This window comes from Pseudomonas taeanensis MS-3 (assembly GCF_000498575.2).
Taxonomy (GTDB): Bacteria; Pseudomonadota; Gammaproteobacteria; order Pseudomonadales; family Pseudomonadaceae; genus Aquipseudomonas; species Aquipseudomonas taeanensis.
Genome location: NZ_AWSQ01000001.1, coordinates 459,903 through 574,754 on the forward strand (window position 1 = coordinate 459,903; position 114,852 = coordinate 574,754).

Consider the following 114,852-nt stretch of genomic DNA (forward strand, 5'->3'; position numbering starts at 1 on the left):
ATTGCTCACAAAGCAGGGCACGATTTGCTTCCCCTATGCCAGCGAAGGCATACAGGATATCTATGGGCTGGCCCGAGGCGAGGTCCGCGAACATACTGAGGCAGTGCTGGCCGCCATCCACGAGGACGACCGCGACAGTGTCAGCCAGGCCATCCTGCGCTCGGCCAGGGAACTGAGCCAGTGGCATCAGGAATATCGCGTGCGCCATCCACGCAAAGGGCTGATCTGGGTCGAGGGTATAGCCACTCCGCAACGCCAGGTCGATGACACCGTTATCTGGCATGGGGTGATCACCGACATCAGCGAGCGCAAGCACGAGCAGGCGGAGCTGGAACAGCAGCAGGAGATGAATCGCCGACTGCTCGAAGCCCTCGCCGAGGGAGTGGTCACCTGCGACGCTCAGGGCCAGCTGACCCTGTTCAACCACACCGCCCAGCAATGGCATGGCACCGACATCAGTCAGCTCGCGCCCGAGCAGTGGGGCGACTATTACGACCTGTTCGAAGCCGATGGCCTGACACCGCTGGCCACTGCACGCATTCCGCTGCTGCGAGCACTGCAGGGCGAGCGGGTGCGCGAGGCGGAAATCAGCATAGTCGCCAAGGGCCAGGCGCCACGCTTCGTCGCTACCAATGCCGTTCCATTATTTACCCCCGGCGGTCGCCAACTCGGCGCCGTGGCAGTCATGCATGACATCACCGAACGCAAGCGTATCGAACGCATCCAGCGAGAGTTCGTCTCCACCGTCAGCCATGAACTGCGCACCCCGCTGACCTCGATTGCCGGTTCGCTGGGTCTGATCAATGGCGGTGCCCTGGGTGAGGTGCCCGCCAGCATGCAACACATGCTCGACATTGCGCACCACAACAGCCTGCGCCTGAGCCATCTGATCAACGACCTGCTGGACATGGACAAACTGGTCGCCGGCAAGATGACCTTCGACCTGCACAGTCATGAACTGGCCAGCCTGCTCAACGACAGCCAGACCAGCAACCAGGCCTACGCCGACCAGCATGGCGTGCAACTGATACTGGAGGAGTGCCCGCCGGTCCACTTGCGCGTCGATGCCATGCGCCTGCAGCAGGTCCTGGCCAACTTCCTCTCCAATGCCATCAAGTTCTCCCCAGCGGGTGCCCAGGTGCGCCTGCACAGCACGCTGCACGGCAACCGGCTGCGGATCAGCGTCAGTGACCTGGGGCCGGGTATTCCACTCTCGTTTCACGCCGGAATATTCCAGAAGTTCTCCCAGGCCGACGCCAGCGACAGCCGGCAAAAGGGCGGTACCGGCCTCGGCCTGGCCATCAGCAAGGAGCTGATCGAGCGCATGAGCGGGCAGATTGGTTTCGATTCGGTAGAAGGCCAGGGTGCGACCTTCTGGTGCGAGCTGCCGGTAGTGGAAAGCTCAGCCGTCACCACACTTCCCGAGGACAGTAGCAGCCCCTGGCTGCTGGTAGTCGAAGACGAGCCGGATATTGCCCATCTGCTGCGCCTGCTGCTGCAGCGTGCCGGGTATCGGGTGATGCTCGCCGCCAGCCTCGATGAAGCGCGCGTGCTGCTGGCCAAGCAGCATTTCGATGCGCTGACCCTGGACCTGCGCCTGCCGGATGGCAGCGGTCTGCAGCTGATCCGCGAGCTGCGCGACGACCCGGCAACCCTTACCTTGCCGGTGCTGGTGATCTCCGCTGCCAGCGATGCGGGACGCCTCAGTCTGAATGGCGGTTTTCAAGCCGTCGACTGGCTGGATAAACCGATTGACCAACAGCGCCTGTTGGCCAGCCTTGCTCAGGCGCTGCATGGCTTTCCAACGAAAACGCGGGTGTTGCATATTGAAGACGATGCCGACCTGCGTCAGGTCATTGCCGAACAAGGTCGCGCGCTTGCCGACTTTGTCTCCGCCAGCAGCCTCGCCCAGGCCCGCCAGCAGCTAGCCCAAGGCAACTTTGATCTGGTGTTGCTCGACCTCAGTCTGCCCGACGGCAATGGCCTGGAACTGCTCGACGAACTGCACCAGCACCACCCTGGCCTGCCTGTAGTGGTACTGTCCGCCCATGAACTGCCCAGTGAACAGATCGGCCAAGTCGAGGCCGCGCTGGCCAAATCACGCATTGATGCGCAACACTTTCTGCAACTGCTCGGACGCTTGTTGCCCGCCAAGGAGAATCGGCATGCATGAACTGACTCGAATCCTACATGTGGAAGATGACCCGTCGATCCAGGCAGTGGCCAAGGTCGCCCTGGAAGCGGTGGGCGGCTTCAAAGTCCTCAGTTGCTCCTCTGGACAGGATGCCCTCGACCAGGTCCAGGGCTTCGCCCCGGATTTCATCCTGCTGGATGTAATGATGCCCGGCATGGATGGTCCGCAGACGCTGAAGAAGATTTCCGCACTGATCGACATCGGGCAGATCCCGGTGGCCTTCATGACCGCCAAGGTGCAGCCTGCCGAGATCGAGCACTACCGCAGCCTGGGGGCACGCGACGTGATCATCAAACCTTTCGACCCCATGCAGCTGGCCGAACAGGTTCGGCGAATCTGGAGCCAAGCCCGTGGTTGAACCCAGCAACGACCTGCAACGTCATTTGCAACTACTCAGTGCACAGTTTGCTGAACGCCTGGCTCAGGAGTTGCCCGAACTGGCCGGCAAGGCGCAACTGTTGCGCGACGCCAACGATCAGGAAAGTCAGCGCCAGCATCTGCTCAGCCTGCGCGATCAGCTGCACAAACTGGCCGGCGCCGCCGGCACCTTCGGTTTCGTCAGCCTCGGCCAGCGCACCCAAGCGTTAGAGCAGCAGGCCATTCGCTGGCTGGACGCCCTGCAGCAAGAACAGCAGGGCCTGCACGACTTTATCGCGGACTTGCAACAGCTCAGCCAACAGCAATTCCAGATCGAGCTGGCACAGGAGAGTACGCCTGCCACGCCGAAAACCGCCAAGTCGAGCTCGGCGACCCACTGCATCTACATCCTCGAAGACGAGCCGACTATCGGCGAGAACATGCGCCTGACCCTGAGCAACTTCGGTTATCAGGCCGAGCACTTCACCCGTATCGCCGATCTCGACGCCGCGCTGCAACGACAGCTACCGGATGCCCTGGTGATCGACGTCAACCTGCCCGGCGAGGCGCAAACCGGCCTGAACTACGCAGCCGCCCTGCAGCAGCGCCTGGACGAACCCTTGCCGCTGCTGGTAATCACTACCCAGGACGACTTCACCACCCAGCTCGAAGCCGTGCGCGCTGGTGCCATGGGTTTCTTCAGCAAGCCGGTGGATATTCCCCAGCTGGAAAACCGCCTGGAGCGCTGCTTCGCCCAGCAATATGGCGAACCTTACCGGGTGCTGATCGTCGACGATGACCGCGAGCTGGCCAGCCGCTACAGCCTGGTACTGCGCAGCGCCAACATGCTGGTGGAAGCGCTCAACGACCCGGCCGACATCTTCAGCCACATGCGCACGTTCAACCCCGAGGTGGTCCTGCTCGACGTCAACATGCCGGGCTGCACCGGCCCCGAACTGGCGCAGATCATCCGCCTTAACGACGACTGGCTACGGGTACCGATCATCTACCTGTCGGCGGAAACCGATATCAGCCGGCAGATGAGTGCACTGCTCAAGGCCGGAGACGACTTCGTCACCAAACCGATTTCCGACAACGCCCTGGTCGCCGCGGTATTCGCCCGTGCCCAGCGCGCCCGCCTGCTGAGCAATGCGCTGTCGCGCGACAGCCTGACCGGGCTGCTCAAACACGCCGATATCAAGGAGCAGGTGGCCATCGAGCTGGAGCGGGCGCTGCGCGGCGGCAGCCAAGCCAGCGTGGTGATGCTGGATATCGATCACTTCAAGAAGGTCAATGACAGTTACGGCCACCCCGCCGGCGACAACGTTATCCGTGCCCTGGCCAACCTGCTGCGCCAGCGCTTGCGCCGAGTCGACAGCCTGGGCCGCTATGGCGGTGAGGAATTCCTCGCGGTGCTGCCCGAGTGCCCGCCCGAGCAAGCCCAGCGGATAATCGATGAGATCCGCCAACGCTTCGCCGATCTGCGTTTTATCGTCGAAGGCACGGAGTTCGCGGTCACCCTCAGCGCCGGTATTTCCTGCACCGATGCCGACATCAGCGCCAGCGAACTGCTGGAACGCGCGGACCGGGCGCTGTATGCCGCGAAAGAGTCGGGGCGCGACCGGGTCTGCCAGGCCGATTAAAGCGTAGGCCTCAGCGCGCTCAGCCCGGCAGCGGCCACCACTCGCAACCGGGCGCGCCGCTGGCAGGCGTGCGCGCCTGACGAGCCTCAGCGCCGCAGTTCAGAGCAGAAACAGGTGAGCCAGCAGCCCCACCCCGGCGCAGGCGCCGATCACCTCGATCACCCCGCGTTTGAAGTGCAGCAGCGCCACGGCCGCGCCCAGGGCGATCAGTGCCGATGGCCAGTCGAAGCGCCCCGCGAAGCCTTCCGGCCAGAGCACGTGATAACCGAAGAACAGCGCCAGGTTGAGAATCACCCCAACCACTGCGGCAGTGATGCCGGTCAGCGGCGCGGTAAATTTCAGCTCGTTGTGGGTCGACTCCACCAGTGGCCCGCCAGCCAGGATGAACAGGAACGACGGCAGGAAGGTGAACCAGGTGACCAGAGTCGCCGCCAGCGCGCCGGCAATAAACACCTGCTCCGGGCCGAACAGCTGCTGCACATAAGCGCCGACGAAGGCGACGAACGCCACCACCATGATCAGCGGCCCCGGGGTGGTTTCACCCAGAGCCAGACCATCAATCATCTGCGTCGGGGTCAGCCAGGCGTAATGACCGATGGCCCCCTGGTAGACGTAGGGCAACACCGCATAGGCGCCGCCGAAGGTCAGCAGCGCGGCCTTGGTGAAGAACCAGGCCATCTGCGTCAGAGTGCCCTCCCAGCCGTACAGCCCGATCAACAGCCCCATCGGCAGCAGCCACAGCAGCGCGCCGACCAGCCCCAACAGCAGCAGACGTGAAGCGCGAAAGCGGGCATGGGCGGGCGTCGGCGTATGGTCGTCGATCAGCGCCGGACCGAAGGACTTATCCGTCACCGCATGCCCACCTCCGACGCTGAACGCCTCCGGCAGCAGACGCCCGCCCAGGTAACCGAGCGCTCCGGCGGCCAGGACGATCAACGGGAAGGGTAGATTGAGGGCGAAGATCGCCACAAAGGCGGCGCCTGCGATGCCCCACAGCCAATTGTTCTTCAGCGCCCGCGAGCCAATGCGATGGGCCGCCTGGACCACGATGGCAGTCACTGCCGGCTTGATCCCATAGAAGATCCCCGCCACCAGCGGTACGTCGCCAAAGGCGATATACACCCAGGACAGGCCGATCAGCAGGAACAGCGAGGGCAACACGAACAGCACCCCGGCCATCACCCCGCCCCAGCTGCGGTGCATAAGCCAACCGATGTAGGTGGCCAACTGCTGCGCTTCCGGTCCCGGCAGCAACATGCAGTAATTCAACGCGTGCAAGAAGCGCCGCTCTGACAGCCAGCGGCGCTTCTCCACCAGTTCCTGATGCATGATGGCGATCTGTCCGGCCGGGCCGCCGAAACTGATCAGCCCGAGCTTCAACCAGAACAGGAAGGCCTCGAACAGGCTCACGGCTTTTGGGGCATCATGCTCGGCGTGCGGCGCAGGCATCGAAAACGCATCCACTCAATGTTGGTCCGGCGCACTATAACCTGCGCCGATGAACTACTTGTGGCGCAATACATGCGACGCCTGAACGACGCAGCGAGTCGCCCGGCTATTTCGCCCCTTGGGCGACTTCGGTATAAGTCTCGGGTATCAGAGCCCTAGGTTCAGCCCACGAGCCCCGCCATGAAATTGCAGCAGCACGAACTGGACAGCATCGCCGCCCTGACCCTGCAGCACTACAACCAACGTGCCGAGGACTTTCGCGAGGGCACCCGCGATCACGATGTCAGCCAGAACATCGCCGCCCTGCTGCGGCATATCCAGGGTCAGCCGCCTTACCGGATTCTCGATTTCGGCTGCGGCCCCGGCCGTGACCTGAAGACCTTCCGCGCCCTGGGCCACACCGCCATCGGCCTGGACGGCTGCCCGCGCTTCGTCGAAATGGCCCGTGCCGACAGCGGCTGCGAAGTCTGGCTGCAGAACTTCCTCGAACTCGAGCTGCCGGCCGCACACTTCGATGGTATTTTCGCCAATGCCGTGCTGTTCCATGTGCCTAGCCAGGAGCTACCACAAGTGCTGCGTCAGCTGCATGCCAGCCTCAAGCCCGGCGGCGTGCTGTTCAGCTCCAACCCGCGCGGGGAGAATCAGGAGGGCTGGCACGGCGAACGCTACGGCGCCTACCACGACCTCGCCAGCTGGCACGCGCAGCTCAGCGCCACGGGCTTCGTCGAACTGGAACACTACTACCGACCAGCCGGACTGCCGCGCGAGCAGCAGCCCTGGCTGGCCAGCGTCTGGCGCAAGATCTAGTGGCCTGCGCGGCTAGTTCAATTAGTCAATTTCGGCATTTGCGGCCCCGATACTGCGTTGCCGCTCAAGCCGCGCCTGGCCAGCCTTCGCGCCGAGCAGATTTCCGGCGAAATCACTCTTTCGGCTAATTTCACTCAGGTGCCGACGCAGTAGGCTATGCACGGCGTTTACCAGCGCCAACGGTTATCCGTACTGCTCACAAAAACAATAAGGAGCGCCCCGGAATGTTCTGTAAGCCATTGTTCCGTAATATCTTTATCTGCACGCTCGGACTGCTCGCCGGCCTCTCACCCCTGGCCTTCGCCGAAGCGGCAAGCCCGCAGGAGCAGGTTCAGGTCTTCGCCAGCCGCGCCACCAGCAGCCTCATGCTGTTACGCGGCGAAGGCCTGCAAAAGAGCCACAAGGAGCGCCTGGAAAGCGACCTTCAGCTGCTGGCAGCCGCGATCCAGAGCCTGCCGCAGACCAGCGATGGACTGCGCAGCAGCCACCTCGAACTGGTTACACAACTGCGTCGTGGTGTTTCCTTTGGCCCCAATGAGGAAGATGTGCCCTGGGGTTACCCGCAAGAATTGAGCAAGGCGTTGCGTGAATTTCTCCACGCCGCGCGCCAACTGCCGCACGAGGCCGGCAGCGAGCTGCCTGCCAAGGTCGAATACCTCGCGGTGCAATACCTCAGCCGCTCTTATATCGGCACGTTCGAAATCGCCCGTGAACAACCGGACACCTACCTCGGCCAGGACGAACGTCTGCTGGTGCCCTCGATCGATCAGGAGCTGGCGGCGCTGGACGGCAAAAGCGACCCGGCCATCGGCAAGATGAAAATACGCTGGGAATACCTCAAGGCTGCAATCAGCGACATGAACAGCAAGAGCAACACCCTGGCCAGCGTCTCCGGCAGGCCCTTCGCGCCTATCACCGTAGATCGCCACAGCCGCGCCATGAGCAAACAGTGGATGGCGATGCACTAGGGTCTGTTGCCGTTTCATTCGCGGCCGCGCCGTAGCCTGTTTTTGCGCGAGGCAAGGCACGAGGAGCGACGCAGTGCGGGGTTAAGCGGCGTTCAGAAATCTATCGCCTATACCTCCGTGGCCTGCGCCGCTCACCCGACCTATGAGGTTGCGCGTCGCACGCATCAAATCAGTTAGGCCGGCGCTCGTGGGCACTTGCATGCTTGGCGCGGATGCAGGTCGGTCCCACACGCCGCACCACTTCATCCTCCACCTCCCGGCGCAGGCCGAGGAGGAACGCCGCTTCCGCCACGACGAACAGCGGGCCGATCAGCAAACCCATGACATCGTCGACGAACGCCGGTTTGCGCCCCTCGTAGTAATGACCGATGAACTGGATCAACCAACCGATCACGAACAACGCCAACCCGCTGCCCAGCCAGACCAGGGTCGCTTGCCCGGCCAATACCTGAGCGCCCCACAGGCAAAGCCCGAGCAACGCCGCCATCAACAGGCCGAAGCGTAGATCCAGGCGCAGGTAGAATACGCCCACGGCCAAGGCACTCAGGGTCGCCGGCGAGAGCCACAGGCCCAGCACCTCGACGGCGGGACGTGAGAGCAACACCGCCACCGCCAGCACAATCAGCGGCACGCCGAAAAAGTGGCTGAGGATATTGCGCCGGTCGCGGTGATAGGCCGCGTACTGGGCCAGATGATCGATCAGGGTTTTCATCGGAGTTGCTCTCGTGCATGACAGGTCCGACGATAGTGGCCCCGACTCGCTACGGCGCTCTGTCAGCTAGCCGACAAACCCTGGAGAAGCGCATGCACGATCCCCACAGCTACCGCGCCCGCTTGCTCGAAGGCCACTGGTTCAGTGCCCTGCCCGCCCGTTTGCAGGAGGTCCTGCTGGAGATCGCCCAGGTGCAGCAGTTGTCCCCAGGACAGCGACTGTTCCGCCGCGGCGATCAACCCAGCGGCCTGTACGCCGTGGTGGCGGGCGCCATGCGCATTGGCGCGGTCAACCAAAGCGGCAAGGAGGCGCTGCTGACCCTGGTCGAGCCGCCCTACTGGTTTGGCGAGATATCCCTGTTCGATGGCCTGCCACGCACGCACGACGCCTTTGCCGCAGAAGCCTGCACCCTGCTGTGGGTGCCCCAGGCTCGCCTGCTCGCTCTGCTCGACCAGCAGCCGCAGTACTGGCGTGACTTCGCCCTGCTGATGAGCCAGAAACTGCGCCTGACCTTTATCGCCCTGGAAGAGATCAGCCTGCTGCCGGCCGCGCCACGCCTGGCCCGGCGCCTGTTGCTGATGGCCGACAACTACGGCGAAGCCAGCGGCCCGCGCCCAGTCATTCACCTGGCGCAGGAACAGCTGGCCTTGATGCTGGCGCTCTCCCGGCAGACCACCAACCAGATCCTCAAGGAGCTGGAAGCCCAAGGCATCCTCCACCTGAGCTACGGCGAAATCGAAATCCTCGACCTCCAGCGCCTGCGCCAGGCCGCGCAATGAACCTCAATTGCAGGCTGGCGTAGAGCGCAGCGAAACCCAGCAGCGCCCCCGTCTCAGCGCAGTTTTTCCAGCAACTGGTAGTACCACATGCCCACCGCCAGCATCGGGTTGCCGAGCACATCGCCCAGCGGCACCTTGATGTGCGAGCAGGCGGCGAAGGTGTCGAACTTCTCCAGACTGCCGGTCAGAGCGTTGGCCATCACCTCGCCCATGATGTGACTGGTGGCGATGCCATGACCGGAGTAGCCCTGGCAGTACCAGACGTTGTCCGACAACTTGCCGAGCTGGGGGATGCGGTTGACCACGATGCCCATGGCGCAGCTCCACTGAAAATCGATCGGCACGCCCTTGAGCGCCGGAAAGGTGCGCTCGATGGCCGGACGCAACTCGGCGGCGATGTCCCGCGAGTCGCGCCCCGAGTAGTTGCAGCCGCCGCCGAACAACAGACGGCCGTCGGCGGTCAGGCGGTAATAGTCGAGGACGAAGCGGCAGTCGTAAACGGCCAGGTCGTGCGGGTTGATCTGCTTGGCCAGCTCGCCCAGCGGCGCGGTGGTGACGATGCCACCCATGGCCGGGAAGATCATGCCCTTGAGCTTCTGCGGCTCCAGCTTGTGATAGACATCGCCGGCCAGCAGCACCTGCTTGGCGTCGATCCGGCCCTGGGCGGTGATCACCGCGGGGTTGGCGCCGTGGACGATCTGCAGCACCTCGGAATGCTCGAAGATCAGCGCACCGAGGCTCTCGGCCGCCTTGGCCTCGCCGATGCACAGGTTCAGCGGGTGCAGGTGCAGGTTACGGTTGTTCTTGATCGCGCCGCAGTAGAGCTCGCTGTCCAGATGCGCGCGCACGCCGTCGGCGTCGAGCAGGCTGACCTCGTCTGCCATGCCACGGCGCACGGCCTCCTCGTAGTCGGCCTGCAGACCCGGCATATGACTGGGCTTGTAGGCGGCGTGCAGATGGCCGTGCTTGAGGTCGCAGTGGATCGCGTACTTGGCCACGCGCTGCTGGATGATCTGCTGGCCACGCCAGCGCAGCTGCCAGATGAAGTCGTCGACCTCGGCGCCGAGTCGGTTGCGCATCTGCTTGCGCATGGCGCCGTCGCCCGAGAGGCTGCCGGTGACCTGGCCGCCGTTACGCCCGGTGGCGCCCCAACCGATCTTGTGGCTCTCGACTATGGCCACCTTGAGACCACGCTCGGCCAGTTCCACGGCGCTGGCCACGCCGGTGAAGCCACCACCGATGATCACCACATCAACACTGACCTGGCCCTGCAGGGTCGGGTAGTCGGTTTCCTGGTTGAGGCTGGCGCTGTAATAGGACGGGCAGCGCTCGGCTGCGGGGATAACGGCATTGAGAGCGGCGGTCATGGAGAAGTCCTCGATTTATGCACCCCGGCCTGGACCGCGGCGCTTGATCTATGTGTTTGCGTCCCGGATTGCATCCGGGCTACTGCACGGCTTGACTGACGTAGCCCGGATGCAATCCGGGGACATCCATCGCATTAGGCTCAGGCTTGGGTCAGGTACCAGCGCCAGTCCTGCTCACCCACCTCGGCCATGAACTGGCGATACTCGGCACGCTTGACCGCCAGATAGACCTTGAGGAATGCCTCGCCCAGAGCCTCGCGCGCCCATTCGGAGCGCTCCAGCGCTTGCAGCGAGGTCAGCCAGTCGGTCGGCAACAGCGTCTTGGCCTGGGCATAACCGTTACCCTCAACCGGCGCGCCGGGGTCGATGTCCTCGCGAATGCCACGGTGGATGCCGGCGAGGATCGCCGCGGCGGCCAGGTAAGGATTGGCGTCGGCGCCGCAGATGCGGTGTTCGATGTGCCGGCTGGCCGCCGGACCACCGGGTACGCGCAGGCTGACGGTGCGGTTGTCGATGCCCCAGGTGGGTGCCAGCGGCGCGTAGCTGTTGGCCTGAAAGCGCCGGTAGGAGTTGGCGTTGGGGCAGAACAGTAGCAACGAGTCGAGCAGGCTGGCGAGCATGCCGCCTACCGCCTGCTTGAGCAGGGTGCCGGCCGGCCCGCCGAGGTCATCCGGCTCGCCTGCGAACAGGTTGCGACCCTCGGCATCGGCCAGGCTGACGTGCATGTGCATGCCCGTGCCGGCCAGGTGGTCGTAGGGCTTGGCCATGAAGCAGGCCTGCATCCCGTGCTTGTGCGCCACACCCTTGACCAGGCGCTTGTAACGCACGGCCTGGTCCATCGCCGCGAGCGCGTCGCCATGCTCCAGGGTGATCTCCACCTGGCCCGGGGCGTATTCGGAAATCGCCGTGCGCGCCGGAATATCCTGCATCTTGCAGGCGGCGTAGAGGTCGGCGAGGAACGGCTCGATCTGCTCCAGCTCGCGCAAGCCGTAGACCTGGGTGCTGCGCGGGCGGCCGCCGTCGGCATCCAGCGCAGGCTGCGGGCGACCCTGGCTATCGCGCTGCTGGTCGAGCAGATAGAACTCCAGCTCACAGGCCATCACCGGGTGATAACCCTCGGCCTTGAGCCCCTCGATCACCCGGCTCAGCAGATGCCGCGGATCGGCGACCGTGGCCGGCATGCCCTCGCTCGGGTGCATGCTGACTTGCAGCGCGGCGGTGGGAATCTGCCGCCAGGGCATGCGCACCAGACTGCCGGCCAGGGGGTAGGCGCGGCAGTCGATGTCGCCGACGTCCCAGACCAGGCCGGAATCTTCGACGTCATCGCCGTTGATGCTCAGGCCGAGGATGGTGCTGGGCAGCGGCCGGCCGCTCTGGTACACGGCCAACAGTTCCTCGCGGTGTAACAGCTTGCCGCGTGGCACACCGTTGGCGTCGAGAATGAACAATTCGAACAGTTCGATATCGGGGTTCTGCGTCAGGAAATCCTGGGCGTGCTGCACGGAGGCGAATGGCATGTGGGCTCTCGTTAGCGCCGGAAGGCGCACTGTCCAGCCGGCGATACGTCTGCCCAAAGGCAGGCACGGCGGCGGGATCACAGGTATCGGAAGGGCTGCGGGCGGGTGCAGCCGAGGCGTTCAGATAGCGACGAGAGCGGCATCCGGCGGGCGCGCATGGCGACAATGCCAGAGCGCCCAGAAGGCCAGGATTGCAGGCAGGAGGGGGTTGGTTCGAGCTGCGCCGAAATGGGTGCGCTCCCGTAACGACGGGAAAAACACAGGCGGGATGGGACAATGCGCGGACGAACTCATGGGCGAAGAGGCTCGCACAGCAGCCCGCACGCTTTAAATCCGATTCTTTACATGTTCAGTTACGAGCAGGCTAAACATTAGCCGGCTGCGCAGCTAGGACGATCTCTCGCCGACTCCGGCTTGTAGCCCAGACGCAGGCCGCCCCAATGACGCCCCTGCACCTGGATCGGCACCGAGAGGTCGTGCATCAGTTCACCGGTGTCACGCGTGTAGGTCTGCAGCAGCAGGGGTTGCTGATGGCTACCACAGCGAATACCGGTGCGGTCGTTGAACAGGCGCTTGCTGCGGCTCTTCGCGGTATCCACTACGCGATCACCGACCGGCGGATGATTGAACGCCTGGTTGTGGGTCGGCACGTAGCCTTCCGGAGTACTGGCGATGGCGAAGACCAGGCCCGGGTGACGCCTCAACAACGGTTCCTGGATGCCCGGCAGGACCTGGTCGGCATAGCGGTCGAAACGGGTCGTGTACTTGGCCGGAAAGCTGTTGGCAATCGCTTGGTACTGACGGTCGAACAGGTCGGAAAGGCTGACGCGTCCGGCCTGGATGTCCGCCTCGAACTGCGCGCTGATCGCCGCCGCGCCCTCGCGGGCGAGGTCGTAGATGCGCTGGTGATAGTCGTCCAGGCCGACGCCGGCGAGTTGCTCGCTGACCGTTTCCGCCTGGCCGACCAGTTGTTCGGCGGCGCCGCCCAGCTGGCGGGTCTGGCCCTCGCTGGCGCGCACGTCACTGCGCAGTTGTTCCACGGCGACCAGCAGGCTGGCCAGACGCTCATGGTTGTTCGCCGTGCCGGCACTGATCTGCGCGACCTGACTCTCCACATCCACGGCCAACTCGGCAATCCCTTGCAGCTGTTCGCCGGTTTGCTCGATCTGTCCGGCGGCTTGATCCAGTTCATTGGCCTGCTGTTGAATATGGCTGACCACTGCCGCACTCTGCTGGCGAATGTCGCTGACCATCTGACCGACTTCCTCGGTAGCGCTGGCGGTACGCGCGGCGAGATTGCGCACCTCGTCGGCGACCACCGCAAAACCGCGGCCCTGCTCGCCGGCACGGGCCGCTTCGATGGCCGCATTGAGCGCCAGCAGATTGGTCTGGCTGGCGATGGACTGAATCACCTGGGTGACCTGTTCGATCTGCTCGGTGCGGCTGCTCAGGCCATCGATCAACTCGCGGCTGGCGGCGGTCTGCGCACTGAGCTGTTGCATCCGGCCGATCGCCAGTTGCAACTCCTGCTGGCCTGTGGCGCTGCTCTGGCGCACGCGTTGCGCGGCTGCCAGGGTCTGCTCGGCGCGCTGCGCGCTGTCCTGCTCGGTGTCGGTGATGGCATCGGCGCCCTCACCGATCTGCTCGATCGCGCTCAACTGCGACTGCAACTTGTCCGCCAGTTGCTGCACCGCATGCGCCACCTGGGCGGCGGACAGGGCGTTATGGCAGGTGTGCTGGGACAGGCTGCGGCTGAGTTCGGAGAAATGCTCGGCGGAGGCGCTAGCTGTCGCGTCATCTTCCGCCCGACGTTGCCATGGCCCCAGCCAGGGCCACAGCGCCAGCAGCAACACGGCCGGCATGGCTACATAGGGCGACAGTTGCAGCTGTTGATACGTCAGCAGCAATGCAGCCAGTGCCAATGCATGCAACAGGCAGGCCTTCGGCTGGCGGATAACGGCAGTACTCATGGCAGTCCTCATTATTCTTATTCGGGCTATGCCGATGACAGAGGCACCGGGTGTGCACAGGCTCTTCGGCTGTCCGGTCAGCTAGCGGGGGCTGGTCGGCGCGGCTCTAGCCGGGCCATCCACTCCGGCGAGGCTGACGTTCGCGCAGGGCCGATTCGAGCACGTCCAACCGCGCTCGACCATCACACTTTGGTCGCACAGCCCTGGGTCAACAGAACCTAGCCGGAAAAGCGGTGCCGCCGAATAAACCCGCGATCCAGATAATCCTTCCAGCGCCCATAGAACTGCCCACCGGCACTCCAACCGCGCCAGCCAAGCAAGGCGCCGCCATCGCCGGTGGCGAGCAGCGCCAGGCTCTGCCGTTGTGGACGGTAGGCGCGCAGCGGCAGGCCACGCAGCACGGCATTGAGGTTGGCCGCCAACACGGGCGCCTGACGCACCGAATACACCCCGCTCTTGCGCGCACCCGGCAAGCTGGCGCAGTCGCCGACGGCAAATAGCTGGGGATGGGACAGGCTCTGCAGGCTCGCGCCGATCTGCACGAAGCCGCCCTGATCGCAGCTCAGGCCGCTCTGCGCCAGCCACGGCAAGGCCTGCGCACCGCTGGCCAGGAGCAGGCGGTGGCCACGCCAGACCGGCACCTCCCCGCTGATCAGGCAATCCTCGTCGACTCGCTCGATCGGGCAATTTTCGCGCACCTGCACCCCGCGCTGCCGCAGATGCCCCAGCGCGCGCAGATGCAGGCCCGCATTGTGCCCGGCGAGCAACGTGCCGGCACAGAACAGCGCCAATTGCGGCACCTGGTCGGCCAGCGCCAGCGCCAGCTCGACCCCGGCCGCACCGCCACCGAGAATCGCCAATGGCTGCGGTTCTGCCTGCCAGGCCTGCCAGCCGGCGAGAAAGTCGGCGAAGGGTTTGACTGCCAACAACTGCATATCCGCACCCTGTTGCGGCGGCTGGGCGACCTGGCCGCCAACGTTCAGCGACAGCCAACTGGCGCCGAGCATACGGCCATCAGCCAGCTCCACCTGCTGTTGCGCCGCCGACAAGCCTTGAGCCTCGGCAACGATCAGTTCGACCTTGGCCGCGCGGCACAGTGGCGCCAACTCGATCCGGCAATCGTCGGCGCTGAAGCGCCCGGCCAACAGACCCGGCAACATGCCCGAGTACCAGGCGTCATGTCCGGCACTGAGCAAGGCAATGCGCCCCGGTGGCCGCTCGACCAAGGCCCAGCGGCGCAATACGCCGAGGTGGGCGTGGCCGGCACCGATCAGGATTAAATCGTAATGGCTCATGCGGGCTTGAGTCCGTCGCGGTACTGGCTCGGCGTCTGGCCGATCCAGCTGGCCAGGTTAGCGGGTTTGGCAATCATCCAGGTTGGCGCGTCCAGTCAACAGGGTGGCAGGTCAATGAACCCTACCGGCAAACCGGGTGCATCGCCAAGTAGAGGATCGGGGAATGACCGCCAGCGATTCGCGCCTATTCACAAGAGGCTGATACAGGGCGCACAACGACTGACTCTCTGGTCCATGCCGTGGACGGCAGGGCTGGCTTGCCAGGCGTGCGCTCAAGGTTGCTTGAGGTGCAAGCGCGGCTCGGCGAAATAACTCTCGACGCGCTCGCCGGTGTTGTCGCTGTCGGCGGCGAACACCACCCCGAGTATCCGTGACGGCGCGCTGCCGAAGGCGGCGATGGCATCGCTACGCAGGTCGCGGGTCTCCGTCAGCCACTGCCCAAGCGGCGCCTCGGGTCCGCGCAGCACCAGCATCTCGGCCTGTTCGGTGTAGGCGCTGCGGGCATGGGTGCCGGGCGCCACGCGATTGTCCCAGACGTAGCTGAGGGTCGCTGCCGGCAAACTGGAGTCGTAGAAGGTACGCGCCAGGCGCAGCTTCTGCCGGGTCAGGAAGTCCAGGCTATCCAGCGGATAGTCCAGCAACACATAGACCCGCGCGGCATAGTCGTCGCCCTCGCGGCTGGCGAAGCGCGCCTGCTCCAGGCGCTGCTCGCTGCGCCATTGCCAGCTCAGCTGCCAGGGTCGATCACCGGGCAGATCAAGCGGATGCAGCAGCCCGCCGGCTGCGGTATCGGCCTCGACCCGCAACACCCTGCGACCGTCCTGCTCGACCAGGCTGCGCTGCGGCGCCTTGAGCTCGGGGATATCCGCCACCCGCCAGGGCGTCGACCACTCGGCAGCCGGCGGCCCGGCGGTCCAGGGCGCCAGCTGGTTGCCTGGCTCAGACGGCCCTGCCAGGGCCAACGGCGCCGACAGCAGCAGGACACAACAGAGTCCGCGCATCAGTTTCTGCGCCATGTATGAAAACGCTCGACCCAGCGCAGCAGACCTTGCGGGGCATGTGCACGCTTCCATTCGCCGGCCGCGTATTTATTGGCCTCGGCCATGGTCGGGTAGCTGTGGATGGTGCCGAGGATCTTGTTCAGGCCGAGCTTGTGCTTCATCGCCAGCACGTATTCGGCGAGCAGCTCGCCGGCATGCTCGCCGACTATGGTCACGCCGAGGATACGATCCTTGCCCGGCTCGGTGAGCACCTTGACGTAACCCTCGGCGGCCTCGTCGGCGATCGCCCGGTCGAGGTCGTCGATGCCGTAGCGGGTCACCTCGTAGGCGACGCCCTGCTGCTGCGCTTCACCTTCCGAGAGGCCGACCCGCGCCACTTCCGGGGCGGTGAAGGTGCAGTAAGGAATCACCCGGTAATCCACCTTGAAGCGCTTGAAGCCGCGGAACAACGCATTGACCGCCGCATACCAGGCCTGGTGCGCCGCCACATGGGTGAACTGGTAGGGCCCGGTGACATCACCCACCGCGTAGATGTTGGGGAAGCGGGTGGCCAGGTACTCGTCGGTTTCCAGGGTGCCGTTGCCGCGCACCGCCAAGTCCAGGGCCTCGGCGCCGTAACCGCTGACATTGGCGGTGCGACCGAGGGCCAGCAGCAGGCAATCGAAGGCGATGGTCACCTCCTCGCCGGTATCTTGCCGCTGGGCGACCACGCGCTGCTCGTCGTTGACTCGCTCGAAGCGCACGGCCTTGTGTTGCAGGCGCACATCGACACCATCGGCCCGCAGGCTGCTGAGCAGCAGCTCGCTGGCATCGGCGTCCTCACGCGGCAGCAGGCGTTCGGCCAGTTCCAGTTGAATCACCTGACTGCCAAGGCGCTGGAAGGCCTGGGCCAGCTCGCAGCCAATTGGCCCGCCGCCCAACACCAGCAGCCAGCGCGGCTGCTCGCGCAGGTCCCAGATGCTGTCCGAGGTGTAGGTCTGCACCTGATCCAGGCCGGGGATGTTCGGCACCAGCGGGCGCGCCCCGGCGGCGATAACCAGACTGCGACTGCTCAGGGTCTGGCCGTTGACTTCGACGGTCCAGGGCGAGGTGATGGTCGCTTCGCCCTGAATCACCTCGACGCCGAGATCGGTATAGCGCTCGACCGAATCGTGCGGTTCGATGTCGCCGATCACCCGCTGAATACGCTGCATCACCGCGGGGAAATCCACCCGCCCGCCGACATCGCGAAAGCCCAGGGCCTCGCCCTGTTTCAGTTCATGGGCCAGTTTGGCCGAACGCAACAGTGCCTTGGACGGCACACAGCCGGTGTTCAGGCAGTCGCCACCCATCTTGTGCTTCTCGATCAGGCTGACCTTGGCCTTTACCGCCGCGGCGATGTAGGCGCTGACCAGACCACCGGCGCCGGCGCCGATCACCAGCAGGTTACGGTCGAAGGACTTCGGCTTGGACCAGCCGGCATACACCCGGCGCGCGTTGAGCAGGTCCAGCAGCTTGCGCGCGACCAGCGGGAACAGTCCGAGCAGCACAAAAGCCCCCAGCAGGCCGGGCGAGAGGATGCCACCGAGCGACTCCAGCTGTCCCAGCTCACGCCCCGCATTCACGAACACCAGGGTGCCCGGCAACATGCCCAGCTGACTGACCCACCAGAAGGTGCGCAGCGGCAGCCTGGTCAGGCCCATGGCCAGGTTGATCAGGAAGAACGGAAATACCGGCACCAGACGCAAGGCGAACAGGTAGAAGGCGCCTTCGCGCTCGACGCCGGCATCGATGCTGGCCAGACGCTTGCCGAAGCTGCCCTGCACCCAGTCGCGCAGCAGGAAGCGGCTGCTGAGCATGGCCAGGCTGGCCCCCAGGGTCGAGGCGAAAGACGCCAACACCAAGCCCTCGAGCAAACCGAACAGCGCGCCCGCCAGCAGGGTCATCAAGGCCGCGCCGGGCAACGACAGGGCGGTGACCGCGACATAGCCGATAAAGAACAGTCCCGCCGCCTGCCAGGGGTTGGCCGCTACCTGGGCATTCAGCACGGCCTGCTGGGCCTTGAGCGCTGCGAGGCTGAGGTACTGACCAAGGTCAAAGATGAAGAAGCTGCCGATCAGCGCGACTATCACCACCAGGACGGCGAGTTTGCGGGGGTTCATGAGTAGCAGACATCCTGTACGGGAGTGGGTTGGCAACGCTGAAATCCGCCCAGCAATGCACTATCAAGCAGATCGGCAGGGCCCTCGAGCAGACGCAAACGATAGGCACGGGCGGCAGGACTGTGCGCCGGCCACTGCCGATCAAACTCGCTGAGAAAGGCCACGTGATCGTAGGCCAACGGCACAGCTTCAATGTACAAGCCAGCGTGCTGCGCACGATACAGCGCCAATGGATGCGGCGTACGGGCAATGCGGCTGACCAGACCATGGCGGGCGCCGGCAAACACCGGCATACCCGCGGCGCCATTGTTGATCAGCACGCCGCCGGGCAGCTGCAGCGCCGCCGGCACGCAGGTGTGACTGGTCGCCAGCACGGCGACCTGTTGCTCAGTCAGCCAGGCATTCAGCTGCGCGCGCCGCCCGGAGTCCTGCAAGGCTTCGCGCGCGCACTGCCAGCCGGCCAGCGAACGCTCGTCGCCGTGACTGATCGCCACCCGTTGTCCCGCGACCTCGACCACCGCGCAGGCGGGACGTTGCGCCAGCTCCCCGGCCAGGCCGGGAATGGCCTGTAGCGTCTCGCTCAGGGTTCGGTGAATGGCGTTGGACCAGTCTACGGTCTGTTCGCTGACCGTCTCGGGGTAGGCACAGCCGCAACCGGCACCGGTGTTTTCTTCGCGCCCCAGTTCGGTCTCGACATTGCCGCGTAACGCCAGGTGCTCTTGCAGCTGCCGCTCGATCAGGCTGAACAGCGCGGGATCGCGGTCGAACCAGTGGGCATCGCCGTTGAACACCGCGCGCGCACCCGGCTCGCCGGCCAGCAGGCCCTCCAACGCAACCAGTGCCTGACGATTGCCGTACAGACCACCGACCACGTACAGGCTGTCGCAATCGAACAGCGCCGGGCCGGCGAAGGCATCCGCCGCCAGGCGGTAATCCAGCGGGCAGTCACGACCGGGGCGAAGGTTCATGCTCAGGCCTCTCCGCGCGCCGGGTAATCGTTGCTGAGGATGTAGTCCACCGCGCCGAGTATCTCGTCGAAATGCGGACGGGCGAAGGGCATGCTGTTGACCGACGACATGTACAGCGTGCCATCTGGACGCAGCAGAAACACGCCGGGCTCGGAGAAGTGCGCCGGCTCTTCGGAGCCGGGCTTGGCCGCCGAGATGAACAGGCCCCAGCGCCGCGCTTCGTCGAGGCTCAGGCCATAGCCGAGGCGGACCTTGTCGATCGCCCAGCTGGCCTGGGTCTTCTCTGCCCGCTCGCGGCTGTCGCAGGACAGGGCGATCACCTCGACGCCCTTCTCGGCGAAGCGCTCGACCTGGCCATTGAGCTCCTGCAGGGATTTGCGGCAGATCGGACAATGCAGGCCGCGGTAGAACACCAGCAAGGTGAAGTTCTTCGGTTTATCTTGATTCAGTGTCCACTGCCCTTCGGGCATCAACGCAACGCTCAGGGCCGGAACAGCTTGGCGAGGAACCAGATGAGTCATGACAGTCTCCTAGCGGGTGCAGTTGAATGAATAAGCCCCGGTAACAAGTAGCCGAGGATGCACAACAGCAAACCATAGAGATTAGTCCCCAACAGCAGGGCGTACTTGCCTTCACCGATCGCCCAGCTGGACGGTATCCAGCCGAAGGTCAGCGCCAGTCCCAATAACAGGCCGATCCAGAAGCTCAGATGAAAGCCCAGCCGGGTCGGCCGCACCAGGCCATGCAGGATGAACACCGGGGCCAAACCGATGACCATGGTGCCGCTGATGGTGGTGGCCTTGAGAATGTCGGTGCCGGCAATCATCGGCAGGTTGCCGAGCAAGGCGAACAGCACCATCACTGCCATGCCGACGCCGATGGCCTTCTGTCCCAGATCACGCCCGGCCAGTGACGGCAGCTCACGCCCCGCCAGTTTGGCCAGGCTGGAAAAAGTCGAGTCGAGGGTCGAACCGGCCGCCGAGACCATCACCACGGTCATCACCATTAACGCCGCCACGCCGAGGGACTTGGCCAGGGCCGCCGGCACGTTGTCCGAGGCCGCCAGACCGGTAAGCTGGGCATGCACGCCGATCAGGCTGAAGGCGAGGATGGCACCGAAGCCGAGCACCCCGGCGATCACGAAGGAGCGGCGCATGGTGCGTTCCTCGCTGATGAAGCCCCGGTCGGTGAGCACCGGGTCATGGAAGCCATAACTGAAGATCTGCAGGCCGGCGACCAGCAACAGGTCGACCCCGGCGTCCAGCGCCCAGTGACTGGTGCTGGCCAGTTCCTGCGCCGAGTGCTGCGGCAGTACCAGACCGAGCACCCAGATCAGGGCGACGATGAAGATCGCCGCTTGCGCCGCGTCGGTGAGAATCGAACTGCGCAGCCCGCCGCGCAGGCTGTAGGCCAGGGTCACGGCGGTGAACAGCAAGGCCGCGCCGATGAACTCGAGGCTACCGGCGTCGCCGTAATAACCGCCGACCACCGCGGTGTTGCTCCACACCTCGTTGAACAGGCGGATCAGGATCGCCGCGGAAAATGCCAGTGCCGCGCCACGTCCATAGTGACTGCTGAGAAAGCTGACCAGGCTGGTGGCGGCATAACGGCGGCGCAGGCGGTAGATGACGAAGCCGGCCAGGGGGATCGACAGCCAGTAGGTGGCGTAGGCCAGGCCGCCGACCAGGCCATAGCTGGCCCCCAGATTGGCGGCGTTGGTCACCGACTTGGCAAAGATCCAGCTGATGAAGATGCTCGAGGTGAGCAACCAGGGCGCCGCGCTGCGGCCCTGGCTGTCTTCGCCATTGAAGAAGCCGCCAACGGTCACAGCACGCGGCGACAACAGCACCATAAGCACGCCATACAGCAGTAGAAAACCCCAGAAAAGCAGCCCGATAACGCTGTTGGGTTGCATAAAACTATCCTTAATCGAAGCGTTGATCAGTAGCGCGGGCGACGGCTCGGCGCACCGGCGCTACCGCGCCGCCCGGCTGCATGGTGGCACCCACTAAAGCCCTGCAGGCCCCTATGAGTTGAGCGCGCCGCCACAGCTGGAGCCTTGCCCGGCAGTGCAGGCGAAGCAGTGGTCGCGAGTGACGATCGGATCGCCCTCCAGCGTGGTGCCGAGGAGGTCGCGAAGATGGGCGCGCTGGCGACCGATCAGTTGCGTCGGCAGCTCCAGCGGCAGGTCGAGCATCTGGTTGAAGTCGCAGTCGTACAGGTAGCCCTGCCAATCGACACTGACCAGGCTGCGGCACATCACCCCGGCGAGGTTTTCCGCACGGTAGCTGTCGCGCAGCAGTTGCATGTAGGCGTTGAACTGACCCTTGCTGACCAGGGTGCTGCCGAAGCGTGCGATTGGCTGGTTGGTGATGGTCAGCAGGTGATTGAAGTGGATACCGAAGTCTTCCGCCAGATGGCTTTTGTAATCGGCTTCGAGCTGCTGCTGGGGCGGCGGCAAACTCGCACCTTGCGGGTTGTACACCAGGTTGAGGATCAAGCCGCTCCCCGCTTGGCCGTAGCCCAGCGCATTGAGACGCTGTAGGCCGAGAATACTGGCGTCGAACACGCCCTCGCCGCGTTGCTTGTCGACGTTATCGCGTGAGTAGCAGGGCAAGGATGCGGTGACTTCCACGCCCTGCTCGGCGAGAAACTCGGCCAGGTCCTCATAACCGGGTTCACTGAGGATGGTCAGGTTGCAGCGGTCGATCACCCGTAGTCCCTCGCGCCGGGCATGCACGACGATCTCGCGAAAGCGCGGGTGCATCTCCGGGGCGCCGCCGGTCAGGTCCAGGGTATGCACCGGATGAGCGTCGATCACCTGATGCAGCAGCGCCAGGCTCTCATCGGTCATCGCCTCGCTACGTGTCGGCCCTGCGTTCACATGGCAATGCAGGCAACGCTGGTTGCAGCGGTAAGTCAGATTGATCTGCAAAGCTTCCAACACACCCCGGCGGATGGCCGGAAAGGCGAGTTGGTCGAGCAGGGGGAGCATGGCGTGCACGGTACTTTCCTTGGCGAATACACACTGTAGAGAACGCCCAGGTGTTTTTGTTACAGCTGGGCCTGATCGACAGCTTGGACAATTGCTTATCGCCATCTTAGGCAGTTAAGGCAGAATCGGCTAACACCTCTACCCCCTGGAGCCTGCCCATGCTACGTCTGAGTCTGTTCTTCGTTGCCGGCTTTCTCGCCGTACCCTTCTTTCACCAACCCGCGTTGGGCCTGCTGCACGCCTATGGTGTGGTGCCTTTCGCGCCCTTCAACCTCAATGCCAGTGCGCCCCTGGGGGTGCCGGCGTGGATTTCCGCATCGTTCTGGGGTGGCGTGTGGGGCGTGCTGATGCTCAGCCTGCTGCGCTGGCAGGCGGACCTGCCACAACCCTGGCTGAAAGGCCTGCTGTTCGGCGGCATCGCCTTGACCGCCGTGGCGCTGCTGGTGGTGTTCCCGCTCAAGGGCATGGGCTTCGACCCGGCGTTGCTGCCAGGGCGCTTTCTGATCGGCTTTCTGGTCAACGCCGCCTGGGGCCTCGGCACCCTGATCTTCGCCCGCACCCTGCTGGGCCGCTGAACCTTCAGCCTGCGCGCTACGCAGACGACGGCAGACGTACCAGCAATTCGGGATCCAGGCCTAACAGCCTGGCACTGCGTGCGTTGCGCAAGGTGATGGGGGTCTGCTCAAGCGGTAAATTGACTATTAGTCCAGCCAGATTGAGCACCAGTGCCTCACGGGAAAACACTCCGGTGCTGAGCTGATAAAAGGTCGCGATCAACTCCCGTAAGCCGAACGGCAGACGCCAGCGAATGCGCAATGCCGAACCGAAGCTGGCAGCCCGTCGGCGCATGGTCTCGTCGATTTCGTCATCGCCGAGCGCGCCGCCGGCGTCCTGCCAGTCCTGCAGACAACGCAGCAAGGCCAGTTCGCCGATGTTGTGCAACAACCCCGCGGTAAAACACAACTCGGCATCCAGGGCCAGCTCACTGGCCAACCAATGAGCCACCTCGGCGCTGCGTTGCGCAGCGCTCCAGGTCAGCGCAGCCAGTTGCGCCAGACGCGGGTCACTGAGCATGGCATTGCGCTGCACCGCCATGCCCAACACCAGATTCAGGGTGCGCGACACACCCAAACGCGTCAGGGCCTGGGTCAGGGTCTGGCAGGGCATGCCCTGATGCAGGGCTGCGCTATTGGCTGCGGCAATCAGTCGTGCAGTGATCTGCGGGTCGCGCGCAAAGGCTCTCTCCAACTCGCGCAAATCGGGCGCATCACTGCTCAGGCACTGACTCACTGCGTCGCGCACCGCCGCCAATAACGGCGCACCCTGCCCCTCCTCGCGCACGGCATCGAGGTAGGCCGGCAAACTGTCGACCAGCAAGGGCGGCGGCGCACTGTACACGCTGCCCTCGGCCGACAACAGGTCGCGCAAGCGCAGACGCAAGCGCTCGGCGTTGAAGGGTTTACCCAGGTACGCGGTCGGCGACAAGGGCCGCACAGCGCGCACGCTGGCGACATCCAGGTGTTTACTGATGAGGATATAGGGCAACGCGGGCGTACGTGGGTGACGGCGCAGTTGGCGCAGCAATTCGACGCCGTCCAGGCCCGGCAACTCACCGTCGGCGATGACCAACTCCGGTAGTCGACGCTTGCATCTGGCTAGCGCCGCGGGCCCGTCGGCGACCCGAATGATCCGCGCATCGCCACGTACATCGAGCACCAGTTGGGTAAGCAAATCGGCGGTCCAAGGATCTGCCTCGGCGATCAATATCTCCGGGGTGGCAAGCCGAGCAGTCATGCATGCCTCTTGAGCGGAGACATGGCAGTAGCGCTATAAGCGAACTGGACAGGTAGCCATGCACTGAGCTCACCCTGCTGCGAAGCCATTCTGACCATTCCATTTACGCCGACTTATTTTGGCCAAGCAGTCTAAACCGGGCCTTTGCCGGCGTCAGCAAGTCTCGCTTCGACTGCGCAAAAATCTGCACAATCCGCTAGCCGGGCGACCGACAAACAGGCAAAAAAAGACCCGCCGAAGCGGGTCCAAGAAACGCCTGGCCTGGTGAGCCTCAGGCGAGTTCGTCGAAGCACTCGGCGATGATCGCCAGGCCCTTGTCCAACAATTCATCTTCGGCGGTGATCGGTACCAGTACGCGCAACACGTTGCCGTAGGTGCCGCAGGACAGCAGGATCAGCCCCTTGTCGCGCGCCTTGGCAACGACCTGGCCGACCAGTGCCGCGTTAGGCTTGTGCAGGTCGCCGCCTTCGAACAGCTCGACCGCGATCATCGCACCCAGGGCACGCACGTCGCCGATGGCCTTGTGTTTGGCCTGAATGGACTTGAGGCCAGTGACCAGACGTTCGCCGACCGCCTTGCAGCGCTCCAGCAGCTGTTCTTCCTCGAACACCTCCATCACCGCCAGGGCCGCGGCGCAGGCAATCGGGCTGCCGGCATAGGTGCCGCCCAGGCCACCCGGGGCGATGGCATCCATGTACTCGGCCTTGCCGCACACCCCGGCCAACGGGAAGCCGCCGGCGATGGATTTGGCGAAGGTGGTCAGGTCGGCGGCGACGCCCATCTGTTCCATGGCGAAGAAGGTGCCGNNCGCGGCGATGTCTTTCGGTTCGGCGTCGTTCTTGAAGATGCGCTCGATGCTGGCCATGGCGTCATCAGTACTGACCCCGTGCAGCGCGCAAGGGTACTGGGCACGGAACACGCCACCGGGCATCAGGCCCATGCCGGCGGAATAGGGCGCGACCTTGCCGGTCAGGCTCAGGGTCATCATGGTGCGGCCNNGGTGTTGAGCACCGCGATGCCGCCGGCGAAGTCGATGAACTCGCGGCCTTCGACGTCGGTGACCGTGGCGTTTTCCGCGCGGTCGGCGAAGATCGGGTGGATCTGGCCCACACCGCGCGCAACGGCGGCGTTGCGGCGTTGCATCAGGGATTCGTTGGTCTTGCTCATGGATAATTCCTCATTCGCCGCTCATCGGTCGGCGCAGTTCAAGGATGAATGCAGCCGGGGAAAGGCGCGGGCAGCATACGATGATCGACTGCCTCGGCCCTGCCGGCCGCTCAGGGGGTTCTCTGTTGCGGTATCAGCGGTGTAACACTGCCACGGGGTGGCCTTTGTCTCAGAACCAGGGCACGTTACGCGCGACGAGCCGAAACGGCAGCGGCTGGACTCGAAAAAACCCAATTGGCTGGTACCAATGAGCAGTTCCGGGCCCAGCCAATGTCATAAGTCCGCGCGCGGTAGCGGTTAAACGCCGAGGCAGAGGTACTTGATCTCCAGGTAATCCTCGATGCCGTACTTGGAGCCTTCACGGCCCAGGCCCGAGGCTTTCATGCCGCCGAACGGCGCCACTTCGGTGGAGATGATCCCGGTGTTGATACCGACGATGCCGTACTCCAGTGCCTCGGCCACGCGGAATACCCGGCCCAGGTCGCGAGCATAGAAGTAGGAAGCCAGACCGAACTCGGTGTCGTTGGACATGGCGATCACTTCGGCCTCGTCCTTGAAGCGGAACAGCGGCGCCAACGGGCCGAAGGTCTCTTCCTTGGCCACCGCAGCGTTATTCGGCACGTCGATCAGGATAGTCGGCTCGAAGAAGCTGCCACCCAGGCTGTGCGGCTTGCCGCCGCTGAGCACCTTGGCGCCCTTGCTCACGGCATCAGCGATGTGCTCTTGCACCTTGGCCACCGCCTTGTCGTCGATCAGCGGGCCGGTGGTGACGCCGTCGTCCAGACCATTGCCGATTTTCAGCTTGGCCACCGCAGTTTTCAGCTTCTCGGCAAAGGCGTCGTACACACCGTCCTGCACGTACAGACGATTGGCACAGACGCATGTCTGCCCGGCGTTGCGGTACTTGGAGGCCAGCGCGCCTTCGACGGCGGCATCCAGGTCGGCATCGTCGAACACGATGAACGGCGCGTTGCCGCCCAGCTCCAGCGACACCTTCTTGATGTCCTTGGCGCACTCGGCCATCAGCTGGCGACCGATCTCGGTCGAGCCGGTGAACGACAGCTTGCGCACGATCGGGTTACTGGTCAGCTCGCCGCCGATGTCGCCGGCGCTGCCGGTGACCACGCTGAGCACACCCTTGGGGATACCGGCACGGTGCGCCAGCTCGACCAGCGCCAGCGCCGAGAATGGTGTCTGCGAGGCCGGCTTGATCACCATGGTGCAGCCGGCGGCCAGAGCCGGACCGGCTTTACGGGTGATCATTGCCGCAGGAAAGTTCCATGGGGTGATCGCCGCGGTCACGCCGATCGGCTGCTTGAGCACCAGCAGGCGCTTGTCCGGCTGGTGGCCCGGGATCACGTCGCCGTAGACGCGCTTGGCTTCTTCGGCGAACCACTCGATAAAGGAAGCGGCATAGGCGATCTCGCCCTTGGACTCGGCCAGCGGCTTGCCCTGCTCCAGGGTCATCAGGCGGCCGAGGTCGTCCTGGTTCTCCATCAGCAGCTCGAACCAGCGGCGTAGCTTGCCCGCACGCTCCTTGGCGGTCAGTGCACGCCAGGCCGGCAGGGCCTTATCCGCGGCCTCGATGGCGCGGCGGGTTTCGGCGGCGCCCATCTTCGGCACGCTGCCGATAATTTCACCGGTGGCCGGGTTGTTGACCTTGAGGGTCTGGCCGCTGTCGGCGTCCAGCCAGGTGCCGTCGATATAGGCTTGCTGACGGAACAGCTGGGTGTCTTTCAATTGCATGGCAGTCTCCTTAATCCCGACACCCAGGCGTCGGACGGTTGTAGTAGGGTTCTTGGGACTGTGCCCTTAGAACGCTGTTGCGGCGAACATACCGCCTCGTGCTCAGGCATTTTGGCGGCACTGCAGAATTCGATTGATCCAAGTCGTACAGAGTTCCGAACGACTTCATTGAGAGCGTTTGAAATCTCAAACGAATCCTAGGGTCGCCAGGGGTAAAGGGCAATAGGATGTTCGAAAAAATTAACGAAATATAGGACCAGCTGCGATCTCCCGATCAATCCAGGGAAAAACCACAGCACTCGTGCAGAATCGCACACAATGCGCCAGCATGGACGCCCGGCGCAGAGGTGCGTATGATTGCGCCGCGCTGCACCAGTAGCTCAGCTGGATAGAGTACTGCCCTCCGAAGGCAGTGGTCGTGGGTTCGAATCCCGCCTGGTGCACCATATAAAACAAGGCCTTAGGTGAAAACCTAGGGCTTTTTTTTGGCTTTGGCTTTGATGCGCCACGCGCCATGGCCGTCAACAGGCTCGACGCTCGCGGCGTCTTGGTGAAGCCAGCCCAGGCCTGGTCTCAGCCACGCTCGGCTTCCCACGAGACGCGCCTCCGTTACCCCGCTAACCGCATCGTTCCCCGCTGTCTGCTCAGCTCTTCCGCTCTTCTGCCCAAGAGGGTTTACGCTGAACAAGGTAAACCTCCGTTGCACATCCAACTCGTGGAGAGCCGCATGGACAGGAAGAGAAAACTCGACACCTATCAACGCTTCAAGCAGCAGCACCCGGATTACTTTGATGCCGTGGAGTCGCTGGGTACGGTGGTGCGGCAGGCCGGCCCGCTGGACGAGCAGACCGTGCAACTGGTACAGCTCGCCGCCGCTGCGGCGATTCGCTCGGAGGGAGCGGTGCACAGCCATGTCAGGCGGGCCCTGGATGCTGGCGCGACCGAGGAGCATATCCATCACTGCCTGATCGCCCTGACCAGCACCATCGGTTTCCCCACCGTGGTGGCCGCGCTGAGCTGGGCGGGCGACGTGCTGGGGCGCGACGATTCGCCGGGCACCGACTAGCTAAGCGAGTAGAAAGCCACGAGGCGGCGTGGTTTATCGCGACGCCTCGCCTTTGCACAGGCTTATCTGCGGGCTGGCCCTCATTATTGGGGCCTTCGAGGGACTCACTTCAGGCCCAGGCGCTTGGCCAGCCGGCTCAGGTTGGCGCGGTCGATGCCCAGTTCGCGCGCGGTGTCGGCCCACTTGTGCTGGTGGCGCGCCAGGACTTCGCCGATCAGCTGTTTCTGGTAAGCATCCAGGGCATCGCGCAGGGGCATGCCGACCACCGCGTCCGGAACGTGCATGGGCGCCTGCTCGGCACTGGCCGGGCTGACGACATTGTCCGGTAGATCCAGGCTCTGGCTGTCGATGCTGAGGATGCGCGGGCGCTCGGCGCAGGCCGACAAGGCCTTGAGCGCCGCGCGGCCGATCAGGTGCTCCAGCTCGCGCACGTTGCCCGGCCAGTCATGTGCCAGCAGCGCCTTCTGTGCGTCGGCGGACAGGCGCAGGCTGCGCAGCCCCAGGCGCGCGCGGTTCTCCTCGAGGAAGTAGCCGGCCAGCAGCAGCACATCGCGGCCGCGTTCGCGCAGCGCCGGCACCCGCAACGGGTAGACGCTCAGGCGATGATAGAGGTCGGCGCGAAACCGCCCCGTCCTCACCTCTTCGGCCAGATCACGATTGCTCGCCGCCAGTACGCGTACATCGACCCGGTGTTCACGGTCCGAGCCGACTCGCTGCAACTGCCCGCTCTGCAAGACGCGCAGCAGTTTGGCCTGCACCGCCAGCGGCAGCTCGCCGACCTCATCGAGAAACAATGTGCCGCCATCGGCCAGTTCGAACTTGCCGCTGCGCTGGTTGATCGCGCCGGAAAACGCCCCGCGCACATGACCGAACAACTCACTCTCGACCAGGGTGTCCGGCAATGCGGCGCAGTTGAGGCTGATCAACGGCCGCGTGGCACGCGGCGAAGCGGCATGCAGGGCCTCGGCCACCAGCTCCTTGCCGACCCCGGTTTCGCCACTGATCAGCACGGTCAACTCGCTGTCACCGACCAGGGCGATCTCCTGCTGCAGGTGCTTGTGGCTGGGGCTCTGGCCGATCAGCTCGCGCGGACGGTGCTGGCCGGCGGCTTGTTTGTAGACCTCGGCCAGCTGATGTTCGTCCTCGACCCGGCGCAGCAGTCGGTTGATCCGCTCGTTGGCCATCACCGTGGCGGCGGCCAGGCTGGCGAAGGCTTCCAGGGTGTCCAGGTCGACGCTGCCGAAACTCGCCGGGTCGAGTGAATCCAGGGTCAACAGGCCCCATAAGGTGTCCTGCAAATACAGTGGGCAGCCCAGGCAATCATGGACTTCCAGGTGGCCGCGATGCCCCTCGACCAGGCCATCGTAGGGGTCGGGCAGGCCGCAGTCGGTGGCGAAGCGGGTCGGCCCGCGACGCTCCAGCAGCGCCTGCAATCGTGGGTGCTCGCTGACCTTGAAACGCCGGCCGAGGGTATCGGCGCTCAGCCCCTCAACCGACAGCGGCACCAGCACCTCACCCTCGAGCCTGAGCAACGCCACCGCATCGCAGGGCAGCAGTTGGCGCAGGGCGAGCAACAGGCGCCGATAGCGCTCGGCTTCGGGCAGCTCCCGGGACAGGTCGGCGACCAGCGGGATCAATGCGGTAAGCAAGGGGCTAGCGGTCATAAAGACTACTCTGTGTCATTTAGACTCTTATTCACTCATTGTCATAAAGACAACAAAACAAATAAGTCATTGAAATTTAATACTAAAAATACTGGCACGCTTTCTGTAAGGAGTTAGGCGTACTTGGATGCACTCAAGTTAACACGTGGCCGGCTCGGCAGCCGAATCGCATCAACGGCTACCACCAGGCACTCTCAGACCCGACTACTCGCGCAGGAACTCAAGCATGCTCTCAGCCCAACACCGCACCCTGATCAAGGCCACTGTACCGCTGCTGGAAACCGGTGGCGAAGCTCTGACCCGGCATTTCTACAGCATCATGTTCGCCGAATATCCAGAGGTGCGTGCCCTGTTCAACCAGGCCCACCAGAGCAGCGGCGCACAGCAGCGCGCACTGGCCAACGCCGTGCTGATGTACGCCCGGCATATCGACAAGCTGGAAGCCCTCGGTCCGCTGGTCGGGCAGATCGTCAACAAGCATGTGTCACTGCAGATCCTCCCCGAGCATTACCCGATCGTCGGCAACTGCCTGCTGCGGGCGATTCGCGAAGTGCTCGGTGCCGAGATCGCCACCGACGAGGTGATCGACGCCTGGGCCGCGGCCTACGGGCAACTGGCCGACATCCTGATCGGCGCGGAAGAGAGCGCTTACGCGGCCAACGCTGAGGCGCCCGGTGGCTGGCGCGGCGCACGCTGGTTCCGCCTGGCCGGCAAGGTCGCGGAAAGCGAGGAGATCGTCTCCCTGCACCTGGAGCCGGAAGACGGCGGTGCACTGCTCGAGTTCCATCCGGGGCAGTACATCGGCCTGCGCCTGCTGCTGGACGGTGAGGAGGAGCGGCGTAACTACTCGCTGTCGGCACTCGGCAATGGTCGCGAGTACCGCATCAGCGTCAAGCGTGAGGCAGGCGGCAAGGTGTCCAATTACCTGCACGATCAACTGCAAGTCGGCGACCGCCTGGAACTGTTCCCGCCGGCCGGCGACTTCGTCCTGCGCCCGTCGAGCAAGCCGCTGGTGCTGATCAGCGCCGGCGTCGGCATCACTCCGGCCTTGAGCATGCTCGAGGCGGCGCGTGACAGCGGCCGGCCGATTCACTTTATCCACTGCGCGCGACATGCCGGGGTGCATGCCTTCCGTGACTGGGTGCAGGCGCAGTCCGCGGCGCATCCGCAGGTGCAGCACTTCTATTGCTACAGCGAACCGCGCGCAGACGACCAGCCACATGCCGTGGGCTTTCTCAGCCAGGAGCAACTGGCCGCATGGCTGCCCGAGGAGCGTGACCTGGACGCCTATTTCCTCGGCCCCAAGCCTTTCATGGCTCAGGTCAAGAAGCACCTGCACGCACTCGGTGTACCGGAACAGCAGAGTTACTACGAGTTCTTCGGCCCGGCCAGCGCGCTGGACAGTTAAACCACAGGGGCTAAGGACCTGTGCGGTTAGTTCACTCAGTCATTTTCGGCGCCTGAAGCCCGCCACTGCATTGACCTACTAACCGTAAAGGCCACTAGAGGCCCAGGAGGCGCTTATGTCAGGTTTCTTCAGCTGCCCAATACGGGCGCTGCGGCTGGCCAATCAGTTGCTGGTCGCCGGTCTGTTGTTGCTTCTGCTCGGCCTGGCCGGCGCCTATGGACTGGACAAGCATCTTGGCTTGCGCCTGCTGGTCGGCGCCCATGCGCTGACCATTCTCGGCCCTAGCCTGTTGAAACTCGGCTATGTGCTGCGCCTGGCGGCGCAGCAACAACTGAGCAGACAAGGAGCACCCTGTTGTGCAATTGCGTGATCGCACTCGCGAATTGACCATTGCGCCGCTCTGGCGCCTGGGCTTTCGCCCGTTCTTCCTGGCCGGCAGCGCCTTCGCCCTGCTGGCCATCGGCCTCTGGATCGCCCACCTGCTCGGCTATCTGCCCGCCTGGCAGCCAGCAGGTGGCAGCCTGGCCTGGCACCGCCACGAGATGCCGTTCGGCTTCGGCGTGGCCATAGTCGCCGGCTTTCTGCTCACCGCGGTACAGAACTGGACCGGTCGCCCCGGCCTGTCCGGTAGGCCACTGGCGGCGCTGTTCGGCCTCTGGTTGCTCGCTCGCCTGGCCTGGCTGACTGAGGTGCCGCTGAGCCTGTTATTGGCCGTGCAACTGCCGTTTCTGCCCCTGCTGGCTGGGATCATCGGACGCCAGCTGCGTGCAGCCGGACAACGGCGCAACTACCCATTGGTGCTGGTTCTACTGCTGATGACTGGCTGCGAGTACTTGCTGTTGTATGGCCTGGCACTGGGCGACGAGACCCTGCAACGCCGCGGCGCGCTGGCCGGCTTGTGGCTGCTCGGCGCACTGGTCAGCGTCATCGGCGGCCGGGTGATTCCCTTCTTCACCCAGCGTGGCGTGGGCCGGATAAGCCCATACGCGCCGCAGCCGCGCCTGGATCTGCTGGTCATGCTGCTGTCGCTGGGCGCCGCCCTGTCGTTCGCCTTGGGCCACAATCTGCAGCCCCAGCCCTGGCTGGCTCCGCTGTTTCTGGCGCTGACGCTGGTGCACGGGTTGCGCCTGCGCCACTGGTACGACGACGGCATCTGGCGGGCACCGTTGCTCTGGTCATTGCACGCGGCCTATGCCTGGCTGCCGCTGGCCACCCTCGGCCTGGCGCTGTGGCACCTGGGCTTACTCGCTCAGGCCAGCCTGGGCCATCACGCCTTGGCTGTCGGCGCGGTCGCAGGAGTGATTCTGGCGATGCTCGCGCGGGTCAGCCTCGGCCATACCGGTCGCCCGCTGCAGGCACCGCGGGCGATGGGCTGGGCGTTTGCCAGCCTGCAACTGGCCGCGCTGTTGCGCGTGCTGCTGGTGCCCTGGGCGCCCGTCAGTGGGTTATGGCTGTCAGGCGCCTGCTGGATGCTGGCGTTCGCCCTGTTCCTGCGCCATTACGCGGCGCTGTTCTGGCGCCCACGGGTGGATGGCCAGCCTGGCTGAGTCGCACGGCTCAGAGCACCCCGGCCTGACGCAGCGCGGCGATCTGCTCGGTGCTCATGCCCAGCCACTGCTGCAACACCTGCTCGGTATGCTCGCCGAGCAATGGTGGCGCATTGCGGTATTGCACCGGGGTCTCGGACAGGCGGATCGGGCTGGCCACCTGCGGCACGCTGCCGCCCAGGGGATGCGGCAGATCGATGCGCAGACCACGCGCCAGCACCTGCGGGTCGGCGAACATCTGCTGCAGGTCGTTGATCGGCCCGCAGGGCACGCCGGCCTTTTCCAGGGCCGTCACCCACTCACTGGTGGTTTTGAACACCGTGGCCTGGCGGATCAGCGGAATCAGCTCGGTGCGGTTAGCGACTCGCGCCTTATTGGTGGAAAAACGCGGGTCGTCGGCCAAAGCCGTAAGGCCGGCGACCTCGCAAAATTTACGGAACTGGCCGTCATTGCCGACCGTGAGGATGAAGTCGCCGTCGGCGGTGGGGAAGTCCTGGTAGGGCACGATATTCGGGTGGGCATTGCCCAGGCGCCGTGGCGGTGTGCCGGTGGTCAGGTAATTCATCGCCTGGTTGGCCAGACAGGCGACCTGCACGTCGAGCAGCGCCATGTCGATGTGTTGGCCCTTGCCGGTCTGCTCGCGGCTGGCCAGGGCGGCGAGCATCGCCGCGGTGGAATACAGTCCGGTGAGGATATCGGTCAGCGCCACGCCGACCTTGACCGGCCCGGCCCCCGCCTCCCCTTCCGGGCGCCCGGTCAGGCTCATCAGCCCGCCGAGACCCTGGATCATGAAGTCGTAACCGGCGCGTTTGGCATAGGGGCCATCCTGACCGAAACCGGTGATCGAGCAGTAGATCAGCCGTGGATTGAGCGCTTTCAGGGAGGCGTAATCGAGGCCATAGGCGGCCAGGCCGCCGACCTTGAAGTTCTCGATGAGGATGTCTGATTTCGCCGCCAGTTCGCGGACGATGCGCTGCCCTTCGGCCTGGGTGAAATCGAGGGTCAGCGACTGTTTGTTGCGGTTGGCGGCCAGGTAATAGGCCGCCTCCGTGGTGTTTTCGCCCTGCTGGTTTTGCAGGAACGGTGGGCCCCAGTGGCGAGTGTCGTCGCCCGTGCCGGGGCGCTCGACCTTGACCACCTCGGCGCCGAGGTCGGCGAGAATCTGCCCGGCCCAGGGTCCGGCCAGCACGCGGGAGAGATCGAGTACGCGGATATGGGACAGGGCGCCGGACATGGGATTCTCACACTAGAGAGTGGGCGTAGGCTGGGTAGAGCGCAGCGAAACCCAGCTGGATTGCCAGGCAGCTGGGTTTCGGCAAAAAACGCCTCTACCCAGCCTACGGCGTGAACCGCTTAGAAAAACGCCTGGATGCCGGTCTGCGCGCGACCGAGGATCAGCGCGTGGACGTCGTGAGTACCCTCATAGGTGTTGACCACTTCCAGGTTGACCAGGTGCCGGGCGACGCCGAACTCGTCGCTGATGCCGTTGCCGCCGAGCATGTCGCGGGCCAGGCGGGCGATGTCCAGGGACTTGCCGCAGCTGTTGCGCTTCATGATCGAGGTGATTTCCACCGCCGCCGTGCCTTCGTCCTTCATCCGTCCGAGGCGCAGGCAACCTTGCAGGGCCAGGGTGATCTCGGTCTGCATATCGGCCAGCTTTTTCTGGATCAGCTGGTTGGCGGCCAGGGGCCGACCGAACTGCTGGCGGTCCAGCACGTACTGGCGCGCGGTGTGCCAGCAGTCTTCGGCGGCGCCCAGGGCGCCCCAGCTGATGCCGTAGCGGGCCGAGTTGAGGCAGGTGAACGGACCCTTGAGGCCGCGCACGTCGGGGAAGGCGTTCTCTTCCGGGCAGAACACGTTGTCCATGACGATTTCGCCGGTGATCGAGGCGCGCAGGCCGACCTTGCCGTGAATCGCAGGGGCGCTCAGGCCTTGCCAGCCCTTCTCCAGGACGAAGCCACGGATCTCGCCGGCATCATCCTTGGCCCAGACCACGAACACATCGGCGATCGGGCTGTTGGTGATCCACATCTTGCTGCCGGACAGACGGTAACCGCCGTCGACCTTCTTCGCCCGGCAGATCATCGAGCCCGGGTCGGAGCCGTGGTTCGGCTCGGTCAGACCGAAGCAGCCGATCAATTCGCCGCTGGCCAGCTTGGGCAGGTATTTCTGTTTGGTCGCCTCGTTGCCGAACTCGAAGATCGGCACCATCACCAGGGACGACTGCACACTCATCATCGAACGGTAGCCTGAGTCGATGCGCTCGACTTCGCGGGCGATCAGCCCGTAGCACACGTAGTTCAGACCGCTGCCGCCGTAGGCTTCGGGAATGGTCGCGCCGAGCAGGCCGGTCTCGCCCATCTCGCGGAAGATCGCCGGGTCGGTCTGTTCGTGGCGGAAGGCTTCCTGCACGCGCGGGGCCAGTTTGTCGGCGGCGAATTGCTGGGCACTGTCGCGCACCATGCGCTCTTCTTCAGTCAGTTGCTGATCGAGCAGCAGTGGGTCGATCCAGTTGAAGCTTGCCTTGGCCATGCCGAGCACCTCGAGTTGGTCGGTGACGCTGCAGGACGAGCTTCGCGCGCCTGCAACAGAGATGGCATTGATCCTAGGCGCCAATGGCGGGGCGAGCAAACGAGTTATTCGCACGTCATTGTGCGCATTACGCACTTCGAGATAGGTTTACCCCTGAATTAATGCCACATCATGTGAAAGGGCCGCACAAATGCGTCGCAAGATCCCCAGCACCGCCGCCCTGGTCGCCTTCGAGTCGGCCGCACGCCACCAGAGCTTCACCAAGGCCGCAGCAGAGCTGGCGCTGACCCAGAGCGCCATCTGTCGCCAAGTCGCCAGCCTGGAAGAGTTTCTCAACGTCGAACTGTTCCGCCGCTCGCGACGCGGGGTGAAACTCACCGAGGCCGGGCTGTCCTATGCACGCCGCGTCGCCAGCCAGCTCGATGCAGTGGAGCGCGACACCCTGGCAATCATGGGCCAGCAAGGCGCGATGAATATCGAACTGGCAGTGGTGCCGACCTTCGGCACCCAGTGGCTGCTGCCTCGTTTGAAGGACTTCCAGCGCCTGCATCCGCAGGTCACGGTAAACCTGACCAACCGCACCCGACCCTTTCTGTTCGCCGATACCGAGTTCGATGCGGCGATCTATTTCGGTGACGGCGACTGGTCCGGCACCGCTGCCTACCCACTGATGCGCGAGAACCCGATGCCGGTGTGCAGCCCTGCACTGCTTGAGGGGCGCAGGCAACTCAGTGCCGAGCAGATCGCCGAACTCCCCCTGCTGCAACAGACCACACGGCCTTATGCCTGGCGTCAGTGGTTCAACTCACTGGGTTTGAATACCCCGCGAGATATGCGTGGACCGCGTTATGAGTTGTTTTCCATGCTCGCCCAGGCGGCTATGCACGAGATGGGCGTGGCCTTGATTCCGCCTTTCCTGATTCAACGGGAGCTGGCCGAGGGCCGCCTGGTGGTGGCACTGGAGCATGCCTGCGCCAACGACAAGTCCTACTACCTGATCATCCCCGAACGTAAGGTCGAGTCTGCCGGCCTGCTAAGCTTTCGCGATTGGTTGGTGCAGCAGGCGCAGTGCTACGCAGCCACCTGCGGGCTGGAGTAGCCGGTGCCGTGCAAAATATCGTTATGTAGTCCGGCAGTTGCTGGGCGACATCGTTTTCACCAATTGCGCCATCAGCGTGGCTACAACCCAGGAATGGCCTAATGCACAGCATTGCTGACCCGGTAGTCAACAACCTCATCCACTACAATCGCTGCATTTGATATACCCTTGCGGCGTTTTATTTACTGCACAGCATAAGCCGTACAGGCCCTGCAAACACTGGTGTCTACCCGCAATCATCGAACACCGATCCGGAACCATGGAGCAGCATTCATGACAAGGATGCCGATATCAGCTAGAAAGGCCGTCAAAGGGCCTGCAAGCCTTGCAAGACTAGCCTTTGGCAAAAAAAACTGAACATGAAGTCAAAGTATGACCTGTAGTTATCTCCAGGTTTTGCTCCAGAACTTCTTGAAGGGCTCGCCCTTCGCCTGCAAAATGCCGCGCCCCGCCTTGGCCGCAGGATCTGCCCTGGCGAGTTTGTGATGATCCCCTCTCGCCAGCGCGCCATCCGCAGTGCGCCGGTTCACTAAAAAGATCACGCAGGAGATTTGAAGTGCACATCGGTGTTCCTCTCGAAACCCATGCCGGCGAGACGCGGGTTGCCGCGACTCCCGAGACCATTAAGAAGCTGATCGGCCAAGGCCATCAGGTGACAGTGCAGAGCGGTGCCGGCGTTAGCGCCAGCATCCCCGACAGCGCCTATGCCGCAGCCGGCGCAACTATCGGCAACGAGGCAGCCGCCTTCGGCGCCGAATTGGTGCTGAAAGTCACCGCGCCAAACGATGGCGAACTGGCGCTGATGCAAACCGGCGCCGTGCTGGTCGGCATGCTCAACCCGTTCAGCAACGAGACCATCGCCCGGATGAGCGCGCGCGGCATTACCGCCTTCGCCCTCGAAGCCGCGCCGCGCACCTCGCGCGCGCAGAGCCTCGATGTGCTGTCGTCGCAGGCCAACATCGCCGGTTACAAGGCCGTGCTGCTGGCCGCGCATCACTATCCGCGCTTCATGCCGATGCTGATGACCGCTGCCGGTACGGTGAAAGCCGCGCGCATCCTGATCCTCGGTGCTGGCGTCGCCGGCCTGCAGGCCATCGCCACGGCCAAGCGCCTGGGTGCGGTGATCGAGGCGTCTGATGTGCGTCCGGCGGTGAAGGAGCAGATCGAGTCGCTCGGCGCCAAGTTCGTCGACGTGCCGTTCGAGACCGATGAAGAGCGCGAGTGCGCCGAAGGCGTCGGCGGCTACGCGCGGCCGATGCCGGCCTCGTGGATGGAGCGTCAGGCCAAGGCGGTGCACGAGCGCGCCAAACAGGCCGACATCGTCATCACCACCGCGCTGATTCCCGGGCGCAAGGCACCGACCCTGCTGCACGCGGCCACGGTTGAAGAAATGAAACCCGGCTCGGTGATCATCGACCTGGCAGCCGCTCAGGGTGGCAACTGCCCGCTGACCGAAGCCGAACAGGTGGTGATCAAGCACGGCGTAACCATCGTCGGCCACAGCAACCTGGCGGCCCTGGTGCCGGCCGATGCCTCGGCCCTGTACGCCCGCAACCTGCTGGACTTCCTCAAGCTGGTAATCGACGGCGACGGCAAGTTCCACCTCAACCTCGAAGACGACATCGTCGCCGCGTGCCTGATGTGCCGCGACGGCCAGGTCGTCCGGACCAACGGCTAAGGAGTAGAGACATGGATCTGATTTCCGACGGCATCTACAACCTGATCATCTTCGCGCTGGCCATCTACGTCGGCTACCACGTGGTATGGAACGTCACCCCGGCCCTGCACACTCCGCTGATGGCAGTGACCAACGCGATTTCCGCGATCGTCATCGTCGGCGCCATGCTGGCCGCAGCCCTGACCGTGACCCCGCTGGGCAAGCTGATGGGTACCCTGGCCGTGGCACTGGCTGCGGTCAACGTCTTCGGTGGCTTCCTGGTCACCCGACGCATGCTGGAAATGTTCAAGAAGAAAGCGCCGAAGGCGCAGGCGGGGAAGCACTGATATGAGCATGAACCTGATCACTGTTCTCTACCTGATCGCTTCGATCTGCTTTATTCAGGCGCTCAAGGGCCTGTCGCACCCGACCAGTTCGCGGCGCGGCAACCTGTTCGGCATGATCGGTATGGGCATTGCCATCATCACCACGGTCAGCCTGATCTACAAGCTCAGCGCACAGGTGGGCACCAGCGCCGGCATCGGCTACGTACTCATCGGCCTGCTGGTCGGCGGCAGCGTCGGCACCGTGATGGCCAAGCGCGTGGAAATGACCAAAATGCCCGAGCTGGTGGCCTTCATGCACAGCATGATCGGTCTGGCCGCGGTGTTTATCGCCATCGCCGCCGTGGTCGAGCCGCAGTCGCTGGGCATCGTCGCGGCGCTGGGTGATGCGATTCCGGCCGGTAACCGCCTGGAGCTGTTCCTCGGTGCGGCCATCGGCGCCATCACCTTCTCCGGCTCGGTGATCGCCTTCGGCAAGTTGTCCGGCAAGTACAAGTTCCGCCTGTTCCAGGGCGCACCGGTACAGTTTGCCGGCCAGCACATGATCAACCTGGCGATCGGCCTGGCCATCCTCGGCCTCGGCCTGGTCTTCACCTTCAGCGGCAGCCTCAGCGCCTTCGCCCTGCTGGTCGCGCTGGCCTTCGTCATCGGCGTGCTGATCATCATCCCGATCGGCGGCGCCGACATGCCGGTGGTTGTGTCGATGCTCAACAGCTACTCGGGCTGGGCAGCAGCCGGTATTGGCTTCTCGCTGAACAACTCGATGCTGATCATCGCCGGCAGCCTGGTCGGCTCCTCGGGTGCGATCCTCTCCTACATCATGTGCAAGGCGATGAACCGCTCGTTCTTCAACGTCATCCTCGGCGGCTTTGGCGGCGCGGTGGATGCCGGCCCGGCAGCGGGCAGCAAGGAGCAGCGTCCGGTGAAGTCCGGCTCGAGCGACGACGCCGCGTTCCTGCTGACCAACGCCGACACCGTGATCATCGTCCCTGGCTATGGTCTGGCAGTGGCCCGCGCTCAGCATGCACTGATGGAACTGGCCGAGAAGCTGACCCATCGTGGGGTGAACGTGAAGTACGCGATCCACCCGGTGGCCGGGCGCATGCCGGGGCACATGAACGTACTGCTGGCCGAGGCCGAGGTGCCTTACGAGCAGGTGTTCGAGATGGACGACATCAACTCCGAGTTCGGCCAGGCCGACGTGGTGCTGGTGCTTGGCGCCAACGACGTGGTCAACCCGGCAGCGAAGAACGATCCGAAGTCGCCGATCGCTGGCATGCCGATCCTCGAGGCTTACAAGGCCAAGACCGTGATCGTCAACAAGCGCTCGATGGCCAGCGGCTACGCCGGCCTGGACAACGAACTGTTCTACCTGGACAAGACCATGATGGTGTTCGGCGACGCCAAGAAAGTCATCGAAGACATGGTCAAAGCGGTCGACTGACCCGCCCGACCCGCTCGACCCGCTCGACTGAAACCCGGCCCTGTGCCGGGTTTTTTTCATGCTCGGTCAAATCTCACCCGAAGTCTGAGGCAGGTACAGTTCAACTCGTCCTAGGGTGAAGGTAGCGGAAATAACTGAACTACAGGTCAACGCTTTTCGGCAATCAATTTAAAACTGTACCTATATAAAACACCTACAAAATCACATACAAGGCAGTTAAAAGCCCTGAATTTTATCTAAAAACACGCCATAGCACTTATGGCCAGTACAGTTATCTAAAAAACAGACAAAACAGTTACAAAGCAACCTATCTAATAGGCCTGCAATTTAGCGCAACTGTGGCTACTGCGCCGGTTGCAAGGAGAGGAACATTAGCAACCAGTAGAACACTCTCTAGACCCGCCACAAGCGGAAGGATGTCATCATGGAACGCACCCTCAGTTCCGGTCTGCACTTCGAACAATTCACCGCCAACTCCACCAGCCCACTGCCGCTGCGCATGGCCGCTACCCTTCTGTTGTGGCAGCGCCGCATCGTCAGCCGCCGCCAACTGGCGCGCCTGGATGCCCGCCTGCTGGCCGATGCAGGGATCAGCGAGAGCCAACGCCACGCCGAACTGGGCAAGCCGTTCTGGCGCTAAGCGCCGCGGCGCGAGCCGCTCGCAACGCTGCACACAAAACCCGTCCACGCTCTGCGTTGGCGGGTTTTGTCGTTATGCGCAGACGGATGTCGGCAGCGACCGGCACAGATGGCGCCGCAGCAAACAGAACAGTTAGCTAATAGACTCAACTGAACCAGTACAATTTCACTTCGCTGTGACTGCCAACCAAGCTCTCGCCGCGCGACCATGGCTTCCCATACCCAACTCCCGCGGCACGCGGGAAGGTCGATTGCCATGGAAAGCATCCTTCGCAGCACTCTTCGGACAGTATCCCCTCCAGCAACCCATTGGCGTGCCCGCCTTGCACGCTGGCTGCTTAACGCCCGTACCCGCCGCCAGCTGGCCGCGCTGGACGAGCGCCAGTTAGCCGATGCCGGCATCAGTCGGAGCGAACGCTTAGCCGAGCAGGAGAAACCCTTCTGGCGTTGAGCCAGCATGGCTTGCCCATACCTACTGAGCTAGGCTTAGCCTGACTTGGCGCGGCCGACCGTCGCGCCTTCAGGCCTCAGGTGGGAGTTTCAGGATGAATCCGTTACGCACGCTCGGTTTTCTCAGCCTATTCGCGCTGTCCTCTGCCGCTTCAGCCTCCAGCTTCGTAGCCACTACCGATGCCGTGGCCGGGGCACTGGTAGGCACTTCAGATGCCACATCCGATGCCACCTCTTCGCTACGCGACGACAAAATCGTACTCGCCGCGCGCGCCGATGCGGCCAGCTTCATCGCCAGCCAAGGCAACATCCGCGGCGTACAGCTGGAGGCGGCCTTGCGCCATATTCGCCAGCAGGCACCTGAACTGGCCGGCAACGATCTGCAACTGGCGCAGGCGATACTCAGTCTGTAAGGCCCGGGTTGCATCCAGGAACCGAGACCAGCCATTCTCGTCTAACCTCCGAATGTACCCTTTGGTTTATCGGAGATGGCCATGTATCGCTCCTTGCTTACCGTGGTTACCGCGACTGCCCTGATCGCCAGCAGTGCCCAGGCGCAGACCCTGGTCGCCACCAGCAATGTCATCGTGCGGGCGGTAGACCGTACCCTCGACTTCACCTCGGACACCACAACCTCGATCCGTGATTCGAAAGTCGTCCTCGCCGCCCGTGACGATGCCGCCAGCTTCGTCGCCAGCCAAGGCACGATCCGCGGCGCCCAGCTGGAAGCGGCACTCAAGACCATTCGCAGTCAGGTGTCCGACGCGCAGAACGCCTCCGACCAAGCGCTGGCTGAAGCCATCCTCGCCCGTTGATGCCGCCTCGTGTCTGGTTGCTGGCCCTACTCCTGATCAGCGCCAGCAGCCACGCCGAGCTCCGCCTGACGCTGGAGGGCGAAGCGCTCAAACCGAACGAACGCCAGGCCAGCCAGGACTTGCTGGACGAGGCGCTGGCCGCCTTGCCACCGCGGCTCACCCAACAGCTGGATCGCCGCGTGAAAATCCGCTGGCGACATATGCCGGCCGAGGTCTATGGCCGCTCCGGTCGCTTCAGTGGCATCGAACTAAATGCCTCGCTGCTGCCCAGGTTGACCGACGGCACCGCCGCCAGTACCTCGACCCAGCGCCCTCACGGCAACGTACGCCGCGAGTTGTTAGCCACCGTGTTGCACGAACTCACCCACCTGTATGACCGGGCGCGACTCTGGTCGACGCCAGAGCGGAATCACTTCTTACGCTGCCGGCGACGTGCCGACAGCCTCGGACTGATCGGCTTGCCCGACACCTGCCGGGGACAGACCGAGCGTCGCTTCACCCTCAGCGACGACCCGCGCCTGCTCGACCTGGCGGGTTGGCCACAGTACGTCGGCCGGCGTGGCGCCCGCGAACAGCACAATGGCCAGGTCGCCCGCAGCCCGGACAACTACGAACTGAGCAATCCACGCGAGTTCGTCGCGGTGAACCTGGAATATTTCCTTCTCGACCCCAGCTATGCCTGCCGTCGACCATCACTTGCCCGCTACTTTCGCGAGCATTTCAACTGGGCGCCGGACTCGCAACAAGCCTGCGCCGACAGCTATACCTACCTGAATGCCGGCAGTGACTTCACCCGCCAGCCCTTGGGCCGACTCGATCCCGAGCGGGTCTATCAGGTCGACTTCCTGCTGGCCGAGGCCAACGATGCCTGGGTCAGCCGCTGGGGCCACAGCATGCTGCGCCTGGTGATCTGTGCTGAAGGCCGCCCGCGCGGGCCAGATTGCCGACTGGACCTGGACCAGCACCTGGTGCTGTCCTATCGCGCCTTCGTCGGCGATGTACAGCTGTCCAGCTGGGACGGTCTGACCGGTGCTTACCCGTCGCGCCTGTTCGTCCTGCCGTTGGCCCAGGTGATCGATGAGTACACCAAGGTCGAGCTGCGCAGCCTGGCCTCGGTGCCGCTGCAACTGACCCGCGAACAGCTTGAGCAGTTGGTCATCCGCGCCGCCGAACAGCATTGGAGCTATGACGGCGACTACTATTTCATCTCCAACAACTGTGCGGTGGAAACCCTCAAGCTGCTACGCAGCGGTAGCCGTCACCCACGCCTGCAGGCACTCGACAGCATCCTGCCCAACGGCCTGCTGGAGACCCTGGCAGGTCGCGGCCTGGCCGATCGCAGCGTACTCGACGACCCACGTGAGGCGTTGCGCCTGGGCTATCGCTTCGACTCTTACCGTGACCGTTACCAGGCCATGTTCGAGGTGCTGCAACAGCGCCTGCCGATCGAGCAGCCACGGGTCGAAGACTGGCTCGAGCAAGCGGCCAGTGTGCGCCGCCCCTGGCTCGCCAAGGCCGACCTGCGCGCCAGTGCCGCACTGCTGTTGTTGGAGCAGGCGGCGCTGCGCCGGCAACTGCTGCTGGCCCAGGATGAACTCAAGCAGCGTTACCTGACCGGGCGCGCCGCTCAGGACCCGAGCCTGAACAAAGCCGGCGTGGCACTCGAGCAGATTCTCGCCAACAGTGGCTTCCTCAGCCGACCGGCTGAACTGCTCGAGGGCGGTTATGGCCTGCCGCAAGCCAGCGAATGGCAGCGCCTGGAGGCGCAGAGCCACGAGCGCCAGCAGCAGCTGCGGCAACTCAGCAACGACCTCGACCAGGAAGTGCGCAACCTGCTGGAGCCCGCACGGCTGGCGGAGCTGGAAGCCAACGAGGACAACCTGAAACTGCTCAGCGAACACCTGCGCGCGCTGCATAAAGCCAGTGGTGGGCTGCAGCTGCCTTGAACCTCAACAGCGGCCCTGCGGCTTTTTTGTGGGAGCGGCCTTGACCGCGAAAGCATCGCGCTCGAGAGCGCTCCCACGGACAACACGTGGCGCGGATCAGGGTATCTGCTCCTGCCACTCCTCCGGTAACTGCTCATCCAGATGCAACCAGGGCAGACGGCTCTGCACCCAGATATGCCGATCTGCCGGGGCCAGCTCGGGCTGATCCAGAGTGGCGACGGTCACGTCCAGGGTGGTCGGGCTGAGCGTGCTGAACAGCGCCAACTGGGCGCCGCAGCCTGGGCAGAAGTAGCGCGTGCAACTTGCCGATGAGGCGTACTCGGCCGGAGTACCGAGCAGCCAGCGGAAACTCGCCAGCGGCACCGTAAGCCAGGTGGTGACTATGCCGCCGCTGCAGCGCCGGCACACCGAACAATGACAATGGGCGATATCGCGCAATGACGCCTGGAATTGGTAGCGCAAGGCAGCGCATTGGCAACCACCGCTGTGCAGATCCGACATAACACCTCCTCGATAGGCTGGTAATTGTCAGCCTAGTCGTGATCCACCTTGCGTCTCGCCGACGGCCTGACCAAGATAGCCGCCTATCTATTGGCGGGGATTGCCGTGCTCGAGTTGCTGCTGGCCTTGTGGCCGTTATTTGCCCTGATTGTCGCCGGCTATTATCTGCGCCGCTGGGAGTTTCCCAACGAGGCCTTCTGGCCCGGTGCAGAGCGCTTGAACTACTTCATGCTGTTTCCCGCCCTGCTGTTCAGCAGCCTGGCCAGCGCGCCGCTGGACAACCCGGCGCTGCCACGCCTGGCTCTGGCGGTAATGCTCGGGCTGGGCTTCGGCTGGCTGGCGCTGCTCCTGCTGCGGCGTCTGCGCGGCTGGTCGGCAGGGCGCTTTGGCGCCTTCACCCAGGGCGCCCTGCGTTTCAACACTTATCTCGGTCTGGCCGCGATCGGCAGCCTGTTCGGCCAGGAAGGCCTGACTCTGGCGGCGCTGATGCTGGCCTTGATGGTGCCGACGGTGAACGTGCTGTCGGTCTGGTCGCTGACCGCCGAGCGCGGGGTCAGCGCACGCAGCCTGCTGCTGCCGGTGCTGAAGAACCCGTTGATCCTCGCCTGCCTCGGCGGCGTGCTGCTCAACCTCAGCGGCCTCGGCCTGCCCGGCGGCAGCGACCGCCTGCTCGGCCTACTCGCCGCCGCCAGCCTGCCGCTCGGCTTGCTCTGCGTCGGTGCGGCGCTGAAACCCGAACAGCTCGGCGGGGAAATTCCCGCGCTGGCCTGGAACAGCGTGCTGCGCCTGCTGGCCATGCCGCTGCTGGCCTGGGCCGTGGCTTACGGCCTGAACCTGCCCGCGATGGAAAGCAGCGTGCTGGTGCTGTTCTTCGCCCTGCCAACGGCTCCCACCGCCTACGTGCTGACCCGCCAACTGGGCGGCGACAGCCAGTTGATGGCCGGCTTGATCACCCTGCAGACTTTGCTGGCGGCGGCCAGCCTACCCTTGTTGCTGACGCTCGTGACCGCCTGACTAGAGCGTCAGCACAGGCTGGCTCAACGACCGGCCTGCTCATCCCTCTGCTGCAGATAGCGCCCCAACAACCGCTGATACTCGTTGCCCTCACGCAATAACGCCAAGCCCTCATTGAAGCGCTGCAATACCCTGTGCGCATGTGGATGCCGCCGCGGTACGAGGACATGCAGGGACGTTTCCGCAAATGCGCTCTGCGAGCGGCGAAACTCTGCCGAGGACCGTTCGGTGAAGCTCAGCGCCACTTCGCCAAGAGGGCCATTGGCGATGAAAAAGTCATCGCGCTTGAGCAGCAACAAGCGGGCGCACTCATTCAGACCGACAGGCGCATGGCGGGTTAGCAGGCCCTGCTCGACCATTCCCTGGATAGCCACCGGCAGCTGCCAACCGAGCGGGTAGCAAAGCTTCTTGCCCGCCAGCGCCGGTAGATCGTCGACCTCGTACTCCTCATCGGCGCGACTGAAGATGTGCTGCCTGACCACCAGCAACGGCTCGGAGTAGTGGTAGTCCTTGTCCAGTTCCACGGAGCGCACATAAGGGAAGGTGGCGTCGTATGCGCCATTCAGGGTCATGAGCAAGCCACGGTTCCAGGGTCGCCAGTCCAGTTCGCTGCTCACCTGTCGCTGGCGCAACGCGGCCTGCACCACCTGGCTGAGAATGCCGCCACCGGGCAGTGTCTGCCCGGTGAAGGGCGCATAACCGTCCCCGGTGACCAGATGTAAGTGCTCGGCCCAGCTCAAGGCCGGCTGGCTCAGGCTGATGATCAGAGCCCATAGCAAAGAGGTTCGCATCAGTATCGCCTTGGTATCCATTGGGAAGATGCCAGTCGCGACAACACAGTCCCGCGCATGCCGAGAGTGTAGACGCCATGGCCGCCCCCATAACATCGATCGGGTCAGCTACAGGCCAGACCGATGGGTCATTCGAACAACCCCAGTTGCTGGCCACCGACATTCGTCGGCACCGGCTCTAATGGAGACGGTTGCTGCAAACGCTCGGCCAGTCCTGCCGCACGCTCCGCCTTGCAGCTCACCGCCTCGCCCAGACGCGCCGGCAGCCCCCAGATTTCCACCTTGTGCTTGGCCCGGGTGATGCCGGTGTAGAACAGGCTGCGGGTCAGCAACGGGCTGGGCTGCTCGGGCAGCGCCAGCAACACCTCGGCAAACTCCGAACCCTGGCTCTTGTGTACGGTCATGGCGAATGCGCTGTCGTGGCTGGGTAGCCGCGCCGGGGCGAAGGGGCGAAAGCCTTGCTCGGCCTCGAAAAACACCCGCAGGCCATGCTCGCTGTGCAGGCAGATGCCAATATCGCCGTTGAACAGGCCCAGGGCGTAGTCGTTCTGCCGCACCATCACCGGCCTGCCGACGTACCAGCGCTCACGGCTGGCCACCTGACTGCGCCGTTTGATGCGCGCCTCCAGCGCCTCGTTGATTCCGGACACGCCCCAGGGACCCTCGCGTTGCGCGCAGAGGGCGCGGAAGGCATTGAATGCGGCAAAGGCCTGCGCTGGATCGCCGAGCTTGGCGGCGTCGAGGAACGGCGCATAGCCGCGGTCCAGACGCTCAAGCAAGTCCTGCGGCGTCGGTTGCGCCTGCCAGGCCAGATCGCTGCGTGGCTCTCGCAGCAACTTGAGGGTGCCGGCGACATCGCCACTGTTGATCCGCCGGGCCAGCTCACCGATGCCGCTGTCACCGGCGAAACGGTGGCTGTGGGTGAGCAGCACCACCGCATCGCCCAGAGCCGAACGCGGATCTTCCACCGTGACCTGCTGACCGGTGATGCGCTGCAAGTCGGCGGCGGCCCGGGCGTCGAAGCCGCGGCCCTCGCACAGTTCGGCGAACACCGCACCGGCTTCCACCGCCGCCAACTGGTCCTTGTCGCCGAGCAGGATCAGCCGCGCCGTCGGCGGCAAGGCATCGACCAGCTTGGCCATCAGCGCCAGGTCGACCATCGAGGCTTCGTCGACCACCAGCACATCCAGCGCCAGCGGATTGGCCGCGTGGTGCCGCACTTGTGGGCTGTCGCCGCGACTGCCGAGCAGGCGGTGCAGGGTGCGCGCCTCCTCCGGCAGGTGCGCTTTCACCGCGTCGCTGACCGGCAGCGCGGCCTTGGCGTTTCGGATCGCCTCGGCCATGCGCGCCGCCGCCTTGCCGGTCGGCGCGGCCAGGCCGATGGCCAGACGCTCGCCGCCCGGTTGTTCGAGCAGTGCGGCGAGCAGGCGCACCACTGTGGTGGTCTTGCCGGTACCGGGGCCGCCGGATATCACCGCCAGCTTGCGCCGCACCGCCTGCGCGGCGGCCAGTCGTTGCCAGTCGGGTGGCTGGCCTGACTGTGATGTGGCGTTGAAGGCAAACAGGCGCGTCAGGCTCTCGCTCAACTGTGCTTCATCGACCACCGGCAGATCCGCTGCGCGCAACAATAACTGCTCGGCAAGCTGCTGCTCGTAGGCCTGATAGCGGGCGAGATAGAGGCGTTGCCCCACCAGAGTCAGGGGGCTGAAGGCACCAGCCGCGCCCACCAGCGGCGAGGCGTTCAATTCAGTAAGCCAGTCACTCAACGCCGGCAAGGTATAGCCGTGCTCCGGCCACGGACGCTGCCCGGCCAGACGCGCCAGGGGCAGGCACACATCACCCTTCTCCAGCGCTGCACAGAGCAGCGCCGCCGAGGCCAGCACCAGGGTATCGGCCTCGGGATCGAGGCGCTGCAGGCTGTCGACCAGGGCGCGCTCCAGCGGGCCGAGGGGCAGGTCGGCGAGAATCATCGGGCCACCGCCATTGCAGGGTTGTAAGGGGCTGATTGTGGGAGCGGCCTTGGCCGCGATGTTTTTGTGGCGTTGGCATCGCGGTCAAGACCGCTCCCACAGAGGGCCATGCACAGCGCCGTAGCCCGGATGCAATCCGGGGGGCTTACCGGACACCGCGAAATTCGCTCCCGGATTGCATCCGGGCTACTCAGCATGCGCATCAGACGCCCTCCGCAAACAGTCGATCCAGGGCATCCAGCAGGCTGTCAGCCGGTCGGGCGAAATACACCCCGGCACTCGGCATGCCGCGCAGGAACAGGTAGTAGGCGCCGCCCAGCTGGCTGTCGTCGAACTCGGCCAGGCGCTGGCGCAGGAAGCGCCGCAGCGCCACCAGGTAGATCAGGTATTGCAGGTAGTAATGCTCGCCGGCCAGCGCCTGGATCAGCCGTTCGCCGCCATAGAAGCTGGCGTCCGGACCGAGCCAGTTGGACTTGTAGTCGGCGATGTACCAGCGCCCGTCATGCTCGAAGGTCAAATCGATAAAGCCCTTGAGAAAGCCCTTGAGGCTGTCGAACTCCAGGCGCGCGGCGGCCTCGCGCATCGGCGCGGGCAGCCCAAAGGCCGGATCGCTGAGAATCGTCCGCAGACGCGCCACATCCAGATTCGCCACCGGGAAGGTGAAGCCCAGTTCGGGCAGGCGTCGCGCCGACTGCAAACTGGCCAAGGTCAGGCCCTTGCCGTCAAGATCGCTATCGACTATCTGCTGCAGCTGCGCCAGCGCCACCTCGCCCCAGTCGCTGCTGATGCCGTGGCCGCTCAGCGCCGGTTCGATCAACTCGGCCAGCGGCGCCTTGCCGCGCGCCCAGTCTTCCAGAATCGCGTGCAGGCAGGTACCGGCACGGGCGCCACGGGGGAAGGCAAAGAAGCCCGTGCCCGGTTCGCTGGCAGCCGGCATCTGCAGACCGTCGCGATCCGGCGCCTCCATGTGCATGCCGGCGGCCAGGCCGGAGAAGCTGCCGATACGCCAGGCGCTGTACAGGCTGCGGTGCAGCTGCTCGAGTTGCTGCGGCGCCGCTGCGCGGCGTTCCCCGGCGGCACTGGCTTCGCGCTCGCGCAGTGGCTGCACGGCCATCTGGCCCTGACTGCTGGCCACCAGCTGCTCGATTTCAGCGCGCAGGCCGCTCGGGCTGAAGCTCTGCAGATGGCCGGCCAATTCGCCCAATGCATCCGTGCCTGGCAAGCCGCGGCCGTGCAGCAGCCAGGCCAGGGCGCTGCTGTGCAGACCGGCCTCGCTCAGGCTGCCGTCCTTTTTCGGCTTGCAGTCCACCGGCCCCCAGTGCAGCCACAGACGGTCGCGGGCACGGGTCAGGGCCACATAGGTCAGGCGCAGGCGCTCGGCGAAACGCTCGTGGCGGGCACGCTCACGGTGGGTATCGAAGTCTTCGCCACCGAGGTCGAGCAACGGCGTACCGTCATCGGCGTGGCAGGTGATGTCTTCCTGCTGGCGCAACAGGGCGCCGTCCCACAGGTAGGGGCAGAACACCAGCGGGTATTCCAGGCCCTTGGAGGTGTGGATGGTGACGATCTGCACCCGCTCGGCATCGCTTTCCAGGCGCAGCAAGGCCTCCTCACCGTGGGCCTCGCTGCTGCGCTGGGCGTTGAACCAGCTCAGCAGCTGCTCCAGCCCCGGACGCTGCAGGCTCTCGGTCTGCAGCAGCTCGGCCAGGTGCAGCAGGTTGGTCAGGCGGCGCTCGCCGTCGACCAGGGCCAGCAAGCGCTGCGCCACCTGCTGCTCATCCAGCCAGGCGCGGAAGGCGCGCATGAAACCCTGCTGCTGCCAGAGCTGGTGGTAGCGTTCGGCGGCTTCGCGCTCCTCGTCCCAGGCGCGGGCGTCGTCCTGGCAGGCGGCCAGATCGGCCGCGCTACGGCCCAGCAGACGGCTGGCCAGGGCGTAGCGCAACGCGCCTTCGCGGCCCGGTTCGGCATAAGCCGCCAGCACCGCGGCCAGTTCAGCGGCCTCCTCGCTGTGCCAGACGTTTTCCTTGCCGCGGCGCACGCTGGGCACGCCGCGTGCGGCCAGTTCGCTTGCCACTTCGCTGGCCTGACGATGGCTGGCAACCAGTACCGCGATATCCCCACCCTTGAGCGGAGTCCGCTTAAAGCTGCTGCGCTCCGCGATAGCTGCGTCAGGTTCTCGCGCGAGTTGTTCTTCAAAATAAGCCTCGCCACGGCTGCTGGCCGCCAGCACGGCGGCGATGCGCCGCGCCGTATCGCGCGCCACCAGGGCACCGGCCTCGCCCTTGCCGAGGTAGTCGTCATCCAGCCAGACCAGGGCCAAAGGCGCGTCCTGCTCATCCTCGACAACGGGCAGCACCAGCTGCGGCCGTGAGCGTTGACTGGCGCCGACCGGCGGGTAGCTGAGCCCCGGTTCGGCGAACGGCATGGGTCGGTTGAACAGCTGGTTGAGCGCGGCGATCAGCTCGGGGGTGGAGCGATGGTTGGTGGCCAGGCTGTACTGCCGCGCGGCCTCGCTGCGGGCCTTGAGGTAGGTGGCCAGATCCGCACCGCGAAAGGCATAGATGGCCTGCTTGGGGTCGCCGACAAAACACAGATCACCCTGGTTCGCATAGATGCGTCGGAACACCTGGTACTGCACCGGGTCGGTGTCCTGGAACTCGTCGATCAGCGCCACCGGGTACTGCTCGCGCAGGGTGCCGGCCAGGTGCTCGCCGCCCTCGCCGTACAGCGCCTGTTGCAGGGTGTTGAGCAGATCGTCGAAGGCCAGCAGACGCTGCGCCGCCTTGCGCTGTGGCAACTGCTGGTTGAGCTGCTCGATCAGCCGTACCTGCAGGTCGATCAGCCGTTGCTCGGCCTCGGGTTGCGCCGCCTCCAGGGCCTCGCACAGGCCTTGCAGGGCATCGGCCAGCGGACTGTGCGGCGTGCCGCTGCCCTTTTTGCTGGCCTTGGCCAGGCCTTCGCGCGACAGCCGCTGGTGCGCCTCGGTCTTGCTGAACAGCGCGGCGGCATCGCTGAAGTAGCCCTCCAGATCGGCCTGCCAGAGGCCCAGCTTGGCCGGGTTGCACATATTGCTCTTGAAGCCATCGAAGGCCTTGAGCTGCTCCAGCCAGGCCGCACTGTCGCGCTGCCAGCAGCGCTGCGCCAGCAGCCAGGCGTCGCGCAGGGCACTCATCTCGGTGCTGGCGCCGGGCTGCGGCTCGATGCGCAGGTAGGGCTTGCCCAGGTGATTGCGCAACCGCTGGCGCAGGCTTTGCGGGGTGAGCTTACGCTGCACCAGAAAGGCCGCCCATTCCGGCTCTGCCGCGGCCAGTTCATGCCGCCACAGGTCGGCGAGCAGGGCGTCGAGAATCTCCCGGTCGTCGTGGGTCAGTTCGTTGTCAAAGTCGCCGCCGGCCTCGAACGCGGCGTCCTGCAGGGCACGCTGGCAGAAACCGTGAATGGTGAAGATCGCCGCCTCGTCGAAACCATGCACCGCCAGCAGCAGCCGGCGGTGACTGGCCGCATCCGGGTACTGGGCGTGCAGGCGGTTGAGCAACTCGTCCGCGCCCGGACCCTGCTCGTAGACTGCCAAGAGTTCGGCCAGGCGCTTGCGAATGCGCTCGCGCAGTTCGGCGGTGGCCGCGGTGGTGAAGGTCACCACCAGAATCTGCGCCACCGACAACTGCTTCTCCAGCAGCAAGCGGGCGTACAGCGCGGTGAGGGTCCAGGTCTTGCCGGTGCCGGCACTGGCTTCGATCAGCGAACGGCCGCTGAAGGAGTCGCTGAGGAGATCCAGGTTGGCGCTGCTCATGCGTTGTCTTCCTCTTCGCCCTGCAAGGCGTCCAGCGCCGGGCCGTACAACTGTTCGGCCAGCGTCTCGAAGCGTTCATCCAGTGGTTCGCGGTCACGGAAGGCCAGGGCGTTCCAGGGGTCCTGGCTCTCGCCGCTCATGAAGTCGTTGCCTAGCCACATCACCCGGGCTTCCGCGCGGGCCGCGTCGATGGGTTCCTTGCGCCCGGGCTTGCGCCATTTCTTGGCGAAGCCATAGCTGCACTTGGCCAACAACGGCAGCGGTTCGCGCAGTGCGCTCTTGTAGGCCTCGAGCCAGGGTTGCAGCAGCTCCAGTGGACTCGCCAGCGGCCCCAGGCGCCACTCGCTCTTCGGTGACAGCAGGCGGCTGTCGCGGGCGATGCCTGGGGTGGCGGCGCAATTGAGCAGCAGGTGGCGCAGCCAGAACGGCGCCAGCTCCCAGGCACCGAGGTCGCGCAGGCGGTAGTCGAACAGGCCGCTGGCGCTGACGCCGTCGAGCCAGCCATGAATGCGCACGCCGGCCAGCTGGAGATCCACCAGCAGCGGTTGCGGCGCGTCGTCGGGGCGTTCGTCGAACAGGGTCGGGGCGAAGGCGCGAATCGGTCCGCGGATCTGCCCCCAATGCGCCTGCCCCAACTCGCCCACCGGCAACCAGCCCGAGGCCGCGGCCACGGCGCGCTCCTCGCGCTCACTCCAGCCCCGCTCGATGGCCTGCAGGGCCAGTTGGCGCAGGCCGTGTTGGCTGGTCCATTCGACGCTGAACGGCTCGTCGCCGGCCAGGGCTTCTTCGCCTTGCGCCAGGCGCAGGCCGAGGCGCTGCTCCAGCAGGTAGCGCGCCGGGTGCTTGAAGCAGTGGATCAGCTGGCTGGGTTCCAGGGTCAGCCAGTCCTGGTCCGGCTCATTCAAGGCGCTGGCAAACGGCGAGGGTTGCTCAACCGCCTGGCTCAGGCGCTGCGCCGCGTGGAACCAGGGCGCGGCGAAGCCGGCCTGCTGCGCCCCGGAAAAGTTGCCGGGGGCGAAGGGTTGCAACGGGTGCTGCACAACAATCCGGGCACTGGCCTCGGCGCCGGTCAACGTGGCGGTGATGTCGATGACATCCAGCAACTCGCTGACCAGCACCGAAGGCGGCAGCTCGGCGTTGCTGCGCGGGTCGCGGCCGACGTAGCTCAAATACAGGCCGCTGCGCGCCGAGAGCAGGGTTTCCAGCAGCAGGTAGCGGTCGTCGAGACGTCGCGCGCGATCGCCGCGCCGGGGTTTCTGGCCGATCAGGTCGAAGCCGGCGGCCGGCGTGCGCCGTGGCAGCGCGCCGTCGTCCAGGCCGAGCAGGCAAACCAGGCGGAACGGCAGGCTGCGCATCGGCACCATGGTGCAGAAGGTCACCGCGCCGGTGAGAAAACCCGAGGCGCCGCTGCCCTGCTCCAGCGCCGCGCTCAGTTGCTGACGGATCAACGCCAGCTCCAGAGGTCGCTCGATGCCGGACGCCGTTGCCTGCTCGGCCAGGGCGGCGCAGGCCTTGGACAGCAGCAACAGGGTATCGCCGGCCTCGCGCTCGTCGAACAGGTTGTCGATCAGCTCGAGCAGGGTATCGGCCCACTCGGCCAGGCTGCGCGGGCGCTGCATGCTCTGCGCCAGCGCGGCCAGACGCTCGACGAAGGCGACCAGACGCCCGAGCAGCTGCGCCCGGCCGCCTTCCAGGGCGTCCAGCGGCCAGCTGTCGCCGAGCAAGGGCGCCGCCAAGCCGGCCAACTGTGGCGGCGCGGCAAAGCCCAACAGCAGCCGGTCCAGGCCCTGGCGCCAGGTGAAGGCCGCATCGGCCGGCAACCCAAGCTGCTCGCGGTGGCCGCTGTCGCGACCCCAGCGCACCCCGGCGTCGCGCAGCCAGTCACGCAGCAGTGGCAGGTCTTCCGCCTCGATGCCGGCACGCCGGGCGAGGGCCGGTTGCTCCAGCCAGGCGAGGACTTCCTCGGCGGCGAAACGGCTGTCGGGCAGCGCCAGCAGGTTGAGGAAGGCCTCGATCAGCGGAATTTCCGCGCGCAGGCTGCGGTCGGCCAGACTGAAGGGAATGCGCGGGGCGGCCATCCGCGGGGCGGCCATCCGCGGCACGCCTTCGCGCGGGGCGCCCGTCTTGGCAGAGAAAACCGCCTCGATATAGGGCGCGTAGCGTTCGATGTCCGGGGTCAGCACCACCACCTGATCGGGGCTGAGCTGCGGGTCGGCCTGGAAACGCGCGAGCAACTGGTCATGCAGGATTTCCACCTCGCGCAGCGGCGAGTGGGCGACGTGCACTTCCAGCGAGCGGTCATCCTCACGCAGCGCCAGACGCTCCCCCGGCTGCCGGGTACGCAGGCGCAGAATGTCGTTCTGCAAGGCCTGCAACAGGCTGCCGTCGTGCAGGTCGGCATCTTCCGAATAGATGCCGATCTCCTGACTGCCCTCGCTCGAAGCCAGGGCGAACAGTGCGTCGAAGAAATCCCGCCCCTGCTTACCCAGGCTGGCCAGCAGGGGGTGGCCGACGTCCAGGTACCAGTCATCCGGGGCGAACGGCGGAAAAGCTGCTGCACTTGAGGAGCCTGCGTTAAAACCAGGCTCGGGGTGCTCATGTACGGCTTGCACACTGCGCTCCCTCGCCTGGTTTTGCCTTGCCTGCTCTGCGCTCGCGACGCTTTCCGCCCGTCCGCCAAAGGATTGCCGCGCCAGCTCGCGCATGTCGCGAATATCGCCCCAGGCCTCGCGACACGGGTTGAGGGCGAAGATCACCACCTCGGTATGCCGCGCCAAACCCTCGAGCACCCGCAGGTGGTGCGGCGGCAGGCTGCTGATGCCGAACACCAGCAGGCGTTCCGGCAGGCCGGAGAGCGCTTCGCCGCCGTGCAGGCGCTGCAGCAGCTCGTCGAGCAGGCGCGCGCGGTGCGGGTGGCCGTCACGGGTCAGCTCGCGCCAGAGCAGCGCCTGCCAGGCTTCATCCGGGCCCAGCTCGAGCAGCTCGTTGCGCTCCCAGGCGGCCAGCCAGTCGTCGCGATACAGCAGGTATTGGTCGAAGACGTCGGCAATCTTCGCCGCCAGTGACAGTCGCCGGCGCTCGTCGCCGCCCTCCAGGTAATGCGCCAGGCGCGGCGCCTGGGCCAGCTGCTCCGGCTCGCACAGCCAATCGTACAGGCGCCAGCTCAGAGTGCTGGGAGAGAACGCCGACTGCTCAGGCAACTGGCCAAGCACCAGACGCGACAGGTCCCAGACGAACTTGGCCGGCAGCTGCACCTCCAGCTGCATGGCGATGCCCTGCTTGCGCGCCAGCTCCAGGGTCAGCCAGCGGCCGATGCCCTGGCTCGGCACCACCACCAGCGCCGGGGCGAAGGGCTCGCGCTGTGGCTGGCCGAGCAGGCTGGTAGCCAGCTCGCCGAGGGTTTCCAGGTCTGGAGCGTGGTAGAGGGTGAGCATGGGCAGGATCGCATCCGTTCAGTCGGCCTCGTGGCCTGTACGGTTAGTTGGTTAACTTAAGTTCGGATGGCCGAGGTTCCGAGACCAGGCGCTGCGACGAGTCATAGCGGGCTATGGCGAGAAGCGGCAACGCAGTATCAGGGTCTCAGACGCCGAAATTGACTAATTGAACTAGCCACACAGGCCACTAGGTTACCAGTTCGCCCCGTCTGAAGGCATGCCGCGACAGCCTGCTCATGGCCTGTTGCGAGCAAATCCCTAGCAGGCGATTTGCTGAGTTTCTTTCACTAGATCGTCAGTGTCGAAAAGGAGCGCAGCAGAAACCATCTGAGCGGCCTCCAGCCCCCCCTTCGACCAGCTCGGTGCCGTGCATGCCGGTTTGCACAACGCCTGGGATATCGAGCCGGATATGCAGGTCGCCAGCCTGTTGGAACTGGCCGAACAGTTGTCCGTCTAACTCTTGCCAGCGCGGTTAACTGTGTTGACGCGGCTGGCGCCAATGCCATTTGACGACTAAAGCTTAAGGCAGGCTTGGTAAAAAAATAGCTAACCAGGCCATTCACTTACCCGCGACACCTAATCTGCGGATTCACCGTCGGGCTCTAGGCGTCGCATCCAGTTGTTGCTCTCGTTTGGGCGACCCGCGTCAGGGAGATGCGCGATGCTGACCCTGCTCAATCTGCTTTCATCCATTGCCCTGTTGATCTGGGGTACCCATATCGTCCGTACCGGCATCCTGCGCGTGTACGGCTCGCATCTGCGCAAGGTGCTCAGCCACAACGTCAGCAAGCGCCCCATGGCGTTTGTCGCCGGGATCGCGGTGACTGCGCTGGTGCAAAGCAGCAACGCCACTGCGCTGCTGGTCACCTCCTTTGTCAGCCAGGGCTTGATGGCGCTGACTCCCGCCCTGGCGATCATGCTCGGCGCCGACGTCGGCACGGCGTTGATGGCGCGGGTACTGACCTTCGACTTGAGCTGGCTGTCACCACTACTGATCTTCCTCGGGGTGATTTTCTTCCTCTCGCGCAAGCAGACCCGCGCCGGCCAGCTCGGCCGCGTGGCGATCGGCCTGGGCCTGATGCTGCTGGCGCTGGAGCTGATCGTCGCCGCCGCCACGCCGATCACCCAGGAGCAGGGGATCCGGGTGCTGTTCGCCTCGCTGACCGGCGACCTGCTGCTGGACGCTCTGGTCGGTGCGTTGTTCGCCCTGATTTCCTATTCCAGCCTGGCCGCCGTGCTGCTTACCGCGACGCTGACCGGCGCCGGGCTGATCAGCCTGCCGGTGGCCATCGGCCTGGTGATCGGTGCCAATATCGGCAGCGGCATCCTGGCCTTCCTCACCAGCAGCCTGCAGACCCAGGCCGGCCGGCGGGTGGCACTCGGCAGCCTGCTGTACAAGCTGATCGGCCTGCTCCTGGTGATCCCGCTGCTCAACCCGCTGGTGAGCTGGCTGGATAGCCTGCAGTGGCGCCCGGCGGAGCTGGTGATCGCCTTCCACCTGCTCTACAACAGCCTGCGCTGCCTGCTGATGCTGCCGAGCACAGGTCTTATGGCGCGTTTCTGCAACTGGCTGCTGGCGGACCGTCCCGAGCAAGGCGGCGTCGCCCGGCCGCGCCACCTCGATCCCACGGCGTTGGCCACACCGAGCCTGGCGCTGGCCAATGCGGTACGCGAGACCCTGCGCATCGGTGACCTGATCGAAACCATGCTGGGCCACCTGCTGGAAGTGCTACGCGGCAACCAGCCGACCCAGAGCAGAGAGCTGAGGGAGCTGGATAACGATGTCGATTCGCTCTACAGCGCGGTGAAGCTGTACCTGGCTCAGGTCCCCCGCGAAGTGCTCAGCGAACAAGAAAGTCGGCGCTGGGCGGAAATCATCGAACTGGCGGTCAACCTGGAGCAGGCCGGTGACATCATCGAGCGCATGCTTGGCAAGCTGCAGGACCAGAAGACCGCGCAGCGCCATTCGTTCTCCGACAGCGGCCTGGAAGAACTGACTGAATTGCACACCCGTTTGATGGCCAACCTGCGCCTGGGCCTGTCGGTGTTTCTCTCCGGCGATGCGGAAAGCGCGCGTCAACTGTTACGCGAAAAACGCCGCTTTCGCATCCAGGAGCGGCGTCTGGCTCACTCCCATGTCGGCCGCTTGCATCACCAGGTGGTGCAAAGCATCGAGACCAGCTCCCTGCACCTGGAGCTGATCGGCGACATGAAACGCCTCAACTCGCTGGTTTGCAGCAGTGCCTATGTGGTCCTCGAGAGTCGTGAAACCGGTGCGCTGAAAGTGGAGGAGGTGGGTGGCGAGTAAAACCGCGCACCTCGCTTGCCGAAGCCACGACTCACCACCCGCACTCACTCAGGCAAACGCCATCACCTCATGCACTGGCCTGCGCGGCTTCTGGGGCCAATTACCGGCTGCTGGGTAACCCGCGGTGACCAGCATCACCGGCACCTCGTTAGCGGCCAAAGCAAACGCCTGCGCCACGCCGTCTGCATCGAAGCCGCTCATCGCCCCTGTCGACAGGCCCATGCCCTGAGCGGCGAGCATCAGCGTCATGGCGGCCAGAGAGGCGGAGCGCAGCGCCTCGTCGCGCTGCAACTGTGGATTGCCCTGATGCGAGCCAGTGGCCGCGGCGACCCAGCCCTCGACGATCGACTGATCGAGAATGCCCGCGTCGAGCGCCGGCTGCAGTGCATCGGCGAGGCCCTCATGCGCCGCCAGCGTGCCGCAGATGATGAAGGTGACCGGCGCATCCAGCACTTGCTGTTGCCCGTAGGCCACGGTGTGCAAGCGCATCTTGGCCTCAGCGGAGCGTACCGCGATAAATTTCCAGTTCTGCAGGTTGTAGGCCGATGGCGCACGAGTGGCCAGACTTACCAGTTCGCTGATGACTTGCTCAGTCAGATCCCTATCGACTGCATAACGGCCGGTTGAAACCCGCGATTCGATCAGCTGCTTAATGGGGTTGGACATGACTTTCTCCTTTACCAAGGTGGTTGAGGGGCCAGCGGGAAACACGCCGCCAACCCAGGTGAGCATCAGCGCACGACTTGCGGTGATGGTGCTGGCGCCGGAGCGCTTGAGGCCCACTGCACCGCCAGGATGCTGCCGAGTACGGTCAGCAACCCAACCAATGACAGTCCGGTGATGCTCTGGCCGAGTAACGCCCAACCCAACACCACCGCCACCAGGGGGCTGAGCAGGCCCAGCGACGACACAGCGACCGGCGCCAGGCGGGCGATGCCGCGGAACCACAGGGCATAGGCCAGCAGCGCGCCGAACAGCGAGAGGTAGGCATACCCCAGCAAGTGCGTGGTGCTCAGCGGTGGCAGGGGCGGATCGACCAGCCAGGCCACAGGCGCCAGCAGCAACCCGCCCAGCAGCAGCTGCCAGCCGGTGAGAGCCAGCAGAGGCAAGACCGGGCGCCAACGTCGAGTCAGGTAGGTGCCGAGCGCCATGCACGCGGTACCGCTCAATGCCGCAGCGATGCCGATCGGGTCCCAGGCGGCTCCCGGCGCCAGCAGCAAGGCAGCCATGCCGGCGACCCCGAATACACTCGCCCACACTGCCAAGGAAGCCGGTTGACGCCCATCCAGGCTCCACACCAGGCCCATCACCAGCAATGGCTGGATTGCCCCGACTACAGCCGCCAAGCCACCGGGCAGGCGATACGCTGCGACAAACAAGAGGGCCTGGAAGAAGCCGATGTTCAGCGCCGCGAGCACTATCAAGCGCCCCCACTCCATGGGTTTAGGAAGATGGCGGCTGTACAGCACCAGCAACAGACCCGCCGGCAAGGTACGCAGCAGGGCCGCAGTAAACGGGCGGTCGGGTGGCAGCAGTTCGGTGGTAACTATATAGGTCGAGCCCCAGATGGCCGGTGCCAGTGCGGTGAGCAGTGCATCGACCCAGGCTGGATAGGTTTTTTCAGTGCTCATGTAATTACCTTCAACTCAAGATATAATTCGAGCCTGACATGAATTAATCTTGATATCAAGACAACTGAGGTTTCCTGATGAGTGCAGATCGACAGCCGGATGCGGTAGACGCCATCCTCGGGCAATGGCGCCGAGAGCGACCGGATCTGGACCTTGGTCCGATGGCTACCATTGGCCGGGTCAAACGCTGCTCAGCCCTGCTGGGCCGGCGTTTGGACGAGACCTTCGCCAGCTTCGGCATGAGCACCTGGGAGTTCGATGTGCTGGCAACACTCAGGCGCTCCGGGGAGCCTTATTGCCTGGCTCCGACCGCCTTGTTCTCCACCCTGATGATCACCTCGGGCACCATGACCCACCGGCTGAAACGCCTGGAGGCCAGCGGCTGGATAGAGCGCGAAGTCAACCGTGAGGACGCGCGCAGCCTGCTGGTGCGCCTGACGCCGAGCGGGCTGGAGCTGGTTAACCGCGCCGTCGAGGCGCATCTGGATAATGAGCGGCGCATCCTCGCACCGCTGAGTGCCGCCGACCTGGCGGCGCTGGACGCCAGCCTGGCCACCCTGCTGGCGGTGCTGGAGCCGCCGCGCGACTGAGCCTTGCATAGCGGCGCAAGGCTGTGCGGGAGCGTCTCAGGATGATCAGGATTGCTCGGGGTTGTGAGGGCAGCGCTGCACTCACCCCTTCCGACTGACTGCGATTGCAGCAGGCTCGAACGACAAAGGCAGCCGAGGCTGCCTTTGTCGTTACGCTCCAGCCAAGACTCAGACGCTGAGTGGCAGCGCCTGCGGAGTACGGCGGCGTTGCAGCCAGACGATCAGCGCAAACAGCAGGAAGCCGGGCAACCAAATCAGCTCCTTGGTCCAACGCTCGGTCGGCGCGCGCACGCGGAGGATCTCCTGGTCGAACTCCAGCCCCGCCTCGGCGGCCGGGCTGGCGAAGCTGACGCTGTCGATCAACAGCTTGCCGGCGTCCTCGTAGGTCAGCAGGCCGATCTTCTGCAGGCGCTCGGCACCACTGGCGCCATCCGGCACCGGCAGCAGCACGGCGAACTCGCGCGGATCGCCGACCGCGTCCTCGCCCCTGACCCGCAGGCGCAGTTCACTGCCGGCCTCGACCTCGCCCAGCGTCTGCTCGAGTTGCGCCGGCGGGGTGTCGCGGTAGGGGTCGTGCAGCATGTCCATCCAGAAACCCGGACGGAACAGGGTGAAGGCTACCAGCAACAGCGCCAGGCTCTCGTACCAGCGGCTGCGCACCAGGAAGAAGCCCTGGGTGCCGGCGGCGAAGATCAGCATGGCGACGGTGGCCACCACGAAGATCAGCACGCCGTGCCAGAAGTCCACGTCGATCAGCAGCAGGTCGGTGTTGAAGATGAACAGGAACGGCAGCGCCGCAGTGCGCAGGCTGTAGTAGAAGGCGGTGATACCGGTCTTGATCGGGTCGCCCTTGGACACCGCCGCCGCGGCGAACGAGGCCAGGCCCACCGGCGGGGTGACGTCGGCCATGATGCCGAAGTAGAAGACGAACAGGTGCACCGCGATCAGCGGCACGATCAGACCGTTCTGCTGGCCGAGGGTAACCACCACCGGCGCCAGCAGGCTGGACACCACGATGTAGTTGGCGGTGGTCGGCAGGCCCATGCCCAGCACCAGACTGAACACCGCGGTGAGCATCAGCATCAGCAGCAGGTTGCCCATCGACAGAAGCTCGACCAGATCGGCCAGCACCAGGCCGACCCCGGTCTGCGACACCGCGCCGACGATGATCCCGGCCGCCGCGGTAGCGATGCCGATGCCGATCATGTTGCGCGCACCGGCCAGCAGGCCTTCGCGCAGGTCGATCAGGCCATCGATGAAAGTGCCGTGCTCATGCTGGCCATCGGTGCGCAGCCAGCTCAGCAGCGGCCGCTGGGTCAGCAGGATGATCACCAGCATCACGCTGCCCCAGAAGGCCGACAGCCCGGGCGACAGGCGCTCGATCATCAGGCACCAGACCAGCACCACCACCGGCAGCAGAAAGTGCAGCCCGGACAGCAATACAGCACGGGTCTGCGGCAGCGAGTCCAGCGGTGCGTCGGGGTCTTCCGGGGCCAGCGGTGCGACGCTGGCGGCGATCTTCAGCAGGCCCAGGTAGACCAGCGCCAGCAGGGCGCCGATGCCTTCCAGGGCGTAGTCACCGAGCGCCGGCTTGAGCCAGCCCAGACCGTAGTAGACCGCCAGGGACAGGCCGCTGATCAGCGCCGCACCGAAAGCGAAGCCGGTCAGGCGGCGCAACCAGGGCTTGGGCTGGTGGCCGCCAATCGGTTGCAGGCCGAGCTTGAGCGACTCCAGGTGGACGATGTAGAGCAGGGCGATATAGGAAATCGCCGCCGGCAGGAAGGCATGCTTGATGATGTCGACATAGGGCATGCCGATGTACTCGACCATCAGGAAGGCCGCGGCGCCCATCACCGGCGGCATGATCTGGCCATTGACCGAGGAAGCCACCTCGACCGCGCCGGCCTTCTCCGCCGAGAAGCCGGTGCGTTTCATCATCGGAATGGTAAAGGTGCCGGTGGTGACAACATTGGCGATCGACGAGCCGGAGATCATTCCGGTCAAGCCGGACGCCACCACCGCCGCCTTGGCCGGGCCGCCGCGCAGGTGGCCGAGCAGGCTGAAGGCCAGCTGGATGAAGTAGTGTCCGGCGCCGGCGCGTTCGAGCAGGGCGCCGAACAACACGAAGAGGAAGACGAAGCTGGTGGACACGCCGAGGGCGATGCCGAACACCCCTTCGGTGGTGATCCACTGGTGGTTGGCCATGGCGGTGAAGCTCACCCCGCGATGGGCCAGCAAACCGGGCATGTAAGGGCCGGCCAGGCTGTAGATCAGAAATATCAGGGCGATGATCGCCAACGGCGGGCCGAGCGCACGACGTGTGGCCTCCAGCAGCAAGGGAATGCCGATGCAGGCGGTCACCAGGTCGGCGGTGGTCAGGCTGCCAGGGCGCTGCGCCAGGTCCTGATAGAAGATAAACAGGTAGGCCGCGCTGGCGGCGGCGACCAGTCCCAGGGCGACATCCAGCAGCGGCACGCGGTCGCGCGGCGACTTTTTGAACGCCGGGAAGGCGAGAAACGCCAGCAGCAGGGCGAACGCCAGGTGGATGGCGCGGGTCTCGGTGTTGTTCAACACGGCGAAGTTGAAGATGAACGGCAGCGGTGAGGCGATCCACAGCTGGAACAGCGACCAGAGCAGGGCCAGGCCGGCGATCACCCGGGCCATGGCGCCGGCCGGGGTACGCGCGCCGACGTCCTGGGCAATCAGTTCTTCGGTGGACAGTTGCTTGTCATGCATGGAGTGCAACCTGCAATCGAGAGATCGGAGAACGGCAAAGCCCGCGGCCTTGCGGTTCGCGGGCTGAGTTCAAGCTTAGGCTAGTCAAACACCCGGCAGGCGCCAGGTGAGATCAGGCAACCCGAGGTGCCGGCCCGGCGCATTAATGGCAGGGCCAGACAGCCGGGTTACATCCAGCCGCGCTCCTTGTAGTAGCGCACGGCGCCTTCATGCAGCGGCGCGGTCAGGCCAACCTTGATCATGTCTTCGGCCTTCAGGTCGGCGAATGCCGGGTGCAGGCGCTTGAAGCGGTCGAGGTTGTCGAATACCGACTTGACCAGCTGGTAGACCACTTCCGGGTCGGCCTTGGCCGTGGTCGAAAGTACAGCCTTGCCGCCAATGGACGGGGTCGCGGCATCGTTGCCCTTGTACATGCCACCGGGAATCTCGGCCTTGGTGTAGTAGGTCTTCTCCGCCAGCAGCTTGTCGATGTCGGCGCCAGTAACCGGTACCAGTACCGCGTCGGTAGTGGTGGTGGCTTCCTGGATCGCGCCATTGGGGTGGCCGACGAAGTAGGTCATGGCATCGATATTGTTGTCGCCCAGAGCCGAGGCCTGTTCGGCCGGCTTCAGCTCGGCAGACAGCGCGAATACCGACTTGTCCCAGCCTTTCACCGCCATGATCTCGTCGAGGGTGTCGCGCTGCCCGGAACCCGGGTTGCCGACGTTGACGCGCTTGCCTTTGAGATCATCGAAGCTGGCGATCTTGGCGTCACGCCGGGCGAGGATGGTGAACACTTCACTCTGCAGGGAGAACAGCGCACGGATATCGTCCATGGCGCCTTCGGCCTCGAACGGCGCCAGGCCCTTGAGGGCCTTGTACTGGTGGTCCGACTGCATGATGCCGAAGCTGAACTCACCGCTGCGCAGGCCATTGACGTTGGCCACGCCGCCGCCACTGGCCGGCGCGTTGCATTTGATCTTGTTCTCAACCGCGGCGCGGTTGACGAAGCGGCAGATCGACTGACCGGCCACGTAATAAACGCCTGTCTGCCCGCCGGTGCCGATGGTGACGAACCTATCCTCGGCCTGTGCCGCGCCACTCAGGGTGATACCCGCGAGTGCTGCCGACAGGACCCATGCGAGGGATTTGCCTTTCATGGGATTTCTCCTTTTCTGGTTGTGTGAGCCGCCCGCGCCTTATGGGCTGCGGTCGGAGGCGGCGAAGTCTAACTGCTGAAGCCACATCGCGCAGCGCAAAATCAGTGTAGTCGCCATCCGCCGGCGCGGGAGTCCGCCTGACTGGCTATTTGACCGCCAGGGTGTTTCTTCGCACGCGAACCACTGAGCCCATCTGAAGCCCGGCGGAGAGCGTGACACGGCGTCGAAACCGACAGGCCAGCGCCTGGCTAATGGCAGATCGCGACAGCCCGCAACAGCGGTTATGCTGAAACGCTGTTCGTCAGGAAGACTCGCATGCGTATCTTGCTCCTGCTGTGTTTGCTCTTGAGCAACCCGGCCCTGGCCGAAGACCGTCTGCAGGTCGAAGGCTATTCGCTGGAAAATGGCCTGCAGCTGCTGCTCAAACCCACCGCCGAGCGCGGCCATGTGGCGATCCGCCTGGTGGTGGGCGTGGGGTTCGAAAATTTCAGCTGCGCCGAAAAAGAACTCCCGCACCTGCTCGAGCACCTGCTATTCAGCGGCATCGACGCCATCGGGGAAGCCGGACTGGAAGCACGCATGCAGGCCCTGGGCGGCGAGTGGAACGCCTACACCCGCGACGCCGACACCAGCTTCGTCATCGAGGCACCGGCCCAGCAGCAGCGTGCCGTGCTCGACCTGCTGCTCGCCAGCCTGTTCAACACTGAACTGGACGAACGCAAAGTCGCCGCCGCGAAACGGGTGGTCGAGCGCGAGAACGGTGGTCATTACTCGAACCTGCAGCGCCTGCTCGATCAGCAGAATCTTGGCCGCGAGGCCCATCAGCAACTGGCCGTGGAACTGGGTCTGGCCTGTGCCGAACGCGCGCCCCTGGCCGCGCTCACGCTGGAACAACTGGAGCAACTGCGCGAAGACTGGTATGTGCCGAATAATATGACGCTGATCCTGGTGGGTGACCTCGACCCTAGACTGCCGGCCTATCTTGATCGCAGCTTCGGCACCTTGCCGGCCAGTGAGTTGCCTGAGCCACGCGAGCTGCCCACCGCCAGCCATACGGCCGAGGCCCGCCGCAGCCTGTTCGACGGACTGATCGGCGACCGCGCCAGCCTGCACTGGATCTTCCCCGAGCCCTGGGTCGGCGAACACGACGCACAAACCTGGGAGCTGCTCAGCGATTACCTCGACTGGCAACTCTACCGGCGCCTGCGCATCGAGCTCGGACTGGCCTATGGCCCCTGGAGCGAGCGCAACGTGTATGGCGGCAGCAGTTTCTTCAGCCTCAATGCCGAACTGCAGCGTTCCGACCTGGCCGCCGCCGAACGGGTGCTACGCACCCTGGTGCACGACGTGCAGCGCGACGGCCTCGAGCCGGAAACCTGGCGGCGCCTGCAACAGGCCGCCGTGGCCAAGCAAGTCTGGGCTGTACAGGGCAACAGCGCCCTGGCCACCTATTACTGGAACGCCCTGAGCGATTACGCCGACGGTCACTTTCGCGACCCCGCCGAGCGACTGCAAAAGGTCAGCCTGAAACAGGCCAATGACGCCATTCACCAGCTGTTCCAACAGCCCGGCTATGTCCGCATTGAACAACCATTGTTGAGTGTCGTGGGCCTGTATTGGCTGATCGGCGCGGTCGCCGTCGCGTTGCTGTTACTCATGTTCGCCTGGCGGCGCAGGGCATGAATGGCGAAGCGCAACGCTGACACCGCGCAAGGTTGCCGCCGGGTCGAGAATTGACCGCCGGTGGCCGGGCAACTCTGCGGGCGCCAGCACGACGCCTGACGGACAAACGGGCGGGCGGCAGTCAAGGTGAGTGCGTATCCTGAACAGGCCTGTACCGCCTCCTTTACCATGAGCCTGCCCTTGTCCGTTATCAGTCGCTGTAAACCCGCACTAGTGCAACTGGTCGCCCTGATTCAACGGCACCCGGGAGTGATGGCGATTTTCGGCTTCGCCTCCGGAGTGGCGAGCTTCCTGCTGGTCGAACGCCAAGCCGAACTGGCCCAGGTGCTGGCCCTGGTACTGCTGGTCAGCTGGCTATGGTTGATTCTGGAAAACATCCTGCGTGAGCACATAGCCCTGCGCTTGGGCTTCGAACTGCCGCCGCCACTGTTGCGCTACGCAGCGCAGATGATTCACCAGGAAAGCCTGTTCTTCGTCCTGCCGTTCTTCTTCATCACCACCACCTGGAACAGCGGCCAGGCGTTGTTCAGTGGGCTGTTGGGGGCGGCGGCGCTGGTCTCGATCATTGATCCGCTGTATTACAAGTGGCTCGCGCCACGGCGCTGGCTGCTCCTGGCCTATCACAGCCTGACGCTGTTCGCGGTGCTGCTCACCGCGCTGCCGATCATCCTCAAACTGACCACTCCGCAGAGCTATAAGCTGGCCCTGGCGGTAGCGGCGGTGCTGTCGTTTCCCAGCCTGCTCGGCATCATCACAGTGCAGCGTTGGTGGCGCGGCTTGCTGTTGCTCGGCCTGACCCTGGCACTCGGCGCGGGCGGTTGGCTGGCACGGATCTGGGTACCACCGGCCACCCTATGGCTGAGCGAAGTGGCGGTAACCGCCGAACTGGATGACCAGAGCCGTTCACCCGGCAAGGGGCTCAAGCAGCTCAGCGTCGCCCAGTTACGCAACCATGGCCTGTACGCCTATACCGCGATCAGCGCACCACGCGGCCTGGACGAACGCATCTACCACGTCTGGCGGCACGAGGGCAAAGAGGTCGAGCGCATCGCCCTGGACATTCACGGCGGGCGCAAAAAGGGCTATCGCGCCTGGACCCACAAGCAGAATTTCCCCGAACAGGTCGTCGGCCGTTGGCAGGTGCAGGTGCTCACCGAAGCCGGGCAGATGATCGGCGTGCTGCGCTTCCAGGTGCTGGAGTCAGACGCGCCGTCGACATCGAACGAGCCCTCCGCAGTGGAGGACCTGGTGAAGGACTTGGCCGCAGAGCCCGTCGCAGCGGAAGACTCGAGCGCGGAGCCCGACGCCGACGTCGCTCAACCGAAGAACCAGTAACACACCGCAATCGCCGCCAGCACTCCGGCCAGCTCGGCCAGCAGGGCGCAACCGACGGCATGTCGGGCACGCTGAATGCCCACCGAACCGAAGTACACCGCCAGCACGTAGAAGGTGGTCTCGGTGCTGCCCTGCACGGTCGCGGCGACCAACGCCGGGAAGCTGTCGACGCCTTGGGTCTGCATGGTCTCGATCAGCATGGCGCGCGCCGCGCTGCCGGAGAACGGCTTGACCAGGGCCGTGGGCAAGGCCTCGACGAAGCGGGTATCCCAGCCGGCCCATTCGACCAGCCAACGAATGCCGTCCAGGCCGAACTCCAGAGCGCCCGAGGCGCGCAATACGCCGATCGCGCAGAGCATCGCCACCAGGTAGGGCAGCAGGCTCTTGGCCACGTCGAAGCCTTCCTTGGCACCTTCGACGAAGGTTTCGTACACCGCCACCTTCTTCAGCGCGCCGAGCACCAGGAACAGCAGGATCACCCCGAACAGGGTGAGATTGCCAAGCAGCGAGGAGAGTGACGCCAGGGCCATCGCCGACATGCCGGCGAGCAACGTCATGAAACCACCGAGCAAGAGTGCGCCGGGAATCAGGTAAGCCAGGACCACCGGGTCCCACAGGCGCAGGCGCTGCATCAACGCCACCGACAACAGGCCGACCAGGGTCGAAGCGCTGGTGGCCAGGAGAATCGGCAGGAACACCAGGGTCGGATCGGGCGCGCCCTGCTGCACCCGATACATGAAGATGCTTACCGGCAGCAGGGTCAGGGAAGAGGCGTTGAGCACCAGGAAGAGGATCTGCGCATTGCTCGCCGTGGTGCTGCTGGGGTTGAGCTCCTGCAGCGCGCGCATGGCCTTGAGGCCGATCGGCGTGGCGGCGTTGTCCAGGCCCAGGCCGTTGGCGGCGAAGTTCATGGTGATCAGGCCGAGCGCCGGGTGGCCCCGCGGCACTTCCGGCATCAGCCGGGCGAACAGCGGGCCGAGCAGACGCGCCAGGGCATCCACCAGACCCGCCTTCTCGGCGATACGCAGCAGACCAAGCCACAGGGTCAGGGTGCCAAACAGCAGGATCATCACCTCGACCGACAGCTTGGCCATGGCGAACAGGCTCTCGACCATGGCGGCGAACACCGCCGGATCGTCGCCCAACAACCAGCGGGACAGCCCGGCCACCGCCGCTACCACGAAAAAGCTCAGCCACAGGCCATTCAGCATGATCGATCTCCCCTCTCAATGGAGCGGATGATAGCGCGCCTGGCCGGTGGAGGATCCTAGACTGTGTGGGGAAGTACCGCCGCGCTCGAGGGCCACGCCGTCGAGGGTACTGGGCCTGGCGTCGAGGGCCCTGCCGTTCCGGACCGGGTGAGGCGTGTCGGCGGCGACCCGTAATGAAGGACTGATCAGCGCCCTGTTCGTGGCGAGGGGTGTGTTGCATACCCATCGTTTAGCCGGCGAACCGCTTATTTGAAGGGGCAGGTTTCAACCCCTCGATAGGCGCGCCGGCAGCTGACAGCCTCAAATCGCTAGGCAAACCAAGGTTACGCCGCAACTACTTGGGCGATTGGCCGCAAATTTTCTTGGATGTGAGGCTATCCTTTTTCTAGTCGAACCAGGCGGTGCTCTCTTGGTGGCAATTCTCTGTTTTGGCTGAGTTTGAAGAGGAGGATCGCTGTGCCGTTCAACTTCTCAAGGATCGCTGCCTTGGTCAGGAAGAGTGCCACTCTGCTGGGGTTCTGCCTGCTAGTTGTGCAGGCCGCACCTTACAGCTTCGCGAATGAACCCTCGTGGATTGGCAGATGGGCCGGAACCTACAGTTGCGGCAATATCCGGAACAACCATTTCTCTCTGGACATAACGGCTCAATCGGCTAACAGGGTCGAGGGCCTCTTCAGCTTCAACGTTCCGGCCGCACCAGGTGAAACAGGCGCCTACAAGGTTGTGGGTCGTTCCGGCTCCGACGGCCGAGTTACCTTTGTCCCCCAGGAGTGGGTTGAGCGTCCAGAAGGATTTCAACCGCTTGGACTTGTTGCAGCCCTACACGCCAATGGCCAGATGCTTGAGGGGAACATTCCTGATTGCGGATTTGGGTCGGACTTCAGCGCTTCCCGCCAAGGAGATAAGGCTGCAGGGGAGGTTGAGCCGCCTGACTTGTCCCTCGTATCGCCCACCCCCATTAGCGGCGGTCTCATACAGGGGCAGTGGCTCGGGGGGATAACCTGCAAGATGAACCGGCGAGAGCCGCAAACCTACGGGGTTGAAGCACACATGGTTCAGGACGGCGCCGGAGTCGCGGCCCTGTTCCGTATCAGGATATTTAAGGTTCGCGGCTCTAACTCGGGCGACACCTTCGACCAGGTCGTCGTTGTCTCAGGCCTTGCCGAGGATCAACGCCTGACTTTGGGCAACGACATCTTGCTCGAAGGGAAAAATCCTGCCCGGTTTAAAGGCTTGGAGGTTGCTCTTGGCGCAGGCGGGAACTCTCTAACAGGGACGGTGACGATGAATGGGTGTCAGGATATTGAGCTTAAGAGGTCAGACTCTTTGGAACCCCTGACAGTTGCTGGCCCGTTGCATGACCTATGGTCGGGCAAGCTCGGCCACACGGATATCACGGTTTTCACTGCGGTGGGCGCCATACCGAACTTTATAGAACTTCGAGCTAGCTTCCCCATCGACCAGCCGGTTGCGGCTCGGGACCGTCTCAAAATGGTCTTGATTCCCCTCTATGCACAGAATGGCAAGATGTTGCTGGTTCCGGTCGGTGTGCGGGAGGCCACAGGCGTTTTTGATCGTACCAAACGACAGGCCACGCGCCATACCCTGACTTCGACCAGGGCACTGGTTGTGCCTGAACAGGCGAATGACACCTTGGTGCTTTGGAATGTGTCCCGGGATCAAGACATTGCCAGGGTCATGGGTGCAGGCGCGGCCGTGCGCACTGGTCAAAATGACGTGGCGCTGGAGCGCACAGGTAAGGAACTTGCCGGCGAACTTATCCGCGGCGCCACGACACCCATAACGCTTGGCGGATCGTTCGCCGGAAAGCTCGCCGCGGCGCCCTCGCTAGAGGCCCAATGCGCAACGTTGCAGACCTGGCTGGAACCCTATCTAGGCGATACCGACTTCAACCGGCTTAGCCCTGCGGCCGGAACTCGTATCATCCTCGATGCCTTATCGGATGAGGTTTTTGTGCCGGTATTCGGCGTACCCTTCTCGTTGCTGGCGCCCTCAGAGCGTAAGACGATTGGTCAGCTCATGCGTACGCACTGTGGCCGGGCGATGGAAATGCGGCAGTTCACTAATCTAGTGGTCCAGCAACCCTTCCAGAGCGAACAGAACTTCATCCGCACATCGGTTCTTATGACTAACCGCATAGAGGCGAGGGAGTGGTTCGCATTGGAGCGGGCCAAGGTCAAACAGCTTCCCGATACAGCGGCATCCCTCGACGAACTCGAGCGTTTGGGACAGATGGCCGTGTCGCGCTTTAAAGAAGTGTCCGCCGCAGAGGAAGAAGAGTTTCGATCGCTGCTTAAGGAAAGGTCCGTCGCAATCGAAACACAGGTCCTTCGAGACAAACTTGAGGCCCTGCTGAAATCATCCGAAACGCCAGACACGCTTTTCCAGATGGCGAAACTGATGGATGAACTTGCCAAGGTCCCAGCGCCCGACAGCGTCAAACAAGAGCTGCTGAAGCTGGCCAAGACCAAGGCTGTGGCCATCGCCCGGCCAATCTATCTAGCTGCTGGCAGTCGGGCGGAGACACTGCCGGCATCCCTTGAGGGCCTGGCGGGCATACGTCGCATTTTGCTCGAGCTAGCGCCAACTCGCGATGCTATGAGGGCGCACTTTGGCGGAGACCTAGGCGAATTGCTCCGCCCCATTTATGCCAGAGAGCGCACCCTTTTGCAGGATCCACTGGTCCAGGCGGCATTCCGCGCCGAACTCATGTCAGTGGAAAGCAAAGGTGATCCGTATGAAGACGTGCGGAACGCCGCCCGGCTCTATGTTAATCCTCAGGTCTTCGATGGGGCAGCAGCGGTCCCGGCCTTTCAGACCGCGGTTCTTGATGCAACGGTGGCCGCCGAAATGCGCGCGGTTGAGTTCAGGGATAACTCCAAGACCATAACCCCAGGCGAACCGACGGCCGAAGACATATTTCGACTTATCCAAGGGCGCCTTCTGACTGGAAATGAAAAGATCCGCTCGACCGAACAAGTGTGCCTTTCGGGAGGGTTTAAGGATGATCCCGTGCTCGCCTTGGAATGTCTGCAGATCCTTTCCCTGACGGGTGGTCAAGGTGGCATGCGCGTTCGGGTGACCAAATTCGAGAAGCTTGGGTGCTCACCTGAGCCAGCTTCAAATCAGTACAAGTGTCTTTTCTCCATCGCCCATACAAGTAACAGCCCCCTGCTAACCGGTCGACTAGGTCAGTTATTCAGTACGGCTGAAGTTCAGGACGGATTATTCATTCACGGTGCCGATGGGACGTGGACGATGGTCTACGGCGACTTGTAGGTGGTTACCGGAATTTCTGAAGCAGTAAATCCACAATCGACCTAGCCAGGGGAAAGCACAGGGTCAGCGTGGTGGCGCTGATACTTGACGTGGGTTCGAGCCAATCTTTGAGCGGCCTCGTTCGACCCTGCAGATGGAGGTCGCGCTTACCGAGCAGGATACCTGGCAACACTCAATCGCCCATGCTGGCCGGCAAAAGACACTCTGCGAAAGCACAACCCTCCCAGCTCATTCAGGTGAGATTCGGTGTCCTTGTCAGCGGCTCCAGGCGCGACGCTGCCGCCCAATAGAAGGGCGGCAGCGAGCGTCCCGAGAACGGCATCGAAGCTCCTCAGCCGCGTCGGCGACCCATGATGAAGGACACGACAAACAACACCAGAAATACCACGAAGAGGATCTTCGCGATGCCGGCTGCGGTGCCTGCGATACCACCGAAGCCCAGCACAGCAGCAACAATGGCGATGATCAGAAAAGTGATAGCCCAACTTAACATGATGATTCTCCTTCAGTTTTTCGGGGGTATTGCGGTGCATCAATGAAATTCAACTTGGCATCACGCTGTCTGCCATCGCGTCCGCCGCCTCGGCAAAATCGCCAGCAGCGAAGTGTTATCCCAACCTGCCCGTGCGCCTGTACTCACTGAGCGACTGTATTCAGAACACCCAACTGCGCTGCAGCGTTTGACCTGTCCAGAGTGGCGAGCGACGAATCCGGCTCACCGGCTGCAACTGTGTAGCCGGCTGCACACTCAACACCTGCTCTGTCGGCTGAGGACGCCATTGCGCCTTCGGCTTGGCGTCCAACCCCTGCTCGCCGATCAGCAGCAAGAGCAGCGCTGCACTGGCCAGCAGACCTTTACCCAACAAAGCGAAATGCAAGTGACGGCGGTTCATCCTCAAGCTCCTCCTGGTTCTTGCCTCAGCGCTTGACCCAAGGCTGTGCTGAGGCGACTCATGCACAGCAGTACCGCTATCTGTGCGCATGCCTGTAGTTGTTTACTGCAGTTGACATGCCCGTCTCAAAAAATAAAAAACCACTTATAAATCAATGTATTAAAAATAAATAAACGCACTGACCGGCAGTTCCCACGGTCCTTCCTTTGCCATCAGGCGTTTTGCACGACGCCGTGAGACCCACGGAGGAGCGAAACGTCCCTGTTCCACTCCATAACCCGGTGTTATTGCATGCTTTGCTTGAGTGCATGCATGCGCTCATGACAGCCGCGCACCTTGGGCATCTCCACCGCGAGCAGCGCCTTAACGTCCGGCTCAGCACACTCGAGGGCATCCTCGAAGGCATGCAGGATGCGGTCTTCGGCTTCCTCCAACTGGGCCACGTAGGTCGCCTCCTCCTCGCTGGAGAGCAGCGCGCGGGTATCGGCATAGACCTGTCGTAGTTTGCCCAGCAAAGTGCCGCCGGTGGCTGGCGTCTCATGGTTGGCCGCGACTTTTACGGCCAACGCCTGGATTACCTCGGTCTTGACCCGCGACATGTCGCGGAACACCGCCTGCAGGCGAACATCCTTGACCGACTCTTGCGCGTGCTCGTAGAAGCGCTGGCCGTCACGGGTGATTTCGATGAGCTCGTTGAGCTGTGCTGTCTTGCTAGTCATGCTCCTTCTCCTTTGGTTGAGTGCCGCGTCATGCGGCACTGGGCAAGGGACGCTGGCCAACCCTGGCCAGCGGCTTATCAGCCTTCAACACGCAAGGTATCGGCGTCCACACCGCGTACTCCGCGGATGTTGCGGGCCGTCTCGATGGCCAGTTGTTTCTCGGCATTGCTCTGCACCTTACCGCTGAGACTGACCATGCCGTTCTTGGTGTCGACCGAGATATTCAGGCCATCAAGGTTTCGACTGTAGAGATAGCTGGATTTCACCTTGCTGGTGATCCATGCGTCGCTAATCGCAGCGCCGGCGTCATCGGCGGCGTTCTGTGCCTTGGCCGCGGTGCTGTCGGCGGTGCTGATGCTGAGGTTGTTCTGCACCTCACACACGCCCTTGGTGTTGCGCGCCAGGCGACCGGCCAACTCCTTGGCTGCCGGGGTCTGTGCACTACCCGTCAGGGTGACCACGCCATGCTTGGCATCGACATCAATGTCCAGACCTTCGGTGTTGCTGTTCCACAGCAGTTTGGACTTCACCGTGGCAACCAGGGTGGCATCGTCGAACCGTTGCGCCAGGCTCGATTCGCTCTCGCCTTTGCGCTCGGCCTTAGCGTCGACTTTCAGCTGGTTATCGACTTTATTTACGCCTTCGATACCCAACGCAAGTTGTTCGGCCAGGTCACGCTCGACGTCGGTCTCGACACTACCGGTGAGCTTGGCACTGCCGTTCTCCACGTCGACGTCGATCTTGAACGGGTTGAGATGACGGTTGAGGGTGATAGCCGTCCAGATCGAGCCCTCCTGGCGTGCTTCGCTGAGCTCGCGGCTCATGTCGCCTTCGGCCGCAAAAGTGCTCATGGGCGTCAGGGCAATCACGCTGGCAGTTGCAGTGGCCAAGGCTAGGGTTTTCAAGTGATTCATGGCGGTTCCTCCAGTCATATCCATATACGCGCTGCCAATGACAGCCGTTGCATAGACTGTCGCAAGCCCTGTGCCAGCTTTATGAATGAAGATAATTTCTTTAAAAACAATAACTTAATAATTTATGCCAATGGTCGTCGGCTTGCAGCTTGCAAGATCGACCCAGACACGCCGTGCAACTTGCACGAAATTTTCTGGACTAATGCATGAACTCAATCACTGGAGCACGCACATGGAAGCAGCAGAACAACAAGGTGGACGCATACTCCTGGTCGATGACGAGTCGGCGATCTTGCGCACCTTCCACTACTGCCTGGAAGACCAGGGCTATCAGGTGGCCACGGCCAACAGCGCGGCCCAGGCCGATGCCTTGTTGCAACGCCAGGTGTTCGATCTGTGCTTTCTTGACCTGCGCCTGGGCGATGACAACGGCCTAGACGTCCTGGCGCAGATGCGCGTGCAGGCGCCGTGGATGCGCGTGGTGATAGTCACCGCGCATTCCGCCGTGGATACCGCAGTGGATGCCATGCAGGCCGGCGCGGCGGATTATCTGGTCAAGCCCTGCAGCCCGGAGCAACTGCGCATGGCCGCCGCCAAGCAGTTGGAAGTCCGCCAACTGTCCGCGCGTCTGGAAGCCCTCGAAGGTCAGGTGGATAAGGCCAAGAACGACCTCGACTCGCACAGCCCGGCGATGATGGCGGTACTTGAAACTGCCCGCCAGGTGGCTGCTACCGACGCTAACATCCTCATCCTTGGCGAGTCCGGCACCGGTAAGGGCGAACTGGCGCGTGCCATCCACGGCTGGAGCCGACGCGCGAAGAAAGCCTGCGTGACTATCAACTGTCCGTCACTCACCGCCGAGCTGATGGAGAGCGAACTGTTCGGCCACAGCCGGGGCGCCTTCACCGGCGCCAGCGAGAGCACCCTCGGCCGGGTCAACCAGGCGGATGGCGGCAGCCTGTTCCTCGATGAAATTGGCGATTTCCCGCTCACCCTGCAGCCCAAACTGTTGCGTTTCATTCAGGACAAGGAATACGAGCGGGTCGGCGACCCTGTGACCCGGCGCGCCGATGTACGCATCCTCGCCGCGACCAACCTCGACCTGCAGGACATGGTAAGTGAAGGGTTGTTTCGCGAAGACCTGCTCTACCGCCTCAACGTCATCACCCTCAACCTGCCGCCGCTGCGCGAACGCGCCGAGGACATCCTCGATCTGGCCGAGCGTTTCCTCGCCCGCTTCGTCAAGGACTACGCGCGCCCGGCCCGCGGCTTCAGCGATGAAGTGCGGACCGCGCTGCTGGACTACCCGTGGCCGGGCAACATTCGCGAGCTGCGTAACGTGATCGAGCGTGCCAGCATCATCTGCCCCGAAGAACGGGTGCAGCTCAGCCACCTTGGCCTGAATACGGCGGCCAGCAATGACACGCCACGGGTCGGCGCCGAACTCAGCCTGGAGCAACTGGAAAAAGCCCACATCGCCGCGGTACTGGCCACCAGCGAAACCCTCGAACAGGCGGCCAGGACACTCGGCATCGACGCCTCGACCCTGTATCGCAAACGCAAGCTGCTCGGCCTATGAGACTGCGCAGTCAGCTGTTCCTCGGCAGCAGCGCACTGATCACCGTGGCCCTGCTCGGCCTGTTGCTCGGCATGTTCAGCGTATGGCAGCTGAGCAAAGGGCAGAACCAGGCGATGACCCGTAACCTCGACATCATCGATGCCTCCCTCGGCTTGCGCCAGGAGATGGGCACTCAGGTCATCCTGATGATCGCCGACAAGCTTGACCGTGAGGCCTTGAAAGCCTCTGATCAGCGCTTCCAGCGGTGGCTCGGCAAGGCCAGCGAAGGCGCCGTCGATGACAGCGACCGTCAGGCCGTAGCCGAAATCGGCCGCGCCTATGCGCATTACCAAGAACTGCTGAAGAAACCGTTGACGGTACGTCGCGCATTGCTCAGCAACGACGACTTCGGCCGCGCCCTGAAAGCCCTGCGTGATCGTATCAATGCGGTACAGATGCGCTATGTCGAACAAGTGCATAACACCCAGACGCAGATGCGCACACGTGCCTGGCTGATCGCCGGTCTGCTCGGTCTGATCGGCCTGGCGGTGCTGGTCATAGGTTTCATCACCGCACACAGCATTGCCCGGCGCTTCAGTCAGCCGATCGAGTCCCTCGCGCGCGCTGCCGATCAGATCGGCCAGGGCGATTTCCAGGTGTCGTTGCCCATTGCTCAGGCCACCGAGCTGGCCACCCTGAGTCGGCGATTCGGCCTGATGGCCGAGGCCGTGCAGCAGTTCAAGAACAGCAATGTGGCAGCACTGATGGCCGAGCAGCGACGCCTGCAGGCGGTGCTCGACAGCATTGATGACGGCTTGTTGATTTTCGATCAAAACGGCCTGTTGCAACACTTCAACCCGGTCGCCGAGCGCCAGCTCGGCTGGCACGATCAGCCGCTCGGCCAGAGCCTGGGCCAGGCGCTGCAACGTCCAGAACTGGATGAGCAGCTGCAGCAGGTGCTACGCGGTAAGAACCTGGAGCAGGCACTGGAGGACCTGCAGGTCGAAGCCGACGGTGAAACCCGCCTGCTGGCTTACAGCCTGACCCCGGTCAGTCATGAGGCGGAACGTATTCAGGGGGCGGTAATGGTGCTCCACGACGTCACCAAGCAGCGCGCCTTCGAGCGCGTGCGCAGCGAATTCGTGCTGCGCGCCTCGCATGAACTGCGCACCCCGGTGACCGGCATGCACATGGCCTTCGGCCTGCTGCAGGAGCGCCTGCACTTCGGCGACGAGACCCGTGAAACCGACCTGCTGCGCACCATCGACGAAGAAATGCACCGCCTGGTACGCCTGATCAACGACCTGTTGAACTTCTCGCGTTACCAGAATGGCTTGCAGAAACTCGAACTGGCGCCTTGTGACCTCGACGAATTGCTCAGTCAGGCCCAGCAGCGCTTTGCCGCCCAGGCCAGCGAACGCGATGTAACCCTGAACATCGAGCCCCACGACAAGCTGCCGCAGGTGCGTCTGGATCGTCTGCAGATCGAGCGGGTACTCGACAACTTGATCGGCAATGCCCTGCGCCACAGTCGTAGCGGTGGGCGCATCAGCCTATTGGCTCGCCCCCAGGATGAACGGGTGATCATCAGCGTCAGTGACGATGGCGAAGGCATCGCCTACACCCAGCAGGCCCGGATTTTCGAGCCGTTCGTCCAGGTCGGACGCAGGAAGGGCGGTGCGGGCCTGGGTCTGGCGCTGTGCAAGGAGATCGTCGAACTGCACGGCGGTCGCATCGGGGTGAAATCACGGCCGGGGCAGGGCACCCAGTTCTATATGGCGCTGCAGCGCTAACAGCCTGGCGTACTGCCGGGGACTGCAGACAGTCCAGCGGCGCGGGCCGACCACGACTATCACCTGCCCTCCCGCGTCCCGCTAAGGGGTGCTGTTGAGCACCTGCAGCAACGCCGCCGTCTCGGCGTCCGGCTCGCCGTCATAGCGCGCCGGGCGGTATTTCATCTGGAAGGCCGCGAGCACATTGCGCGTGGCCTCCGTCAACTCGCCGTCACTGGGTACCTCATAGCCCTGCCGCGCCAGTTGCGCCTGGAACCAGGCCACCGTCGGCAGGCTCGGGTTGAACAGCGCCTGCTGGCGCGCCACCGCCTGGGCATCCGGCCAAGCCATCAGACCGGCTTCGGCCAGCCGCCGCCAGGGGAACAACGGCCCAGGGTCGACCTTGCGCTGTGGGGCCACATCGCTGTGGCCGATGATGCTGCCAGGCGCCAATTGATGACGCTGCATGATGTCCTTGAGCAAGACGATCAGTGCCTCGATCTGTGCTTGCGAATAGGGCTGCCAGACTCTCCCCTCAGGGGTATCGCGATAGCCCTGATTGACCAGTTCGATGCCGATCGAGTTACCGTTCAACCAGGTGCGCCCCTGCCACTGGCTGTCTCCCGCGTGCCAGGCGCGGCGATTTTCATCGACCAGACGATAGATGGTCGCCGGCGCATCGCCGATCAGATAATGGCTGCTGACTTCCTGCTCGGTGAGCAGACGCAGCGAGCGTGGCAGATCGGTCGAGGTGTAATGCAGGATGATGTACTGCACCCGGCTGCTCTGACCACGGGCGGTATGCGTGGTATCGATCCGCGGGCCACTGACACAGCCAGCCAGCACGATGAGCAACAGGGCAAGGCAGAGCACTCTCATGGGTTGATATGCAACACGCTTTGTAGGTTATCCAACAGCATGTCGACGCTGAGCATGATTAGCAACATGCCCATCAGCCGTTCCACTGCGGTCAGCCCACGAGGGCCAAGGAAACGTTGCAGGAATGACGCCTGCAACAGAATAAAGGCAGTCGCTGCCCAGGCCAGGAGTACCGCCAGGTAGAGCTCCCACAACGGCCCCTCGTGGGTATTGCGCAAGGTCATCAGCACCGCCAACGCAGAAGGTCCGGCGACTGCAGGGGTCGCCAGTGGCACCAGCATCGGCTCGCCATCCGGCACATCGCCGAGCAGACCTTGTGGACCGGGGAAGATCATGCGCATGGCAATGACGAACAGAATGATACCGCCGGCTATCGCGATGGCTTCGCGTGACAAGCCGAGCCCGCTGAGCACCTTGTCGCCAAAGGTCAGAAACAACAGGAGCAAAACCAGGGCAAACAACAGTTCGCGCGCAGCCACCACCAGACGGCGCTTGGCCGTCACGTTCTTCAACGCCGAAATATAGATGGCGATATTGCCGAACGGGTCGGTGACCAGAAAGATCAACACGGCAATGCCGAAAATGTCCATGCAGCTCTCCTCTACAGAACGCCACATTCTAGTGATGAACCCAACGCTCGTCTGTCGGCAATACGCCTTGAATGTGCAAGATCACTACCCGCGGCTCAGTAATGGACATTTGTTGCCCGGCGCACGCCCCCTGAAGTTGTAGCTACACTGGTTACCTCTACCCAACAGGCAGTCTTGCGAGGGTCCCCCATGCGTGCGCTGCTCTGGTTCAAACACGACCTGCGCCTCGACGATCATCCGGCGGTGCAGGCCGGGCTCAGTGCCGCGCGACTACTACCGGTGTTCGTGCTCGATCCGGCGCAGTTGCAAGAAGGGGAATTCGGCAGCCGCCGGCTCGGCGTGCACCGCGCACGCTTTTTGTTGGAAAGCCTGGCGGCACTGGACGGCGCGCTGCGCCAACGCAACTCGCACCTGCTGGTCCTGCAGGGCAAAGCGGAACAGGTCATTCCGCAACTGGTTGCCCAGTTCGAATTGCAACAGGTGCTGACCCTGGAAGAAATTGCCCCGGACGAACGCGCGCAACTGGCGCGCGTGCAAAGCAACCTCGGCGATGTGCCGCTGCAGCAAGCGGCGGGTAACGGTCTGTTACGCGCAGAAGAACTGCCCTGCCCGAGCCAGCAGCTGCCGCAGGTCTATAGCCAGTTCCGCAGCCTGATCGAAGAACGCGTGCATGTGTTTCAACCAACTCCGCCCCCGCAGCGGCTACCGCCCCTGCCAGAAGGCGCACAGCAGTTGTTGCAAGCGCTGCCGACACTGTCCCAGCTAGGCCTAGGTGAGCCGCTTAGCGTAGCGACCAGCCGCTTCCCTTTTTCCGGCGGCGAAGCGGCGGCCCAGGCGCGTTTGCGCGATTACCTGTGGGACGGCCAGGGCGTACGACAACACAAAGACCGTCGCAACGGCTTGATCGGCAGCGAATACTCGTCGAAGTTTTCACCCTGGCTGGCCAACGGCAGCCTCTCGGCGCGCCGCGCCGTGGCCGAGCTACGTCGCCATGAAGCGCAGCACGGGCGTAACGACTCGACTTATCGGCTGTGGCTCGAGCTGCTCTGGCGCGAGTTTTTCCGCTGGACGCTGCGGCGTCATGGCAGCGCACTGTTCAAGGCCGGCGGCTTGAAAGCCACGGCGCGTGCACCGCAACAGCTCGATCAGCGTTTCGATAACTGGTGCCAGGGCCGCACCGGCATGCCCCTGGTGGACGCTACGATGCGCGAACTGGCTGCCACAGGCTTTATTTCCAACCGCGGTCGCCAGGTGGCTGCCAACTATTTGGTCAACGACCTGCAACAGGATTGGCGCTTTGGCGCAGCCTGGTTTGAAGAACACCTGATCGACTATGACCCGGCCAGCAACTGGGGCAACTGGGCTTACCTCGCCGGGGTCAGCAGCGACCCACAGCGCAATCGTGCGTTCAATGCCTTGCGTCAGGCGCACGCCTACGACCCGGATGCCACTTACGTCAGCCTTTGGCTGCCTGAGCTGCGTGGCGTACCTCAGCACCTACGGCACACGCCATTCCTGCTCTCGCACTTGCAACTGGACGCGCTGAACTATCCGCGCCTGGAGCAGATTCCCGAAACCTGGCGGCCCTACCTGCCCAACGCAGCCTGAGGCCAATCGCACCCGGCTTAGCGCGGAGTTCTTAGGCAGGTCTATGGCGCTTCAGTCATGATCAGCCCGCCTCGAACCGTTAGCCCACCTCGACGCGATTACGCCCCCAGCCCTTGGCCCGGTATAGCGCCTGGTCAGCACGCTCGAACACCTGATCGCCGCTCTCGCCGTCAGCAAACTCACTGATCCCGGCCGACAAGGTAATGGTCACCCGTTCGCCCTTGAAGTGGAACGGGCAGGCTTCGATGGATGCGCGCAGGGTTTCCAGCAATTGCAGGGCACCGTCGAGCGGTGTCGTGGGAATCAACAGGACAAACTCCTCGCCGCCGAAACGGGCCATGAAGTCGGTCTTGCGCAGGCGTTTACGCAACTCGTTGGCGATGATTTTCAGCACCTTGTCGCCGGCCAGATGGCCGTAGCCATCGTTGATTCGCTTGAAGTGGTCGATGTCCACCACCGCCAGCAACAGCTCACCGCCGTAGCGCTGCCAGCGCGCCACTTCCAGATCCAGGCGCTCGCTCCAGGCGGCACGATTGGGCAGACCGGTGAGCGGATCGAGCAGGGCCTTCTGGCGTTGCTCCTCCAGGTGCTGGCGAAAGCCTTTGGCTTCCTGCTCCATGCTCGCCACTCGCTCGACCAGGGTCTGCAAGCGTCCGGCCACCAACTGCTCGCGCTCGTCACGCTGGCGCTGGTACTGCTCCATGGTGCCGAGCAGGCCATTCAGACGGTTTTCCACCAACCCCTTGAGGCTGTTCAGGTCCGTGGCGTCCTGCACGCTGCTGTGCAGGCCATCGACCTGCTGACGCAGTTCGCTGTCCAGCTCACGGGCCACATTCAGCGAATCGGCATAACCGTCGTGGGCATCTTGCAGGCTGCCCTGAAAGGTCGCCAAGCGTTCGTTGAGCTGTTTGAGATAGCCTTCAAACTCGAGCTGACCATTATCGGCGACTGCCAGCATCAGCACGGTCAGGTCGTCCAGCACCGGCACCAGCTCATACATATTCAGCCCGGCCTGGATTCGCTCGACCAGCGCATCGGCCTGAGCCTGATGCCGCTCCGGCAAGGGCAATTCGGCCAGCAAGCCCAGCAGGCTCGCCTGAACATGCTGGGCAATCGCGCTGTATCCCGGCTCGGGCTCTGCGGGCAGGGCGTATTGCGGGTCGGCTAGCTCACTGTGCGGCTCCGCGGCCAGGGTCTGTTCACTGGTGACTGCCGGTGTGATCCGCGACTCAGCGGGAGGCAACAGGTCGGCGGGCAGGGGCAGGCAATCGAGGACCGGCACAGCAGGCCGCGATGCAGGCGAAGCGACCTGCGCGGCTGACCTCGCACCGCTAGCGCCGCTTACATCGCTGGCATCGCTGGCATCGCTGGCATCGCTGGCATCGCTGGCATCGCTGGCATCGCTGGCATCGGCCACATCGTAAGCGGCGAGCACAGCCTGCTCTGGCTGATCGTTGTCACCCGATAACGGCGGCGAGATCGGGGCCACCACCAGAGCGCTAACGGCTGACTCGTTAGCCAGCGCCTGTGCGCCCGCTGGCACGACCTCGGCCGTGGTTGCACGCGCACCGAACAGTCTTTGCAGCAAGCCTGGGCGCGCGACCTCGTCCTGCCCCAATACCGTCAGGGCCTGACGTTGCAATTGACTCAGTTCGGCCAGCAGCACCGGCAGCTCGCGCAGCTGGCTGGCGCGGCTGTCGAGTTGCTTGGTATAGCTTTTCAGTGCTTTGCGCAGCTCGCGTGGTAACTCCAGGGCGAGCAGCTGGCCAACCAAACCCGCCAGCGCGGTGGTGACCTGCTCGCCACGCTGCTGGCGGCGCTGCTCGGAGTCCAGCACGGTTTTTTCCAGACGCGGAATCAACGCCGACAGGCCTGCATCCATATCCTCACGCCGGAGCATTGCACGCAGATCCTGCATGCACTGATCCACTGCCTTGTCCGCACCCTCCGCAGCCAGGCTGCTGCGCACCAGACCACGGCGCAACAGGTCGAGACGGGTATCCCAGCGTCGCTCGAGCTGCTCCTGCTGCTCGAGTCGGGCCAAATATTTGTCTTTCCAGCGCTGGGCGTCGTCGGTCATGTAGAGCTTCCACCAGGGGGCGCTTTCAGCATAGGCGACTGATCATTTCCCGGCGCCTGCGGCAGGCGAATTTCCACCGCCACCGGCAGGTGGTCGGAGATCGGCTGAGCCAGCACGGCCACCCGCTCCAATTCCAGCCCTGGACTCAGCAGGATGTGATCGAGGCAACGTTGCGGGCGCCAGCTGGGGAAGGTTGCTTCGATCTGCGGCGCCAGCAGACCGAGGTCACGTAGCGGCGAATGCTGCAACAAGTCACGGGCGTGGGTGTTCATGTCGCCCATCAGCACCTGATGCCGATAGCCGTCGATCAACTCGCGGATATAGGCCAGCTGGCGGGTCCGGGTTCGCGCACCGAGCGCCAAGTGCATCATCACCACGACTATGGCGTCCTCACCTTCACCAAGACGCAACAGCATAGCGCCACGTCCGGGAGGGCCGGGCAACGGGTGATCCTCCAGCAAGCTGGGGCGCAGGCGACTGAGCACGCCGTTGCTATGCTGAGCCAAACGCCCGAGGTTGCGGTTGAGCTGCTGGTACCAGTAAGGGAAGGCGCCGAGATGGGCGAGATGTTCGACCTGGTTGACGAAACCGGAACGCAGGCTGCCGCCATCGACTTCCTGCAGGGCCACCAGATCGTAATCGCCGAGCAGTTGACCGATCCGTTGCAGGTTACCGGCCCGGCCGGTGTGTGGTAGCAAATGCTGCCAGCCGCGAGTCAGGTAGTGCCGATAACGTTCGGTGCTGATACCCACCTGAATATTGAAACTCAGTAGCCGTAAACGGCCATCGCCAGGCCAGTCACTGCTGACCGGGCACTGTGGGTTGACCTGTGGATCACACAGGCCAACCGCGCGGCTGGCTTGCCAACGCCTCAGCATGTTCGGCGCTCAGGCCGGCCGCCTACTGGGCGGCGCGTTCCTTGGCAATCAGCTGGTCGGCCACTTGCAGAGTCTGCTGAGGACCACCGGCGCTGCCGAGGTCGAAGCGGTATTTACCGTTGACGATCATCACCGGGACGCCACTGATCTGGTAGGCCATGGCCAGTTTCTTGGCCTTTTCCATCTGGCCTTTCACGCCAAAGGAGTTGTAGGTCTTGAGGAAAGCGTCCTTGTCCAAGCCCTGATCGGCGAGGAACTCCGCCATTTCATCGGGGGTCGCCAGCTTTTTGCCTTGCTTGTGGATGGCATTGAAGACGGCGTCGTGGACTTTCTGCTCGACCTGCATGTTTTCCAGGGTGATGAACAGTTGCCCGTGTGCGTTCCACACGCCGCCGAACAGCGCAGGTATGCGCACGAAATTTACGTCTTCCGGCAACTGCTCGACCCACGGGTTGATGGTCGACTCGAACTGATAGCAATGCGGGCAACCGTACCAGAACAACTCGACCACCTCGATCTTGCCCGGCTTGGACACCGGCACCGGACTGGCCAGCTCGACATATTCCTTACCGGCCTGGATCGATTCGGCATGGGCAGCCATACCAAACAAGCTGGCGGTGGCGAGAGCGGCACAGAGAATCAGGTTACGCATGCGTTACTCCTTAGCATTTAGCGGTGCCTCATGGCAGGCCAGTGTTCGACCAACCGTGCGAGAGCAGGTTCCGGCTATTGTAGCCGTGCGTCCAATGAAAAAGGGTGGCCTCAGCCACCCTTTTCCGATCACAGCATTTCAACCTATTACGCGATCAATGCAAGCCTTGCACATAGCTGGACACTGCCTCGATGTCCTTGTTGCTCAGCTTGGCGGCGATGGTGCGCATGATGGCGTTATCGCCGTCGTTGGTACGCTCGCCTTCACGAAACGCAGTCAGCTGCTTGGCCACATAGCTGGCATGCTGGCCGCCCAGCTGCGGGAAGCCCGCCGCGTCGAGGCCCGCGCCATTCGGCGAATGGCAACCGGTGCAGGCCGGCATACCCTCTTCCAGCTTGCCGCCGCGAAACAGTGCCTCGCCACGCTCGACCAGTTTCGGATCGGCCGCGCCGACGCTCATCTGCTGGCTGCTGAAGTAGGCGGCGATGTCGACCAGATCCTGCTCGCTGAGGTTATCCAGCAGACCGGTCATCTCCACTACCTGACGCCCGCCGGACTTGATGTCGTTCAGCTGCTTGAGCAAATAACGCTCGCCCTGGCCAGCCAGCTTTGGAAAGTTTGGCGCAGCGCTATTGCCATCGGCACCATGGCAAGCGCCACACACGGCCACTTTGCCCTGACCGGCAGCCGCGTCGCCGGCGGCGTGGGCCAGGCCGGTGATACCCAGGGTCAACAGCAGGCTCACGAGTACTTTATTCATCAGCTAATCCAACTACGGCTAAGAGAGAAAGAGTTATAGACCGGGTTTACTGGCTCATCCACTGGATGACTGCCTGGTAATCCTCGGCCGTGCAGTCCGTGCACAAGCCGCGCGGCGGCATGGCATTCAGACCATTGGTCACGCTGGTCACCAACGTATCCATACCTTTGGCCAAGCGCGGCTCCCAGGCAGCCTGGTCACCTTTTTGCGGAGCCATCGGCAGCTGGCCATTATGGCAGGCTGCACAGGCGCGATTGAACACGGCTTCTGGATCCTGGGCAGCCTGAGTGTTGAGCGACAGCATCAGCACACCGGCGGCGAGTAGCAACTTTTTCATGAGATCGACCTCATCAGTGTAGGGAACGTCCTGTTTTTGATAGACAGATGATTTAAATCGTTCCCGTGAACACTTACCCAACACACGGGACAAAGCGCACACAAAATTTGCGGCATTATATACTGGCGCCACTGAAACGGAAACGACGCCTCTTGCCGCGCCGCGTAGCGCCCGGCAGGATGCGCGCAATTGTCGCAAGGGCAGCGTGCCTGCTACACGAATTCATGCCCGCCCTCACCGGATACCCTGATGCAAACCAAGAACCCCGTTATCGGCCTGTGCCAACAAGCCAGCTTTCTCATCAGCGCCGCCAAGGTCGACCAATGCCCGGACGATCAGGGCTACGAAGTGGCCTTTGCCGGGCGCTCCAACGCCGGCAAATCCAGCGCGCTGAACACTCTGACCCACGCCAGCCTGGCACGCACCTCGAAAACCCCGGGGCGCACTCAGCTGTTGAACTTCTTCAGTCTGGACGAAGAACGCCGCCTGGTCGACCTGCCCGGCTACGGCTACGCCAAGGTGCCCATCCCGCTGAAGCTGCATTGGCAGAAGCACCTCGAGGCTTATCTGGGCAGCCGCGAATGTCTGCGCGGGCTGATCCTGATGATGGACATTCGCCACCCGCTGACCGAGTTCGATCAGCTGATGCTCGATTGGACCGCGGCCAGCCAGATGCCCATGCATATTCTGCTGACCAAGGCCGACAAACTGGCCTTCGGCGCCGCCAAGAACGCGCTGCTCAAGGTGCAACAAGACATCCACAAGCGCTGGGGTGACCGCGTCAGTATTCAACTGTTCTCGGCGCCCAAGCGCCAAGGCGTCGAAGAAGCGCAAGCCGTGCTGGGCGCCTGGATGGGCCTGCTGGAGAGCGACGAAGCCAGCGAAAGCGAGGTCTGAAAGAGCTGACAGCCGGGTGAGCTGCCGCTCACCCTGGCTCCATGCTTTTCGCCAGGCAAAAAAAACCCCGAACTTCGTATGGGGAGGGAGAAGCTCGGGGTTTAAGCTTCTGAACCGCTAGGGCGGGGTTCAGATATCTGCCAACACTTAACACAACAAAGGAGCTTTGAAGGGCTTTCTCAGCCATTCACAAACTCTGACCGTCGGCACAAACGCAAAGTTCAGCCCGTTTTTAGACTCATTTCGTCATAACCCCATGCTACTTGATGCATTAGTGATGTAAGGCGCCTCCGAGTGACGCTCCAGCCGGCGATGCATGCGCGCGGGCCCACTCAATGCGCCTCGTCCCAGTTATCACCGACCCCCACTTCGACCAGCAACGGCACGGCCAGTTCGGCGGCGCTGCCCATCAGCGGCTTGATCTGTTCGCGCACCTGCTCGACCAGGTCCTCACGCACCTCCAGCACCAGTTCGTCGTGCACCTGAAGTATCACCTTGGCATCCAGCCCTGACTCGCTCAGCCACGCATCCACCGCGATCATGGCGCGCTTGATGATGTCCGCCGCGGTGCCCTGCATCGGCGCGTTGATCGCCGTACGCTCGGCGCCCTTGCGCAGGCCCTGATTCTTCGCGTTGATGTCCGGCAGGTACAGGCGACGACCGAACAGGGTTTCCACATAACCCTGTTGCGCGGCCTGCTCGCGGGTCCGTTCCATATAGGCGAGCACGCCTGGATAACGGGCGAAGTAGCGGTCGATATAGGCCTGCGACTGCTTGCGGTCGACACCGATCTGCTTGGCCAGGCCAAACGCACTCATGCCATAGATCAGGCCGAAGTTGATCGCCTTGGCGCTGCGCCGCTGATCCGTAGTCACCTCATCCAGGGTCACGCCAAAGACCTCGGCAGCCGTGGCGCGATGCACGTCGAGGTCGTGGCGGAAGGCATCGAGCAAGCCCGGATCCTGCGCCAGGTGAGCCATGATCCGCAGCTCGATTTGCGAGTAGTCCGCCGCCAGCAGCTTGTAACCTTTCGGCGCGACGAAGGCCTGACGAATGCGCCGTCCCTCGGCGCTGCGGATCGGAATATTCTGCAAGTTCGGGTCGCTGGACGACAGCCGCCCGGTGGCGGCCACCGCCTGGTGGTAGGACGTATGGATGCGCCCGGTGCGCGGGTTGATCTGTTCCGGCAGGCGGTCGGTGTAGGTACTCTTCAGCTTGCTCAGGCTGCGGTATTGCATCAGCACCTTGGGCAACTCGAAGTCCTGCTCGGCCAGTTCGGCGAGCACCGCCTCGGCGGTGGAGGGCTGACCCTTGGCGGTCTTGCTGATGATCGGCAGGCCGAGTTTTTCATACAGAATCACCCCGAGCTGCTTGGGCGACGCCAGGTTGAACTCTTCACCGGCGATGGCGAAGGCCTGGCGTTCCAGCGCCACCAGTTTTTCGCCCAACTCGTTGCTTTGTAACCCCAGCAGGTTGGCATCCACCAGCGCGCCCTGGCGCTCGATCCGCGCCAACACCGGCACCAACGGCATCTCGATCTCGCGCAGCACCTGGCTCAGACTAGGCTCGGCATCGAGCTTGGCCCACAAGTGCTGGTGCAGACGCAGGGTCACATCGGCATCTTCCGCGGCATAAGGCGCAGCTTGGGCCAGATCGATCTGGTCGAAGGTCAGCTGCTTGGCGCCCTTGCCGGCGATGTCCTCGAAACGAATGGTGCTGTGGTCCAGGTACTTGAGCGCCAGGCTGTCCATGTCGTGACGGGTCGCCGTGGAGTCCAGCACATAGGATTCGAGCATGGTGTCGAACGCTACACCCTGCACCTGAATCGGCGTCGAGGCATTGGCGAGGATGTTGATGTCGTACTTGGCGTGCTGGCCGACCTTGGCCTTGTTCGGGTCTTCGAGGATCGGCTTGAGCGCCTTGAGCACCGCATCGCGGTCCAGCTGGTTCGACACCCCCATATAAGAGTGGGCAACGGGGATATACGCCGCTTCACCGGCCTTGACTGCAAACGACAGACCGACCAGTTGCGCCTGCTGAGCATCCAGGCCGGTGGTCTCGGTGTCGAAGGCAATCAGTTCGGCGTTCTTCAGCTTTTCCAGCCAGGTGTCGAACTGCGCCTGTTCAAGAATGCACTGGTAATCGCCCTGAGTCGTTGCAACTGCAGCCTCGGCCACTGCTCCACTCGCAGCCTGCCCAACCGGAGCGTCTTCGGCCGCGGCTGTGGCGCTTGGCTGCAACGCGAACAGATCAGCATCGGCCACTGCGGGTACAGGGTTGGCGGCTGCCGGGGTTTTGCGCAGCAACTCATCACGCCAGCTTTTGAACTCCAGCTCGGCATACAGCTCAAGCAGCGCTGGCATGTCCATCGCCCCGGGATGCAGCGACTCGATCTCGATATTCAGAGGCACATCCAGCTTGATGGTCGCCAGTGCATAGGACAGGTAGGCCATCTCGCGGTGTTCCTCGAGCTTGGCCGCCAGGGTTTTCGCCCCGCGGATCGGCAGAGCCGGCACCTTGTCAAGGTTGGCGTAGATCACATCGAGCCCGCCGCCGACGCCCACCAGCAACCCCAGCGCGGTCTTTTCGCCGACGCCCGGGACCCCCGGAATGTTATCGACCTTGTCGCCCATCAGCGCCAGGTAATCAATGATCAGCTCGGGACCGACACCGAATTTCGCTTTCACGCCATCGATGTCGTAGACGCTACCGGTCATGGTGTTGACCAAGGTAACGTGCGGACAAACCAGCTGCGCCATGTCCTTGTCACCGGTGGAAATCACCACGTCGCGACCTTCGCCAGCGCATTGCCGGGCCAGCGTGCCGATGACGTCATCGGCCTCCACGCCTTCCACGCAGAGCAGCGGAAAGCCCTGGGCGCGCACACTGGCGTGCAGCGGCTCGACTTGTACGCGCAAGTCGTCGGGCATCGACGGCCGGTTGGCCTTGTATTCGGCGAACATCTCGTCGCGGAAGGTGCCGCCCTTGGCATCGAACACCACCGCGAAGGGGCTGTCCGGATACTGCTTGCGCAGGCTCTTGAGCATGTTCAGCACGCCCTTCACCGCCCCGGTGGGCAGGCCCTTGGACGTGGTTAGCGGGGGCAGGGCATGAAAGGCGCGGTACAGGTACGAGGAACCATCTACCAGGACAAGAGGGGTGTGTGACATGAGCGGGATCAACCTTTTCGACGGGGTCGGCGCTAGAATGAGCGGAACATTGACGACAAAGGGACAAGGTTACCATGCGCACACTCAATAGCCTGTTGCTGGCCAGCCTGCTGGCATTAAGCTCGGTCGCGGCGCTGGCCGAGGACCCGGTGTCCGCCGAGCCGGACGTAACCATCCGCCAGGAAGGCGACCGCACCGTTCAGGAGTACCGGGTGAATGGCTTCCTGTATGCGATAAAGGTCACGCCGAAGAACGGCAAGCCCTATTTCCTGGTGCGCGCAGACGGTAGCGACGGCAACTTCATTCGTTCGGACAGCCCGGATATGCTCATTCCGGCCTGGGAAATTTTTAGCTGGTAAGGCGGTTCAGATATGTCGGTTTTCACCCCCCTGGAGCATCACGAGCTCGAAGCATTTCTCGCCCCCTACCAGCTGGGTCGCCTGCGCGACTTCCAGGGCATCGCAGCTGGTAGCGAGAACAGCAATTTCTTCGTCAGCCTGGAGCAGGGCGAATTCGTCCTGACCCTGATTGAGCGCGGCCCGAGCGCCGATCTGCCGTTCTTTATCGAACTGCTCGATGTGCTCCACGAGGCCGGCTTACCGGTGCCCTATGCACTGCGCACCCAAGATGGCGAGGCACTGCGCAGCCTGGCGGAGAAACCGGCGTTGCTCCAGCCGCGCCTGGACGGCAAGCACGTCAGCCAAGCCAACCCGCACCACTGCCAGGAAGTCGGCACGCTGCTCGCGCGGATTCACCTGGCCACGCGCGAGCATGTGCTGGAACGCAAGAGCGATCGGGGCCTGGATTGGATGCTGGAGGAGGGCCCGAGCCTGGCCCTGAAACTGCCGGAGGCGCAGTTGCCGCTGCTACGTGATGCGCTGGCGGAAATCCACGGACTGAAGCCGCGCATCCTCGCACTGCCACGCGCCAACCTGCATGCCGACCTGTTTCGCGACAACGTGCTGTTCGATGGCAATCATCTGGCCGGCGTCATCGATTTCTACAACGCCTGCTCTGGACCGATGCTCTACGACCTGGCGATCGCCCTGAACGACTGGTGTTCGCATGCCGACGGCCAGCTCGACTACCCGCGCGCCCGCGCCATGCTCGGCGCCTATGCCGCCCTGCGCCCGTTTAACGCCGCCGAAGCCGAGCTGTGGCCGACCATGCTGCGCCTGGCCTGTGTGCGCTTCTGGCTGTCGCGACTGATCGCCGTCGAGTCCTTCGCCGGACAGGATGTGCTGATTCACGATCCCGACGAGTTCCAGCGGCGCCTGGCCCAGCGCCAGCAGGTCAGTTTGGCGTTGCCGCTCGCACTCTAGCGGGCCTGCAGAGGCTTTGGCCGAGGCCTGACAATCAGACTCGGTCAAAGATGTAGCAAGTAGATAGTTCTTGACCGCTACCTCATGAGACCTGGCCCTGTAGCGCAATAAAACGCCTCCAGCTGTGGCCATCAGGAGCCGACATTTACCCCTCAAGCCTTGACCGATAATGTCCGGAATGATAGGCAAAGTTCCTGGGGTGCTATACTGATTTCCGATTGCAAGCGATTGAGTACAACGTTCTCCACGGGCGCAGTTAGCAACTGCAAATCTCAGATAACAGCTGTAGGGCGGAGGGGGCCTGCAGCGCTACGAGGTGGGAGGTGTGTCATGAATCGACACTATTACATTAGTGACGATCTGGACGATCTTGAAACCGTTGAAACTGAACTGGAAGCCAACGGCATCAGTACCGAACAAATCCATGTGCTCAGTGAAAAGGATGCGGATGTAGAGCAGCATCATCATCTCCATGACGTACCCTCGTTCATGAAACAAGATGTCGTCCACTCGGGCGAGATTGGCGCCCTGGTTGGCGTGGTGCTCGCGGCGCTGGTTCTGGGCGTTGCTTATTTGCTGGGATGGACCGAATCAGCCGCAGGCTGGACGCCTTTCATTTTTCTGGCCATTGTCGTGCTGGGCTTTAGCATCTGGGAAGGTGGCTTCTTTGGTATCCAGGTGCCGAATGCGCACTTCCGCAACTTCGGGCAGAAGCTAAAAGAAGGCAAGCATGTCTTCTTTGTGGATGTTGAGCCGGACCAGGAGTCGGTTCTGAGCCAGGTTATCGGCCACCATCCAACACTTCAAGATGCCGGCACCGGAGCAGCAGCGCCCCACTGGATAGTGGCGTGGATGCATAAGTGGCATCAGTTCAAACGAACCATATAAGGCTACTACTGCCATCGGGCGGCACACTGCACCGCGGACGCTAAAGCCCGTCCGCGGCTAGCCTTGGCCAAAAAACACTAATCGGCTGAGAAAAATGTAATCCGCCTCGGCCGCCATCAACCCGATCAGTACCAGCAAACACAACGGCGGCACTAATATGGCGTAGACCATTGCCAGCCGCTCCCAGGCCATGTGCATGAAAATGGCGACGATCAGTCCCGCCTTCAGGATCATGAACAACAAGATCAGCGACCATCTGAGGTAACCGACGAAGTGGAAGTAGTCGACCAGGTACGACAACGTGCTGAGGACGAATAACAGCCCCCATATCTTCAAGTACAGGCTGATCGGATGTTGCTGACCCTGAGCATGTTCCATAGCCAGTACTCCTCTGCAGCGTTACCACAGGTAGAAAAACGCAAAAATAAACACCCACACCAAGTCGACGAAGTGCCAGTACAGCCCGGCGATCTCGACGTTTTGATAGTTTCCGGAACGCTCATAATCCCCGCGCAAGACTTTGAGCGCGACAATACTCAGGTAGAGCACGCCAATTGACACGTGCAGCCCGTGGAAACCGGTGATCATGAAGAAGCTCGCACCAAACTGTGCGGCGCCCATGGGATTGCCCCAGGGCCGTACGCCTTCGGCGATCAGCTTGCTCCACTCGAAGGCCTGCATGCCGACGAAGGCCAGGCCAAAGGCGGCGGTCGCCAGCATCAACACCGCGGTTTTACGCCGGTCGCGGCGATAGGCAAAGTTGACCGCCATGGCCATGGTGCCGCTGCTGCTGATCAGCACAAAGGTCATGATGGCAATCAGAATCAGCGGGATCTCCTGACCTGCGATGGTCAAGGCAAACACTTCGCTGGAGTTGGGCCAGGCCGCGGTGGTGGTCATGCGCACCGACATATAGCCGGTGAGAAAGCAGGTAAAGACAAAGGTATCGCTGAGCAGGAAGATCCACATCATCGCCTTGCCCCAGGGCACCTGCTTGAAGGCGTCCTTATCCGAGGACCAGTCGCGGGCGATACCCGGCCATCCCGCCGTAGGCGGCTCGGACGGGTTGGCCGGATTGGTCGGGTAAGTGCTACTGCTTCCCTCTGGGGCTTCGGGATGGGCTGCCATGGTTCACCTCAGGCCGCAGAGTGCGGCGATGGCGGCATAGGTTTCCGGTGTGCTGGTGAGCAGCGCGAATAGCAAGAGCCACAGCCCCAGCAGGTAGTGCCAATAGATGGTGCAGAGCTCTACGCTCGCACCGAGCTGCACCAAGGGCACCTGGCGCCTGAACTTGATGGCGGTTCTGCTCCAGGCCACCAGACCACCCAGCAGATGCAGACCATGCAGCCCGGTCAACAGGAAGAAGAAGCTGCTGGCCGGGTTGCTCGACACGCCATAGCCCCAGGCGACAAACTGTTGCCAGACCCACAGCTGGCCCAACACAAAGGCCAGCGCGAATACCCCTCCCAGGGCAAAGCCGATCTGTGTTGCGCCGAGCAGACCGCGTCGGGCGGCCATGCGCGCCCACTGCAGAGCAATGCTGCCGAGCACCAGCCAAAGCGTATTCAGCCAGAGCTGCCAGGGGCTGGCTAACGGCGCCAAAGGCTCTGTCAAAGGTTGCCAGTCGGCGACTTGCGAGCGGATGAGGAAAGCGACCAGGAACAGAAAGAACAGCGAACTGACGACCAACAGAAACACCCGCAGGCCCACGCGCGCGGTGCGCGCCCTGGCGGCCAGCTCGGCGGGAGGAATCGAATTAGCCCCATCACTCCAGCCGTTGCCAGGCTCGAAACTGTCGGCGCCCTTCATTAGCAATCGGCTCATGATGGCCCCCCAACCTTGCTTGCGCTCGCGCGTTGCCGCAGCTGTTCCAGCTCCTCATCGGAGACCGTCTGCGGCACGAAGTCCTGCTCGATGCCCGGCACACTGTAGTCGTAGGCCCAGCGATGCACGACCGGCAGCTTCGCCCCCCAATTGCCGTGGTGCGGCGGCGTATTCGGCGTCTGCCACTCCAGACTGACGCCACCCCAAGGATTGCCGCCTGCGGGCTTACCGTTAACGGCACTCCAGAACAAATTGAACAGGAACAACAACTGAGAGACACCAACTGTCAGCGCGGCCACGGTGATAAAGGCATTCAGGTCCTGTGCGGACTGTGGAATGAAATCGTAGTTTTCATAGGCATAGTAGCGCCGCGGCATACCCAGGAAGCCCAGGTAATGCATGGGAAAGTAGATGGCGTAAGTGCCGAGGAAAGTGATCCAGAAATGCAGCTTGCCGAGGCGGTCATTCATCATCCGCCCGGTGATCTTCGGGTACCAATGGTAGATGGCGCCGAACACCACCAAAATCGGCGCCACGCCCATGACCATATGAAAATGCGCCACGACAAAGTAGGTGTCCGATAGGGGGATATCCACGATCACGTTGCCGAGAAACAGCCCGGTCAGGCCACCGACTAGAAACGTGACGATAAAGGCCAGGGCAAACAGCATGGGTACGGTCAAATGGATATCGCCGCGCCACAGGGTCAGCACCCAGTTGTAGACTTTCAAGGCGGTCGGCACCGCGATGATCAGGGTGGTGGTGGCGAAGAAGAAGCCGAAGTAGGGGTTCATCCCGCTGACATACATGTGGTGCGCCCAGACCACGAAACTGAGCACGCCGATCGCAACGATGGCCCAGACCATCATCCGGTAACCGAAGATATTCTTGCGCGCATGGGTGCTGATCAGGTCGGAGACCAGGCCGAATGCGGGGAGCGCAACGATATAGACCTCCGGGTGGCCGAAGAACCAGAACAGGTGCTGGAACAGGATCGGGCTACCGCCTTGGTGATCGAGCTGCTGGCCGAGGGAAATGATGGCCGGCATGAAGAAGCTGGTACCCAGCAGCTTGTCGAACAGCATCATCACCGCACTGACGAACAAGGCCGGGAAGGCCAGCAAGGCCAGGATCGAAGCCATGAAGATGCCCCACACCGACAGCGGCATGCGCATCAGGGTCATGCCATGGGTGCGCGCCTGCAGCACCGTGGTCACGTAGTTCAGGCCACCCATGGTGGCGGCGACGATAAAGATCGCCAGCGACACCAGCATCAGCACGATGCCCCATTCGGTGCCCGGCGATCCCGGGGTGATGGATTGTGGCGGATAAAGTGTCCAGCCTGCCCCGGTAGGGCCGCCGGGGACGAAGAAGCTGGCCAGCAACACAATCACCGAGAGCAGGTAGAACCAGTAGCTGAGCATGTTGACGTAGGGGAACACCATGTCGCGGGCGCCCACCATCAAGGGGATCAGATAATTACCGAAGCCGCCGAGAAACAGGGCCGTCAGGAGATAGATGACCATGATCATGCCGTGCATGGTCATCGCCTGGTAATAGGTGCTGGCATCCATGAATGCCAAGCTTCCCGGAAAGCCCAGCTGCATGCGCATCAGACCGGACAGCACCAAGGCGATCAGGCCGACGAAGATGGCCGTCAAGGAGTACTGAATGGCAATCACCTTGTGGTCCTGACTCCAGATGTATTTGGTCAGGAAGCTATTCGGCTCATGAAGCAGTTCTGCTTCCGCTTGTTCCGCATAGGCCATCGGGTAGTCCTCCAGGCACGTGCCGGGGTACTTAACGCGACTTACTGCAACCCGCCCGGTTTAGGTAAGGCTGCCTCGGTATTGGCGCTCGCTTTGGACTGGATGAAAGCAATCAGCGCCTCCAGTTCCTCATCACTCAAGGCAAAAGCCGGCATCATGGCGGCATAGCCCTTGACGATCTGGGCATTCGGCTCGAGCACGGACTGCTTGAGATAGCTCGCGTCGACGGCCACCTGCGAGCCGTCCGCAAGCACCTCCGTCTTGCCATACAACCCCAGCCAACCGGGGCCGACGCTCGGGCTGCCATCGACACTGTGGCAGGCCAGGCAGCCCAGTGACTCGGCCAGAGAACGGCCCTGTTCGACCAGACCGCTTCCCTGGCCCGAGGCGGAAGTCTCATCATCCGGCGCCAGACTGCTCAGTGACTTGATCAGGGCCACCAGGGCATCCAGTTCATCGTCGTTGAAAGTATAGGGCACCATCACCGGCGGGTAGCCTTGAACCAGTCGGGCTTTCGGCTCAAGGATGGATTCCTTCAGGTAGGCCTCATCGACCTGCACACTGCTGCCATCGGCCAGCTGCTCCGTGCGCCCGTACAAATCCTTCCACCCCGGCCCCAGGCTGGCGCTGCCATCCTGGCTGTGACAGGCCGTGCAGCCCGAGTTTTCGGCCAACAATCGACCTTGCTCCAGCAGCGCGTCGCGACCGGGCTTGGTCGCGGTGGCCAATGTATTGGCAAAGGTGGGTTGGCCACTCAACCATTGCTGGAAAGCTGCGGGCTCCTCGACGGTCATAAAGCCGCGCATATTGTAGTGCCCCACCCCACAATACTCGGCGCACAGCACTTCATACTTACCAACCTGAGTTGGCGTAAACCAGAAATGGGTCACCATACCGGGGACCATATCCATCTTGCTGCGGATTTGCGGGATATAGAAGTTGTGCAAAACATCCTTGGAGCGCAGTAATACTTTTACCGGTTGCCCGAGCGGGAGGTGCACTTCATTGCTCTTTATCAATACATCGTCCTGCCCCTGCGGATCATTGCGATCAAGGCCTAACGGATTAATTGAGTCGATAAACTTAACGTCCGATTTGCCGAGTTTTCCGTCCTGCCCAGGGAAACGAAAAGTCCATTGCCATTGTTGCGCCACGACCTCAAGTTCATGGGCGTCCTGCGGCACCCGCACGAAATCGTCGTAAACCACCAAACCCGGGGCCAGCATGCCGACAATCCCCAGCGTGGTCACCACAATCAGCCAGCCTTCCAGCTTCTTATTTTCCGGCTGGTAGTCTGCCCGTCGCCCCGCCTTATGCCGGTAACGGATCACGGCCACCGCCATGAATAAAGTAACCGCGATGAAAAAAATCCCGGTAATAACCAAGGTAATAAACAGCGTGGTATCTATCGAGCCCCAGTTGGACGCGGCCGGGGTCAGCTCCCACGGACTCAACACGTGGAACAGCACCGACGCAACAACGATTAGAATCAGGACAATTGCTATCGCCATCGCTTCTTATCCTATTCCTGCCATTCATTGGCCATGCACAGGCATTACCGTTAAACAGCGGCGTCAGATGATATTTATCCGCCCCGAAGCGGGGCGAACCCACACTAAATAACTTATGATCTAGCCACCCCGCAGTATAGTGCACAGAAAGAATAATCAACTTTGCTTAAGAACCAGTCGCCCTGATGCGCCAACTTATAGCCGCCAGTTAATTGTTGCGCGCCGGCCGACGCGCGGGTCAATTTAAGTGCGAAGGACTGAAACTCCGAGACGCGGCGCGGCGATGAGTCTTAACGGGTTATGGCGAGAAATCGAGCGCATCAAGCTGCGCCGGCATCTCTACAAGGCGGTGCCGGCGTCACGAACCGATGCGCGGTTGTCCTGGCGCTGAGAACATGGGCTGCCTAGACCAACTCGGCTGCATTCGCGCCGAACCGCCATGCCTCAGACAGCAGCGCCGCTTACAAGGCCTCCAGGCAGCCGGCCAGAACAGTGGCCAAGTTTTCCAGCAGTGCCTCATAACCCCGCGCATCCACCGGCAAACCGGCGCCCATGGCATCCAGTTCGGCCAGGGTTACTGGCAAGCCGGCAGTCAGCGTCTGCGCCAGGCGCGGGCGCAGCGGCGGCTCACTGAATACGCAGGTCGGCCCAGCCGCTTGCAAACTGGCGCGCATCGCCGCTACATGCCGAGCACCCGGCTGTACCTCGCTGGCCACGCTGAAGACCCCGGCGTGCTTGAGGCCATAGGCCGCCTCGAAGTAGTCGTAGGCTTCGTGAAAGACAAAGTAAGGCTTGCCAGCGAGAGCCGCCAAGCGGCTTTTCAAGCGCTGGTCGAGAGCCGTCAAGCGCTCGGCGAAGGCCGCCAGATTGGCCTGGTAGCGCACAGCATTGGCGGGATCGGCTGACGCCAAGTCGGCGGCCATGCGCGCGGCGATGACCCGGGCATTGGCCGGTAGCAACCACAGGTGGGCATCCAGGGTACCGGGGCGATGATCGTGATCATGCTCATCAAACGACTGATCCGGCTGATGCGAGTCTTCGTCGTGAGCGCCAGCATGTTCATCGTGCTCCTCGCCGAAATGCCGCAGGCTCAGACCAGCAAGCGACTGCATGGCGACACTCGGCTTGTCCCGACTGGCCAGCACGCGCGGCAGAAAACTCTCCAGATCCGCGCCGATCCAATACACCAGGTCCACCTCGCGCACCCGCCGCACATCGGATGGGCGGAGCGCGTAATGATGTGGCGAGGCACCAGGCGGCAGCAGCACCGCGGGCGTGCCGACCCCGTCCTGCACGGCGGCGGCAATCAGTTGCAGGGGTTTGATGCTGGTGAGTACACGCACCTCGGCAGTAGCACCGAGACTAAAAAACTGGGCGACGCACAGCAGGCTGGCAGCAGAAAAAAGACGCAACACGAGAGACACCCGGACAGTAAAGAACAGGTAATATAATAACGTCTCCTTACTCAGCCGTCGCCGCCCATGATCCTCACACCCCTGGCCTCTCGTCCACATGACCATTCCCGCTGCGTCAGCCACGCTCTGGCCGAAGCGGAGAGCATCTGTACGCGCCAAGGCTTGCGCCTGACCACCCTGCGCAAACGGGTGCTGGAATTGGTCTGGCAGGGCCACAAGCCGCTGGGCGCCTATGACATCCTCGCCGTATTGAGCGAGGAAGACGGTCGTCGCGCGGCGCCACCGACGGTCTACCGTGCACTGGATTTCCTTCTGGAAAACGGCCTGGTCCACCGCATTGCCTCGCTCAACGCCTTCGTCGGCTGCAATCAGCCGGAGCTTGCCCACCAGGGCCAGTTCCTGATCTGCCGCCAGTGCCATGCGGCCATCGAGTTGGAGCAAGCGGTGATCAGCGAGGCCATAGTCGCCAGTGCCGCTGCGGTCGGTTTCAGTGTCGAAGGCCAGACCGTTGAAGTCGTCGGCCTGTGCGCCGGCTGCCGGGAGGGCGCATGAGCGATGCACTGATTCGCCTCGACGGCGTGGGCGTCAGTTTTGCAGGGCAAAACGTGCTGCATGACGTGCAATTGAGCGTTAAACCGGGCGAAATCGTCACCCTGATCGGTCCTAACGGCGCCGGCAAGACCACCCTGGTGCGCGCCGTGCTCGGGCTGCTGAAAACCGATGTCGGCCTGGTTTGGCGCAAACCCAAATTGCGCATCGGCTACATGCCGCAGAAGCTGCATGTCGACGCCACCCTGCCACTCAGCGTGCTGCGTTTTCTGCGCCTGGTCCCGGGCGTCGATCGCCGTAGCGCGCAAGCCGCACTGGCCGAGGTGGGTGCCGAACAGGTGATCGACAGCCCCCTGCAGAGCATCTCCGGCGGTGAACTGCAGCGCGTGCTGCTGGCCCGTGCGCTGTTGCGCGAACCCGAATTGCTGGTGCTGGATGAGCCGGTACAGGGTGTCGACGTCGCCGGCCAGGCCGAGCTGTACCGCCTGATCACCCGCCTGCGCGACCGCCATGGCTGCGGCGTACTGATGGTTTCCCACGACCTGCACCTGGTGATGAGCACCACCGACCAGGTGGTCTGCCTCAACCGTCACGTCTGCTGCTCCGGCCATCCCGAGCAGGTCAGCTTCGACCCGGCCTTCGTCGAACTGTTCGGCCAGGACGCCAAGAGCCTGGCGATCTACCACCACCATCACGACCATGACCACGACCTGCACGGCAGCGTGGTGACCGACAAACCGCACGAACATGGGCCCGACTGCAAGCATGCCTGACTTTCTCTTGAACGCCCTGCTCGCCGGTCTGGCCCTGGCACTGGTGGCCGGTCCGCTCGGCTCCTTCGTGGTCTGGCGGCGCATGGCCTACTTCGGTGACACCCTGTCGCATGCCGCCCTGCTCGGCGTGGCGCTCGGCCTGATGCTGGATGTCAGCCCGACGCTGGCGGTGACCGTCGGCTGCGTGCTGCTCGCCGCCTTACTGGTCACCCTGCAAAGCCGCCAGCCGCTGGCCTCCGACACCCTGCTGGGGATTCTCGCCCACAGTACCCTGTCCCTCGGCCTGGTAGTACTGAGCTTTATGCGCGAAGTGCGCATCGACCTGATGGGCTACCTGTTCGGCGACCTGCTCGCCGTCGGCCCCAGCGACCTGGCCTGGATCCTCGCCGGCAGCGCGCTGGTGCTGCTGCTGCTGATGCTGCTCTGGCGCCCCTTGCTGGCGATTACCGTGCATGAAGAACTGGCCAAGGTCGAAGGCCTGCCAGTGGCGGCGATCCGCCTGAGCCTGATGCTATTGATCGCCGTGGTGATCGCCGTGGCAATGAAGATCGTCGGCGTGCTGCTGATCACCTCGCTGCTGATCATTCCCGCCGCCGCCGCCCAGCGCCACGCCCGCACGCCGGAACAGATGGCCTTCGGCGCCAGCCTGCTGGGGATCCTGGCGGTATGCGGCGGCCTCAGCCTGTCCTGGTTTCAGGACACGCCGGCCGGGCCGTCGATCGTGGTCTCCGCCGCCAGCCTGTTTTTACTGAGCTTTGCATGGCCGCGCCGCACGGCCTGAGCACTGGATTGCGCACACGGTTTGGTTGCGATCAGTCGAGCGGTGTAGAATTGCGCGTTTTTTGCTCAATATGAGACTCGCAGGAATGATGTCGTTCGCCACACGTTGCCTATCCATAGTCGCGATTTCACTGCTGGTAGCCGCTTGTCAGAGTGCCCCGCAAGTGGCCAACCTGCCAACCGACGACTTGGTCAGCGCCTTTCGTCAGCTCGAACAGAGCCTGGCCGGCGGCCAGCTGGACGATGCCGAAAGCCAGCTCAACGCCTTGCAACAGCGGGCCTCGGGCGACACCCGCCTGGAGCAGTATCAACGCCAACTGGCGGAAGCCTATCTGCTGCAGGGGCAGCAGGCCCTGCAAAGCGGCGACCTGAACAGCGCCGCCACGGCCCTCAGCCGCGCCCGCAGCTTGATGCCCCAGGCACCCGCCCTGACTACCGGTCTGGACGGCGCCATCGCTCAGGCCCGCGAGACCGAACAGACGACCGCAGCGCAGGCCCGTAAGGCCGCCGATCAGGCCGCCTCCCGTGCCGAGGCCGCGCGACTGGAACAGGCCCGCCAGTTACGCCTGGCCGCCGAGCACCAGGCCGCCGTACTGAAAGCGACTCAGCCGACCAGCGCACCAGCCAAAGCCCGGGCCAAACTGATCGATCCGGCTACGGCCAGCAGCGTGGTACCGCTGCCGATGCTGGACAAACAGGACAACGAGCGCCTGCGCAGCCTGCTCGATACGGTCGCCGAAGACGTAGTGGCGTTCCGCTGCGCGGTGCGCATCGAAGTGCGCCAGGCCAAGGACTTTCCCTGGGTTGCCGCACTGCTGAACGCGCGTATCAAGCGACTCGACCCCAGCTTCAATGCACGCCTGAGCCAGGCGATCAAACCCGGTCAGGTGCCGCAACTGGTACTCACCCCGCATCGATAGGATCAAGCGGCTGCCACCAAGACGAGCGGGGTCACCCGACCGCCTGGCAAAGCGCCGACTCCACAGCGCTGAGCAGCCGCCTGCTAATGCTATTCAGCTATAAACATAGGTCTACAAAGATTTTTGCGACCTAAACAGCGACGGGTAGACTAGCCCGCCTCATATGCCTATCCGGCAGCTCGACGAACCCAAAAGGTTTAACGCGTGATCAATTTTCACCAGGTCCACAAGGCGTATCGCGTCGCGGGCCAAGACATTCCGGCCCTGCAGCCGACCGACCTGCACATCGCCCGGGGCGAGGTGTTCGGCATCATCGGCCACTCCGGTGCCGGCAAGAGCACCCTGCTGCGCCTGATCAATCGCCTGGAAGAGCCGTCCGGCGGACGCATGCAGATCGACGGCGAAGACGTCACCGCCCTGGATGCCAGCGGCCTGCGGCGCTTCCGCCAGCAGGTCGGAATGATCTTCCAGCACTTCAACCTGCTGTCGTCGAAGACCGTCGCCGACAACGTCGCCCTGCCCCTGAAACTGGCCGGCGAACTGTCGCGCCGCGAGCTCGAGCAGCGCGTCGCCGAACTGCTGACCCGCGTCGGCCTCAGCGACCATGCCAACAAGTACCCGGCGCAGTTGTCCGGCGGCCAGAAGCAACGGGTCGGCATCGCCCGTGCCCTGGCCACCCGGCCGAAGATTTTGCTGTGCGACGAAGCCACCAGCGCCCTCGACCCGCAGACCACCGCCTCGGTGCTGCAGTTGCTGGCCGAGATCAACCGCGAGCTGAACCTGACCATAGTGCTGATCACCCACGAGATGGACGTGATCCGCCGGGTCTGTGACCGCGTGGCGGTAATGGACGCCGGGGTGATAGTCGAACAGGGCACGGTGGCCGAGGTGTTCCTGCATCCACAGCATGCGACCACCAAGCGCTTCGTGCTGGAAGCCGAGCAGATCGACGAGAATGAACTGCACGACGACTTCGCCCATGTGCAGGGACGCATCCTGCGCCTGACCTTCCAGGGCGAGGCGACCTACGCGCCACTGCTCGGCACCGTCGCCCGGGAGACCGGGGTGGATTACAGCATCCTCGCCGGGCGCATCGACCGGATCAAGGACACCCCTTACGGCCAGCTGACCCTGGCCCTGAGCGGCGGCGATCTTGACGCCGCACTGGCGCGCTTCGAGGCCGCCGACGTCCACCTGGAGGTGCTGCGCTAATGGAAACGCTATTGGCCAACTTACTGCCGAATGTCGACTGGCCGGAAATCTGGCAGGCCAGCCTGGATACTCTGAGCATGCTCGGCGGCTCGCTGCTGTTCACCGTGCTGCTCGGCCTGCCGCTTGGCGTGCTGCTGTTTCTCACCGGCCCCCGGCAGATGTTCGAGCAGAAGGGCTTTTATGCCCTGCTGTCGCTGCTGGTCAACGTGCTGCGCTCGGTGCCCTTCGTAATTCTGCTGATCGTGATGATTCCCTTCACCGTGATCATCACCGGCACCTCGCTGGGCGTGGCTGGTGCCATTCCACCGTTGGTGGTCGGCGCCACGCCGTTCTTCGCACGACTGGTGGAGACCGCGCTGCGCGAGGTCGACCGCGGCATCATCGAGGCGACTCAGGCGATGGGCGCCAGCACCCGGCAGATCATCACCAACGCCTTGCTGCCCGAAGCCCTGCCGGGGATCTTCGCCGCCGTGACCGTGACCGCCATCACCCTGGTGTCCTACACCGCCATGTCCGGCCTGATCGGCGGCGGCGGCCTCGGCGACCTGGCCGTACGTTATGGCTACCAGCGCTACCAACCGGACGTGATGGTGGTCACCGTGGTGCTGTTGCTGGTGCTGGTACAGGTACTGCAAAGCGTCGGCGACAAGCTGGTGGTGCATTTTTCACGCAAATAAACGGCTTTGTAGCAGCCCACTTGCTGGCGATTGCGTTCAGCGCCGATCGCCAACCAGCGGGCTTCTACTATTTCGCATAATCCGCGGCTAACCGCCGAACCCCGTTCATACCCCACAACTTTTATCCCACAGGGAGTCGATCATGAAAAAATTGCTCGCGGCCTTCGCCGCTCTCACCGCGCTTTCCGCCCAGGCAGATAGCCTCAACGTCGCGGCCACCGCCGTGCCTCACGCCGAAATCCTCGAGTTCGTGAAACCGGCGCTAGCCAAAGAAGGCGTCGAGCTGAACGTCAAAGTCTTCACCGACTACGTGCAACCGAACGTGCAGGTGGCGGAGAAGCGCCTGGACGCCAACTTCTTCCAGCATCAACCGTACCTAGACGAGTTCAACTCCAGCCGTGGTACCCAGTTGGTCAGCGTGGCCGGCGTACACGTCGAGCCGTTTGGCGCCTACTCGAGCAAGGTCAAGACCCTGGCCGAACTGCCGCAAGGTGCCAACGTGGTCATCCCCAACGATGCCACCAACGGCGGCCGCGCCCTGCTGTTGCTGCAGAAAGCCGGGCTGATCACGCTCAAGGACGACGCCGGGATCACCGCCACCGCCAGGGACATCGCCGAGAACCCGAAAAGCATCAAGATCCGCGAACTGGAAGCGGCAACGCTGGCTCGCGTGCTGACCCAGGTCGACCTGGCGCTGATCAACACCAACTACGCCCTGGAAGCCAAGCTCAACCCGACCCAGGATGCGCTGATCATCGAAGGCAACGACTCGCCTTACGTCAACATCCTGGTCGCCCGTCCCGACAACAAGGACAGCGCCGCCATGCAGAAACTCGCCAAGGCGCTGAACAGTGCCGAGGTGAAGGCGTTTATCCAAGAGAAGTACCAGGGCGCCGTGGTTCCGGCGTTCTAAGCCGCACTCAAGCTGCACCGAGTAAAAACCCGCTGACCCAGCGGGTTTTTACTGCCCGCTAGCCGCGCGGTAGCCCGCAGCGGGCGCCTACAGCTGCTCCGCCTTGGCCACCTCGGCCAGGCAGTGCAACAAACACTCCAGCGCCGGCTGACGCTGCGCCCTACGCAGCACGCCGACCAGCTCGCGGTGGAAGGTCAGCTCGCCCAATTCGAGCACCCGAAGCCGGGTCGGTCGCTGCAGCCATAAGCCGGCACGCGGGATCAAGGCAACGCCCAGACCGCACTCGACCATCCGTACTATGGCCTCCAGTTCATCAAGCTCCAGCGCCTCGCGCACATTCAGGCGCTGCTCGCGGAGAAACTGGCTGACCCGTCGCCCGCCAAATGAGCGGCGGTCGTAGCGCACGAAGGGCTGCTCACTGAGCAAGCGCAACGGATCGTCACCGTCAGTTTCCAGCGGCGCTATCAGCACGAAGGGCTCCCGCGCCAGACTGACCTGCAACAGCTCCTTGGGTAACTCGAAGGGCGGTTTGATCAGCAGGGCCAGATCCAGCTCGCCAGCGTCCACCTGGCTCAACAGATTCAGCGAGACGCCCGGCACCAGCTTCAACTCGACCCGCGGCGCCGCGGCGCGGAAACGCGGCAAGGCTTCGGGTAGCAAGCCGGTCTGTAACGTGGCGATGGCACCGACCCGTAACTCGCCCTGCCACTCGGCCGCCGAGGTGGGTAAGGCCATTTGCGTGTACAGGGCCAACATCTGCTCGGCCAGTGGCAAGGCATGCCGCCCGGCTGCGTTGAGTACGGCGTTGCGGCCACTGCGATCGAACAGGCGCACACCGAGGCTCTGCTCCAGTACGCGCATCTGTGCACTGACTGCCGACTGGGTCAGGCCGACCTGTTGCCCCGCCGCAGCGAAGGTGCCATGGCGGGCGACCATCACGAAGGTTTTTAGCTCACGCAACATTCGCGCCTCGACTGATCAATTTTATTTGTGCTGGAGCGCAAGAATATTCGCTTTTAATCAGCATCGCTGTTACTAAAATCAGTGGTTCACCAACCTGCAAGGACTATCGCCATGTCACTCGCGCCCTTCCATCTGGCCATCCCGGTCCACGACCTGGGCGCCGCCCGGCATTTCTACGCCGAAGTATTCGGTTGTGCCGAGGGCCGCAGCAGTGAGCATTGGGTGGACTTCGACTTCTTCGGTCACCAACTGGTCATTCATCAGGCGCCGAAGATGCCGCATCAGGAGGCCGCCCACAGCAACCCGGTAGACGGCCACGACGTACCTGTGCCGCATTTCGGCGTGGTGCTGGACTGGGATGACTGGCAGCGGCTGGCCGCACGACTGCAGGCTCAGAACACTGAATTCGTGATCGAACCTCATGTGCGCTTTCAGGGTCAGGTTGGCGAGCAGGCCACCCTGTTCTTGCTCGACCCCTGCGGCAATGCCCTGGAGTTCAAAGCCTTCAGGGACATGTCGCAGTTATTCGCCCGCTAACGGCTGCAGCGGAGGCATAGGCAAGCGGATGCCCGCCCGGGCACCGTGCCCTGGATGGCGGGACTAACTGCGCGGCGCCATCAAGGCGGGCAACTGCTGCACGAGTTTTTCATTGTTCAGCGGCGCGCGGATGAAACCGCGCTGGGTGCCGTCCGGGCCGAGGATCACCAGATTGCCGCTGTGGTTGACGGTGTAGTTTTCCTCGCTGGTATCGGCCGGGATATAGGGAATGCTCACCGCGTTGGCGAGTTTCTGGATGCTGTCCTGCTCGCCGGTCAGGCCAACGAAGTCGGCATCGAAGTAGTTCAGGTACTTCTTCAATTGCTCCGGCGTATCGCGCTGGGGGTCGACGCTGACCAGCACCACACGCAGATTGCCCCGCGTCTCTTCCGGCAGCTTGCTGCGCAGTTGGCGTAAGTCGGCGAGCGTGGCCGGACAGATGTCCGGGCAGAAGGTGTAGCCAAAAAACAGCAGGCTCCACTGATCCTTGAGCTGATCGACGGCAAACGCCTGACCATTTTGATCGATCAAGCTTAGCTCAGGCAGCGTACGGCTCTGCGGCAGCAGCACGATGCCGGCATCGAGCAGCTCGGTCGGGTCGGCCTGGCCCTTGCTGGTCAGCACCTTGTTGACGGTCAGACCCAACACCAGCGCGACGAGGGCAACGAGAATAAAAACGGTTTTCTGGATTCGGGTCATGGCACCAACGGTTTACAGATTGAGTAGCAGGTAATGATCGACCAGCAGGGCGATAAACAACAGGAACAGGTACCAGATACTGTACTTGAAGGTATTGATCGCCGCGTGCGGTTTGCTGTCACGGTACAGCACCCAGGCCCAGTGCATGAAGCGCGCACCCAGACCGATGGCACACAGCAGGTAGAGCAGGCCGCTCATGTGGATGACAAACGGCAGCAGGCTGACCGCAATCATCATCGCGGTGTACAGCAGGATATGCACCTTGGTGTAGTGCTCGCCGTGGGTCACCGGCAGCATCGGGATATCGGCCTTGGCGTACTCCGCCTTGCGGTGGATGGCCAGGGCCCAGAAGTGCGGCGGTGTCCAGGCGAAGATGATCAGCACCAACAGCAGCGGTTCGGCGGTTATCTGGCCAGTCACCGCGACCCAGCCGAGCAACGGCGGCGCAGCGCCGGCCAAGCCACCGATGACGATGTTCTGTGGCGTGGCGCGCTTGAGAAAGCCGGTATAGATCACCGCATAACCCAGTAGCGAGGCCAGGGTCAGCCACGCCGCCAGCTCATTGGTAAAGCTCAGCAGCAGCACCAGCCCAGACACTGCAAGCACCAGAGCGAAACTCAGCGCCGCCGTCGGCGACACTCGCCCCTCGGCCAGCGGGCGCTTGTGGGTGCGCGCCATGATCGAGTCGATACGCCGATCCACCACATGGTTGACCGCAGCGGCTGCGCCAGCACACAGGCCGATGCCCAGGTTGCCGAAAATCAGCACCTGCCAGGGCACCCCGGCGCGTGTGGCGAGAAACATGCCGACCAACGACGTGATCAGCATCAGCACCACCACCCGTGGCTTGGTCAGTTCCAGGTAGTCGCGCCAGCTGGCGTGGGTGTGCTCTTTACTCAGTAGCGTCGCCATCAGCTCTCTCCTCGATCGTTCTTGTTATTTGCTCGACAACGCCGCGAAGTCGGTCCGGGTCGTCGTCTCGCCAGTCTGCTGGTGCGCGGCCTTGGCCGTCACGGCCACCTCTGCACGCACGCGGTAATTGATCAACACCATAGTCAGCAGCAATACCGCGCCGCCGAGGTTATGCGCAACCGCAACCAGTAAGGGCAGGTGAAAGATCACGTTGCTCATGCCCAGGCCGACCTGTGTCGCCAGTGCCAGCAACAGCAAAGCGGCCAGGCGCGGCAGGCCGCCACGGCGCAGCTGCCAGGCGAGCAACAGGAGTAACGCAGTCACCAACACGGCGCCCAGGCGATGGGTCATGTGGATAGCGGTGCGCGCCTCACTGTCAAGCTGGCCACCCAGGTAATTCGGGCCGATATGCTGGGACAGATGGAAGCCATTGGCGAAATCCATCTCCGGCCACCACTGGCCATGACAGGTCGGCAGATCCACGCAGGCGACTGCTGCGTAGTTGCTACTGACCCAGCCGCCAAGGGCGATCTGGGCAATCACCAGGGCCAAGCCAGCCGCGGCCAGGTTGCGCAGGCGCCGGGATGGCTTGGACAACACGGGCGCTGAGTCGGACAGGCGCAGGGTCAGCAGAAAGAGCAGGCTGAGCGTAGCGAAACCGCCGAGCAAATGAGCGGTAACCACCTGCGGCCAGAGCTTGAGGGTAACCGTCCACATGCCGAACGCTGCCTGCAGGATCACCAGGCCGAGTAGCAACAACGGCAGTTTTAGCGGCTGCCCGGGCACGCCACGCTGGCGCAGGGCCTGTACGGCCAGCGCGAGAATCACCAGGCCGAGGCTTCCGGCAAAATAGCGATGGATCATTTCATACCAGCCCTTGGCCACTTCCACCGGCGCCTCGGGGAAGCGCACCTCGGCCAAGCCCTGTTTATGCTCGCTCATCGGCACCCCGATAAAGCCATAACAACCAGGCCAGTCCGGGCAGCCGAGACCCGCATGGCTCAGCCGGGTATAGGCACCGAGCATGACCACCAGCATGGCCAGCAGGGTGGCAAACAAGGCAATGCGGTAGCCGGGCTTCGTCATCGCTGATCCTTCCTCAACGGCCAGTCAGTCTATTTGCGAAATCTTCAAGAGATAGCGTAGGTCGTCGAGGACCCCTTTGCCTTTGCTGCTGGCGTCATAGCGCAGCACCAGATTGCCGAGCGGGTCGACGATCCACAGCTGCGCAGCCTCGGTTTCGCCGGCGATCCGCCCATAGGCCTGGGGTTCCAGCTGAAAACGGATCAATTGCGGATAGCCGCGGCGCAACTCGGCGTCGTAGTCGGCGCTCAACGGCGGAGTGCTGGCCAGGGCGTGAGAGGCACGCGCGACGTCACGATTAAGGCCGATATGGATTTGCCGGGCGAGAAATACCAGTTGCCGGCAGTCCGTATCGCAAACGCTTGGCGCGGTGACCAGGAGTTGCCAGCGCGTTTCTTCGCCAGCCACTACGCCCAGGTCTGCGCGGGTCTGACCATTGCCGATCAACTCACCGTGATAGCTCCGGCTTTCCGGCACCCAGAAGCGCCAATGGTACATGGCACTGGCCAGGAGCATGGGCCCGATGACGATGGCCAACAGCAGCAGCAACTGCCAGCGACCGCGCCGACGGGGTTGTGCAGGCGTTTCAGGCAGGGCGATGGCTGGGTTCATGGCGAGTCTCCCGCGCGTTATGTAAACCAAGATAGATGAACAGACCGAGTAGCGTTACCGCCAAGGCGAACCATTGCACGGCATAACCCAAATGTTTATCCGGGCTCATGGCGACTATCGGCCAGTCGACTTGAAAGGATGCGGGGCCGGGGTACAGGCGCAACTCATGGCTCAATCCGGCACGCCCCAGTTGCTGCCAGAGCGCCTGCGGCTCGACCCGCGTGATCAACCGAGGCCAGCCCTTCTCCGGCGGCGCTTGTTGCAGCTGCAGGGTATCGCCCAGCGAGACATAGACCCAGGCGGTCAGGCTCAACGGCGTTTGCGGGGTAGTGAAACTCGGAGTTACTCGCCGGTCCCGCCAGGGTAGCCAACCGCGATTGAGCAGCAACCACAGGCCACTGTTCTGATCGTAGAAGGGCTGCAGAATCTCCACGCCCGCCTGGCCGCCACGGGTGCGGTTGTCCAGCAACAAACTATGCTGCGCGTCGAACTGCCCGAACAGCTGGACTCGGGTGTAGGCAGGATCGGGATGACCTTCCAGCTCGCCAAGGCTGATCGGTGCGGCCAGTTGCTGCACCTGCTGAACAGCCAACAACTGACGCTTTTCTTCCGCCCGTGCCAGCTGCCAGAAGCCCAAGCCGACCAACGTCGGCACTAGCAGCAAGACCAGCAGGCTGGGCAAATAGCCTGGACGAAAGGCGTTCATGGGTATCTACCAAAAGCCCCGGCGAAGCTGGTTATGAAGCTGGTTATACTGCGGATACCGCGCATTCCCCTTCCCCCGGAGTCACGCATGCTCAAGGCCGCGATCATCCTCTTTCTCCTGGCCACCCTGGTCAGCCTGTTCAGCGGTCTGTTCTTCCTGGTCAAGGACGAGGGCCGCAGTTCACGGCTGGTCAATGCGCTGACCGCTCGCGTGACACTCACGGCCATTACCGTCGGCCTGATCGCCTGGGGCTTCTACAGTGGCCAGTTGAGCCCCCACGTCACCTGGTAGCAGGCTCGCGAGCCGGCCCCATGAAACCAATGAGCGTGGCGTGCTGCGCTCAACCGACAAGGCCGCGCTACAGCACATAAACAAAGGTAAACAGCCCTAACCAGACCACGTCGACGAAGTGCCAATACCAGGCGGCAGCCTCGAAGCCGAAGTGCTGGTCGGGAGTGAAATGCCCGCGCAAGATACGGATCAGCATGACCGTGAGCATGATTGCGCCCAAGGTGACGTGAGCGCCGTGAAAGCCGGTGAGCATGAAGAAAGTCGCACCGTAGATACCCGAACCCAGGGTCAGCCCCAGTTCCTCATAGGCTTCCACATACTCAATGGCCTGGAACGCCAGAAACGCCGCACCGAGCAGTACGGTCAGCGCCAACCAGAGTTTCAGGGGCGTGCGGTGGTTCTTGCGTAGCGCGTGGTGAGCGAAGGTCAGGGTGAAGCTCGACGACACCAGCAGCACGGTGTTGAGCAGCGGCAGATGCCAAGGGTCGATCACCGCGCTAGGCGCAGGAAACAACTTGGAATCCGGATTGTTGAGCAGCGGCCAGCTGTACTCGAAACCCGGCCACAACATGTTCGCGATGCCCTTGTCGCCCTCGCCACCGAGCCAGGGGCCGGCCCAGGTACGCACATAGAACAGCACCCCGAAGAACGCCGCGAAGAACATCACCTCGGAGAAGATGAACCAGCTCATGCCCCAGCGGAACGAGCGATCCATCTGCCCGCTGTACATGCCGGAGCGGCTTTCCTTGATCACGGTACCGAACCAGCCGAACAGCATGTACGCGACCAGCAGTCCGCCGACAAAGAAGATCAGTGGGCCACTGGACTCCGGCCGCCCCGCCTTCATGTCGTTGAACCAGGTGCCGAGCCCGTAGACCGTGATCAGCAGGCCGAGGGTGGCGATGATCGGCCACTTGCTCTGGGCCGGAACGTAATACTGCTCGTGAGACGCCATCTTTGTTCTCCTTATTGGCTCACCTGGGCGACAGGCGGTTTACGCGCAGTGACATCGAATAAAGTGTAAGCCAGAGTCAGGTGGTGCACGTCGGCCGGTAGGTCGCGGTCGACAATGAAGCGCACCGGCATTTCGATACGCTCGCCGGGCTGCAACACCTGTTGGGTGAAACAGAAACACTCGGTCTTGTGAAAGAAGGCGGCCGCCTTGGATGGCGCCACGCTGGGAATGGCCTGGGCAGTCATCGGCCGGTCGGTGGGGTTGAACGCGACGAACAACATCTCGTTACTGCCCCCCGGATGCACCAGCAAATCATCGGCCTTGGCGCGAAACTCCCAAGACATGCCCGCAGCGTTGGTGGCGAGAAACTGCACGCGCACCTGACGTTGCTCATCCACTACCTGGGCGCCGCTGTAGGCCCCGGCGGTTTTACCGTTGATGCCAAAGGCCTGGCACATCACGTCGTAGATCGGCACCAGAGCGAAACCGAAGGCAAACATCGCCACCACCACCAGGGACAGCCGCAGAACCAGGCGACGGATGCCGAGCGCTTCACTCATGGCCGATTCCTCTGCGCGAATTCGCAGGGTTGCCGAAGCGCCTGCCTGCGGTGCTCATCACTTCACTTCCGGCGGAGTCTGGAAGGTGTGATAGGGCGCCGGCGAAGGCACCGTCCACTCCAGCCCGTCGGCTCCGTCCCATGGTTTGGCCGCAGCGGGCTTGCCGCCACGGATGCACTTGATGACGATAAACAGGAACAACAGCTGGGTCGCACCGAACATGAAGGCTCCGATCGAGGAGACCATGTTGAAGTTGGCGAACATCATGTTGTAGTCGGGGATCCGCCGCGGCATGCCAGCCAGACCGACGAAGTGCATCGGGAAGAACGCCATGTTCATGCCGATGAAGCTCATCCAGAAATGCAGCTTGCCGAGGGTCTCGTCATACATGTGCCCCGTCCACTTCGGTAGCCAGAAGTAGGCTGAGGCGAAGATGCCGAAGATCGCCCCCGGCACCAGCACGTAGTGGAAGTGCGCCACCACGAAATAGGTGTCGTGGTATTGGAAGTCCGCCGGGGCGATGGCCAGCATCAGTCCGGAGAAGCCGCCAATGGTGAACAGAATGACGAAGGCCACGGCGAACAGCATCGGCGTCTCGAAGGTCATCGAACCGCGCCACATGGTGCTCGCCCAGTTGAACACCTTGACCCCGGTGGGCACGGCGATCAGCAGGGTGGCGTACATGAAGAACAACTCGCCGGTGAGCGGAATGCCCACGGTGAACATGTGGTGCGCCCAGACGATGAACGAGAGGAAGGCGATCGATGCGGTGGCGTAGACCATCGAGGTGTAACCGAACAGCGGCTTGCGCGCGAAGGCCGGGATGATCGAGCTGACCGCGCCGAAGGCGGGCAGGATCATGATGTACACCTCGGGGTGGCCGAAGAACCAGAATACATGCTGGAACAGCACTGGATCGCCACCGCCAGCGGCACTGAAGAAGCTGGTGCCGAAGTGGATGTCCATCAGCATCATGGTCACGCACCCGGCCAGCACCGGCATCACCGCGATCAGCAGGAAGGCTGTGATCAACCAGGTCCAGACGAACAACGGCATCTTCATCAGGGTCATGCCCGGTGCGCGCAGGTTGAGGATGGTGGCGACCACGTTGATCGCCCCCATGATCGAACTGATGCCCATAAGGTGGATGGCGAAGATGAAGAAGGTCACGCTTTCCGGCGCGTAGGTAGTGGACAACGGCGCGTAGAAGGTCCAGCCGAAGTTCGGCCCGCCGCCTGCCGTGAACAGGGTCGACACCAGCAGGCCAAAAGCCGCCGGTAACAGCCAGAAGCTGAAGTTGTTCATCCGCGGCAAGGCCATGTCCGGCGCGCCGATCATCAACGGAATCATCCAGTTGGCGAGGCCGACGAACGCCGGCATCACCGCACCGAAGACCATGATCAGGCCGTGCATGGTAGTCATCTGGTTGAAGAATTCAGGCTGCACGATTTGCAGCCCGGGTTGGAACAGCTCGGCGCGGATCACCATGGCCATGCTGCCGCCCAGCAGAAACATGGCGAAGCTGAACCACAGGTACATGGTGCCGATGTCCTTGTGGTTGGTGGTCAGTACCCAGCGCATCAGGCCCTTGGCCGGTCCGTGGTGATGGTCATCCCCGGCATGGCCATGACCTTTATGATCCGTATCGATCACTGCACTCATGTCCTTACTCCTGAGCCTGTTTGAACGTGAGAATGTCCTTGGGCGTGACCATGTCACCGACCTTGTTGCCCCAGGCATTGCGTTCGTAAGTGATGATGGCGGCGATATCGACTTCCGACAGTTGCTTGCCGAAGGCGGCCATGGAGGTGCCCGGCTTGCCGTTGACCACGATGCCGATATGCTCCTCGACGGGCCCGGTGGCGATGGCAGAGCCTTTCAACGCTGGGAACATCGGCGGCAAGCCTTCACCGCTAGCCTGGTGACAGGCGGCACAGGTGGTGTTGTAGGTCTTCTCGCCGCGGGCCATAAGCTCTTCCTGACTCCACTCCTTGCTCGTCAGCTCCTTCTCCGCGGCGGACGCTTGCTTGCGCTCGGCCAGCCAGGTGGCGAAATCCGCTTTCGTTTTGACCTCGACCACTATCGGCATGAAGCCATGATCCTTGCCGCACAACTCGGCGCACTGGCCGCGATACAGCCCCGGCTCGTCGACCCGCGTCCAGGACTCGTTGACGAAGCCGGGAATGGCGTCCTTTTTAACCGCCAGCGCCGGCACCCACCAGGAATGGATGACATCGGCTGAGGTGATCAGGAAGCGCACCTTGGTCCCGGCTGGCACCACCAGCGGCTCATCGACCTCCAGCAGGTAGTGCTCGCCCTTTTCGGCTTTGTTGTTGATCTGCTCGGCCGGCGTGGTCAGGTTGCTGAAGAACTCGACGTCCTGCCCCAGGTATTTGTATTGCCATTTCCACTGGTAGCCGGTGATCTGAATATCCAGCTCGGATTCCGAGCTGTCGTAGATATCGATCAGGGTCTTGGTCGCGGGGATCGCCATCAGCACCAGAATCACCAAGGGCACCACGGTCCAGAGAATCTCTACCGTAGTGCTTTCGTGAAAGTGCGCGGGCTCTTGTCCTGTGGAACGGCGGTGGATCAGCATCGACCAGAACATGGCGCCGAACACCACCACGCCGATCACTACGCAGATCCAGAAGATAGTCATGTGCAAGTCAAACACTGAGCGGCTGACCTCGGTAGCACCAGGCGCCATATTGACGCCCCATTCGGCTTGCGCCGCACCAAATGCCAACCACAGCAGGAGGCCCATCCAAACTCGTGGATGTCGCGTCATTGCGGGTTCCCCTTATGGTTCTTGTTATCCCGCCGGCGGTGCCTGCGGCAAAGGGATCGACTGCCAATCTGCTGGCGACCACTGTCGAAACCTCTCCGTGCCGAAGCCCGTCCGGTTCCATCAAGTACTGTCTTTCGAGTTCGAGTATAGACGGGGTCTTCCACCTCGCAACGCCAAAACGAAAATGACCAAAGCCCCGCAAGGCTTGTCCTAAACGCCACGCTTGTCCCCAGCGGGATAAAATCGACTGCGCCGCGTTATAGCGCACTCGCATAAGTATTAAAAAATTATGACAATCGCGTCTTAGCAACCGCGCCCAGCCAGCTATGTTTCACGCCCATGTCATCATTTCAGGAGACGCCATGAACACTCCCGCCCTGCGCGAACTGATCCAGCGCGCCCAGCAACATGACGCCAGCAGCGGCCAGCTTGCCCGACTACTGCAGGCTCAACTCGACCACCTGCACCCCTCGATACGCCTGCCAAGCGATGATGCGCTGGGCGCGCTGACGCGCTTCGTCATGGCCTATATCGAGCAAGTACCGGATGTTCTGGAGGCGGCCAATCAGGTCGCTCGCGAAGCCGGAATCGAAGCTCAGATCAAACCGGTTCTGAAAGTCGCGGAACAGTTCTTTATCCAGCCGCCGGCCTTGATGGCTGGGCACGATGGCCTCGACGGCCTGCTCGATGAGGCCTACCTGGCCCATCGCCTGGTCGAGGAAGTCAATGACCGCTACATCGCGCACCTGGGCCAGCCGCTGATTCCGTTGGACACCACGGTGGCCAACCTGATCGCCCACCAATTGATCGGTGAGCCCTTTGCCAACCAGTTGGACGAAGCCGTGCACCACGCGGTGGACGGCATGCTCGATGAAGCCAGCTTCGCCCAAGACTCGGTAGTGGCCTACCGCAAGCGCCTGAGCGACCCACAAACCGAAGCGGCCTGGAGACGCTGGCCCTGCCTCTCCGGCCAATTGGGTGTCGAGTTGGTGCTGGACCAGACCCGCGCTGCCGGGTAGCACGCCTGGCCTGAGCTAAAGGCCCAGCTGACATCGGACGAAGCCCCTGACCAATCTGAGCTTCAGGCGTGCGGGTAACGCGCCCGAGGTGTGGCCATCGGCAGCGGGCCGTTGCCGATCAGGCGGAACGTGCCTTGCTCGGCGTCATAGGCCTTGATATCGCCGGTCTCGATGTCATACACCCAACCGTGGATAAACAGCTGGCCGCTGGCCAGGCGCGAGGCCACCGAGGGGTGGGTGCGCAGGTGGTCGAGTTGAGCCACGACGTTTTCCTCGGTGAGGATGCCGAGGGTGGTGTGATCGGCGCAGCCGCAATTGTCCGCGACCACTGTCTTGGCCACTTCGGCATGGCGTAGCCAGGCCTTGACCGTAGGCATGCGCTTGAGGGTCTCAGGGTCGAGCACCGCCTTCATCGCACCGCAGTCGGAATGCCCGCAGATGATGATGTGATGCACCCCGAGCGCCATCACCGCGAACTCGATGGCCGTGGACACCCCGCCCATCATCTGCCCGTAGGGCGGCACCACGTTGCCAACATTGCGGGCAACGA

General features: G+C 63.3%; 99 protein-coding genes, 1 tRNA gene and 1 pseudogene (2 of these 101 running past the window's edge). 44 read left to right on the forward strand and 57 right to left on the reverse strand.

All coding sequences use genetic code 11. From position 1 onward, the window contains the following. The 3 genes in view from TMS3_RS01945 to TMS3_RS01955 are tightly spaced (each overlapping or abutting the next) and all read left to right on the forward strand, a layout consistent with a single transcriptional unit that may run on beyond the window. Positions 1–2,173: the 3' portion of a PAS domain S-box protein gene (locus tag TMS3_RS01945; protein ID WP_025163557.1), read on the forward strand. The gene continues 980 nt to the left of window position 1, outside the view; 2,173 of the gene's 3,153 nt are visible here — the last part of the coding sequence; its start codon lies beyond the left edge, outside the window; the stop codon is at positions 2,171–2,173. Next, entirely contained in the window at positions 2,166–2,552 is a 387-nt protein-coding gene (locus TMS3_RS01950; protein ID WP_025163558.1) for a response regulator, read from the forward strand. The genes TMS3_RS01945 and TMS3_RS01950 overlap by 8 nt, the downstream gene beginning before the upstream one ends. Further along, positions 2,545–4,194, forward strand: coding sequence for a diguanylate cyclase (locus TMS3_RS01955; protein WP_025163559.1), 1,650 nt, complete (start codon positions 2,545–2,547; stop codon positions 4,192–4,194). The genes TMS3_RS01950 and TMS3_RS01955 overlap by 8 nt, the downstream gene beginning before the upstream one ends. A gap of 99 nt (positions 4,195–4,293) precedes the next feature. Here TMS3_RS01955 and chrA read toward each other — a convergent pair whose 3' ends face one another. After that, positions 4,294–5,643 (reverse strand): chromate efflux transporter, encoded by a 1,350-nt coding sequence (gene chrA / locus TMS3_RS01960; RefSeq protein ID WP_025163560.1) that lies wholly within the window; start codon positions 5,641–5,643, stop codon positions 4,294–4,296. Between the two features lie 180 nt (positions 5,644–5,823). Between chrA and TMS3_RS01965 the strand changes: the two genes are divergently transcribed. Both TMS3_RS01965 and TMS3_RS01970 read left to right on the forward strand, forming a co-directional pair. Next, the gene (locus TMS3_RS01965; RefSeq protein ID WP_025163561.1) at positions 5,824–6,450 is read left to right on the forward strand and encodes a class I SAM-dependent methyltransferase; all 627 of its coding nucleotides are present in this window, start codon (positions 5,824–5,826) and stop codon (positions 6,448–6,450) included. Between the two features lie 224 nt (positions 6,451–6,674). Beyond that, positions 6,675–7,418 (forward strand): hypothetical protein, encoded by a 744-nt coding sequence (locus TMS3_RS01970; RefSeq protein WP_025163562.1) that lies wholly within the window; start codon positions 6,675–6,677, stop codon positions 7,416–7,418. 169 nt (positions 7,419–7,587) lie between these two features. On the opposite strand, the gene TMS3_RS01975 is transcribed toward TMS3_RS01970, so the two are convergent. Next, complete coding sequence (locus TMS3_RS01975; RefSeq protein WP_025163563.1) at positions 7,588–8,130, reverse strand: Mpo1 family 2-hydroxy fatty acid dioxygenase; 543 nt, start codon at positions 8,128–8,130, stop codon at positions 7,588–7,590. A 92-nt stretch (positions 8,131–8,222) separates the two neighbouring features. Here TMS3_RS01975 and TMS3_RS01980 point away from each other — a divergent pair, with 92 nt between their 5' ends. Then, entirely contained in the window at positions 8,223–8,909 is a 687-nt protein-coding gene (locus TMS3_RS01980) for a Crp/Fnr family transcriptional regulator (RefSeq protein WP_025163564.1), read from the forward strand. Positions 8,910–8,962: 53 nt separating this feature from the next. Here the strand turns inward: TMS3_RS01980 and TMS3_RS01985 are convergent, their stop codons facing one another. The 10 genes from TMS3_RS01985 to arsS all read right to left on the reverse strand — a co-directional run bounded on the left by TMS3_RS01985 (position 8,963) and on the right by arsS (position 22,163). After that, complete coding sequence (locus TMS3_RS01985; protein ID WP_025163565.1) at positions 8,963–10,276, reverse strand: NAD(P)/FAD-dependent oxidoreductase; 1,314 nt, start codon at positions 10,274–10,276, stop codon at positions 8,963–8,965. A 140-nt stretch (positions 10,277–10,416) separates the two neighbouring features. Next, on the reverse strand, positions 10,417–11,793 hold the full coding sequence (locus TMS3_RS01990) for a glutamine synthetase family protein (protein WP_025163566.1): 1,377 nt from the start codon (positions 11,791–11,793) through the stop codon (positions 10,417–10,419). Between the two features lie 371 nt (positions 11,794–12,164). Continuing rightward, a complete protein-coding gene (locus TMS3_RS02000; RefSeq protein WP_407691595.1) occupies positions 12,165–13,775 on the reverse strand; it encodes a methyl-accepting chemotaxis protein in 1,611 nt (536 codons plus the stop codon). 206 nt (positions 13,776–13,981) lie between these two features. Continuing rightward, complete coding sequence (locus tag TMS3_RS02005) at positions 13,982–15,058, reverse strand: FAD-dependent oxidoreductase (RefSeq protein WP_025163569.1); 1,077 nt, start codon at positions 15,056–15,058, stop codon at positions 13,982–13,984. A gap of 272 nt (positions 15,059–15,330) precedes the next feature. Then, positions 15,331–16,074: a DUF3047 domain-containing protein gene (locus TMS3_RS02010; RefSeq protein ID WP_051394179.1), complete on the reverse strand. Its 744-nt coding sequence runs from the start codon at positions 16,072–16,074 to the stop codon at positions 15,331–15,333. Then, positions 16,059–18,200, reverse strand: coding sequence for an FAD-dependent oxidoreductase (locus TMS3_RS02015; RefSeq protein ID WP_025163571.1), 2,142 nt, complete (start codon positions 18,198–18,200; stop codon positions 16,059–16,061). Before TMS3_RS02015 ends, TMS3_RS02010 begins: the two co-directional genes overlap by 16 nt. Then, the gene (locus tag TMS3_RS02020) at positions 18,197–19,168 is read right to left on the reverse strand and encodes a metallophosphoesterase family protein (protein WP_025163572.1); all 972 of its coding nucleotides are present in this window, start codon (positions 19,166–19,168) and stop codon (positions 18,197–18,199) included. Before TMS3_RS02020 ends, TMS3_RS02015 begins: the two co-directional genes overlap by 4 nt. A 2-nt stretch (positions 19,169–19,170) precedes the next feature. Next, entirely contained in the window at positions 19,171–19,689 is a 519-nt protein-coding gene (locus tag TMS3_RS02025; RefSeq protein WP_025163573.1) for a redoxin domain-containing protein, read from the reverse strand. Beyond that, positions 19,686–21,083, reverse strand: coding sequence for a sodium:solute symporter family transporter (locus TMS3_RS02030; RefSeq protein ID WP_025163574.1), 1,398 nt, complete (start codon positions 21,081–21,083; stop codon positions 19,686–19,688). Before TMS3_RS02030 ends, TMS3_RS02025 begins: the two co-directional genes overlap by 4 nt. 111 nt (positions 21,084–21,194) lie before the next feature. Next, complete coding sequence (arsS, locus tag TMS3_RS02035; protein WP_200929607.1) at positions 21,195–22,163, reverse strand: arsenosugar biosynthesis radical SAM (seleno)protein ArsS; 969 nt, start codon at positions 22,161–22,163, stop codon at positions 21,195–21,197. Positions 22,164–22,321: 158 nt separating this feature from the next. On the opposite strand from arsS, the gene TMS3_RS02040 reads away from it, so the two are divergent. After that, a complete protein-coding gene (locus TMS3_RS02040) occupies positions 22,322–22,738 on the forward strand; it encodes a hypothetical protein (RefSeq protein ID WP_025163576.1) in 417 nt (138 codons plus the stop codon). A 16-nt stretch (positions 22,739–22,754) separates the two neighbouring features. Here TMS3_RS02040 and TMS3_RS02045 read toward each other — a convergent pair whose 3' ends face one another. The 3 genes and pseudogenes from TMS3_RS02045 to gabD form a co-directional block, all read right to left on the reverse strand. After that, positions 22,755–23,957, reverse strand: coding sequence for an HDOD domain-containing protein (locus TMS3_RS02045; RefSeq protein WP_025163577.1), 1,203 nt, complete (start codon positions 23,955–23,957; stop codon positions 22,755–22,757). Positions 23,958–24,228: 271 nt separating this feature from the next. Further along, positions 24,229–25,124, reverse strand: a pseudogene (locus TMS3_RS02050) (aminotransferase class III-fold pyridoxal phosphate-dependent enzyme). 297 nt (positions 25,125–25,421) lie between these two features. Next, positions 25,422–26,870, reverse strand: coding sequence for an NADP-dependent succinate-semialdehyde dehydrogenase (gene gabD / locus TMS3_RS02055; RefSeq protein WP_025163578.1), 1,449 nt, complete (start codon positions 26,868–26,870; stop codon positions 25,422–25,424). Positions 26,871–27,239: 369 nt separating this feature from the next. On the opposite strand from gabD, the gene TMS3_RS02060 reads away from it, so the two are divergent. Beyond that, a tRNA-Arg gene (locus tag TMS3_RS02060) sits at positions 27,240–27,316 on the forward strand. 281 nt (positions 27,317–27,597) lie between these two features. Beyond that, complete coding sequence (locus TMS3_RS02065; RefSeq protein WP_025163579.1) at positions 27,598–27,936, forward strand: carboxymuconolactone decarboxylase family protein; 339 nt, start codon at positions 27,598–27,600, stop codon at positions 27,934–27,936. Positions 27,937–28,040: 104 nt separating this feature from the next. Here the strand turns inward: TMS3_RS02065 and norR are convergent, their stop codons facing one another. Then, the gene (gene norR, locus TMS3_RS02070; RefSeq protein WP_025163580.1) at positions 28,041–29,600 is read right to left on the reverse strand and encodes a nitric oxide reductase transcriptional regulator NorR; all 1,560 of its coding nucleotides are present in this window, start codon (positions 29,598–29,600) and stop codon (positions 28,041–28,043) included. Between the two features lie 226 nt (positions 29,601–29,826). Here norR and hmpA point away from each other — a divergent pair, with 226 nt between their 5' ends. From hmpA to TMS3_RS02085, 3 genes are all read left to right on the forward strand, one after another. Then, complete coding sequence (hmpA, locus tag TMS3_RS02075) at positions 29,827–31,008, forward strand: NO-inducible flavohemoprotein (RefSeq protein ID WP_025163581.1); 1,182 nt, start codon at positions 29,827–29,829, stop codon at positions 31,006–31,008. Between the two features lie 115 nt (positions 31,009–31,123). Further along, positions 31,124–31,378 (forward strand): hypothetical protein, encoded by a 255-nt coding sequence (locus TMS3_RS02080; RefSeq protein ID WP_025163582.1) that lies wholly within the window; start codon positions 31,124–31,126, stop codon positions 31,376–31,378. Further along, positions 31,365–32,555 (forward strand): NnrS family protein, encoded by a 1,191-nt coding sequence (locus TMS3_RS02085; protein ID WP_025163583.1) that lies wholly within the window; start codon positions 31,365–31,367, stop codon positions 32,553–32,555. Before TMS3_RS02080 ends, TMS3_RS02085 begins: the two co-directional genes overlap by 14 nt. A 10-nt stretch (positions 32,556–32,565) precedes the next feature. Here TMS3_RS02085 and TMS3_RS02090 read toward each other — a convergent pair whose 3' ends face one another. Both TMS3_RS02090 and TMS3_RS02095 read right to left on the reverse strand, forming a co-directional pair. After that, positions 32,566–33,789 carry a CaiB/BaiF CoA transferase family protein gene (locus tag TMS3_RS02090; RefSeq protein WP_025163584.1) on the reverse strand — a complete coding sequence of 408 codons (1,224 nt, stop codon included), beginning with the start codon at positions 33,787–33,789 and terminating at the stop codon, positions 32,566–32,568. A gap of 119 nt (positions 33,790–33,908) precedes the next feature. Then, positions 33,909–35,087 (reverse strand): acyl-CoA dehydrogenase, encoded by a 1,179-nt coding sequence (locus TMS3_RS02095; protein WP_025163585.1) that lies wholly within the window; start codon positions 35,085–35,087, stop codon positions 33,909–33,911. Between the two features lie 190 nt (positions 35,088–35,277). On the opposite strand from TMS3_RS02095, the gene TMS3_RS02100 reads away from it, so the two are divergent. The 9 genes from TMS3_RS02100 (at position 35,278) to TMS3_RS02135 (ending at position 43,481) form a co-directional block, all read left to right on the forward strand. Then, positions 35,278–36,186 (forward strand): LysR family transcriptional regulator, encoded by a 909-nt coding sequence (locus tag TMS3_RS02100; protein WP_025163586.1) that lies wholly within the window; start codon positions 35,278–35,280, stop codon positions 36,184–36,186. A gap of 556 nt (positions 36,187–36,742) precedes the next feature. Then, positions 36,743–37,864, forward strand: a complete 1,122-nt coding sequence (locus tag TMS3_RS02105) for a Re/Si-specific NAD(P)(+) transhydrogenase subunit alpha (RefSeq protein WP_025163587.1) — start codon at positions 36,743–36,745, stop codon at positions 37,862–37,864. 11 nt (positions 37,865–37,875) lie between these two features. Beyond that, positions 37,876–38,190 (forward strand): NAD(P) transhydrogenase subunit alpha, encoded by a 315-nt coding sequence (locus tag TMS3_RS02110; RefSeq protein ID WP_025163588.1) that lies wholly within the window; start codon positions 37,876–37,878, stop codon positions 38,188–38,190. 1 nt (position 38,191) lies between these two features. Then, a complete protein-coding gene (locus TMS3_RS02115; RefSeq protein WP_025163589.1) occupies positions 38,192–39,631 on the forward strand; it encodes an NAD(P)(+) transhydrogenase (Re/Si-specific) subunit beta in 1,440 nt (479 codons plus the stop codon). Between the two features lie 424 nt (positions 39,632–40,055). Beyond that, the gene (locus tag TMS3_RS02120; RefSeq protein WP_025163590.1) at positions 40,056–40,271 is read left to right on the forward strand and encodes a DUF1127 domain-containing protein; all 216 of its coding nucleotides are present in this window, start codon (positions 40,056–40,058) and stop codon (positions 40,269–40,271) included. A gap of 255 nt (positions 40,272–40,526) precedes the next feature. After that, positions 40,527–40,721, forward strand: coding sequence for a DUF1127 domain-containing protein (locus TMS3_RS24410; protein ID WP_083491682.1), 195 nt, complete (start codon positions 40,527–40,529; stop codon positions 40,719–40,721). A gap of 94 nt (positions 40,722–40,815) precedes the next feature. After that, the gene (locus TMS3_RS02125) at positions 40,816–41,133 is read left to right on the forward strand and encodes a DUF2388 domain-containing protein (RefSeq protein WP_025163591.1); all 318 of its coding nucleotides are present in this window, start codon (positions 40,816–40,818) and stop codon (positions 41,131–41,133) included. Between the two features lie 81 nt (positions 41,134–41,214). Then, complete coding sequence (locus TMS3_RS02130) at positions 41,215–41,535, forward strand: DUF2388 domain-containing protein (RefSeq protein ID WP_025163592.1); 321 nt, start codon at positions 41,215–41,217, stop codon at positions 41,533–41,535. Next, positions 41,535–43,481 carry a DUF7844 domain-containing protein gene (locus TMS3_RS02135; RefSeq protein WP_029866063.1) on the forward strand — a complete coding sequence of 649 codons (1,947 nt, stop codon included), beginning with the start codon at positions 41,535–41,537 and terminating at the stop codon, positions 43,479–43,481. The genes TMS3_RS02130 and TMS3_RS02135 overlap by 1 nt, the downstream gene beginning before the upstream one ends. A gap of 96 nt (positions 43,482–43,577) precedes the next feature. On the opposite strand, the gene TMS3_RS02140 is transcribed toward TMS3_RS02135, so the two are convergent. Further along, positions 43,578–43,982, reverse strand: coding sequence for a GFA family protein (locus TMS3_RS02140; protein WP_025163594.1), 405 nt, complete (start codon positions 43,980–43,982; stop codon positions 43,578–43,580). 75 nt (positions 43,983–44,057) lie between these two features. Here TMS3_RS02140 and TMS3_RS02145 point away from each other — a divergent pair, with 75 nt between their 5' ends. Next, positions 44,058–44,996 (forward strand): AEC family transporter, encoded by a 939-nt coding sequence (locus TMS3_RS02145; RefSeq protein ID WP_235576621.1) that lies wholly within the window; start codon positions 44,058–44,060, stop codon positions 44,994–44,996. A 23-nt stretch (positions 44,997–45,019) separates the two neighbouring features. Here the strand turns inward: TMS3_RS02145 and TMS3_RS02150 are convergent, their stop codons facing one another. From TMS3_RS02150 to recC, 4 genes are all read right to left on the reverse strand, one after another. Beyond that, positions 45,020–45,787 (reverse strand): substrate-binding periplasmic protein, encoded by a 768-nt coding sequence (locus tag TMS3_RS02150; protein ID WP_025163596.1) that lies wholly within the window; start codon positions 45,785–45,787, stop codon positions 45,020–45,022. Between the two features lie 128 nt (positions 45,788–45,915). Beyond that, positions 45,916–47,757, reverse strand: coding sequence for an exodeoxyribonuclease V subunit alpha (gene recD, locus TMS3_RS02155; RefSeq protein WP_025163597.1), 1,842 nt, complete (start codon positions 47,755–47,757; stop codon positions 45,916–45,918). A gap of 202 nt (positions 47,758–47,959) precedes the next feature. Beyond that, positions 47,960–51,547 carry an exodeoxyribonuclease V subunit beta gene (gene recB, locus TMS3_RS02160; protein WP_029866064.1) on the reverse strand — a complete coding sequence of 1,196 codons (3,588 nt, stop codon included), beginning with the start codon at positions 51,545–51,547 and terminating at the stop codon, positions 47,960–47,962. Further along, positions 51,544–54,981, reverse strand: coding sequence for an exodeoxyribonuclease V subunit gamma (gene recC / locus TMS3_RS02165; protein WP_025163599.1), 3,438 nt, complete (start codon positions 54,979–54,981; stop codon positions 51,544–51,546). The genes recB and recC overlap by 4 nt, the downstream gene beginning before the upstream one ends. Positions 54,982–55,642: 661 nt before the next feature. On the opposite strand from recC, the gene TMS3_RS02170 reads away from it, so the two are divergent. Next, entirely contained in the window at positions 55,643–57,289 is a 1,647-nt protein-coding gene (locus TMS3_RS02170) for a Na/Pi cotransporter family protein (RefSeq protein WP_025163600.1), read from the forward strand. Between the two features lie 48 nt (positions 57,290–57,337). On the opposite strand, the gene TMS3_RS02175 is transcribed toward TMS3_RS02170, so the two are convergent. Both TMS3_RS02175 and TMS3_RS02180 read right to left on the reverse strand, forming a co-directional pair. Further along, the gene (locus tag TMS3_RS02175) at positions 57,338–57,955 is read right to left on the reverse strand and encodes a nitroreductase family protein (RefSeq protein ID WP_025163601.1); all 618 of its coding nucleotides are present in this window, start codon (positions 57,953–57,955) and stop codon (positions 57,338–57,340) included. A gap of 65 nt (positions 57,956–58,020) precedes the next feature. After that, positions 58,021–58,920 (reverse strand): EamA family transporter, encoded by a 900-nt coding sequence (locus TMS3_RS02180; RefSeq protein WP_025163602.1) that lies wholly within the window; start codon positions 58,918–58,920, stop codon positions 58,021–58,023. 77 nt (positions 58,921–58,997) lie between these two features. Here TMS3_RS02180 and TMS3_RS02185 point away from each other — a divergent pair, with 77 nt between their 5' ends. Beyond that, positions 58,998–59,510 carry a MarR family winged helix-turn-helix transcriptional regulator gene (locus tag TMS3_RS02185; protein ID WP_025163603.1) on the forward strand — a complete coding sequence of 171 codons (513 nt, stop codon included), beginning with the start codon at positions 58,998–59,000 and terminating at the stop codon, positions 59,508–59,510. A 168-nt stretch (positions 59,511–59,678) separates the two neighbouring features. Here TMS3_RS02185 and TMS3_RS02190 read toward each other — a convergent pair whose 3' ends face one another. Together TMS3_RS02190 and TMS3_RS02195 are read right to left on the reverse strand one after the other, a co-directional pair. Further along, positions 59,679–62,246, reverse strand: coding sequence for a TRAP transporter permease (locus TMS3_RS02190; RefSeq protein ID WP_025163604.1), 2,568 nt, complete (start codon positions 62,244–62,246; stop codon positions 59,679–59,681). Positions 62,247–62,413: 167 nt separating this feature from the next. Further along, positions 62,414–63,385 (reverse strand): TAXI family TRAP transporter solute-binding subunit, encoded by a 972-nt coding sequence (locus TMS3_RS02195; RefSeq protein WP_025163605.1) that lies wholly within the window; start codon positions 63,383–63,385, stop codon positions 62,414–62,416. A 315-nt stretch (positions 63,386–63,700) separates the two neighbouring features. Between TMS3_RS02195 and TMS3_RS02200 the strand changes: the two genes are divergently transcribed. After that, the gene (locus TMS3_RS02200) at positions 63,701–65,068 is read left to right on the forward strand and encodes a M16 family metallopeptidase (RefSeq protein ID WP_025163606.1); all 1,368 of its coding nucleotides are present in this window, start codon (positions 63,701–63,703) and stop codon (positions 65,066–65,068) included. A 189-nt stretch (positions 65,069–65,257) separates the two neighbouring features. Then, on the forward strand, positions 65,258–66,403 hold the full coding sequence (locus TMS3_RS02205; RefSeq protein ID WP_235576622.1) for a DUF5924 family protein: 1,146 nt from the start codon (positions 65,258–65,260) through the stop codon (positions 66,401–66,403). On the opposite strand, the gene TMS3_RS02210 is transcribed toward TMS3_RS02205, so the two are convergent. After that, positions 66,385–67,614 carry a nucleoside recognition domain-containing protein gene (locus tag TMS3_RS02210; protein WP_025163608.1) on the reverse strand — a complete coding sequence of 410 codons (1,230 nt, stop codon included), beginning with the start codon at positions 67,612–67,614 and terminating at the stop codon, positions 66,385–66,387. The two genes, TMS3_RS02205 and TMS3_RS02210, sit on opposite strands and share 19 nt — an antisense overlap. Positions 67,615–68,070: 456 nt before the next feature. Here TMS3_RS02210 and TMS3_RS02215 point away from each other — a divergent pair, with 456 nt between their 5' ends. Beyond that, positions 68,071–70,914, forward strand: a complete 2,844-nt coding sequence (locus TMS3_RS02215) for a hypothetical protein (protein ID WP_025163609.1) — start codon at positions 68,071–68,073, stop codon at positions 70,912–70,914. 331 nt (positions 70,915–71,245) lie between these two features. Here TMS3_RS02215 and TMS3_RS24415 read toward each other — a convergent pair whose 3' ends face one another. The 4 genes from TMS3_RS24415 to TMS3_RS02230 form a co-directional block, all read right to left on the reverse strand. Continuing rightward, positions 71,246–71,407 carry a DUF1328 domain-containing protein gene (locus tag TMS3_RS24415; protein ID WP_025163610.1) on the reverse strand — a complete coding sequence of 54 codons (162 nt, stop codon included), beginning with the start codon at positions 71,405–71,407 and terminating at the stop codon, positions 71,246–71,248. Positions 71,408–71,567: 160 nt separating this feature from the next. After that, positions 71,568–71,807: a hypothetical protein gene (locus tag TMS3_RS02220; RefSeq protein WP_025163611.1), complete on the reverse strand. Its 240-nt coding sequence runs from the start codon at positions 71,805–71,807 to the stop codon at positions 71,568–71,570. 284 nt (positions 71,808–72,091) lie between these two features. Next, the gene (locus TMS3_RS02225) at positions 72,092–72,526 is read right to left on the reverse strand and encodes a ferritin-like domain-containing protein (protein WP_025163612.1); all 435 of its coding nucleotides are present in this window, start codon (positions 72,524–72,526) and stop codon (positions 72,092–72,094) included. A gap of 77 nt (positions 72,527–72,603) precedes the next feature. Then, positions 72,604–73,440: a BON domain-containing protein gene (locus TMS3_RS02230; protein ID WP_025163613.1), complete on the reverse strand. Its 837-nt coding sequence runs from the start codon at positions 73,438–73,440 to the stop codon at positions 72,604–72,606. A gap of 232 nt (positions 73,441–73,672) precedes the next feature. On the opposite strand from TMS3_RS02230, the gene algB reads away from it, so the two are divergent. Together algB and TMS3_RS02240 are read left to right on the forward strand one after the other, a co-directional pair. Then, a complete protein-coding gene (gene algB, locus TMS3_RS02235) occupies positions 73,673–75,019 on the forward strand; it encodes a sigma-54-dependent response regulator transcription factor AlgB (RefSeq protein WP_025163614.1) in 1,347 nt (448 codons plus the stop codon). Then, positions 75,016–76,791, forward strand: coding sequence for a KinB sensor domain-containing domain (locus TMS3_RS02240; protein WP_025163615.1), 1,776 nt, complete (start codon positions 75,016–75,018; stop codon positions 76,789–76,791). The genes algB and TMS3_RS02240 overlap by 4 nt, the downstream gene beginning before the upstream one ends. Positions 76,792–76,872: 81 nt before the next feature. Here TMS3_RS02240 and TMS3_RS02245 read toward each other — a convergent pair whose 3' ends face one another. Continuing rightward, entirely contained in the window at positions 76,873–77,649 is a 777-nt protein-coding gene (locus TMS3_RS02245; RefSeq protein ID WP_025163616.1) for a peptidoglycan recognition protein family protein, read from the reverse strand. Further along, positions 77,646–78,239, reverse strand: a complete 594-nt coding sequence (locus tag TMS3_RS02250) for a MarC family protein (RefSeq protein ID WP_025163617.1) — start codon at positions 78,237–78,239, stop codon at positions 77,646–77,648. Before TMS3_RS02250 ends, TMS3_RS02245 begins: the two co-directional genes overlap by 4 nt. Positions 78,240–78,428: 189 nt before the next feature. Between TMS3_RS02250 and TMS3_RS02255 the strand changes: the two genes are divergently transcribed. Then, positions 78,429–79,847: a DASH family cryptochrome gene (locus tag TMS3_RS02255; protein ID WP_025163618.1), complete on the forward strand. Its 1,419-nt coding sequence runs from the start codon at positions 78,429–78,431 to the stop codon at positions 79,845–79,847. Positions 79,848–79,926: 79 nt separating this feature from the next. Here the strand turns inward: TMS3_RS02255 and TMS3_RS02260 are convergent, their stop codons facing one another. The 5 genes from TMS3_RS02260 to TMS3_RS02280 all read right to left on the reverse strand — a co-directional run bounded on the left by TMS3_RS02260 (position 79,927) and on the right by TMS3_RS02280 (position 84,554). Further along, positions 79,927–81,927 (reverse strand): GGDEF domain-containing protein, encoded by a 2,001-nt coding sequence (locus TMS3_RS02260; RefSeq protein WP_025163619.1) that lies wholly within the window; start codon positions 81,925–81,927, stop codon positions 79,927–79,929. Further along, a complete protein-coding gene (locus TMS3_RS02265) occupies positions 81,924–82,805 on the reverse strand; it encodes an endonuclease/exonuclease/phosphatase family protein (RefSeq protein WP_043301764.1) in 882 nt (293 codons plus the stop codon). Before TMS3_RS02265 ends, TMS3_RS02260 begins: the two co-directional genes overlap by 4 nt. Before the next feature lie 22 nt (positions 82,806–82,827). Continuing rightward, the gene (locus tag TMS3_RS02270) at positions 82,828–83,457 is read right to left on the reverse strand and encodes a thiol:disulfide interchange protein DsbA/DsbL (protein ID WP_025163621.1); all 630 of its coding nucleotides are present in this window, start codon (positions 83,455–83,457) and stop codon (positions 82,828–82,830) included. A 154-nt stretch (positions 83,458–83,611) separates the two neighbouring features. Beyond that, positions 83,612–84,217, reverse strand: coding sequence for a c-type cytochrome (locus TMS3_RS02275; RefSeq protein ID WP_025163622.1), 606 nt, complete (start codon positions 84,215–84,217; stop codon positions 83,612–83,614). A 46-nt stretch (positions 84,218–84,263) separates the two neighbouring features. Next, entirely contained in the window at positions 84,264–84,554 is a 291-nt protein-coding gene (locus TMS3_RS02280; protein WP_025163623.1) for a c-type cytochrome, read from the reverse strand. Positions 84,555–84,803: 249 nt separating this feature from the next. Between TMS3_RS02280 and yihA the strand changes: the two genes are divergently transcribed. Beyond that, positions 84,804–85,451, forward strand: coding sequence for a ribosome biogenesis GTP-binding protein YihA/YsxC (gene yihA / locus TMS3_RS02285; RefSeq protein ID WP_025163624.1), 648 nt, complete (start codon positions 84,804–84,806; stop codon positions 85,449–85,451). Positions 85,452–85,783: 332 nt separating this feature from the next. Here yihA and polA read toward each other — a convergent pair whose 3' ends face one another. Beyond that, positions 85,784–88,621: a DNA polymerase I gene (gene polA, locus TMS3_RS02290; RefSeq protein WP_025163625.1), complete on the reverse strand. Its 2,838-nt coding sequence runs from the start codon at positions 88,619–88,621 to the stop codon at positions 85,784–85,786. Positions 88,622–88,695: 74 nt separating this feature from the next. Here polA and TMS3_RS02295 point away from each other — a divergent pair, with 74 nt between their 5' ends. The 3 genes from TMS3_RS02295 (at position 88,696) to TMS3_RS02305 (ending at position 90,831) form a co-directional block, all read left to right on the forward strand. Next, positions 88,696–88,980, forward strand: a complete 285-nt coding sequence (locus TMS3_RS02295) for a DUF2782 domain-containing protein (RefSeq protein WP_025163626.1) — start codon at positions 88,696–88,698, stop codon at positions 88,978–88,980. A gap of 12 nt (positions 88,981–88,992) precedes the next feature. Beyond that, a complete protein-coding gene (locus tag TMS3_RS02300; RefSeq protein WP_025163627.1) occupies positions 88,993–89,943 on the forward strand; it encodes a homoserine kinase in 951 nt (316 codons plus the stop codon). Between the two features lie 330 nt (positions 89,944–90,273). Further along, positions 90,274–90,831, forward strand: a complete 558-nt coding sequence (locus TMS3_RS02305; protein ID WP_025163628.1) for a hypothetical protein — start codon at positions 90,274–90,276, stop codon at positions 90,829–90,831. Between the two features lie 57 nt (positions 90,832–90,888). On the opposite strand, the gene TMS3_RS02310 is transcribed toward TMS3_RS02305, so the two are convergent. The 6 genes from TMS3_RS02310 to znuA all read right to left on the reverse strand — a co-directional run bounded on the left by TMS3_RS02310 (position 90,889) and on the right by znuA (position 97,350). After that, entirely contained in the window at positions 90,889–91,209 is a 321-nt protein-coding gene (locus TMS3_RS02310; protein WP_025163629.1) for a cytochrome C oxidase subunit IV family protein, read from the reverse strand. A 21-nt stretch (positions 91,210–91,230) separates the two neighbouring features. Continuing rightward, on the reverse strand, positions 91,231–91,959 hold the full coding sequence (locus TMS3_RS02315; RefSeq protein ID WP_025163630.1) for a heme-copper oxidase subunit III family protein: 729 nt from the start codon (positions 91,957–91,959) through the stop codon (positions 91,231–91,233). A 3-nt stretch (positions 91,960–91,962) separates the two neighbouring features. Beyond that, entirely contained in the window at positions 91,963–92,655 is a 693-nt protein-coding gene (locus tag TMS3_RS02320) for a cytochrome c oxidase subunit 3 (RefSeq protein ID WP_025163631.1), read from the reverse strand. Next, complete coding sequence (gene ctaD / locus TMS3_RS02325) at positions 92,652–94,424, reverse strand: cytochrome c oxidase subunit I (protein WP_025163632.1); 1,773 nt, start codon at positions 94,422–94,424, stop codon at positions 92,652–92,654. Before ctaD (TMS3_RS02325) ends, TMS3_RS02320 begins: the two co-directional genes overlap by 4 nt. Positions 94,425–94,465: 41 nt before the next feature. Next, on the reverse strand, positions 94,466–95,935 hold the full coding sequence (locus TMS3_RS02330) for a cytochrome c oxidase subunit II (RefSeq protein ID WP_025163633.1): 1,470 nt from the start codon (positions 95,933–95,935) through the stop codon (positions 94,466–94,468). Between the two features lie 461 nt (positions 95,936–96,396). Next, positions 96,397–97,350 carry a zinc ABC transporter substrate-binding protein ZnuA gene (gene znuA / locus TMS3_RS02335; RefSeq protein ID WP_025163634.1) on the reverse strand — a complete coding sequence of 318 codons (954 nt, stop codon included), beginning with the start codon at positions 97,348–97,350 and terminating at the stop codon, positions 96,397–96,399. Between the two features lie 66 nt (positions 97,351–97,416). Here znuA and zur point away from each other — a divergent pair, with 66 nt between their 5' ends. From zur to TMS3_RS02370, 7 genes are all read left to right on the forward strand, one after another. Next, complete coding sequence (gene zur / locus TMS3_RS02340; protein ID WP_025163635.1) at positions 97,417–97,902, forward strand: zinc uptake transcriptional repressor Zur; 486 nt, start codon at positions 97,417–97,419, stop codon at positions 97,900–97,902. After that, positions 97,899–98,672 carry a zinc ABC transporter ATP-binding protein ZnuC gene (gene znuC, locus TMS3_RS02345; protein WP_025163636.1) on the forward strand — a complete coding sequence of 258 codons (774 nt, stop codon included), beginning with the start codon at positions 97,899–97,901 and terminating at the stop codon, positions 98,670–98,672. Before zur ends, znuC begins: the two co-directional genes overlap by 4 nt. Further along, positions 98,665–99,453, forward strand: coding sequence for a zinc ABC transporter permease subunit ZnuB (gene znuB, locus TMS3_RS02350; RefSeq protein WP_025163637.1), 789 nt, complete (start codon positions 98,665–98,667; stop codon positions 99,451–99,453). Before znuC ends, znuB begins: the two co-directional genes overlap by 8 nt. Before the next feature lie 85 nt (positions 99,454–99,538). Further along, positions 99,539–100,372 (forward strand): PA5502 family lipoprotein, encoded by an 834-nt coding sequence (locus TMS3_RS02355; protein ID WP_025163638.1) that lies wholly within the window; start codon positions 99,539–99,541, stop codon positions 100,370–100,372. Between the two features lie 204 nt (positions 100,373–100,576). Continuing rightward, positions 100,577–101,584, forward strand: a complete 1,008-nt coding sequence (locus TMS3_RS02360; RefSeq protein ID WP_025163639.1) for a methionine ABC transporter ATP-binding protein — start codon at positions 100,577–100,579, stop codon at positions 101,582–101,584. Then, a complete protein-coding gene (locus TMS3_RS02365) occupies positions 101,584–102,261 on the forward strand; it encodes a methionine ABC transporter permease (RefSeq protein WP_025163640.1) in 678 nt (225 codons plus the stop codon). The genes TMS3_RS02360 and TMS3_RS02365 overlap by 1 nt, the downstream gene beginning before the upstream one ends. A 142-nt stretch (positions 102,262–102,403) precedes the next feature. Beyond that, on the forward strand, positions 102,404–103,174 hold the full coding sequence (locus tag TMS3_RS02370) for a MetQ/NlpA family ABC transporter substrate-binding protein (protein ID WP_025163641.1): 771 nt from the start codon (positions 102,404–102,406) through the stop codon (positions 103,172–103,174). Between the two features lie 87 nt (positions 103,175–103,261). On the opposite strand, the gene TMS3_RS02375 is transcribed toward TMS3_RS02370, so the two are convergent. Then, complete coding sequence (locus tag TMS3_RS02375) at positions 103,262–104,137, reverse strand: LysR substrate-binding domain-containing protein (protein ID WP_025163642.1); 876 nt, start codon at positions 104,135–104,137, stop codon at positions 103,262–103,264. A 111-nt stretch (positions 104,138–104,248) separates the two neighbouring features. On the opposite strand from TMS3_RS02375, the gene TMS3_RS02380 reads away from it, so the two are divergent. After that, a complete protein-coding gene (locus tag TMS3_RS02380; RefSeq protein WP_025163643.1) occupies positions 104,249–104,674 on the forward strand; it encodes a VOC family protein in 426 nt (141 codons plus the stop codon). Between the two features lie 63 nt (positions 104,675–104,737). Here TMS3_RS02380 and TMS3_RS02385 read toward each other — a convergent pair whose 3' ends face one another. The 5 genes from TMS3_RS02385 to TMS3_RS02405 are packed head-to-tail and all read right to left on the reverse strand — an operon-like array spanning position 104,738 to position 108,686. Further along, positions 104,738–105,373, reverse strand: a complete 636-nt coding sequence (locus tag TMS3_RS02385) for an SCO family protein (protein WP_025163644.1) — start codon at positions 105,371–105,373, stop codon at positions 104,738–104,740. A gap of 12 nt (positions 105,374–105,385) precedes the next feature. Beyond that, entirely contained in the window at positions 105,386–106,285 is a 900-nt protein-coding gene (cyoE, locus tag TMS3_RS02390; RefSeq protein WP_025163645.1) for a heme o synthase, read from the reverse strand. 24 nt (positions 106,286–106,309) lie between these two features. Then, positions 106,310–107,371, reverse strand: a complete 1,062-nt coding sequence (locus TMS3_RS02395; RefSeq protein WP_025163646.1) for a COX15/CtaA family protein — start codon at positions 107,369–107,371, stop codon at positions 106,310–106,312. Positions 107,372–107,395: 24 nt separating this feature from the next. Beyond that, positions 107,396–107,980, reverse strand: a complete 585-nt coding sequence (locus TMS3_RS02400; protein WP_025163647.1) for a hypothetical protein — start codon at positions 107,978–107,980, stop codon at positions 107,396–107,398. After that, positions 107,955–108,686 (reverse strand): SURF1 family protein, encoded by a 732-nt coding sequence (locus tag TMS3_RS02405; RefSeq protein ID WP_025163648.1) that lies wholly within the window; start codon positions 108,684–108,686, stop codon positions 107,955–107,957. The genes TMS3_RS02400 and TMS3_RS02405 overlap by 26 nt, the downstream gene beginning before the upstream one ends. Before the next feature lie 87 nt (positions 108,687–108,773). On the opposite strand from TMS3_RS02405, the gene TMS3_RS02410 reads away from it, so the two are divergent. Next, entirely contained in the window at positions 108,774–108,977 is a 204-nt protein-coding gene (locus TMS3_RS02410; protein ID WP_025163649.1) for a twin transmembrane helix small protein, read from the forward strand. 67 nt (positions 108,978–109,044) lie between these two features. Here TMS3_RS02410 and TMS3_RS02415 read toward each other — a convergent pair whose 3' ends face one another. The 4 genes from TMS3_RS02415 to coxB are packed head-to-tail and all read right to left on the reverse strand — an operon-like array spanning position 109,045 to position 113,283. After that, on the reverse strand, positions 109,045–109,932 hold the full coding sequence (locus TMS3_RS02415) for a cytochrome c oxidase subunit 3 (RefSeq protein ID WP_025163650.1): 888 nt from the start codon (positions 109,930–109,932) through the stop codon (positions 109,045–109,047). Positions 109,933–109,943: 11 nt separating this feature from the next. Beyond that, a complete protein-coding gene (locus tag TMS3_RS02420) occupies positions 109,944–110,492 on the reverse strand; it encodes a cytochrome c oxidase assembly protein (RefSeq protein ID WP_025163651.1) in 549 nt (182 codons plus the stop codon). Between the two features lie 57 nt (positions 110,493–110,549). Then, positions 110,550–112,154, reverse strand: a complete 1,605-nt coding sequence (gene ctaD, locus TMS3_RS02425; protein ID WP_025163652.1) for a cytochrome c oxidase subunit I — start codon at positions 112,152–112,154, stop codon at positions 110,550–110,552. Between the two features lie 4 nt (positions 112,155–112,158). Then, positions 112,159–113,283: a cytochrome c oxidase subunit II gene (gene coxB / locus TMS3_RS02430; protein ID WP_025163653.1), complete on the reverse strand. Its 1,125-nt coding sequence runs from the start codon at positions 113,281–113,283 to the stop codon at positions 112,159–112,161. Between the two features lie 362 nt (positions 113,284–113,645). Here coxB and TMS3_RS02435 point away from each other — a divergent pair, with 362 nt between their 5' ends. Further along, positions 113,646–114,302 carry a hypothetical protein gene (locus TMS3_RS02435; protein ID WP_025163654.1) on the forward strand — a complete coding sequence of 219 codons (657 nt, stop codon included), beginning with the start codon at positions 113,646–113,648 and terminating at the stop codon, positions 114,300–114,302. A gap of 62 nt (positions 114,303–114,364) precedes the next feature. Here the strand turns inward: TMS3_RS02435 and TMS3_RS02440 are convergent, their stop codons facing one another. After that, a protein-coding gene (locus TMS3_RS02440; RefSeq protein WP_025163655.1) for a carbonic anhydrase crosses the window boundary here: on the reverse strand, positions 114,365–114,852 show its 3' portion. 232 nt of this gene lie beyond the right edge of the window; 488 of the gene's 720 nt are visible here — the last part of the coding sequence; its start codon lies off the right edge, out of view — the gene reads right to left on this strand; its stop codon occupies positions 114,365–114,367.

Bases quoted from the DNA above. Each gene is read 5' to 3' on its own strand.
- TMS3_RS02400 (WP_025163647.1), bottom strand. From the start codon at position 107,980: ATGAACCCAGCCATCGCCCTGCCTGAAACGCCTGCACAACCCCGTCGG.
- recB (WP_029866064.1), bottom strand. From the start codon at position 51,547: ATGAGCAGCGCCAACCTGGATCTCCTCAGCGACTCCTTCAGCGGCCGT.
- TMS3_RS01990 (WP_025163566.1), bottom strand. From the start codon at position 11,793: ATGCCATTCGCCTCCGTGCAGCACGCCCAGGATTTCCTGACGCAGAAC.
- TMS3_RS02375 (WP_025163642.1), bottom strand. From the start codon at position 104,137: ATGTTGCGTGAGCTAAAAACCTTCGTGATGGTCGCCCGCCATGGCACC.
- TMS3_RS02110 (WP_025163588.1), top strand. From the start codon at position 37,876: ATGGATCTGATTTCCGACGGCATCTACAACCTGATCATCTTCGCGCTG.
- TMS3_RS02025 (WP_025163573.1), bottom strand. From the start codon at position 19,689: ATGACTCATCTGGTTCCTCGCCAAGCTGTTCCGGCCCTGAGCGTTGCG.
- TMS3_RS02200 (WP_025163606.1), top strand. From the start codon at position 63,701: ATGCGTATCTTGCTCCTGCTGTGTTTGCTCTTGAGCAACCCGGCCCTG.
- TMS3_RS02365 (WP_025163640.1), top strand. From the start codon at position 101,584: ATGGAAACGCTATTGGCCAACTTACTGCCGAATGTCGACTGGCCGGAA.
- TMS3_RS02315 (WP_025163630.1), bottom strand. From the start codon at position 91,959: ATGGCAGCCCATCCCGAAGCCCCAGAGGGAAGCAGTAGCACTTACCCG.
- TMS3_RS02120 (WP_025163590.1), top strand. From the start codon at position 40,056: ATGGAACGCACCCTCAGTTCCGGTCTGCACTTCGAACAATTCACCGCC.
- ctaD (WP_025163652.1), bottom strand. From the start codon at position 112,154: ATGAGTGCAGTGATCGATACGGATCATAAAGGTCATGGCCATGCCGGG.
- recD (WP_025163597.1), bottom strand. From the start codon at position 47,757: ATGATTCTCGCCGACCTGCCCCTCGGCCCGCTGGAGCGCGCCCTGGTC.
- TMS3_RS02405 (WP_025163648.1), bottom strand. From the start codon at position 108,686: ATGAACGCCTTTCGTCCAGGCTATTTGCCCAGCCTGCTGGTCTTGCTG.
- TMS3_RS02090 (WP_025163584.1), bottom strand. From the start codon at position 33,789: ATGTCCGGCGCCCTGTCCCATATCCGCGTACTCGATCTCTCCCGCGTG.
- TMS3_RS02245 (WP_025163616.1), bottom strand. From the start codon at position 77,649: ATGAGAGTGCTCTGCCTTGCCCTGTTGCTCATCGTGCTGGCTGGCTGT.
- TMS3_RS02310 (WP_025163629.1), bottom strand. From the start codon at position 91,209: ATGGAACATGCTCAGGGTCAGCAACATCCGATCAGCCTGTACTTGAAG.
- TMS3_RS02080 (WP_025163582.1), top strand. From the start codon at position 31,124: ATGTCAGGTTTCTTCAGCTGCCCAATACGGGCGCTGCGGCTGGCCAAT.
- TMS3_RS02190 (WP_025163604.1), bottom strand. From the start codon at position 62,246: ATGCATGACAAGCAACTGTCCACCGAAGAACTGATTGCCCAGGACGTC.
- TMS3_RS02380 (WP_025163643.1), top strand. From the start codon at position 104,249: ATGTCACTCGCGCCCTTCCATCTGGCCATCCCGGTCCACGACCTGGGC.
- TMS3_RS02420 (WP_025163651.1), bottom strand. From the start codon at position 110,492: ATGAGTGAAGCGCTCGGCATCCGTCGCCTGGTTCTGCGGCTGTCCCTG.
- norR (WP_025163580.1), bottom strand. From the start codon at position 29,600: ATGACCGCTAGCCCCTTGCTTACCGCATTGATCCCGCTGGTCGCCGAC.
- TMS3_RS02005 (WP_025163569.1), bottom strand. From the start codon at position 15,058: ATGAGCCATTACGATTTAATCCTGATCGGTGCCGGCCACGCCCACCTC.
- TMS3_RS02175 (WP_025163601.1), bottom strand. From the start codon at position 57,955: ATGTCCAACCCCATTAAGCAGCTGATCGAATCGCGGGTTTCAACCGGC.
- TMS3_RS02275 (WP_025163622.1), bottom strand. From the start codon at position 84,217: ATGAATAAAGTACTCGTGAGCCTGCTGTTGACCCTGGGTATCACCGGC.
- TMS3_RS02250 (WP_025163617.1), bottom strand. From the start codon at position 78,239: ATGGACATTTTCGGCATTGCCGTGTTGATCTTTCTGGTCACCGACCCG.
- TMS3_RS02230 (WP_025163613.1), bottom strand. From the start codon at position 73,440: ATGAATCACTTGAAAACCCTAGCCTTGGCCACTGCAACTGCCAGCGTG.
- TMS3_RS02130 (WP_025163592.1), top strand. From the start codon at position 41,215: ATGTATCGCTCCTTGCTTACCGTGGTTACCGCGACTGCCCTGATCGCC.
- TMS3_RS02095 (WP_025163585.1), bottom strand. From the start codon at position 35,087: ATGGCCAAGGCAAGCTTCAACTGGATCGACCCACTGCTGCTCGATCAG.
- TMS3_RS02270 (WP_025163621.1), bottom strand. From the start codon at position 83,457: ATGCGTAACCTGATTCTCTGTGCCGCTCTCGCCACCGCCAGCTTGTTT.
- znuB (WP_025163637.1), top strand. From the start codon at position 98,665: ATGCCTGACTTTCTCTTGAACGCCCTGCTCGCCGGTCTGGCCCTGGCA.
- TMS3_RS02410 (WP_025163649.1), top strand. From the start codon at position 108,774: ATGCTCAAGGCCGCGATCATCCTCTTTCTCCTGGCCACCCTGGTCAGC.
- TMS3_RS02140 (WP_025163594.1), bottom strand. From the start codon at position 43,982: ATGTCGGATCTGCACAGCGGTGGTTGCCAATGCGCTGCCTTGCGCTAC.
- TMS3_RS02125 (WP_025163591.1), top strand. From the start codon at position 40,816: ATGAATCCGTTACGCACGCTCGGTTTTCTCAGCCTATTCGCGCTGTCC.
- TMS3_RS02280 (WP_025163623.1), bottom strand. From the start codon at position 84,554: ATGAAAAAGTTGCTACTCGCCGCCGGTGTGCTGATGCTGTCGCTCAAC.
- TMS3_RS02255 (WP_025163618.1), top strand. From the start codon at position 78,429: ATGCGTGCGCTGCTCTGGTTCAAACACGACCTGCGCCTCGACGATCAT.
- yihA (WP_025163624.1), top strand. From the start codon at position 84,804: ATGCAAACCAAGAACCCCGTTATCGGCCTGTGCCAACAAGCCAGCTTT.
- TMS3_RS24410 (WP_083491682.1), top strand. From the start codon at position 40,527: ATGGAAAGCATCCTTCGCAGCACTCTTCGGACAGTATCCCCTCCAGCA.
- arsS (WP_200929607.1), bottom strand. From the start codon at position 22,163: ATGCTCCCCCTGCTCGACCAACTCGCCTTTCCGGCCATCCGCCGGGGT.
- TMS3_RS02020 (WP_025163572.1), bottom strand. From the start codon at position 19,168: ATGAACCTTCGCCCCGGTCGTGACTGCCCGCTGGATTACCGCCTGGCG.
- TMS3_RS02040 (WP_025163576.1), top strand. From the start codon at position 22,322: ATGCTACGTCTGAGTCTGTTCTTCGTTGCCGGCTTTCTCGCCGTACCC.
- coxB (WP_025163653.1), bottom strand. From the start codon at position 113,283: ATGACGCGACATCCACGAGTTTGGATGGGCCTCCTGCTGTGGTTGGCA.
- TMS3_RS02135 (WP_029866063.1), top strand. From the start codon at position 41,535: ATGCCGCCTCGTGTCTGGTTGCTGGCCCTACTCCTGATCAGCGCCAGC.
- TMS3_RS01965 (WP_025163561.1), top strand. From the start codon at position 5,824: ATGAAATTGCAGCAGCACGAACTGGACAGCATCGCCGCCCTGACCCTG.
- TMS3_RS02370 (WP_025163641.1), top strand. From the start codon at position 102,404: ATGAAAAAATTGCTCGCGGCCTTCGCCGCTCTCACCGCGCTTTCCGCC.
- TMS3_RS02010 (WP_051394179.1), bottom strand. From the start codon at position 16,074: ATGGCGCAGAAACTGATGCGCGGACTCTGTTGTGTCCTGCTGCTGTCG.
- TMS3_RS02015 (WP_025163571.1), bottom strand. From the start codon at position 18,200: ATGAACCCCCGCAAACTCGCCGTCCTGGTGGTGATAGTCGCGCTGATC.
- TMS3_RS02300 (WP_025163627.1), top strand. From the start codon at position 88,993: ATGTCGGTTTTCACCCCCCTGGAGCATCACGAGCTCGAAGCATTTCTC.
- TMS3_RS02220 (WP_025163611.1), bottom strand. From the start codon at position 71,807: ATGAACCGCCGTCACTTGCATTTCGCTTTGTTGGGTAAAGGTCTGCTG.
- TMS3_RS02415 (WP_025163650.1), bottom strand. From the start codon at position 109,932: ATGGCGTCTCACGAGCAGTATTACGTTCCGGCCCAGAGCAAGTGGCCG.
- TMS3_RS02185 (WP_025163603.1), top strand. From the start codon at position 58,998: ATGAGTGCAGATCGACAGCCGGATGCGGTAGACGCCATCCTCGGGCAA.
- TMS3_RS02030 (WP_025163574.1), bottom strand. From the start codon at position 21,083: ATGCAACCCAACAGCGTTATCGGGCTGCTTTTCTGGGGTTTTCTACTG.
- TMS3_RS01975 (WP_025163563.1), bottom strand. From the start codon at position 8,130: ATGAAAACCCTGATCGATCATCTGGCCCAGTACGCGGCCTATCACCGC.
- TMS3_RS02180 (WP_025163602.1), bottom strand. From the start codon at position 58,920: ATGAGCACTGAAAAAACCTATCCAGCCTGGGTCGATGCACTGCTCACC.
- zur (WP_025163635.1), top strand. From the start codon at position 97,417: ATGATCCTCACACCCCTGGCCTCTCGTCCACATGACCATTCCCGCTGC.
- hmpA (WP_025163581.1), top strand. From the start codon at position 29,827: ATGCTCTCAGCCCAACACCGCACCCTGATCAAGGCCACTGTACCGCTG.
- TMS3_RS02435 (WP_025163654.1), top strand. From the start codon at position 113,646: ATGAACACTCCCGCCCTGCGCGAACTGATCCAGCGCGCCCAGCAACAT.
- TMS3_RS02320 (WP_025163631.1), bottom strand. From the start codon at position 92,655: ATGAGCCGATTGCTAATGAAGGGCGCCGACAGTTTCGAGCCTGGCAAC.
- TMS3_RS01985 (WP_025163565.1), bottom strand. From the start codon at position 10,276: ATGACCGCCGCTCTCAATGCCGTTATCCCCGCAGCCGAGCGCTGCCCG.
- TMS3_RS02295 (WP_025163626.1), top strand. From the start codon at position 88,696: ATGCGCACACTCAATAGCCTGTTGCTGGCCAGCCTGCTGGCATTAAGC.
- gabD (WP_025163578.1), bottom strand. From the start codon at position 26,870: ATGCAATTGAAAGACACCCAGCTGTTCCGTCAGCAAGCCTATATCGAC.
- TMS3_RS01970 (WP_025163562.1), top strand. From the start codon at position 6,675: ATGTTCTGTAAGCCATTGTTCCGTAATATCTTTATCTGCACGCTCGGA.
- TMS3_RS02150 (WP_025163596.1), bottom strand. From the start codon at position 45,787: ATGCGAACCTCTTTGCTATGGGCTCTGATCATCAGCCTGAGCCAGCCG.
- TMS3_RS01950 (WP_025163558.1), top strand. From the start codon at position 2,166: ATGCATGAACTGACTCGAATCCTACATGTGGAAGATGACCCGTCGATC.
- TMS3_RS02045 (WP_025163577.1), bottom strand. From the start codon at position 23,957: ATGACTGCTCGGCTTGCCACCCCGGAGATATTGATCGCCGAGGCAGAT.
- polA (WP_025163625.1), bottom strand. From the start codon at position 88,621: ATGTCACACACCCCTCTTGTCCTGGTAGATGGTTCCTCGTACCTGTAC.
- recC (WP_025163599.1), bottom strand. From the start codon at position 54,981: ATGCTCACCCTCTACCACGCTCCAGACCTGGAAACCCTCGGCGAGCTG.
- TMS3_RS02170 (WP_025163600.1), top strand. From the start codon at position 55,643: ATGCTGACCCTGCTCAATCTGCTTTCATCCATTGCCCTGTTGATCTGG.
- TMS3_RS02330 (WP_025163633.1), bottom strand. From the start codon at position 95,935: ATGGCGATAGCAATTGTCCTGATTCTAATCGTTGTTGCGTCGGTGCTG.
- TMS3_RS02240 (WP_025163615.1), top strand. From the start codon at position 75,016: ATGAGACTGCGCAGTCAGCTGTTCCTCGGCAGCAGCGCACTGATCACC.
- TMS3_RS24415 (WP_025163610.1), bottom strand. From the start codon at position 71,407: ATGTTAAGTTGGGCTATCACTTTTCTGATCATCGCCATTGTTGCTGCT.
- TMS3_RS02100 (WP_025163586.1), top strand. From the start codon at position 35,278: ATGCGTCGCAAGATCCCCAGCACCGCCGCCCTGGTCGCCTTCGAGTCG.
- TMS3_RS02395 (WP_025163646.1), bottom strand. From the start codon at position 107,371: ATGACGAAGCCCGGCTACCGCATTGCCTTGTTTGCCACCCTGCTGGCC.
- TMS3_RS02265 (WP_043301764.1), bottom strand. From the start codon at position 82,805: ATGCTGAGGCGTTGGCAAGCCAGCCGCGCGGTTGGCCTGTGTGATCCA.
- TMS3_RS02355 (WP_025163638.1), top strand. From the start codon at position 99,539: ATGATGTCGTTCGCCACACGTTGCCTATCCATAGTCGCGATTTCACTG.
- TMS3_RS02210 (WP_025163608.1), bottom strand. From the start codon at position 67,614: ATGCTGAATGGCCTGTGGCTGAGCTTTTTCGTGGTAGCGGCGGTGGCC.
- TMS3_RS02195 (WP_025163605.1), bottom strand. From the start codon at position 63,385: ATGAAAGGCAAATCCCTCGCATGGGTCCTGTCGGCAGCACTCGCGGGT.
- TMS3_RS02000 (WP_407691595.1), bottom strand. From the start codon at position 13,775: ATGAGGACTGCCATGAGTACTGCCGTTATCCGCCAGCCGAAGGCCTGC.
- TMS3_RS02115 (WP_025163589.1), top strand. From the start codon at position 38,192: ATGAGCATGAACCTGATCACTGTTCTCTACCTGATCGCTTCGATCTGC.
- ctaD (WP_025163632.1), bottom strand. From the start codon at position 94,424: ATGGCCTATGCGGAACAAGCGGAAGCAGAACTGCTTCATGAGCCGAAT.
- znuC (WP_025163636.1), top strand. From the start codon at position 97,899: ATGAGCGATGCACTGATTCGCCTCGACGGCGTGGGCGTCAGTTTTGCA.
- TMS3_RS01980 (WP_025163564.1), top strand. From the start codon at position 8,223: ATGCACGATCCCCACAGCTACCGCGCCCGCTTGCTCGAAGGCCACTGG.
- TMS3_RS02305 (WP_025163628.1), top strand. From the start codon at position 90,274: ATGAATCGACACTATTACATTAGTGACGATCTGGACGATCTTGAAACC.
- TMS3_RS02385 (WP_025163644.1), bottom strand. From the start codon at position 105,373: ATGACCCGAATCCAGAAAACCGTTTTTATTCTCGTTGCCCTCGTCGCG.
- chrA (WP_025163560.1), bottom strand. From the start codon at position 5,643: ATGCCTGCGCCGCACGCCGAGCATGATGCCCCAAAAGCCGTGAGCCTG.
- algB (WP_025163614.1), top strand. From the start codon at position 73,673: ATGGAAGCAGCAGAACAACAAGGTGGACGCATACTCCTGGTCGATGAC.
- TMS3_RS02225 (WP_025163612.1), bottom strand. From the start codon at position 72,526: ATGACTAGCAAGACAGCACAGCTCAACGAGCTCATCGAAATCACCCGT.
- cyoE (WP_025163645.1), bottom strand. From the start codon at position 106,285: ATGGCGACGCTACTGAGTAAAGAGCACACCCACGCCAGCTGGCGCGAC.
- TMS3_RS02065 (WP_025163579.1), top strand. From the start codon at position 27,598: ATGGACAGGAAGAGAAAACTCGACACCTATCAACGCTTCAAGCAGCAG.
- TMS3_RS02260 (WP_025163619.1), bottom strand. From the start codon at position 81,927: ATGACCGACGACGCCCAGCGCTGGAAAGACAAATATTTGGCCCGACTC.